The organism is Isoptericola sp. NPDC056573 (assembly GCF_042793335.1).
In the GTDB taxonomy this organism is placed as follows: Bacteria; Actinomycetota; Actinomycetes; order Actinomycetales; family Cellulomonadaceae; genus Isoptericola.
Map to the genome: position 1 here is coordinate 1 of NZ_JBHTUY010000012.1, position 115,343 is coordinate 115,343.

The window sequence follows — 115,343 nt, forward strand, 5'->3', positions numbered from 1 at the left end:
GGACCGCACGTGATGCGGTCCGCCCTCTCGTGCTACCTCGGCGAGTCCAGGGCGGCGTCGACGACGAGCGTCAGGGGCGGGCGGGGGTCGGTCGGGTCGTGGCGGGCGATCGCGTGGAGCAGCAGGCCCTCGTAGGCGCCGGAGACGGCGATCATCGCCGCGCGCGCGTCGGCGGCCCCGAGGCGGCCCACCATCCGCTCGCCCCAGTCGAGGAGCGCCTCGCGGCCGCGGTCGACGCGCCCGCGGAGGTCGGGGTCGTGGCTCGCCTCCAGGAAGAGGACGAGGCGGGCGGTCGTGGCGGCGCGGTCGGGGCCGGTCGCCTGCGCGAAGCCGGCGCACAGCATGTCGACGAAGTCGGCCGCAGACCGGGGTTCCGGCGCGGCGGACAGGCCCGCCAGGTCGCGGGCGGCGAGCTCGTCGGAGACGCCCGCCAGCAGCGCGGCGCGGGTGCGGAAGTAGTTCGACGTCGAACCGCGGGGGAGCCCGGCGCGCTCGTCGACGCGTCCGTGGGTGAGGGCGCGGAGCCCCTCGGTGCCGAGCAGGTCCACCGCCGCGTCGAGCGCGCGGCGTCGGGGCGGGATGCTGGTGGTCACCACGGCACCCTAACCCCGGTACTACAGATCTAGTGACATGGCACTATGAACGTAGTACCGTCGAGGGATGGACGAGAACGTGGTGGGCGAGGGGCGGGCCGCCTCGGCGCGGCCCGAGACGTCGGCCGAGGTGCCGATGCCCGAGCTCGCCGGCGTCACCCACCGGTGGGTCGACGTCGACGGGCTCGCGATGCACGTCGTCGAGCAGGGGACCGGGGACCCGGTGCTGCTGCTCCACGGGTTCCCGGAGCACTGGTGGGAGTGGCGCGGCGTCATCGGACCGCTCGCCCACGACCACCGGGTCGTGTGCCCCGACCTGCGCGGGTTCGGCTGGACCGACGCGCCGCCGGACGGCTACACGCGCGACCGGCTCCTGGCCGACGTCGTCGGCCTGCTCGACGCGCTCGCCGTCGACCGGACGCACATCGTCGCGCACGACTGGGGCGCGCTGGTCGGCTTCCACCTGTGCCTCGAGCGACCCGACCGCGCCGTCTCGTTGCTGAGCATGGGCGTGCCCCACCTGTGGCTGCGGTTCGACCCGCGACTGCTGCTCATGATGCGGCACACCTGGTTCCAGGTGGTCATCGCCTCGCGACTGACCGGACCGCGCGCCCTGTCGCGGGGCCGGCAGCGGCTGCCGCGCCACCTGCTCCAGGAGTACGGCAGCGACGCGCCCGTGATGACGGAGGCCGACGTCGAGGCGTACCTCGCGCCCTTGCGGCAGCCCGCGGGCGCGCGCGCCGGCTCGGCGCTCTGTCGAGACTTCGTGCGGCGCGAGCTGTGGGCGGTGCTGCGCGGCGCCTACCGCGACCAGCACCTGGCCGCGCCGACCGTGGCGCTGCTCGGCGAGAACGACATCCTCAGCGACCCCGCGCTGCTCGGCGGCTACGAGGAGCACGCCGACGACCTCACCGTCGACGTGCTCCCCGGGGTCTCGCACTTCATGGTCGACGAGCGTCCGGACCTCGTCGTCGACCGCGCGCGGGAGCTGTTCGCCCGCGCAACGTGACGGTGCTCAGGTGCTCAGACGTCGGCCGAGTGCGCGCCGGTGACGGGCGGGTCGGCCGACCACGGGAACGTGATCCACAGGTCGGTGTCCCGCCAGGAGTAGTCCGGCCGGATGATCGTGCGGGGCTTGGTGTAGAGCACCACCGACCGGGCGTCGGCGCCCTGCTTCGCGAGCATGTCCATGACGAGCGCGAGGGTGCGGCCGGAGTCGGCGACGTCGTCCACGACGAGCACCTTGGACCCGGGCAGCTCGGACGTGTCCATGAGCGGCGGGAGCACGCGCGGGTCGTCGAGGGTCTTGCCGATGTCGGTGTAGAACTCGACGTTCATCGTGCCCACGCCCTTGGTTCCCAGGGCGTACGCCATCGCGCCGCCGGGCACCAGGCCGCCGCGCGCGACGGCGATCACGACGTCGGGCAGGAAGCCGCTGTCGACGACCTGCTGGGCGAGCTCGCGGATCGCGACGGGCAGCAGGGTCCAGGTGAGGACCTCGCGCTCGGGGGCGACGTCGGCGTCGGCGGGCACGGTCGCTTCGGCGGGGGTGGGCTCTGCGCTCATGGCACCCGAGACTACGCGCGACGGCGGGCCCCCGTGACCGGGGGCCCGCCGTCGTGGTGGGGCCGACCTGCAGCCGACCTGCACGGCCGTCGTCGTGACGTGCTCGACGTCACGACGACGGCGGGAGGTCACTGCGCGTCGAGGATGTCCACGACGAAGACCAGCGGCTGGCCGGCGAGCTCGTTGTCGTCGCTCTTCTCGGCGCCGTACGCCTGGTCGGCGGGGATGACGAGCAGCACCTGGCTGCCGACGGTCTGCCCGGCGAGGCCGTCCGTCCAGCCGGCGATGACCTGCTGGAGCGAGAACGAGCTCGGGGTGCCGCGGTCCCACGACGAGTCGAACGACTCGCCGTCGAGCGTCCAGCCCGTGTACTGCGCGGTGACCGTCTGGTCCTTCTCGACCTTGGCGCCGTCGCCCTTGATCAGGGTCTGCGCGACGAGGTCCTTGGGCGCCTCGTAGCCGTCCGGGATCTCCACCGAGGGCTTGCCGGAGTCGTCCAGCGTGACCGCCGGCAGGCCCTTCTCGGGCTCGACGGCCGTGCCCTCGGCGCGCGTCGGGATCTTCGTCGCGTCCGTGATCTCGACGAGGTTGACCATGGTCGCCGTCGAGCCGTCCTGGCCCTGCACGGGGTTGGCCACGAGGAGGCGCGTCCCGACCTTCTGCCCGGTCAGCGGCTCGGTCAGCACGCCGTAGTTCGCGTCGCCGAGGATGAAGCTCTGCGGGGTCTTCTGCTCCCAGGTGGAGCCCTGGGTGGAGCCGTCGGTGCCGAGGAAGGCGACGGTGTCCATGGTGATCTTCATGCCCTCGGTGAGGTCGGCGCCGTCGCCCTCGTCGATCACGCGCGACGTGGGCACCGAGACCTCGAGCGGGGTCTTGAAGGTCACCTTCGGCTCCGCACCGGCCTTGCCCTCGACCTTCACGGTCTCGAGCGCGGCGACGTCCTCCTTCGTCGGCTCCGGAGCCTCGGTGGCCGGGGACGACGACGCGGAGGCGGACGGCGTGGCGCCGTCACCGGAGGAGTCGTCGGCGCAGGCGGTCAGGGTCAGGGCCGCGGCCAGCGCCAGCGCGGCAGCGGCGGCGGACGTGCGGAGCTTCACGGGGAGTCCTTCGGTCGGCGGGGACGAACCGGGCCACTGTAACGGCACGACCTGACCGCGCCGTCCAGGGTCCGCCGGGACCACCGCCGGGCGGACCGGCCGGCCCTCGCCGGGCGACAATGGGTGCCATGCCGTCCCGCCGACCCTCCCGCAAGCGCCCCTGGGGCGCCGAGACCCCGCCGCTCGACCTCGACCGTGCCCTCGGCGGCGTGCGGCGGGAGAGCGCGGCGGACGGCGAGTGGACGGTGCGGCGGCTGCGCGGCGGGGACAAGGCGTACCGGTGCCCCGCGTGCCGGCAGGAGATCCCGGCGGGCACCCCGCACGTCGTCGCGTGGCAGCGCGACGCGGTCGGGGGAGAGGCCGCGGGCCTCGAGGACCGCCGGCACTGGCACTCCTCCTGCTGGGAGCGGCGCGCCCGGCTGCGCTGAACGCCCCGCAGGACCGGCCTGGAACGCCCGGCCGAACTACGCTGGAGGCGATGAACGACGACGCCACCGGCCACCAGATCCGCTCCCTCACGATGCTCCCCGCCCGCCGTGAGGACGTCGAGCTGCACACCGCGGACGGGCTCACGCTCGTCGGCGAGCTCGCCCTCCCGGCCGACCGGGACCCGGTCGCGACCCTCCTCACGTTCCACCCCCTGCCCACGCACGGCGGTTACATGGACTCGCACGTGTACCGCAAGGCGGCCTGGCGGCTCCCCGCGCTCGCGGACCTCGCCGTCCTGCGCTTCAACACCCGCGGCACGTCCTCGCCGCGCGGCACGTCCGACGGCGCGTTCGACGGCGGCGAGGCGGAGCGCTACGACGTCGCCGCCGCGATCGAGCTCGCGGAGTTCCGCGAGCTGCCGCGGCCGTGGCTCGTCGGGTGGTCGTTCGGCACGGAGCTGGTGCTCAAGCACGGCACCGACCCGGCCGTCGAGGGCGCGATCCTGCTGTCGCCGCCGCTGCACCGCGCCACGGACGCCGACCTCGACCGCTGGGCCTCCTTCGGCCGCCCGCTGGTCGTGCTGGTGCCCGAGCACGACGACTACCTGCGTCCCGACGAGGCCCGCCGGCGGTTCGCGCGCGTCCCGCAGGCCGAGGTGATCGGCGTCGACGGCGCGAAGCACCTGTGGGTCGGGGAGCCGGCGGTGCGCCGGGTGCTCGACGAGATCGTCGGGCACGTGCTGCCCGGCCACGCCCCGCTGCCCACGCACTACGACGGCGAGGCGCAGCAGGCAGAGACGGTGCCGCGGTGACACGGCACACCCCCCGCAGCGGCCGGCTCGGCCCGCCGAGGTGAACCGCTGACGACATCCCTGACGACATCCCTGACGACATCCCTGACGACACTGCTGACGACGAGGAGTCGACGATGACCACCCCCTCCGCGCTCCTGGCGACCTACCCGCTCCACGACGGGGCGGGCACGCCGGTCCTGCTGCTGCACGGCTTCCCGCTGGACCACCGCATGTGGGCGGCCGCGGCGCAGGCCCTGCCCGAGGGGGTGCGCGCCCTCGGCGTGGACCTGCCCGGTCAGGGGCACTCCGACCTCGGCGGCATCCCGCCGCGGCTCGAGGACGTCGCCGACGCCGTGCACCGCACCATGCGGGAGCAGGGCGAGGGCAACGCGGTCGTGGTCGGTCTGTCGATGGGCGGCTACGTGGCGCTCGCCCTGGCGGAGCGCCATCCGGGGTTCGTCGTCGGGCTCGGGCTCGTCGACACCAAGTCGACCGCCGACCTCGACGCCGCGCGCGCCAACCGGCTGCGGATCGCGGACGCCGTCACCGCGGGGCAGACGCTCGACCCGGTGCTCAGCATGCCCGGCGCGCTGCTCGGGCCGACGAGCGTGGAGCGGCGGAGGAACCTCTTCCCGCTGCTGGAGTCATGGATCCGTGCGCAGTCGCCGTCGGGCGTCGCCTGGGCGCAGCGCGCGATGGCGGCCCGTCCGGACCGCACCGACGTGCTGCGCACGTTCGACGGCCCCGTCTCCGTGGTGGTCGGGGCGGAGGACCAGGTGACCCCGCTCGTCGAGGCCGAGCACATGGTGCACGCCGCGCGGGACGGCGCGCTCACCGTCGTCCCGGCCGCCGGTCACATGAGCGCGGTCGAGGACCCGGCGACCGTCGCCGCCGCGATCGCGCTGCTGCACCGGCGCGTGGCCGAGCGCACCAACCCGCCCCGCTGGCCCTGGCAGTACCGCCCGGCCCCGACCAGCTGACGCGCCGGGCGGACGAGACGCCGCGGGCCCGCCACCGAACGGTGGCGGGCCCGCGGCGTCGGGGCGGGGTCGCTCAGGCCTTGGACGGGGCCGGAGACTCCTCCTCGACGTCGGCCTCGGCCTCGGTCGTCGCCTCGGTCTCGGTCTTCGCGGCGGTGTCGTCGCCGTCGGCGGTGTCCTGGGGCGCCGCGTCGTCCGGCTGCGCGTCGAGGGCCTCGGCGCCCTGCTCGTCCGCCTGCTCGTCCGCCTGCTCGTCCGCCTCCGGCTCGACGTCGGCGGTCTGGTCGACCGTCTTCGCCTGCGGGGCCGGGGGTGCCGGGACGGCCTTCTGCACCAGGGCGACGGGCTGGCCCGCGCCGGCCGGGGTCTCGGACTTCTCCGTGCCGAGCAGGCCGCGGAGCTCCTCGAGGTAGGAGTTGATCGAGTCGTGCCGGCGGGTGAGGTCCTCGAGCTGGCGGGTGGCCGTGGAGCGGTGGTTCTCCGCCTCGACGCGCGCGTCGTTGACCATCTGCTCGGTGAACTCCCGCGCCTCGGCGACGATCCCGTCCGCGGTGCGGCGGGCGTCCGCGACCAGGGACTTCACGTACGCGTCGGACTCCGCGCGGACCTTCTCCGCCTGCTGCAGGGCCAGGGCGACGCGCTGCTCGGCCTCCGCCGCGTGCTCCTCGGCGGCGCGGACGAGCAGGTCCGTCTCCTGGCGTGCGGTCTCGTGCCGCGCGGCGGCCTCGTGCTCCACCTGCTCGCGGCGCTGCGCGATCTCGAGCTCGGCGTCGGCCAGCGCGGCACGGGCCTGCTCGCGCAGCTGCTCGAGCTCGGTCGTCACGGCGTCGGACGCCTCGGCGGCCTGGTGCTTGGCCTCGGCGACGATGCGGGCGGCCTCGCGGCGGGTGCGCTCCAGGAGATCGCTCGACTCGCGGTCGGCCTCCTCGCGCTGCGCCGCGGCCTCGGCGGCGGCCTGGGCCCGCTGCTGCGCGGTGTCCCGCTCGGCGGCGACCCGCAGCTCGGTGGTCTCGCGCTCCGCGGTGGAGCGCTGCACGCCGATCTCGCGCTCGAGGGTGGCGCGCCGCTCGCTCTCCTCCGCGGACAGGGTGCTGGTGATGAGGGCGGCCTCGCGCTCGGCGGATCCCACGAGCTCCTCGGCGCGGCGCTGGGCGGCGAGCAGGGTGCCCTCCGCCTCGGCGGCCGTGGTGGACCGGATCTCCTCCGCCTCGCGGCGGGCGCTGCCCAGCAGCTCGGAGGCCTCGGACTCCGCGCGGGCGCGCACCTGGCCCGCGGACAGCTTGGCGCGCGCCATGATGTCGGCAGCCTGCTGGTTCGCCTGCGTGAGGACCTCGGTGGACTGCTCCTCCGCGGACCGCAGGAGCCGCTCGACGCGCGAGCCGAGCCCGGCGTACGAGGGCTTCTCGTTCTCCCGCAGCTGGCGCTGCGCGAGCGCGAGCTCCGAGGAGATCTGCATGGCGCGCGCGTCGGTGCTCTCGACGTTCCGGCGGGCCTCCTCGAGCGCCTGCTCGAGTCGGGCGATGTGACCGTCCACCTGCGGGCGGTCGTAACCGCGCATGGTGATCGGGAAGAGCGTGCGCTCGTCGGACACGTGCAGACCTCCGTACATGGTGGGTGCCCCGGCGTCGCCAGGATAGTGGCGGGGGCAGGGCGCCGATACTCGGGACATTCTGGCCCTCGCGGGACGAGTCGGACATCCTCCCACGCCGGGTCGGTGCGGCGCCACGGCGTCGCCACGGCAGTGTTCCACGGGTCGTGACGACGCGCAGGAGCCCGGGCGCGTCGGTCGTACGCGAGTCGTGAAGGGTTGGTGAACCGCACCCTGCCAGGGCGGTCACGTGGACGGAGCCCGCCGCGCCGTCCCTATGCTGGACTGTCCACGTCGAAGGGAAAGCTCGGTGCTGCAACGCATTCTGGGCGGTGTCCTGGTCCTGGTCGGACTGGCAGCCGCCGCGCTCGGTGTCGCCTCGGCCACGGTCTGGCGCGACACCGACACGGTGGTCGCCACGGCCAAGCCGACCGGTGACGGCACGCTCGTCGTCACCGACCCCGGTGTCCTCGGGCTCGTCGGTGGCGACGTCACCGTGAGCGCGTCCGTCCCCGAGGGTCAGAAGGTCACCCTCGCCGTCGGTCGCGACGTCGACGTCAAGGGGTGGGTCGGCAACGACCCGTACTCGCGCGTGACGGGTCTGAGCGACTGGGAGAACCTCTCCGTCGCGGCGGGCGAGCCGGCCGACGCCGACGCCGAGACCAACGAGGCGCCGGAGTCCGGCCCCGACCCGGCAGGGTCGGACATGTGGGTGGCCGAGGCCACCGACGAGAACAGCGTCACGCTGCGCTGGAGCGACCGCCCCGGCAGCTGGACGCTCCTCGCCGCCGGCGTCGGCAAGGGCGCGCAGGCGCCGACCCTCGAGCTCAGCTGGCCGCGCACCGTGAGCACGCCCTACCTGTGGCCCGGCGTCGGGGTGGGCGCCGTGCTGGTGCTCGCCGGGGCCCTGCTGCTCGTGCTGGGGGGACGGCGTACCCGCGCCCGCCAGGCCGACCTCGCCGAGCAGGGCGCGGGCGACGAGACCGCCACCGACCTCCACGACGGGCCGTCGGCAGGTGGCCTCGGGGCGCCGTTCGCCCCGGTGCGCCCGTCGACCGAGTCCGCCGGCCCCTGGTCGCCGGCGACACCCGCCGGGCCGTCGGTGGACGACGTCCCGCCCGTCGAGCCCGCGCCGGACGGCGAGAGCGAGGACGACTCCCGGGAGGACGGCACCGCCCGCGACTCGGCCTCCGGCACGGCCGAGGTACCGCTCGCCGGCCGGCTCCTGCGCCGGTCGCGACGCCGCCAGCGCGAGGAGACCGCCGACGCGGCTGTCGACGCACCGGCGTCGTCGGCCGACCCGGCGCCCGAGGCGACGCCGGTCGGCGTCGACGCGGCGGCGCCCGCGCCGTTCGGCAGCCTGCCCGCCCCGGCGGTGCCGGTGCCGGCGGAGGCGTCCGTGCACGAGCCCGTGCCGGCCGAGCCGACGACCGCCACCGGCGCCCTGCGCATGACGCGGCGGGAGCTGCGTGCCCAGGAGGAGGCCCGGCGGGCCGCGGAGCAGGGCGGGATGACCCGCATGCTGCGCGCCATCACGGGCTCGATCCCCACGGTGCGCCCGGCGCAGCCCGACCAGGCGTCCGAGCAGGGCGCACCCCGACCCGACACCTCCACGCCCGCGGGGCGCGCCGCCGCCTGGCGCGCCACCTGGGGCTTCGGCGACGCCACCCGCACCGGGCAGGCCGCCGACCCGACGACCGACGACGACGGGGAGAACCGATGAACCGCCGTACCACCCGCGGCCTGGCCGTGGCGAGCGCCCTCGTCGTGTCGACGACGCTGCTCGCCGGCTGCGCCGACGAGCTGCCCCAGCCCCAGCCCGGCGAGGCCGTCGGCGGGCCCGTGCTGACCGAGGAGCAGGACACCCAGGTGTTCACCGCGGTCGCGGACACGGTCGCGAAGGCCGACAAGGCCCTCAAGGGCAAGGATCTCAAGGCGCGCGTGACCGGCCCGGCGTACGAGGTGCGCACCAGCCAGCTCGCGGTCGCGAAGAAGCGGGACAACGCGGAGTTCGTCACGGACATCCCGAGCGAGTCCCAGCAGATGATCATCCCCACCACCGAGGGGTGGCCGCGCACGAGCTTCTCCATCACGGCCAGCACCGAGGACCTCGAGACGCCGCGCCTCGTCGCGTTCGAGCAGGGGTCCGCGCGCGCCGACTACAAGATGTGGTCGTGGGTGCAGCTCATCCCGGGGCAGAGCATGCCGTACTTCGCCGACTCGGCCGTGGGCTCGGCCGCCGTCGCGGGGGACGACGACTCCCTGGCGGCGTCCCCGGTCGACGCCCTCGCGCAGTACGCGGACCTCGTCACCCTCGGGGCCAAGAAGTCGTCCTTCGCGAAGGGCTTCGAGCTGCCCGACGGCGACCTGGTCGCGGCCGTCGCGGCCGACGCGGCGGCGTGGAAGGAGGTCGACGGCTTCGAGGAGTCCGGGACCGAGTACACGCAGAAGTACAAGGCGCGCAAGGACGAGGTCCGTGCCGTCCGCACGGCCGACGGCGGGGCGCTCGTCATGGGCGTCCTCGACGGCACGACCACGGTCAAGGCCGAGGACGAGGCCAAGGTGCCCGCCCTCTCCGAGACGCAGAAGGCGCTGCTCGGCGACGCCGCGCAGACCAACGTGCTGAAGACCGAGTACACGGACATGGTCGCGCTGTACGTCCCGGCCAAGGGCTCGGACGAGAAGATCCGGCCGCTCGGGTACTCGCACGTGGCGACGGCGGCCTCGAACTGACGCTCCGCTCGTAGGATGGCGCCCATGACCAACCCCACGCCCGACCCGACCTTCAGCACGCGTGGCGCCGTCGACCTGTCGGCGCTCAACCGCCCGCAGTCGCCGCCCCCGGGGGAGCCCGGTGGGGCGCCGTCGGCGGGCGGCTACGTGCTGGACGTCACGGACGCGAACTTCCAGCAGGTGGTACAGGACTCGACCACGTACCCCGTGGTCATGCTGCTGTGGATCCCCACCGACAAGGCCAACGCCGACCTCGGCGAGCTGCTGGGCCGGCTCGCGGAGGAGTACGCCGGCAGGTTCCTGCTCGGCCGTCTCGACGCGCAGGCGTACCCCCAGGTGGCCGCGGCCTTCCAGGTGCAGGGCGTGCCGACCGTCGTCGCGGTGCTGCAGGGCCAGCCGCTCCCGCTGTTCCAGGGCGCGGCGCCCGAGGAGCAGGTGCGCGGCGTGCTGGACCAGGTGCTGGCCGCGGCCGAGCAGAACGGCGTCACGGGACGCGCCCCGGCCCAGGGCGCCGAGGGCGAGGAGCCCGCCGAGGCCGCCGACCAGGAGCCGGTCGAGGAGCCGCTGCCGCCGCTGCACCAGGAGGCGTACGACGCGATCGAGCGCGACGACCTCGACACCGCCGTCGCCGCGTACGAGAAGGCGATCAAGCAGGACCCGAAGGACGCCCTCGCGGTGGCCGGGCTCGCGCAGGTGCGCCTGCTGCAGCGCACGCGCGGCGTCGACCTCCAGACGGCCCGGACCGCGGCGGCCGACGCCCCGGCCGACCTCGACGCGCAGCTGGGCGTGGCCGACATGGACATGCTCGGCGGCAAGGTGGAGGACGCCTTCGCCCGGCTGCTCGAGCTGCTCCCCGGTGCCGACGCGGACGCCAAGGAGAAGCTGCGCGTGCGGCTGGTCGAGTACTTCGAGATCGTCGGCCCCACCGACCCCCGCGTGGTCAAGGCCCGTCAGCGCCTGGCGATCAGCCTCTACTGACGGCTCTGCCTGACCGGCGGCTCTACCGATCGGCGGGGCGCAGCACCAGCGCGCCGAGCGGCGGCACCCGCAGCGTGACGGAGTGCCGCCGCCCCTTCCACGGCACGTCCTGGGCGTGCACGCGGCCGAGGTTGCCGACGCCGGAGCCGCCGTAGACCTCGGCGTCCGTGTTGAGGACCTCGTCCCAGGCGCCGCCGTCGGGCAGTGCGAGCCGGTAGCCCTCGTGCGGGACGCCCGCGAAGTTCACGACCACGACGACGGGGGCGCCGTCGGCGGACCGGCGCACCCACGAGAGCGTGTCGTGGTCGGCGTCGTCGGCGTCGAGCCACTCGAAGCCGGCGGCGTCGAAGTCCCGCTCCCAGAGGGCGGGCGTGGCGCGGTAGACCGCGTTGAGTTCGCGCACCAGGCGCTGCACGCCGGCGTGGCCCGGGGTCTCGAGCAGCCACCAGTCGAGGCCGGAGCCCTCGTCCCACTCGGCGTCCTGCGCGAACTCCTGCCCCATGAACAGCAGCTGCTTGCCCGGGTGGGTCCACTGGTAGGCGAGGAAGGCGCGCACCCCGGCGAGCTGCTTCCACCGGTCGCCCGGCATGCGGCGCAGCAGCGAGCCCTTGCCGTGCACCACCTCGTCGTGGCTGATCGGCAGCACGTACTGCTCCGAGAACGCGTAGACCAGCGAGAACGTCAGCTCGTGGTGGTGGTAGCGCCGGTACATCGGGTCGTGCGCGACGTACCGCAGGCCGTCGTTCATCCAGCCCATGTTCCACTTCAGCCCGAAACCGAGCCCGCCCGCGTCGGTGGGCCGGGTGACGCCGGGGAAGGCCGTGGACTCCTCGGCGATCATCATGACGCCGGGGGAGCGGCGGTAGGCGGTGGCGTTGGCCTCCTGCAGGAACGCGATGGCCTCGAGGTTCTCCCGCCCGCCGCGGACGTTCGGCTCCCACTCGCCGGGCTTGCGCGAGTAGTCGAGGTAGAGCATCGACGCCACGGCGTCCACGCGCAGGCCGTCGGCGTGGAACTCCTCGAACCAGTACGTCGCGTTGGCGACGAGGAAGTTGCGCACCTCGCGGCGGCCGAAGTCGAAGACGAGCGTGCCCCAGTCGGGCTGCTCCCCGCGGCGGGGGTCCGGGTGCTCGTACAGCGGGCCGCCGTCGAACCGCGCGAGGGCGAACTCGTCGCGGGGGAAGTGGCCGGGCACCCAGTCGAGGATGACGCCGACGCCGGCCCGGTGCAGGCGGTCCACGAGGTAGCGGAAGTCGTCGGGGTGCCCGAACCGCGCCGTCGGCGCGTAGTAGCCGGTCACCTGGTAGCCCCACGACCCGCCGAAGGGGTGCTCCGCCACGGGCAGCAGCTCGACGTGGGTGAAGCCCTGCTCGACGACGTACGAGGTCAGCTCCTCCGCGAGCTCCCGGTAGCCGAGACCCGGCCGCCACGAGCCCAGGTGCACCTCGTAGACGCTCACCGGGCCGGAGTGCGGGTCGGTCGCCGCGCGGCGTGCCATCCACTCGCCGTCCGACCACTCGTACGCCGAGTCGACGACGACCGACGCCGTGGCGGGCGGCACCTGGGTGCCCTTGGCGAGCGGGTCGGCCTTGGCCCGCCACACGCGGTCGGCGCCCAGCACCTCGAACTTGTACCGGGTGCCCTCGCCCACGCCGGGCACGAACAGCTCCCAGACCCCGCTCGCGCCGAGCGAGCGCATCGGGTGCACCGTGGTCCAGCGGTTGTGGTCGCCCACCAGCCGCACGCCCCGGGCGTTCGGCGCCCAGACGGCGAACGCCGTCCCGTCGACGTCGCCCAGCGCGCTCGGGAACCGGCGGGGGTTGGCGCCGAGCGCCCGCCACAGCTCCTCGTGCCGGCCCTCGGCGATCAGGTGCAGGTCCACCTCGCCCAGCGTGGGCAGGAAGCGGTACGGGTCGTCGACGGTCTGCACGTCGTCGTCGTACCGCGTGCGGACCCGGTAGTCCGGCGCGTGGCGCCCGCCGCCGGCGTCCACGCCCGCCGGTACCACCGACTCCCACACCCCCGCGGCCACGTGCCCGGCCGGGTGCTCGCCGTCCGTGGTCACGACGGTCACCTCGTCGGCCAGCGGCCGCAGCACGCGCACGACCGCCCAGGCCCGGTCGGCCGGCGTCCCCGGGTCGTCCAGCAGGTGCGGACCGAGCACGGTGTGCGGGTCGTGCAGGGTGCCCTGCGCGAGGGCGGTCAGCACCTCGGGGTCGACGGGCGGTGGTGCGGGGGCGGCGGCGGACCCGGTCATGGCCTCACTGTTCCACGTCGGTCGGGCGACTACCGGGTGGACACGTCGCCGGCGGCCTCGACCGTGCCCCGCGGCGGCGCCGTCGACCCGCGGACCAGCAGCCGGGGGAACGGTGCGGTGCGGGTGGTCGGCACGGTGCCCTCGACGGCGTCGAGCACCGCCTCGCCGATCAGCCGTCCCATGCCGTGCACGTCGTGGTGCATCGCGGACAGCGGGGGCGAGGACAGCCGGCACAGCGCGGAGTCGTCCCACGCGACGATCGACAGGTCCTCGGGCACCCGCAGGCCCGCGGAGCGGGCGTGCTCGAGGCCGCCGATGGCCATGACGTCGTTGTCGTAGACGACGGCGGTGGGCCGGGGGTCGAGCCCGAGCAGCTCGTCGGTGGCGCGGGCGCCGGACTCCTCGGTGTACTCGCCCTCGACGACGTGCGGCACGACGCCGGCGGTGCGGCAGCGCTCCAGGAACGCGTCCGTGCGGGTGCGGGTGTGCGCGAACACCGCCGGCCCGGTCACGCGCGCGACGACGGAGTGCCCGAGGTCGGCGAGGTAGCCGACGGCGTCCCGGGCGGGGCGGGCGTTGTCGATCCACACGTGCGGCGCGTCGTCCTCGGGCCGCGGGCCGCCCGCGACGACGTAGGGCAGCCCGAGCTCGCGCAGGGTGGCGGGGCGGGGGTCGTCGGTGCGGACGTTGGTGACGACGACGGCGCCGACGGTGCCGTTGCGGGTCCAGCGGGCGTACGTGGCGAGCTCGGCGTCGAGGTCGTGGACGACGTGCAGCAGCAGGGACCGGTCGGTCGCGGTGAGCACCTCCTCGATCCCCGCCACGAGCTCCATGAAGAACGGCTCGATGGCGAGGAGCCGGGCCGGACGGGCGAGGACCAGGCCGACGACGTCGGGGGACGGGGAGGGCTGCACGGCCACACCGTACCCGGGCCCGGGCCCGACGCCACTCGTTCGGAAGGCGAACAAAGATCGGCGTCCCGCGCCGCGGATCGCGGAACGGAGCACGGGCGGCGCCGGTCCGCGTCGACACGACAGGGCCTGGGATCATGCCGATTCTCTCCGACCGGGGACTCTCTGTCGTCCCGAATTCCGGTCCACCTCTTGCGCGAACTTTGTTAAACCGGCTACAAAAGTCTCTGCCGGCTCGCAGGCTCGCCGCACCGATGGGGGTGCGGGCTCGAGGAGCGGCACGGGTGTCGCCAAGGACGGCGACCGACAGAAGGACTCCTGATGACCGACATGACACGACGCCGTGCCCGTCGCCGGGTGCTCACCGGGGTCGCCGCGGCCTCGGCAGCCCTGCTCGCGCTGACCGCCTGCTCGGGCGGCGGCTCCGGCGGGGGCGGCGCCTCGCCGTCGGGCGGGGGCACGGACGCATCGATCACCGTGTTCAACGGAGCGACCGGCACGATCAACGAGAACTGGAACCCGTTCTCGCCCACCGCCCTGCAGCCCACCCTCGGCGTGATCTACGAGCCGCTGTTCTGGTACAACCTCGCCGAGACGTCCGACCCCACGCCGCTGCTGGGCACGGAGTTCTCCTGGAACGACGACGGCACCGAGCTGACGATCACCACCCGGGAGGGCGTGAGCTGGTCCGACGGCGAGCCGTTCACCGCGAAGGACGTGGCGTTCACGTTCAACCTCATCCAGAAGACCCCGGAGCTCAACACGTCCGGCCTGTCGGCCACGGCCGAGGCGACGGACGACACCCACGTGGTGCTGACGTTCCCGGAGAAGAACTCGTTCATGCAGGAGGCGCAGGTCCTGGGCAACCAGGCGATCGTGCCCGAGCACGTGTGGTCCGGCATCGACGACCCGATCACGACGATCAACCCCGACCCCGTGGGGACGGGTGCCTACAAGCTCAAGGACTTCACCCCGCAGAGCTACGTGCTCGAGAAGAACCCGGAGTACTGGGAGGAGGGCAAGCCCTCCGTCTCGGAGGTCCGTTACATCTCGCTCGACACGGCCGACGCCGCGTCGGCGGCGCTGCTCGCGGGCGACGTCGACTGGATGAGCTCGTTCCTGCCGGGCCTCGACAAGATGCTCAAGGACAACCAGGAGATCTCGTACGTCAACACCCCGGCGCTGACGACGTCGATCTACACCTGCTCGAGCACGGACCTCGGGTGCGAGGGGCCGCAGACGGACCCGGCCGTGCGCCAGGCCATCTACTGGGCGCTCGACCGTGACCAGCTCAACCAGCTGGCCGGCGGCGGGTTCGCCGGGACGGGCTCGCCGACGCTCCTGCTGCCCGAGCGCGACGCCGACTGGATCGCCGACCCCGCCAACCTCGAGACCCCGGCGGGTGCCGACGTCGACAAGGCGAACCAGATCCTCGACGACGCGGGCTGGACCACGGGCTCCGACGGCGTGCGCACCAAGGACGGCGAGCGGCTGAGCATGACGATCCAGACCGTCACGGGCTGGTCGGACTTCATCTCCCTCAACGACACGATGAAGCAGCAGCTCGCCGCCGTGGGCATCGAGCTGGAGCCATCGCAGCTCGCGTGGAACGAGTGGAACGACAACCAGGTCAAGGGGACCTACCAGCTCTCCCTCGACTCGATCGGCCTCGGCGCGTCGGACAACCCGTACTACACGTACAACGGCAAGTACTCCTCGACGAACTCGGCGAAGGTCGGCGAGATGGCGTCGGGCGGCAACTACGCGCGCTACTCCAACGAGAAGGTCGACGCCGCGATCAGGGCCGCGTCGGAGACCTCGGACGAGGCGGAGCAGAAGGCGCAGTACGCGATCGTCCAGGACGAGATCGTCACCGACCTGCCGTACATCCCGATCTACATCAACTCCACCCTCACGGAGTTCAACAACACCCGGGTGACCGGCTGGCCGGACAACGAGAACAAGTACGCGTTCGCCGCGTCCTGGAAGGCCTGGGACAACGGCATCGTCCTCAAGACCATCCAGCCGGCCGGCTGACGTGCGGGCGCCGAGGAGGAAGACCGCGAGGTCAACGACATGACGTTCGTCGCACGCAAGCTCGGGTTCTACCTCGTCGCCCTCTGGGCGGCGCTGACCCTGAACTTCCTGATCCCACGGCTCATGCCGGGCAACCCGGTGGACCAGCTGGTGTCCAAGCTGGCCCAGAAGGGCCAGGTCACCCCGGCCACCCGGCACGCCATCGAGCTCCTCCTCGGCGCCGACACGTCGTCGCCGCTGTGGCAGCAGTACGTGGACTACCTGCGCCAGCTCGCCCAGGGCGACCTCGGCGTCTCGGTCTCGTACTTCCCGGCACCGGTGACGCAGGTGATCTCCCAGACCCTGCCCTGGACGGTGGGCCTCATCGGGCTGTCCACGATCATCTCGTTCGTGCTCGGCGTCGGGCTGGGCACGCTGGCGGGCTGGCGGCGGGGGTCGTGGCTGGACAACCTCATCCCGGTCACGACGATGTTCCAGTCGGTGCCGTACTTCTGGCTGGCCCTGGTGCTGCTGTACGTCTTCGGCTCGATGTGGCAGGTGTTCCCGCTCCACGGGGGCTACGACGTCTACACGACGTCGCCCGGCTGGAACGCGGCGTTCATCGGCTCGGTGATCTACTACGGCACCCTGCCCGCGCTGACCATCGTGCTGTCGTCGATCGGCGGCTGGATGCTCGGGATGCGCAACATGATGGTGTCGACGCTGTCCGAGGACTTCATCGTCACCGCGGAGGCCAAGGGGCTCCGGCGCGGGCGCATCATGCGGACCTACGCGGCGCGCAACGCCGTCCTGCCGTCGATCGCGGGCTTCGCGATCTCGCTCGGCTTCGTCGTCGGCGGCTCCATCGTCACCGAGGCGGTCTTCAGCTACCCGGGTGTCGGATCGGCCCTGCTCTCCGCGGTCAACAGCAGCGACTACGCCCTGATGCAGGGGATCTTCCTCGTCATCACGCTCTCCGTGCTGGGCGCCAACCTCCTGGTCGATCTCCTGTACTCGGTGATCGACCCCCGAACCCGCGCGCGCGGCTGACGCGGCCGAGACACCGCAGAGAAAGGACGGATCGATGTCGATCACCTCCTCCGAGATCGTCGACGCGGCGAGCGTCGACGCGCCCGCCGGGGCGCCGCCCCCGGGCGGCGGGCGGCGCCGGGTCCCGCTGCCGCCGCTCACCCCGAAGCTCGTCGTGGGCCTGTCGATCGTGGTGGCCTTCGTGCTCTTCGGGCTGCTGGGCCCGCTGGTCGTGCAGGACCCGTCGGCCGTGGACAGCATCGGGATGACCGCGCCGAGCGCGGACCACCTGCTCGGGACCACGCAGACGGGCCAGGACGTGCTGGCCCAGATGGCCTACGCGACCCGGGGCTCGTTGCTCATCGGGGCGATCGTCGGCGTGCTCACGCTCGTGCTGTCCGCCTTCTTCGGCGTGGTCGGCGCGTACGCGGGCGGGCTCACCGACGAGGCGTTCTCGCTGCTCTCGAACGTCATGCTCGTGATCCCGGGCCTGCCGCTGGTGATCGTCATCTCCAGCTACGTGCAGGACAAGAGCATCTTGCTGGTCGCGCTCGTGCTGGCGATCACGGGGTGGGCGGGGTCGGCGCGCGTGCTGCGCGGCTTCACCCTCAGCGTGCGGGGGCGGGACTACGTGCTCGCCGCCCGCGTGGCGGGGGAGCGGCCCTGGCGCGTGCTCGTCGTCGAGATCCTGCCGAACCTCATCCCGCTGCTGGCGTCCCAGGTGGTCATGGCCGTCATCTTCGCCATCCTGGGTGAGGCCGGCCTGTCGTTCCTCGGCCTCGGCGCCACGGGCTCGTTCACGTGGGGCACGATGCTGTACTACGCGCAGAACGGGCTGGCCCTGCGCCTCGGGGCGTGGTGGTGGTTCGTGCCGCCGGGCCTGGCGATCGCCGTCTTCGGCGCGGCGCTGTCCCTCGTCAACTACTCGATCGACGAGATCATCAACCCCAAGCTGCGCAGCCAGACCCGCGCGGAGCGCAAGGGCTGGCGACGCCGGGCCCGGACCGCGGCGGTCGCGACCGACCCGACGGAGGTGGCCGCATGAGCGCGGCGACGCAGGTCGCGGCTCCCGCGACGGGGACCGCACGCCCCCCGGTGCTCTCGATCGAGGGGCTCAGCATCACCTACCAGACGGCCACGCCGGTGCACGCCGTGCGCGACGTCAGCCTCGAGCTCGGCCGGGGCGAGGTGCTGGGCCTGGCGGGCGAGTCGGGCTGCGGCAAGTCGACCCTGGCATACGGCGTGACACGGCTCCTCAAGCCGCCGGCCGAGGTGACCGCCGGGTCGGTCGAGTTCCACTCCCGCGAGGGGTACGCGCTCGACGTCATGCGCATGGACGGCGAGGAGCTGCGGCAGTTCCGCTGGTCGAAGATCTCCATGGTCTTCCAGGGCGCGATGAACTCGCTCAACCCGGTGAAGAAGGTCCGCGACCAGCTCGACGACGTGCTCACCACCCACCGGCCCGGCATGTCGAAGGCCCAGCGGCGCACGCTGTGCGGAGAGCTGCTCGAGCGTGTGGGCGTGGAGCGCAACCGGCTCACCGCGTACCCGCACGAGCTGTCGGGCGGGATGCGGCAGCGCGTGATGATCGCGATGGCGATGGCGCTCGACCCCCAGGTGATGATCATGGACGAGCCGACGACGGCGCTCGACGTCGTCGTCCAGCGGGAGATCCTGCAGGAGATCGGGCGGCTGCGCGACGAGCTCGGCTTCGCGGTCATGTTCATCACGCACGACCTGCCGCTGCTGCTCGAGATCAGCGACCGCATCGCGGTGATGCGGGAGGGCCGGGTGGTGGAGCTCGCCGACGCGCTCACGCTCTACACCAGCCCGCAGCACGAGTACACGCGCACGCTGCTGTCGTCGTTCCCCAGCCTGACCGGGGAGCGCGGCGGGTTCGTGCGGCACGGGTCGCGGGCGGTGCCCGCCGGCACGGCCACGACCCGGCACGACGCCGAGGAGGAGAGGGCATGACCACGCTCGAGGTGCGCGACGTCACCAAGGTGTACAAGCTGCGCTCCGGCTTCCGGTCCGCCGACCTGCGGGCCGTGGACGGCGTGTCCTTCCGGCTCGACCCGGGCCGGACGACCGCGCTGGTCGGGCAGTCCGGTTCCGGCAAGTCGACGGTCGCGAAGATGCTCATGCACCTGGAGCGCCCGACGTCGGGCCAGATCCTCGTCGACGACGCCCGGGTGGGGCGGGGGCGCCGCGCCGAGGTGGCGTACCGCAGCAGGGTGCAGATGGTGTTCCAGGACCCGTTCGGCTCGCTCAACCCGTACCACTCGGTGGGGCACCACCTGGAGCGCCCGGTGCGGCTGCACCACCCGCGCCTGGGCGACACGGAGGTCCACGAGCGGGTGCTCGCGCTGCTGCGGCGCGTGCGGCTGGACCCCGCGGAGGACTACGCGCAGCGGCGGCCGCACGAGCTGTCCGGCGGCCAGCGGCAGCGCGTGGCCATCGCCCGCGCGCTCGCCCCGGAGCCGGGGATCCTCGTGGCCGACGAGCCCGTCTCGATGCTCGACGTGTCCATCCGGCTCGGCGTCCTCAACCTGCTGGCCTCGCTGCAGGAGGAGGACGACCTGGGGGTCCTGTACATCACCCACGACCTGGCGACCGCGCGGCACTTCTCCGACGAGATCCTGGTGATGCACCGGGGCGCGATCGTGGAGCGCGGACCGGCCGACGACGTCATCCTGCGCCCGCAGCACGACTACACCAAGACGCTCCGAGCGGCCTCTCCCGACCCGGAGCGGCGTCTCGCGGAGCTCGCGTGACCCCGCGCCGTGCGCGGAACGGTGCGCGGCGCCCAGGTCGTGACACCCTGAGCCGGGAGGTTGACCATGACAGAGGTGCTCGGGCCCGCGGGGCCGTCGACGGGCGTGCCGTCGAGCCGTGCGGCCGTGCTGGACGCGATCCGCGCCGCGGGGACCGTCAGCCGGGTCGAGCTCACGGCCGCCACCGGCCTCACGGGGGCCACCGTGTCCACCACGGTGCGCCGCCTCATCGAGGACGGGCTGGTGCAGGAGACGGGCCTCGCGGAGTCCACCGGCGGCAAGCGCCGGGTGCTCCTCGAGCTCGTGCCGACGAGCCGGCACGCGGTGGGGGTGCACCTGGACGGGACGGACGTCACGTACGCCCTGGTCAACCTCGACGGCGCCGTCGTCGCGCGCCTGCGTCGCACGTCGCCCGCCGGCGACCCGGAGTCCGTGGTCCACGGCATGGCCGAGACCGTCCGGGGGCTCGTCGACAGCGCCGGGGCGAGCTGGGAGAACGTGCTCGGGCTCGGCGTGGTGTCGCCGGGGCCCCTGTCGCGCGGCTCGCGCCTGGTGCTCACCGGGCCCGCGATGGGCGGCTGGGCGGACTTCCCGCTCGGGCGGCGGCTCGGCGAGGCGACCGGCCTGCCGGTCGTCGTCGACAACGACGCGACCGCCGCCGCGGTCGGCGAGCACTGGACCGGCGGGGCCGGGGGGAGCAGCGCGTTCGCCGCGCTCTACCTGGCGACGGGGATCGGTGCCGGCGCGGTGCTGGACGGTGTCCCGCTGCGGGGCGTCAGCTCCAACGCGGGAGAGGTCGGGCACGTCTGCGTCGAGGTGGACGGGCCCGAGTGCTGGTGCGGGTCGCGGGGCTGCGTGGAGGCCCTGGGCGGCCCGCGGGCCGTGGTCGCCGCCGCCGAGGCGGCCGGCTTCGACCTCGGCGGCACGGACCGGCCGGTGTCGGTCCGGTTCGCGGCCCTGGCTCGCGCGGCGCTCGCGGGCGACGCGGTCGCCGCGAACCTGCTGCACCGGTCCGCCCGGTACGTCGCCGTCGCGGCCCAGACCCTCGCCCAGGTGCTCGACGTCGACCGCCTCGTGCTCACCGGCCCCGCGATGGCGCTGGCCGGCTCGCTCTACCTGCCCGCGGTCCGCGAGCGGCTCGCCGCGTCGTCCGTCGCCCGGCACGTGCACGACGTCGAGGTGGTCATCTCCTCGGCGGCGGCCGAGGCCGCCGCGATCGGCGCGGCCGCCCTGGTGCTGCAGGGCGAGCTCGTCTCCCGCGCCGGCGGCGTCCGCATCGCCGTCGGCTGATCCCGACCCGCTCCGCCGGCGCGGCCCCGGCCCGACCCACCGGCGTCGCCCCGGCCCACCCACCGGCCTCGCCCCGGCCCATCCACCCCTTGTGACGACCGTCCCCGGAGGAACCGCATGACCCGCACCACCGCCGTCCCGCTGCACGACGGCTGGACCGTCCGCGCCGTCGCGGGCGCCGTCCCCGAGGCGCTCGCCGCCGCCCTGCACGACGAGCGCGGCGTGCCCGCGACCGTGCCCGGCACCGTGCACACCGACCTGCTGGCCGCCGGCCTGATCCCCGACCCGTACCTCGACGACCACGAGGCCCTGCTGAAGTGGGTCTCCGCGTGCGACTGGGAGTACCGCACCACGATCGCGTGGCAGCCCGACGGGCATGACCGCCAGGACCTGGTCTTCGACGGGCTGGACACGGTCGCCACGATCACGCTCAACGGCGTCGAGGTGGCGCGCACCGCCAACCAGCACCGGCGCTACCGCTGGGACGTCTCGGCGCTGCTGCGCCCGGGGGCCAACGAGCTGGCGGTGCGGTTCGCGTCGCCGGTGCGCGAGGCGGACGCCCGGAGCCTGGCCCTCGGCTACCGCCCGCAGGTCAACCACCACCCGTTCAACGCGCTGCGCAAGGCGGCCTACAACTTCGGCTGGGACTGGGGCATCGACGCCGCGACCGTCGGGATCTGGCGCCCGGCGCGGCTCGAGTCCTGGAGCGGCGCCCGGCTCGCGGAGGTCCGCCCGCTCGCGACGGCGGACGCCGCGCGCGGCGCCGGCCTGCTGGACGTGCACGTCGAGGTCGAGCGGTCTGCGCTCGAGGGGGTCGCGACCGGTCCCCTCGACGTCGCCGTCCGCGTCGCGGGGCACGGCGCGGACGTCGCCGCGACGGCGCACCTCGCGGCGGGCGAGAGCGCCGCCGTCGTGCGGCTCGAGGTGCCCGACGCGGCGCTGTGGTGGCCGCGCGGGTACGGCGACCAGCCGCTGCACGACGTCGCCACGACGCTCGCCGACGAGGACGGCGCCGTCCTCGACTCCCGCGTGGCGCGGACCGGCTTCCGGTCCGTGCGGCTGGCCGTCGAGCCGGACGAGCACGGCACGTCGTTCACGATCGTGGTCAACGACCGCCCCGTGTGGGTCAGGGGCGCCAACTGGATCCCGGACGACGAGTTCCTCCCGCGCGTCACCCGGGCGCGCTACGCCGCGCGCCTCGACCAGGCGGAGAGCGCCGGCATCAACCTGCTGCGCGTGTGGGGCGGCGGGGTCTACGAGGCCGACGACTTCTACGCCGGGTGCGACGAGCGCGGCGTGCTGGTGTGGCAGGACTTCGCGTTCGCGTGCGCCGCCTACGCGGAGGAGGAGCCCTTGCGCGCCGAGGTGGAGGCCGAGGCCCGCGACAACGTGTCCCGCCTCGCGCCGCACCCGAGCCTCGTGCTGTGGAACGGCAGCAACGAGAACGTCTGGGGCCACCGGACGTGGGGCTGGATCAAGCGCCTCGACGGCCGCACGTGGGGCCTGGACTACTACGAGAACCTGCTGCCCGCCGTCGTCGCGGAGCTGGACGGCACCCGCCCCTACACCCCGTCGAGCCCCTGGTCGGGGGACCTGCCGATCAAGCCCGACCTGTTCCCCAACGACCCGCGCCACGGCTCGATGCACTCGTGGGAGCTGTGGAACCGCGAGGACTGGCCGCACTACCGCGACGTCGTGCCCCGCTTCATGGCCGAGTTCGGCTGGCAGGGCCCGCCCACCTGGTCCACGCTCGTGCGTTCCGTCAGCGACGACCCGCTGACCCCCGAGTCGCCCGGCATGCAGGTGCACCAGAAAGCCGCGAGCGGCAACGACAAGCTCACCGACGGCCTGCTCGCCCACCTGCCACTGCCCGACGACATGGACGACTGGCACTGGGCCATGTCGTGGAACCAGGCGACCGCCGTGCAGGTCGCGGTGGAGCACCTGCGCTCGTGGAGCCCGCGCTGCATGGGGTCGGTGATGTGGCAGCTCAACGACTGCTGGCCGGTGACGTCGTGGGCGGCGGTGGACGGCGACGGGCGCCCCAAGCCGCTGCTGCACGCCCTCGCGCACGCGCACGCCGACCGGCTCGTGACGATCCAGCCGCGGTCCGCGTCCGGTGGCGAGCCCGTCGGGGACGGCACGGACGTGCTCGCCGTCGTGGTCGTCAACGACACCGACCAGGCCTGGGGCGGCGAGCTCGTCGTCCGCCGGCTCGGGTTCGACGGCACCGCGAGGGCGGAGTTGCGCGTCCCCGTCGAGGTCGGGCAGCGCGGGACGTGGACGTTCCTCCCGGACCGCGTCTCGACCCGGTTCGCCGACGCCGCCGCAGAGCTGCTCGTGGCGGACCTCGACGACGCACGCGGCCTCTGGTTCCCCGCCGAGCCGCGCGACTCCGCCCTGGCCGCACCGCGCCTGGAGACCGAGGTGCTCGTCGCCGACGACGGCCTGACCGTGCGCGTGACGGCGGAGAACCTGGTGCGGGACCTCACGCTTCTCGTCGACAAGGTCTGCCCGGACGCCCGCGTGGACGACATGCTCGTCACCCTCCTTCCGGGCGAGAGCGTCGACGTGCGCGTCACCGTGCCCGACGGCGTCCGGGTCGACCCCGACGCGCTGGTCGCGCCGCACGTGCTGCGGTCGCTCAACCAGCTCGTGGGCGCCCCGTGACGTCGGGCGGCGCGCCCCGGCACGTGCACCTGCGGGCCGGCGGCGTCAGCCTCCTGCTGCGGCTGGAGGGCGACCGCCTGCCCGTCGTCGCGCACTGGGGTGCCGACCTCGGCGACCTCGACGACGACGCCCTGGCGGCGCTGGCGCTCGCGACGGCGCCGCAGCCGTTCGGCTACCCGGTCGACGGGCCCATGCGGGTGTCCCTGCTCCCGGAGGCGTCCGCGGGGTGGCCGGGCCTGCAGGGGGTGACGGGCCACCGCGCGGGGGCGGCTCCCGCGCCGCGGTTCGTCGTGACGGGCGTCCGGAAGACGCTTCTGCCGGCGCCCTGGTCGGCCGGGGTCGTCGTCACGGCCGCGGACGACGACGCCGGCCTCGGCCTGCGGCTCGAGGTGGAGCAGGCGCGCTCGGGCCTGGTCCGGCTGCGGGCGGCCGTGACGTCGACGGCGGGCGAGCCCGGCGGCGTCACGGCTGACGACGAGCCCTACGACGTCTCCGGAGTGCTGCCGGCGCTGCCCGTGCCGGCGCGCGCGACCGAGCTGCTGGACCTCACCGGGCACCAGCTGCGCGACCGGTCGCCGCAGCGGCTGCCGTTCGTCCACGGCAGGCACGAGCGCGGCAGCCTGCGCGGGCGGCCCGGCTTCGACACCGGCTTCCTCCTGTGCGCGGGCGAGGCGGGGTTCGGTGCGCGGCACGGGGAGGTGTGGGCCGTGCACGCCGGGTGGTCGGGCAACCAGCGGATGGTCGCGGAGCGCTCGCCGCACGGCGTCGGCCTGCTCGCCGCGGGGGAGTCGCTGCTGCCCGGCGAGGTGCGGCTCGGGCCGGGGGAGGAGTACGTCTCGCCCTGGACCTACGCCGTGCACGGCGTCGGGCTCGACGGGGTGAGCGCGCGGGTGCACGACTGGCTGCGTGCGCGACCCGAGCATCCCCGGTCCCCGCGCCCCGTCGTCGTGAACACGTGGGAGGCGGTGACCTTCGACCACGACCTGGGCCGCCTCACGGCGCTCGCCGAGGCGGCCGCCGAGGTGGGCGCGGAGCGGTTCGTGCTCGACGACGGCTGGTTCGGCGCGCGGCGTGACGACGGCGCCGGCCTGGGCGACTGGGTGGTGTCGCCCGACGCCTGGCCGGACGGCCTGTGGCCGCTCGTGGACCGGGTGCGTGACCTCGGCATGGACTTCGGGCTGTGGGTGGAGCCCGAGATGGTCAACCCGGACTCGGACCTGGCGCGGGCGCACCCGGAGTGGATCCTCACGGGCGCGGGCGGGCGCTCGCTGGGGCCCGCCCGCCGCCAGCAGGTCCTGGACCTGGCGCACCCGGGCGCGTACGCCCACGTGCTCGGCCAGCTCGACGCCCTGCTCGACGAGTACCCGGTCGCGTCCCTCAAGTGGGACCACAACCGGGAGCTCGTGGGTGCCGGGCACGCGCCGTCGGGCCGGGCGGCCGCGCACGAGCAGACGCTCGCCGTCTACCGGCTCGTCGACGAGCTGCGGGCCCGGCACCCCGGGCTCGAGGTCGAGACCTGCGCCTCCGGGGGCGCGAGGATCGACCTGGGGATCCTCGGGCGCACCGACCGGGTGTGGGCGTCCGACTCCACCGACGCGCACGAGCGGCAGGAGATCCAGCGCTGGACGAACCTGCTCGTGCCGTACGAGCTGCTCGGGGCGCACGTCAGCGCGCCCGTCGCGCCGACGTCGGGACGGGCGCTCCCGCTCGACCTCCGCGCCGCGACGGCGCTGTTCGGACACCTCGGCATCGAGTGGGACCTCACGGAGGCCACGGCGGCGGAGCGCGCCAGGGTCGCGCGGTGGGTGACGTACTTCAAGGAGGTGCGAGGGCTGCTGCACGGCGGCACGGTCGTGCACGCCGACCACCCCGATCCCGCCTACCGGTTGCACGGCGTCGTGGCACCCGACGCCGGCGACGCGCTGTTCGCGTGGGTGTGCCTCGCGACGTCCGACTCCTGGCCTCCCGGCCCGGTGCCGCTCCCCGGCCTGGACCCGCGCCGGGAGTACCGCGTGCGGCTCGACGGGCCCGCGCGGACGCTCGACGGCGTCGCCGCCCGCTGGGGCGCCGCGCTGCCGTGGGCGGACGCGGGTGGCGTCATGCTGCCTGGGAACGTGCTGACCGACGTCGGCCTCGCGCTGCCCGTGCTCGACCCCGACCGCGCGCTGCTGCTGCGGGTGACGGCGACGGACCGCGTCAGCGCCGCCGGCTGAGCACCCGGTCGACGGCCGACAGCGGGATGTGCACCCAGGTGGGGCGCTGCCGGGTCTCGTAGACCACCTCGTAGAGCGCCTTGTCCAGCACGAGGGCGGCGAGGACGGCGTCGGCGGTGGGCGGGTCGAGCTCCGGCGGGCGGCGGGTGGTCAGGCCGCTCACGGCCGCAGACGTGTCCGCCGACTGGCGGTAGCGGGCGAGGAAGGCGTGCACGGCCTCCGCCTCCCACCACGGGTCGGGCGCGCCGCCGACCGCGGCGGCATAGGCGAACGAGCGGACCATGCCCGCGACGTCGCGGAGCGGGAGGTCGGGGGCGGTGCGCTCGGCGGCGGGTCGCTGCGGCTCGCCCTCGAAGTCGAGGAGCTTCCACCCGGTCTCGCCGTGCAGGGCCTGGCCGAGGTGCAGGTCGCCGTGCACGGTCTGCAGGCGCAGCCGCGGCAGGCGGGCCTGCAGGTCGTCGAGGAGCGCGTCGATCGCGGGGGCCCGGACCGCCAGGCCCGGCGCCTCGGAGACGGCGAGCGCCGCCCGGTCGCGCAGGCCCCCGACGAACGTCGCCGGGTCGAGCAGCGGACCGGGCGGCATCGCCTGGCGCAGCACCGCGTGCAGCTCCGCCACGACGCGGCCCAGGTCGGCGGCGAGGTGCGCGAACGACTCGCCGCGGCCGGCGTGCTCGCAGGCCAGCTCGAACCCGTCGCGGGCGCGCGGCACCAGCTCGCCGACCACGGCGAGGGCGGTGGTCGTGCCGGGGGCGGTGGCCACCTGGAGGGCGCCGAGGAAGCGCGGCACGCCGTCCCAGCCGGCGCGGGTCAGGGCGCGGGGCACGACGACGTCGGGGTGCGGCCCGGGGGCCACGGTGCGCAGGATCTTGAGCATCCCGCCGGTGCCGTCGGGCGAGGGCACGCCCGGCAGCACGACGCTCGTGTTCGACTGCTCGCCGGCGACCACGCGCCCGCCCGCGACGAGCGCGTCGGCCGCCACGCCGTCGCCCACGCCGGCCGCCCGCAGCAGGGCGAGCCAGCAGGCGGGGTGCGCGCCGCCGTCGTGCACGGCGACGTCGCCCGCGGCGGTGCGGACGTCGGCGACGAACCCCGGGCCGCGCGCGGCCGGGTCGGTGAGCACGAGCGGCACCTGCGCCACCACCTCGCCGCCCGGCACGCCCGGGCCGCGCAGGCGCACGAGGAGGACGACGACGTCCGCCCCGTCGGGCTCGTCGAGGCCACCCGGGGCGTCGTCGTCGAACGTCACCGCGAGCCACGGCTCGACCCGCACGCCGGCGGCGCTCGCGCCGCCCGCGGGGAACCACCGTCGGCCGGGCAGCCACGCCGCGAGGAGCTCCCCGACGCTCGGGTCGGGCACTCCCGCGGCCGGCCGCACGGCGGTCATGCCGGCTCGTCCCCGACGGTCTGCGGTGCGGGCGGGGTGAGGAGCAGCCAGTAGAAGTCGCGCGACCCCCACGTCATCGACACGGTGCCGTCCGGGCCGACGTCGGGGAAGCGGGCCCCGCCGAACAGGTCGGTGAGCGTCCAGCCGGCGCGCCCCGGCACCCGCACGAGGGACGACCGCGCCGTCGCGGACAGGTTCGCCGCCACGAGCAGCGTCTCGTCCGCCGAGGTCCGGGTGAACGCGATCACGGCGTCGTCGTCGGCCTCGAGAGGCGCGAACGCCCCGGTGCCGAACGCGGGGTGCAGCCGCCGCACCGCGAGCATGCCGTGCACCCAGTGCAGCAGCGAGGACGGCTGCGCGAGCTGCGCCTCGACGTTGACGTGCTGGTAGTGGTGCACCAGCGACTGCACGAGCGGCAGGTACAGCTTGCCCGGGTCGGCGGTGGAGAAGCCGGAGTTGCGGTCGGGCGTCCACTGCATGGGGGTGCGCACGGCGTCCCGGTCGGGCAGCCAGATGTTGTCGCCCATGCCGATCTCGTCGCCGTAGTACAGGCACGGGCTGCCCGGCAGGCTGAGCAGGAGCGCGTGCGCCAGCTCCACCTCCTTGCGCGAGTTGTCGAGCAGCGGCGCCAGGCGGCGTCGGATGCCGATGTTGGCGCGCATGCGCGGGTCCGGCGCGAACCACCCGTACATCGCCGCCCGCTCCTCGGTCGAGACCATCTCGAGGGTGAGCTCGTCGTGGTTGCGCAGGAACGTGGACCACTGCCCGCCCGGCGCGGGGATGTCCGGCGTGTCGGCGAGGATGTCGAGCAGGGGCCGCGCGCGCTGGTCCCGCATGGCGTAGTACACCCGCGGCATGACGGGGAAGTGGAAGCACATGTGGCACTCGGGCTCGTCCGCCGTGCCGAAGTAGTCCACCACGTCCTGCGGCCACTGGTTCGCCTCGGCCAGCATGATGCGGCCGGGGAACTCGTCGTCGATCATCCGGCGCACCCGGCGCAGGAACGCGTGCGTCTCCGGCAGGTTCTCGCAGTTGGTGCCCTCGGCCTCGAACAGGTACGGCACCGCGTCGAGGCGGAAGCCGTCCACCCCGACCCCCAGCCAGAACCGCGCCACGTCGAGCATCGCGTCGACCACGCGGGGGTTCTCGAAGTTGAGGTCCGGCTGGTGGTGGAAGAACCGGTGCCAGAAGTACTGCCGCCGCACCGGGTCGAACGTCCAGTTCGACGTCTCCGTGTCGACGAAGATGATGCGCGCGTCCTCGTAGCGCGTGTCGTCGTCGGACCACACGTAGAAGTCGCCGTACGGGCCCTCGGGGTCCGACCGCGACGCCTGGAACCACGGGTGCTGGTCGCTGGTGTGGTTCATCACGAGGTCCACCACCACGCGGATGCCGCGCGCGTGCGCCGCCTCGATGAGCTCCGTGAAGTCCGAGATCGTGCCGTACTGGCTCGCGATCGACGTGTAGTCGGCGACGTCGTACCCGCCGTCGCGCAGCGGCGACGGGTAGAACGGCGGGAGCCACAGGCAGTCCACGCCCAGCCACTGCAGGTAGTCGAGCCGCTCCGTGACGCCGCGCAGGTCGCCGGTCCCCGCCCCGCCCGTGTCCGAGAAGGCCCGGACGATGACCTCGTAGAACACGGCCGTGCGGTACCACTCCGGGTCCTCGGACAGGCCCGGCTTGTCCAGGGGCGGCGGCGCGGGCTGCGGCCGGGTGGGCAGCGCCTGCACCGGCACCTGGCGCGTGACCGGGCGCGGCACCTGGGGCGTCATCGGGGCCTGCTCATGTCGGCCCCGTCATGCCAGCCCGATCGTCAGGACGTGGGCCACCTGCTCGCGCGGGTCGAGGCGGACGTACGGGTGGGCGCCCCACGGGAAGGTGGCGCCGGACAGCTCGTCGTGGGCGACGAAGAACGGCTGGTCCTCGACGCCGTCCGGCCGCGTGAGCCCCAGCGCCTCCAGGTCGAGGAACAGCGTGGACTCCTGCGTCGTCCACGGGTCGAGGTTGAGCACGACCAGCACGACGTCGTCCTGCGTGGCGCCCGGTCGGCCCGCGGCGGGCAGGTGCTCGGCCCGCACGCGCCGCGAGAACGCGACGACCTGGTCGTTCGTCGTCGGGTGCACCGTGAGGTCGCGCAGCTGCCGCAGCGCCGGGTGGGCGCGCCGGACCTCGTTCAGCCGCCGCAGCAGCGTCGAGACGCCGACGACGTCGGCCTGCGACCAGTCCCGCGGCTTGAACTCGTACTTCTCGTTGTCGATCTGCTCCTCGACGCCCGGGCGGGGCACGTTCTCCACCAGCTCGTACCCGGAGTAGACGCCCCACGTGGGGCTGCCGAGCGCCGCCAGCACGGCGCGCACCGCGAAGCCGGCCACGCCCCCGTGCTGCAGGTACGGGGGCAGGATGTCGTGCGTCGTGGGCCAGAACGACGGGCGCAGCACGGAGCCCTGCGGCCCCGAGACCTCCTGGAGGTACTCCTCGACCTCCTCCTTGGTGTTGCGCCAGGTGAAGTACGTGTACGACTGGTGGAAGCCGATCCGCGCCAGGGTCTGCATCATCGCGGGCCGCGTGAACGCCTCCGACAGGAAGATCACCTCGGGGTGCGCGGCGTGCACCTGCGCGAGCAGCCACTCCCAGAAGTCCAGCGGCTTGGTGTGCGGGTTGTCGACGCGGAACGCGCTCACCCCGCGGTCGATCCACAGCAGCACGATCCGCAGGATCTCCTCCGACAGCCCCTGGGGATCGCGGTCGAAGTTCAGCGGATAGATGTCCTGGTACTTCTTCGGCGGGTTCTCGGCGTACGCGATGGTGCCGTCCGCGCGCACGGAGAACCACTCGGGGTGCTCCGTGACCCACGGGTGGTCGGGCGAGCACTGCAGCGCGAGGTCCAGCGCCACCTCCAGGCCCTCGGCGCGGGCGGCCGCCACGAAGGCCCGGAAGTCCCGCTCCGTGCCCAGGTCGGGGTGGATCGCGTCGTGCCCGCCGTCGGGGGAGCCGATCGCGTACGGGCTGCCGGGGTCGCCCGGCTGCGGGTCCAGGGTGTTGTTGCGGCCCTTGCGGAACGTCGTGCCGATCGGGTGCACGGGCGTGAGGTAGACGACGTCGAAGCCCATCTCCGCGATCGCGGGCAGCCGCTTCGCCGCCGTGGCGAACGTGCCCGACCGCCAGGTCCCGTCCTTGCGGCGCTTCGCGCCCTCCGAGCGGGGAAACATCTCGTACCAGCTCGCCGCCAGCGCCAGGGGACGGCTCACGCGCAGCGGGTACGCGGCGCTCGCGGTCACCAGGTCGCGCAGCGGCGCGCGGCGCAGGGCGTCCTTGACCGCGGCCGTCATCGCCATCGCGAGGCGGGCCTCGGGCGGGCGCGTGGCGTCGGCCAGCTCGCGGGCCGCGGCCTCCAGGACGGCGGCGTCCGCGGCGGAGCGGGTCGCCTGCAGCCCCGGCGCGACGATCCGCTCGAACAGCAGCCGCCCCTCCGCGAGCACGAGGTCGACGTCCTGACCGGCGTCGAACTTGATCACCGCGTCGTGGGACCAGGTGCCGTACGGGTCCGACCACGCCTCGACGCGGAACGACCAGTCGCCCGTGGGGTCCGACGGAGCGTCGGGCTGGAGGAACCCGCGGAACCGGTCCAGCCCGGGCGCGACGTCGGACATCGGCGCGGTGGAGTGCACCGTGCCGTCCGGCGCGAGCAGGACGGCGGTCGCCCCGACGGCGTCGTGCCCCTCCCGGAACACCGTCGCCTCGACGGGCACCACCTCGCCGACCGCCGCCTTCGCCGGCCAGCGCCCTCCCTCGACGACGGGGGAGAGCTGCAGGACGGGGATCCGTCCGATGGGCGCGTGCGGCGTGGGCTGCGGAGACGTCACGGCCTCCACGCTAGCCAGACGGTCAGCCCGGCGCGCGCCCAGGTCGCGGCGAGGGCTCGAGGTCGATGTCCCGGACCTCGATCTCGGACGCTTTACCTCGACCTGGCGACACGCAGGGCGTGCTCGACCCTCGCGACGAGGCGGCGGACGTCCCGCAGGTCGGCGAACGTGACCCGCAGGATCGTCCACCCCGCCTCGACGAGGGCGTCGTGCCGGCGCTTCTCCGCCAGGAGCACCTGCCGCGGGTCGCCCGCCCTTCCGTCGTACTTGACCGCGCCGTCGACCTCGAGCGCGACCTTGAGGTCGGGCCAGGCGAGATCGACCCAGAACGTGCCGGCCGAGGTGTCGACCGGGGTCGCGTGGACGGGACGCGGCAGCCCCGCGGCGAGCAGGTGCCAGCGGACGAGCGACTCCAGGGGCGACTCCGACGCGCCGTCCGCCGCGGCGAGCACGCGCCGCGCACGTCGTACGCCGCGCGCGCCGCGGGACCGGTCGAGCCGTCCCGTGAGCTCGTCCGGGTCGACGCCCAGCGCGAGAGCGGAGTCGGCCACGACGATGGACGACGGCTCCGCGAGCGTGCGCGCGCAGTCGACGACCGTGCGGCCCAGCGACGTCACGGGGACGCCGTCGAGGTCGCCGCGATCATGCTCGGGCACGGGGGAGACGTGGCGCCGGAGGACGTCGTCGGCCGGCCCGGGCGCGGGGCGGGTCAGCTGGGTCACGTGCACCTGGGGCCCGAGCTGCCAGGTCCAGCACCCCCACGCGACCGCGGCACTCGCATGGCTGAACCAGAACGTCGTGGTCAGACACTCGGCCACGGCCGTCATCTGGGCCAGCACCTGCGCTCGGCGGCGGACGGCGGTGGTGAACGACGGGTCGACGGACGGCAGGTAGACGCCGCGCCGGAGCCGCACCAGGTCGTCGTCCCGGGTCCGTTCCCGCAGCTCGGCCCTCCGCTCGGGGTCGTACCGCACGGCGGCCGGCAACAGGGGGCGGTCGGGGGTCGGTGCGCCTGGCCGGCGCGTCGCGATCCTGGACATGGGTCGATCGTGGGGGCCGCGGCCGCCGCGCGGGGCCGTGGGTGCAGATCTGTGGACGACGGTGCCCCGAGGTCGCGGCGAGGGCTCGAGGTCGATGTCCCGGACCTCGACCTCGAGCGCTCCGCTTCGATCTCGGCGTCAGGCGTCCGCGGCGAGTGCCCGGCCGGTGGTGCGGCCGGTGTGCAGGCAGCCGCCGAGGAAGGTGCCCTCCAGCGCGCGGTGGCCGTGCACCCCGCCGCCGCCGAACCCGGCGGCCTCGCCCACGGCCCACAGGCCGTCCAGGACGGAGCCGTCGGCGCGCAGCACCCGTCCGGACGGGTCGCACCACAGGCCGCCGAGGGTCTTGCGGGTCAGCACCGACAGCCGGACGGCGAGCAGCGGGCCGTCCTTCGGCGTCGTGAGGGGCCGGGGCCTGGCGACCCGGATCATCTTGTCGACGCGGTAGTCCCGGGCGGCGCGCGTCGCGACCACCTGCGGGTCCTTGCCGAGGCCGGACGCCACCTGCGCGTCGCGCGCGGCGACGACGGCGGCGAGCGCACCCGGGTCCACGTGTCCCTTCGAGCCGGGCGTGGCGTCCACCAGCGCGTTCATCTTCGCGGCGAGCTCGTCGGTGGTGTCGGCCCAGAGGAACTCGGGCGACTCGTTCGCGAACCGTTCCACCGGCCCGACGGCGCGCGGCAGCACCCGCTGCGCGAGGAGCTTGACGTCCTTGCCGGTGAGGTCAGGGTTCTGCTCCGAGCCCGAGAGGGCGAACTCGGACTCCATGATCGCCTTGTTGAGCACGAACCAGGAGTGGTCGTCGCCCCGGCGGGTCACGTGCTGCAGCGCACCGAGCGCGTCGAAGCCCGGGAACAGCGGGGCGGGCAGGCGGCCGCCGTCGGCGTCGAGCCACAGCGACGACGGGCCGGGCAGGATGCGGATGCCGTGGTTCGTCCAGACGGGCGAGTGGTTGGCGATGCCCTCCGGGTAGTGCCACATCCGGTCCTCGTGCACGAGCGCGGCGCCGGCGTCCGCCGCGATCCCGAGCATGAGGCCGTCGGTCGAGTCGGGGACGCCGGAGAGCATGCGCTCGGGCAGGGTGCCGGCCTCGGGGTCCCAGTGCGCACGAGCCAGGTCGTGGTTGGCGCCGATGCCGCCGGTCGCGACGACGACGGCGCCCGCGGCGATCTCCTCGATGCCCACGACGTCCCGGTTCGACGGTGTGCCCCGGCCGCCGAACGGCAGCCCGGTGAGCGGCTGGTCGGCCAGCACGTCGGCTCGGACCCCGGTCACGCGGCCGTCCGTGGTGACCAGCCCGGTGACGCGGCGGCGGAACCGCAGGTCGAGCAGGCCGGCGTCGCGGGCGGCCAGCGCGGCGGCGACAAACGGCGCGACGATGCCGGGGCCGGTGCCCCACGTGACGTGGAAGCGGGGCACGGAGTTGCCGTGCTCCACCCTCCCGTCGTCGTGCCCCACCGTGTACCCGCCGCGCTCGGCCCACTGCACGAGCGGGAACCACCGCACGCCCTTGCCGCGCAGCCAGGACCGCAGGTCGCCGGCCGCGAACTCCACGAAGCGGCGGGCCCACGCGTAGCCGTGCCGGTCGGGGCCCTCGCCGCGGTCGGCGCCGGGCGCGAACTGTGCGGAGCCGAGCCAGTCGGACCACGCCAGGTCGGCGGAGTCGTGCACGCCCATCGCGCGCTGCTCCGGGGAGCCGACGAGGAACAGCCCGCCGAACGACCACCACGCCTGGCCGCCGAACGACGCCTCCGGCTCCTGGTCGAGCAGCACCACCCGGCGGCCCGCGGCGGTCAGCTCCGTGGCCGTGACGAGTCCCGACAGGCCTCCACCGATGACGACGACGTCAGCATCCATGCGCGCAGTCTGGCAGAGGAGCGGCTCGGGGAGAACGGTCCGCGGACGGCGGCTTCACCGCCCGAGGAAGACCTGCACGCTCAGCGACTCGAGCACGGCGTCCTCGGCCTCGTCGTCGGGGGCCTCGGGACGGTCCCACGCCGAGCTCCAGACCCGCTCCCACGCCCCGCCGCCGGGCGTGGCGGGAAGGGTGACGTCGACGTCGTCGAGCCCGCCGTTGAGCACGAGCAGCACGGCCGCGTCGCCGTCGTCCGGCCCGGGCCGCAGCATCTGCACGACGCGGCGCCCCGCGACCGCCCAGGCGTCGCGGTCCATGGGAGCGCCGTCGACGGCGAACCACAGCAGGTCGGTCTCGTCCTCGCCGGGGCGGGGCGAGCCGAGGAAGAACGAGTCGGCCCGCAGCGCGGGGTGCTCGGCGCGCAGCGCCAGGAGGAAGCGCGTGGTGTCCAGGAGGTCGCGGGCGGCGTCCTCGAGGTCCCAGCCGACCCACGAGATCGGGTTGTCCTGGGCGTACGCGTTGTTGTTGCCGCGCTGGGTGCGGCCGAGCTCGTCGCCGGCGGTGAGCATGGGCGTGCCCGCGGACAGCAGCAGCGTCGCGAGCAGGTTGCGCTGCGAGCGCCGCCGCAGCGGCACGACGGCGGACCAGGGCTCGGTGCCCGTGTCGCCCGCCCCCTCCCCGTCCTCGGCGCCGGGCGCGTGCCCCTCGACGCCGTGGTTCCACGACAGGTTGTGGTCCGAGCCGTCGCGGTTCTCCTCGCCGTTGGCCTCGTTGTGCTTGTGGTCGTAGGCGACCAGGTCGGCGAGGGTGAACCCGTCGTGGGCGGTCACGTAGTTGACGGACGCCACCGGCCCGCGCACCAGCGGCGGGTCGGAGTGCCCGAACAGGTCGGCCGAGCCCGCGAGGCGGGTGGTGAGCTCGCGCAGGCCGTGCATGGGCCGGCCGTGCGAGCCCTCGCGCGCGGCATCGAGCCAGAACCCGCGCGCGGCGTCGCGGAAGCGGTCGTTCCACTCGGCCATGGGCGGCGGGAAGTTGCCGGTCTGCCAACCTCCCGGCCCGACGTCCCACGGCTCCGCGACCAGCTTGAGGTTGTTCAGCACGGGGTCGGTCTGCAGCGCCACGAGGAACGGGTGGTCGGGGGAGAAGCCGTGCTGGCCCCGGCCCAGCGTCACCGCCAGGTCGAAGCGGAACCCGTCCACGCCCACCACCTCGGCCCAGTAGCGCAGCGAGTCCAGGGCGAGCTGCACCACCCGCGGGCGGCGGAAGTCGAGCGAGTTCCCCGTGCCGGTGACGTCGGCCAGCGCGGCCGGCGACGCGCCGTCGTGCAGGTAGTAGCCCGCGTTGTCGAGGCCGCGCCAGGCCACGTGCAGCGCGTCGTCGCCGCCCTCGCAGGTGTGGTTGTAGACGACGTCGAGCAGCACCTCGATGCCCGCGTCGTGCAGCAGGTGCACCATGCCGCGGACCTCGTCGAGCACGGCCGCCGGGCCCGCCTCGCGCGCCGCGCGCGTCGCGTACGCCGCGTGCGGGGCGAAGAACCCCAGCGTCTGGTAGCCCCAGTAGTTCGTGAGGCCGCGGGCCACGAGGTGCGGCTCGCTGGCGAACGCGTGGATCGGCAGCAGCTCGAGCGTGGTGACGCCCAGGCTCGTCAGGTGCGCGATCGTCGCCGGGTGCGCGGCCCCCGCGTACGTGCCGCGCAGCTCCGGCGGCACGTCCGGGTGGGTCGCCGTGAGGCCCCTGACATGCGCCTCGTAGACGACGGTGTCCGCCCACGGCACGCGCGGGCGGCTGAGCGGCGGCGGCCCGGGGTGCGACGCCACGACGACCGAGTGCGGCACGAAGGCGAGCGAGTCGCGGTCGTCCGGGGCGCCGTACCGCTCGGCCACCCACGAGCGGCCCTCCGGGGAGTCGGGGTCGTCCGGGTCGAGCGGCGCGCTCACCGCTCCCCGCGTCTCCGGGCCGTAGGTGAGGTCGCCCGCCAGCCCCCGGGCGTACGGGTCGACGAGCAGCTTGGCCGGGTTGTGCCGGTGCCCCGCCTCCGGGTCCCACGCGCCGTGCGTCCGGAAGCCGTACCGCTGGCCGGGCCGCACGTGGGGCACGTGGGCGTGCCACACGCCGTACACCGGCCCGTCGAGCGGGATCCTCCGCTCCGCGTACCGCGCCGGGTCGTGCGCGTCGCGGTGCGGCTCGACGACGTCGATCAGGCAGAGCTCCACCGCGTCCGCGTGCGCCGCGGCGACGGCGACGTCGATCCCGCCGTCCGGTGTCGGGTGCACCCCGAGCGGGGGGACGTGGCTGCGGCGCGCCGTCGGGCGCGTCAGCGGCGTGACCTTGGGTCGCGACTCCATGGGGGACATGGTGCCCGGGGTCGCCGACAGGCGCGCGGGCGCAGGTGGGGGAGGGTGCGGATCGGGTCTCAGGGGAGGATCGAGTCGACGTAGCCGCCGTCGACGCGGACGGCGCCTCCGGTGGTGGCGGACGCGAGCGGCGAGGCGAGGTAGGCCACCAGGTTCGCGATCTCCTCGGGCTCGATGAGGCGCTGCAGCAGCGACTGCGGCCGGTACCGCACCATGAACTCGCGCTGCGCCTCGTCCCACGGCAGGTCACGGTCCACCAGCTGGTGGACGAAGTCCTCCACGCCGCCGGTGTGCGTCGGGCCGGCGATGACGGAGTTCACCGTGACGCCGGAACCGGCCGCCTCCTTGGCGAAGCCGCGCGAGACCGCGAGCAGCGCCGTCTTGGACGCGCCGTAGTGGATCATCTCCGCCGGGATGACGACGGCGGAGTCGCTCGCGATGTCGAGCACCCGGCCCCACCCGCGAGCGGTCATGCGGGGCAGGTGGTGGCGGATCAGGCGGATAGCGGCCAGCACGTTCACCTCGAAGTAGCGCCGCCACTCCGCGTCGGTGATCTCCAGCGCGGGACGGGACTCGAAGATGCCGAGGTTGTTGACCAGCACGTCCACGTCGGGCAGCGCGTCGACGGCGGCGGCGAACCCGTCGTCGGTGGCGACGTCGGCCACCACCGCCACCCCCTCGAAGCCCTCGACGTCCCGGGCAAGCTCGTCGAGCGCGCGGCCCACGGACTCCTCCGAGCGGCCGTTGATCCCGACGCGCGCCCCCGCGGACGCGAGCCCGCGCGCGATGGCGAGGCCGATGCCCTGCGTCGATCCGGTCACGAGCGCCGTCCTGCCGGCGAGGTCGATCCGCATCCCCCGACCGTAGGCCGCGTCACACCCGTCCGCCCCTGGACACAGGGTCGGACCCGGGAGGGCCGCGGGTAGGCTCGGCACCGTCGGCCGCAGCGCGTGCGGCCGCCGTCACCACCGTGAGCTGGAGGTCGCGCCCGTGCGCATCGTCGTCGCCGTGAAGTACGTGCCGGACATCAACGCGGACCGACGCTTCGTGGACTGTCGCGTGGACCGCGACCCGGGCGTCGGCACCCTCAACGAGCTGGACGAGAACGCCCTCGAGGCGGCGCTGCGGATCCTCGACGCCCTGCCCGAGGACGAGCGCGCGGCCAGCGAGGTCGTCGCCCTCACGGTCGCGCCCGCCGACGGCGACGTCGCGCTGCGCAAGTCGTTCCAGATGGGCGTGGACCGCGCGGTCCGCGTCACCGACGACGCCCTGGCCGGCTCGGACTACTTCGGCACCGCCGCGGCGCTCGCGGCCGGCGTGCGGAGGCTCGAGGCCGACGGCGCGCCCGTCGACCTCGTGATCACCGGGATGGCGGCGCTCGACGGCCTCGGCTCGGTGGTCCCGGCGCTCGTCGCGGCCGAGCTCGGCCGCCCGGCCCTCACGCTGGCGAAGAAGATCGCCGTCGCCGACGGCACGCTCACCGTCACGCGCGAGACCGACGAGGCCACCGAGACGCTCGCCGCGCCGCTGCCGGCGGTCCTGTCCGTCGCGGACACCGCGAACACGCCGCGCATGCCGAACTTCAAGCTGATCATGGCGGCGCGCACCAAGCAGATCGAGGCATGGTCGGCCGCCGACCTCGGCCTCGACCCCGCCGCCGTCGGCACGGCCGGGGCACGCACCGAGGCGGTCTCCGCCACCCCGCGCCCCGCCCGTCCCGAGGTCGAGCTGGTGGTCGACAAGGGCGAGGGCGGCACCGCGCTGGCCGAGTACCTCATCCGCAACGAGCTGGTCTGAGAGGACGCGACCGTGACGACATCGACCGAGCCCACCCGCAACCGCACCGTCCTCGTCCTGCTGGACCCGGCCACCGAGGTGCGCTCCGGCGCGCTCGAGCTGCTCACCATCGCGCGCGGCCTCGGTCGCGTCGAGGCCGTCACGCTCGAGGCGCCGACCGTCGAGGCGCTCGCCCAGCTCGGGGCGTACGGCGTCGAGACCGTGCACCAGGCCGAGGTGCCCACCGACGTGCTCGCCGCCGCCGGGGGCGACGGCGCCCGCCACCTGCCCTCCGTCGTCGCGGCGACGCTCGCCGCCGCCGTGCGGCGCACCGACGCGGACGTCGTCCTGGCGCCCGCCACGTTCGGCGCGAAGGAGGCGGCCGCGCTGGCCGCCCACGCGCTCGGCGCCGGGCTGGTCATCGACGCCGCCGCCGTGGGGGAGGACGCCGACGGCCGGATCGTGGCCGGCAAGCGGGTCTTCGCCGGTGCCTGGGACACCCGGTGCGTGGTGACCGCCGACGTCGCCGTGCTCACGGTGCGGGCCAACGCCGTCGTGCCGGAGCCGGCCGACGCGGCCGTGGCGACCGAGATCGACGCGCTGCCCGTGGCGCAGGCCGGCACGGCCGGGGTGGTCGTCACGTCCCGCGAGGTCAAGGAGCGTGCGCCCGGCCGCCCGACTCTCGAGGAGGCGGCCGTCGTCGTGGCCGGCGGCCGCGGCACCGGTGGCGACTTCGGCCCCGTCGAGGAGTTCGCCGACGCCGTCGGCGCCGCGATCGGCGCGTCGCGCGACGCCGTCTTCGAGGGCTGGTTCGACCGCTACATCGGCCAGACCGGCGTCACCATCGCCCCGCGCCTGTACGTGGGCGCGGGCATCTCCGGCGCCCCGCACCACCGCGGCGGGATGCAGGCGGCGCAGGTGATCGTGGCCGTCAACTCCGACCCGGAGGCACCGATCTTCGAGATCTGCGACTTCGCCGTCGTCGGCGACCTCGCGGACGTGCTGCCACAGGCCGCCGCCGCCCTCCGCGCCCGCCGGGACGGCTGAGGCAGCCCGCCCTCGCCCGACCCGTCGCGCCGATGGGGAGTACTGCCCATCGGTCCGGGCAGCCTCGCGCCGGTCCGAGTCGGTATGCTCCGGCGAGGAAAGCATCGTGCTGTTCCCCATCACCGCCCCCAGATGGGTCACGCCGTGCCTCCGTCCACGTCGCCAGGTGGCGCGCGGGCTGTCGCACCTGGTCAGGGGGCCGAGGGGTAAGGCATGAGCTTCGTCTCGCGCGTCCTGGAGAACCGCCGCTCCATCGCGTCCGCAGGCGTCGTCGCCCTGTTCGGCGCGGGCCTGACCGGCTTCGCGCTCTGGTACGACGGCGAGGCGACGGTGGACGTCGACCTCAACGACTCGGGCGTGTGGGTCACGCAGACGTCCACGGGCACCCTCGGCCGGTTCAACTACCAGGCCCGGGCCCTCGACGGCACGCTCCTCGCCAACTCGGTGAGCTTCGACGTCGAGCAGGACGCGCAGCACGTGCTGCTCGAGAGCTCCGTCGACTCCTCCGCGAGCCCGGTCGACCCCGCGCAGCTCGCCCTGCGGAGCACGCTCAAGCTGCCCGCCGGGTCCGAGGTCGCGACCGGCGGCAACACCGCGGCGGTGCTCGACGGGGAGACGGGGCGGGTCTGGGTCGTGCCGTTCGACGGCGCGATGGCGTTCGACGCCGAGGAGACGGAGCCTGAGCTCGAGGACGTGGGCGCGGGCGCCCAGGTCGAGGTGAGCACCGGTGGCACGGTCGTCGTCGCGGCCCCCGGCGTGGGCACCGTCTACACCGTCGAGACGGGCCCCCGGGGCACGGCGGAGTCCACCACGGAGGAGCGGCTGTCGGTCTCGAAGGACGCCGAGGTGCAGGTGACCACGGTGGGCGACGCCGCCGTCGTGCTGGACCGGTCGACGGGCAAGGTCGTGCTGCCGGGCGGTGACGCGGTGGAGATCGACGGCGGCGCGGCCGCGCAGCTGCAGCAGCCGTCGGCCGACTCCGACGTCGTCGTCCTGGCCACGTCCCGCGGCCTGGTCTCGCAGCCGCTGGACGGCAAGGCCGCCGTGAAGCGCACCGCGAACGGCACGCCCTCCCGCCCGGTCCAGCTGGGCGAGTGCGTCTACGGCGCCTGGTCCGTCTCGGGCCAGGTGGTGCGCGACTGCCCCGGCACGGACGCCGACGAGGACACCGTGCTCGAGGGCGTCGGCACCGACACCCACCTCGTCTACCGCGTGAACCGCGACGTCATCGTGCTCAACGACGTCGTCAACGGAACGCTGTGGATGGCGGCGGACGAGTTCCAGAAGGTCGACGACTGGGACCTGACCATCCCGGAGAACGACGAGGGCGAGAAGACCGAGTCCGAGGAGACGACGCCGGAGCAGGTCGACCAGTTCGTCGCCGACCGGGACAAGAAGAACCGGCCGCCGCAGGCGAAGGACGACCGCTTCGGGGTCCGCGCCGGGGGAACCACGGTGCTCAACGTGCTGGGCAACGACGTCGACCCCGACGGCGACGTGATGACGGCGTCGGTCGACGGCGAGCCCGAGGGGGACATCGCCGTGGACCGGGTGCTGGACGGCGCCGCGCTGCAGGCCGACGTGCCCGCGGACGCGAGCGGGAGCACGACGTTCACCTACCAGGTCGACGACGGCCGGGAGGGCGGCACGGACACGGCGAAGGTCACGGTCTCGGTGGTGCCGGAGTCCGAGAACGACCCGCCGACGCAGTCGGGCGAGCCGGTGCTGCGGGTCGGCCAGGGCGGCACCGCCGACATCAAGGTGCTGCCCTACTTCAAGGACCCGGACGGCGACGACCTCTTCCTGTCCCACGCGGGGACGAACGACCCGAACGACGAGGTCCGGTTCCGTCCGGACGGGACCGTCGAGTTCCGCGACGGCGGGGCGGCCACCGGCCGCAAGATCGTCGACGTCACGGTCTCCGACTCCTACGGCGAGCCGGTCGAGGGCCGGCTGCTCGTCGACGTGCTGGCCACGAACGAGCCGCCGGTCGCGGTGCAGGACCACGTCACGGTGCTCGCCGGCCAGCCGATGACGATCGAGCCGCTGGCCAACGACTCCGACCCGAACGGGGACGAGCTGCGCCTCGTGCACGTCACGGAGCAGAAGGGCCTCAAGGTCACGAACAACCTGTCCGCCGGGGTGTTCTCCGTCCAGGGGCAGGAGCCGGGCTCCTTCGACATCACCTACCAGGTGAGCGACGGCCCCAACGTGGCCCTCGGCCTGGTCCGCGTGGACGTCGTCGCGCCGCCGGAGGACGCGGCCCCGCCGGTCGTGGTCTCCGACCAGGTGCTGCTGCCGTCGGACGGCTCCGCGCTGCTCGACGTGCTGGCGAACGACACCGACCCGGCGGGCGGCGTGCTCGTCGTGCAGTCGGTCACCGTGCCGGACGACTCGCCCGTCGACGTGGCGGTGCTCAACCACGAGATCCTCAAGGTCACGGAGAAGCGCCGCCTCAGCGAGCCGGTGACCTTCGAGTACACGGTCGCGAACGGCACCGGCTCCGCCACCGGCCAGGTGCGCGTCGTGCCGATCCCCGCACCCGACCGGCTGCGTCCCCCGGAGGCCGGCGCGGACAAGGCGCTGGTGCACGCGGGCGACGTCGTGACGATCCCGGTGCTGAAGAACGACTCGCACCCCGACGGCCTCGAGATCGTCCTCAACGACGAGCTGCAGGAGGAGCCCGAGGCGGAGCTCGGCGAGGCGTTCGTCTCCGAGGACACGGTGCGCTTCCGGGCCGGCGCCGACGCGGGGACCGCCCACCTCGTCTACGAGGTGCGGGACAGCAACGGTCAGAAGGACTCCGCGCAGGTCACCATCACGATCAAGGACGACGAGGAGAACGCGGCACCCCAGGTGCCCGACACCGAGACGCGGGTGCTCAGCGGCAAGACGGTGCGCATCCCGCTCGCCCTCGACGGCACCGACCCCGACGGCGACCAGGTCACCCTCAGCGCCATCGCGGACGCGCCGAGCCAGGGCACGGCGACGATCGTCGACGGCTTCGTGGACTACACGGCGGAGCAGGGCGCGGCGGGCTTCGACTCGTTCGCCTACGAGGTGATCGACACGCGCGGCGCCGTGGGCCGCGGCGTCGTCCGGGTGGGCATCGCGGTGCCCCCGGAGACCAACCAGGCGCCGCAGGTCGTCGACGACGAGAGCACCGTGCGGCCCGGGCGCACGGTGGCCGTGCGCGCGCTGGAGAACGACAACGACCCCGACGGCGACGAGATCGGCCTGGTCAAGGACGGCTTCAGCGGCATGCCCGAGGGCGTCGAGCCCGAGGTCGTGGAGGACGAGGTCGTGCTCACGGCGCCCGACAAGGACGGGGCGTACTCCTTCTACTACACGGTCCAGGACGCGTTCAAGGCGCGCGCGACCGGCGCGATCACCGTGACCGTAGACGCCGAGGCGCCGCTGCTCCGGCCGGTCGCGCACGACGACGTCGTCACGGCCGACCAGATCCGCGACACGTCCACGGTGACCGTGGACGTGCTCGCCAACGACGTCGACCCCGACGGCGTGGCGTCCGACCTCGAGGTGTCGGTGGACCAGACGTCCGAGGGCGTCACGGTCGGCGAGGACGGCACGATCCAGGTCGCGGTGGGTGCGAGCGCGCAGGTCGTCACCTACACGGTCACCGACGTGGACGGGCTGCAGGCCAAGGCGTTCGTGCGCGTGCCGGGCGACCAGTCGCGTCCCTACCTCAAGCCGGGCTCGACCCCGCTCCAGGCCGTCAGCGGCGAGCCGCTGCCGGTCGAGCTGGGCGACCTCGTCGTGGTGCGGGAGAACCGCACCCCGCGCGTCACCGAGGAGAAGACCGTCAAGGCCACCGGCGGCGCGGCCGAGGTCCAGGACCGCGACACCATCGAGTTCACCTCCGCCGAGGACTTCGCCGGCGGCGCGTCGGTGAGCTTCGAGGTGACCGACGGCAAGGGGCCCGACGACGAGGAGGGGCTGACGGCCGTCCTCACGGTCCCGATCGACGTCGTGCCGTCCAAGAACCAGCCGCCGGAGGTGGTCGGTTCGCCGACGCTCCAGGTGGCTGCGGGCGAGGAGAACGTCGTCGACCTGTCGCGGTACGCCCAGGACCCCGACAAGGACGAGCTGACCTTCGACGTCGAGGGCGCCGAGGGCATCTCGACGTCCGTGTCGGGCGGCACCGTGACCGCGCAGGTCGAGCCGTCGGTGCCGAAGGGCACCGCCGCGGACGTCGCGTTCACCGTGTCCGACGGCAAGAACCCGCCGGTCGCCGGCACGCTGAAGGTGACCGTCGTGGGTTCCACGCGCCCGCTCGTGCAGACGACGCCGGACAAGGTGCCCGACGCCCACCAGGGGCAGCCGGTGACGGTCCCGGTGCTGGAGAACGACACCAACCCGTTCCCGGGCGAGGACCTGACCGTGGTGGGTGCCGTGGGCGAGACCGGCTCCGGCGACGTCGCGTTCGACGGCTCGCTCGTGACGATCACCCCGGACGCCGACTTCCACGGCGTGCTCACCGCGCGCTACACGGTCGAGGACGTCACGCAGGACCCGGACCGCCAGGTGGACGGCACGGTGTCCGTGACGGTGCTGGGCCGGCCGGAGCCCCCGTCGGCGCCGACGGTCGAGGAGGTGCGGTCCGGCACGGTGGTGCTGAGCTGGGAGCAGCCGAACGACAACGGCGCACCCATCACCGGCTACACGCTGCACGCCACCGACGGCAAGACCAAGGAGTGCACCACCACGACCTGCACGTTCGACGGGCTGACCAACAACGTGGAGTACACGTTCACGGTCACCGCGACGAACGACGTGGGCGAGTCCGACCCGTCGGCGGCGTCCGAGATGGCCCGCCCCGACGAGAAGCCGGACCCGCCGGCGGCCCCGACGCTGACCTTCGGCGACCAGCAGCTCACGGTCGACTGGACGAACAAGACGTACACCGACCGGTCCCCGATCGAGTGCGTCAACCTGGAGATCAGCCCCGCCCCCACGAGCGGCGCGATCCAGCAGCAGTGCGTCACGGGCGGCACGTACGTGTGGGAGGGCCTGACCAACGGCACCCCCTACACGGTGCGCCTGCAGGCCGTGAACGCCGCGCCGGACCCGTCCGACTGGGGCGACACCTCCGCGCCGGAGACCCCGGCCGGCCCGCCGGCCGCGCCCGCCGCGCCGTCGGCGACCCGGGTCGACACCGCCCTGGGCGGCCAGACCACCGTGTCGTGGCAGCAGCCCGACACCAACGGCGCCCCGATCGAGATGTACTACCTCGACGTCTACGAGGACGGGACGAAGGTCCGGACCATCGAGGCCGGCACGGCGCTCTCCCAGGCGGTGGAGGGGCTCAAGACGACCGCCTCGTACACCTTCCAGGTGCGCGCCCAGAACAAGGCGGCGATCTCCGAGGCCAGCCCCTCGTCCAACGCCGTCGTGCCCTACGGCACGCCGGGCGTGCCGGGCAACGTCTCGGCAGCGCTGGGCTCGAACACCAGCGGCCAGGCGAACGTGAGCTGGAGCGCCACGGACGCGTTCCGTGGGACCGGCGGGTACTACGTGGTGCGGGCCAGCGGGGCCGGCACGAAGAACGTCGGGGACACCACGTCGACCACCTACGGCGGCCTGTCGAACGGCACCGAGTACACGTTCCAGGTCCAGGCCTGCAACGCCTACACCTGCTCCGACTGGTCGGGGTCGTCGGGCGCGGTGACGCCCTACACGACGCCCGGTACCCCCGGCATCTCCGCCTCCAAGGTGTCCCCGACGCAGGGGCGGTTCACCGTCTCGGCGCCGAGCAACAACGGCGGTCGCGCGGTGGAGCGCATCGAGTGGCAGCGGAACTGGGGCACGGGCAGCGGGTCGTCGACGTCGTTCCCCATCACGTGGGACACCGGGTCCGCCTACTCGACCACGTACACGGTCCAGGCCCGGGCGTGCAACGCCGCGGGCTGCGGCGCGTGGGCGAGCGGGAGCCACACCACGGACGCCCCGCCGAACCCGCGTGCGGTGGTGTCGCGCGGCAGCTCGGTGAGCAACAGCGACTGCAACGACGGCACCTGCGCCAAGCTGGTGATCACCACGCACGACTTCCAGGACACGGGTAGCCAGAGCGTCGCCTGCTGGACGGACTTCGGCGGCAGCGCGCACCAGTTCTACGGGTCGTCGACCTACTCCCGGAGCATCCCGGCGAACGGCTCGCTCGAGCTGCTGTGCTTCATCGGCAGCGCCGCGCCGCAGTACGGCGGCCACAACGTATGGGTCGTCATCAACGGCAAGCACTACGAGAAGACGTGGTGGACCAAGTAGGCGCGGTGATCAGGGCCTGAACGGGCCCTGGCCCGGCGTCTGAGCCGGCGCCCCGCAGGGCGCCGGCTCAGCCCCCGGCGAAGGGCGGCAGCAGGTCGAGGCTCGCGCCGGCCGGCACGACGTCGGACGGCGCGGACCGGCGACCGTCGAGCAGCACGCTGCAGCGCTCCAGCACGGGCGCGGCCGCGGGCGTCGCGGCGGCCAGGCGGGCGACGACGTCGGCGACGGTCGCGCCCGCCGGGACGGCGAGCGTCTCCTCCGAGCGCCCGAGCGCGGCGCGCGCGGCGGCGAAGTAGCGCAGCGCCACCGTCTGCTCGAGGCCCGGCGCCGCGTCCGTCGGCCGGCCCGGCGCCGTCGTCTCCTGGGTCATGCGTGTCATCCTCCGATGGCGCTCATGGTGCGCTCGGGCTGCGTGAACCCCGAGCCGTCGAGGTCGGTGCCGGAGCCCGTGTCGCTCATGCCGTGCCCGGCCTGCTTGGCCCACATCGCGGCGCGCCACAGGTCGGCGAGCACGGCGTCGTCGGCGCCCGCGCGCAGCGGCCCGAGCAGGTCGGTCTCGGTGTGCGCGAACAGGCAATCGCGCACGCCGCCCTCCGCGGTGAGGCGGGTGCGGCGGCAGTCGTCGCAGAACGGCTCCGTCACCGACGCGATGATGCCGACGCGCCCCAGGCGCGCGCCGTCGGCGCCGCGCACGACGAACCGCTCCGCGGGGGCGCCGTCGCGCGGCTCCTCGTCGGCCTCGAGGGCGAACCGGGTGCCGAGCTGGTCGCGCACCTCGGCCGCGGTGACCATCGCCGCGCGGTCCCAGGCGTGGTCGGCGTCCAGCGGCATCTGCTCGATGAACCGCAGCTCGAAGCCGCGCTCCAGGCACCAGGCCAGCAGCTCGGCGGCGTGGTCGAGGTTGACCCCGCGCACCAGCACCGCGTTGATCTTCACGAGGTCGAACTGCTGCGCCGCGGCGTCGATCCCCGCGAGCGTGCGCTCGAGGAACGGGCGCCGGGCGAGCGTGGCGAACGTGTCCGGGTCGAGGGTGTCGAGGGAGACGTTGACGCGGTCCAGCCCGGCCTCGCGCAGCGCGGCGGCGCGGGAGTCCAGCCCGACGGCGTTGGTCGTGAGGCTCAGCTCCGGGCGCTGGGGGAGGGCGGCGCAGTCGCGCACGATCTCCACGAGGTCGCGGCGCAGCAGCGGCTCCCCGCCGGTGAACCGCACCTGCCGCACGCCCAGGTCGCGCGTCGCGATCCCGACGAGCCGCACGATCTCCTCGCGCGTCATCACCGAGTCCTTCGGCAGGGTCGGCAGGCCCTCGGCCGGCATGCAGTACGTGCAGCGCAGGTTGCAGCGGTCGGTGAGCGAGACGCGCAGGTCGGTCGCGACCCGGCCGAACGTGTCGACGAGCCCGCCGGTGGCAGGCCGGTCCGCGGGCAGCCGCACGTCGGGCACGCCCGCGCCGGGCAGGCGCGGCATCCCGAGGGAGACGGTCGTCATCCGATCAGCTCCCCGCCCCGGTCCCGGTGACGGCCTCGGCGCCGGGGCCCGGGTCCTGCCAGGACAGCGCCGACGACGTCGCGCGGTCGAGCGCGTCGGAGGACTCCCCGCGCGCGGCGGCCAGACCGGCCGCGTAGCCGACCGCGTACGCGGTGACGGGGGCGGCGGGCCGCGCTACCTGATGCGCGGCGTCCCGCGCGAGGTCGAGCACCGCGCCGACGTCCACGCTGCGCGGGGGCAGCCCGAGCTCCGCCTCGAGGGCGTCCACCCACCGGTCCAGCACGCTGGAGCCCGGTTCCGAGGCGCGGGGGGCGGCGGGGGGAGTCTGGTCGGTCATCGGGGTCCTCCCGGGCGGTCGGTCGGCGGTCGGGTCGTCGCGGGTCCCGTCCCGGCGCGGGCCGCCACGACCGTGTGGCTTCCTGTGTGGAGTCCTACCGTAAGCCGTCGCAGGTCGTCCCAGGTGTCGACGTCCGCGCTCGCGCCGACGTCGTCGGGCACCTCGACGCAGGACAGCTCCGCGACCAGGCGGCGCACCGGCACGCCGGCGAGCGCGGCGGGGTTCCCCGGCCCGGCGACGACGTCGAGGGCGCGGCGCAGCGCGTCGCGCCGGTACAGGCCGACCAACCACTGCGCGCGGCCCGCGCGGACCAGGTACGCGCCGTCGGACGTGGTGCTCCCCGGCCCCGCGACGGCGGCGCGCAGCACGGGCACCGCGTCGCCCGCCCGCGGCACGTCCACGGCGAGCACCAGCACCCACGGCGGCCCGTCGTGTCCGGGGCCCGGCGCCGCGTCCAGGGCCCGCAGCCCGGCGTCGAGCCCGGCGACGGGGCCGCCGAACGGCGGGTCCTCGCGCGCGACGAGCACCTCGCGGCCGGGCGGCAGCGCGGGGTCCGGGCCGACGACGACGGTGCGGTCGGCGTCGCGGGCCGCGGCCAGCGCGCGGTCGAGCAGCGTGGCGCCGTCGAGCACGACGGTCGGCTTGGGCACGCCGCCGAGGCGCGTGGCGCGTCCGCCGGCGAGGATCACGGCGTCGTACCGGAGGTCGTGCCGCGCGGGGGCGGCTTCGTCGGGGACCACGTCAGGTCCCGGTGCCGAACGGCAGGTCGAGCGGCAGCACGTCGAGCTCGTCGCCGGCCTCGACCTTCTCGACGTCCGGCGGGACGAGGGCGAGAGCGTCGGCACCGAGCAGGGTCGACGTCGCGTGGCCGCCCGAGCGGTGGTCGGCGCCCGGCGCCGTGGCCCGCGCGACCGCGCCCGAGGGCAGCGTCCGCACCGGCACGACGTGCGTGCGACCCGGCGGGCTCGGCCACGCCTCGGCGGCGGGGCGCCGCACCGGCCGCGCGGGCTCGCGGCCCGCGAGGACGGCGACCGCGGGACGGACGAACAGCGCGAACGACACGAACGCGCTCACCGGGTTGCCGGGCAGCGCCACCCACGGCACCCCCCGCCAGCGCGCGAGCGCCTGCGGCCGGCCGGGTCGCAGCGCCACGGCGGCGACGTCGACGTCCGTCAGCCGCGCGTCGTCGGCGTCGAGCACCGCCCGTACGACGTCCGACGCGCCCGCCGACACCCCGCCGGTCGTGACGACCAGGTCGACCGTGCCCGAGCCGCCGGGCGTGCTGCCCACGACGCCGTCGAGGGCGGCGCGCAGGGCGTCGGCGTCGTCGGGGACGGCACCGACGCGCACGACGTCGGCGCCCACGGCCCGCGCGAGCGCCGTCAGCAGCAACGAGTTGGAGTCGGGGATGCGGCCCGCGCCCGCCACGTCGCCGGCCGCGACGAGCTCGGAGCCCGTCGACAGCACCGCCACGCGCGGCCGCGGGCGCACCGGCAGGTCGGTCAGCCCGCCCGAGGCCGCGACGGCGACCAGCGCCGGGGTGACGGCGTCGCCCGCCCGGCCGAGCAGGTCGCCGGGCCGCACGTCCTCGCCCCGGTGCCGCACGTGGGCCCGGGGCTGCCGGGCGAGGGTGACCTCGCGCTCCGTCGTCGGGCCGCCCGCCACGAACCGGCCCGTCGACGTGCGCTCCACCGGCACGACGGCATCCGCCCCGCCGGGCACCGGCGCGCCGGTCATGATGCGGACCGCCCCGTGTCCCCCGAGAGCGCGCCCAGGATCGGGGGGCGAGCCGGGGCGGAGGTCGCCGACGACGGGCAGGGTCACGGGGGAGCCGTCGGCGGGCAGGTCGGACAGACGCACGGCGTAACCGTCCATGGCGGCGGCGTCGAACGGCGGCACGAGCGCGACGGAGCGGACCTCCGCGCCGAGCGAGCGACCGGGCGGCTCGACGGCGAGGTCCGCCAGCCCGACGTCCTGCACGGGCAGCGGCGCGACGCGACCCAGCACGGCGGCGACGTGCTCCGCCAGGCTCCGCGGCGTGGTGGTCATGGGGCCACGCTAGGCCGGGGACGTGTCGCCTGTGCGGCGCGGACCTCACGGCAGGTCGCGTGCCGGGGTGAGGGGGCGCGGGGCGCGGGCACCGCCGTCATCCGGCGTTCGCCCGCACGCGCTTGCGCACCGGGCCGAGCGTGAACAGCAGGGTGAGCAGCGCCGTCAGCGCGAGCAGGCCGAACCCGATGCCGTAGTCGCCCTGCGCGCCGTAGACGGCGCCCATGATGAGCGGCGGGATGAAGCCGCCCAGGCCGCCCGCGGCACCGACCACGCCGGTCACGGCGCCCACCGTCCCGGGCGGGGCCATCTTCGCGACGAGGGCGAAGGTGGCGCCCGACGACCCGCCGAGCGCCGCCGCCATCGCGAGGAACGCGACCGTCGCCACGGGGATCAGGGCGGGCTGGAAGATGATCACGGCGGCACCGACCGTCACGACCGCGTAGCACACCAGGTTCACCGCCACGCCGCCCACCTTGTCCGACAGGGTGCCGCCGAGCGGCCGGCAGACGACCGCGAGCACGACGAAGCCTGCGGTGCGGAACGACGCGTCGCTGGCGCTGAGGTCGTACGCGTTCTGCAGGAACGTCGGCAGGTACACGGAGAACGCGACGAAGCCGCCGAACCCGATCGCGTACAGCCAGGACAGCTGAAGCGTGGCGGGGATCTTCAAGGTCGCCCAGGTGCGCGCCCACATGCCGCCGCCGGTGCCCGGCGACCAGGCGGGGGAGTCCTGGAGCAGTGCCCGCGAGGCGAGGGCGAAGACCGCGAGGAACACCGACACGATGATGAACGGGGCGCCGTCGCCCCACGCGTCGCGGATCGGCACCGTGGAGAACGACGCGATGGCCGTGCCGCCCATGCCGGCGCCGAAGATGCCGATCGCGGTGCCGCGGCGGGCCGGCGGGTACCAGTTGTTGACGAACGGGACGCCGATGGCGAAGGTCGTGCCGCCCAGGCCGAGGAAGAACCCGCCGATCAGCAGCCACACCAGGCTGTTCGCGACGAACCCGATGAACAGCACGGGGATGATCGTCAGCGCGCTGCACAGCGGGAACATCACCTTGGCGCCGAACCGGTCGGTGAGCGCGCCGATCGGGATGCGGCCGAGGGACCCGACGATCACGGGGATGGCCACGAGCACGGACACCTCGAAGTCGCTGAGGTCGTACAGCTCGCCGTAGCTCTTGCCCAGCGGGCTCAGCAGCGCCCACGCCCAGAAGCAGATCGCGAACCCGATCGTCGCGAGGGTGAGCTGGGTGGCGTTGCCCTGCACGGCCGGGGCGGTCGGCGCGTCGGCCGGTCCGGGGGTGGCTGCCGAGGTCATGGTTCCTCCAGTCGTGACGGACGGACGGACGGTCGTGTCGGACGGTCGGGTCAGCGGGGCGGCGTCGTCGGGTCCCACCCGGGTCGCGGCGCCCGGGACGACACGGACGCCTCGCGGGAGCGGTAGACCACGTAGGGCCGGAACGGGTACTGCACGGGGGCGGAGAACGCGTGCACCAGCCGGGTGAAGGGCCACAGCGCGAACAGCAGCATCGCCGCGACGATGTGCACCTGGAACGCGGCGGGCACGCCCTCCATGAGCGCGGGCTGCGGCTGGAGGTACCAGAGCGACCGGAACCAGGGCGAGATCGTCTCCCGGTAGTCGTACCCGTGCCCGCCCGCGAGGATCTGCGTCTGCACGGTCGCCCAGGCCCCCGACAGCAGCGACGCGGCGAGGAACACGTACATGGTCTTGTCCATGCGCGTGGTCGCGAGGAAGACAGGGCCGGTGGAGCGGCGCCGGTAGATGAGGATGAGCAGCCCGGCCACCGCGACGACGGCGGCGAGCGACCCCATCGACGTGGCGATGAAGTGGTAGAACCCCTCGCTGACCCCGACGGCCTCCGTCCAGGTGTTCGGGATCACGAGCCCGAGGAAGTGCCCCAGCACCACGAACAGCAGCCCGAAGTGGAACAGCGGCGAGCCCCAGCGCAGCAGGCGCTTCTCGTAGAGCTCGCTGGACCGGGTGGTCCAGCCGAACTTGTCGTACCGGTACCGCCAGATCGAACCCACGACCAGGACGGCGAAGGTCACGTAGGGCAGCACGACCCAGAGGATGATCTTGTCGGCGCCCGCGTCCGTCAGGCCCATGGCAGGTCCTTCCCCTCGTCCCCGTACCCCGTGTCACCGGCGCCGCTCGCCCCGTACCCGCTCAGCCCCACCAGCTCCGCGGGCGGCCCGGCGGCCACCAGGTCGGCGACGCGCTCGGCCGTGGCGGCGTCGACGGGCGGGAGGGTGAGGCTCACGGCCTCGACCGCCGCCGTCCAGGGCGAGCGCTGCGCGGCGAGCGCCGAGCGCAGCACCTCGATGCCGTCGCGGTGGGCCGCGAGCAGCGCGCCCGCGATCCGGGCGCCGTCGGGCCCGCCGCGGGCGGACAGCTCCAGGACGGTCGGGAGGTAGTCGGGCAGCTCGTCGCCGGTGGTCTCGAACCCGGCGGCGCGGTAGGCCTCGACGAACCGCACGAGGGCGGCGCCGCGCTTCCGGGTGTCGCCCGCCGCGTAGTACGACAGGTACATGGCGCAGCGGCGCTTGAGGTCGAACGTCGCGACGTACCGGGCCTGCAGCGCGGCGACGTCGTCCGGTCCGTCGGCGTCGAGGAGCGTCGTGGCGAGCCCGGCGAGGCGGTCGCGCACCGGGGCCGGCAGGGCTGCGACGGCGTCGCGCACGGTGGGCGCGGCCGCGAGGGTCGCGTCGTCGGGGTAGGCGAGCAGCACCGACGCGGCCATGTGCGCGACGGCGCGGTCGCCGTCGGGCAGCGGCACCGGCGCGAGCGGGTCGAGCCGCTTCGCGCGCACGCCGGGGCGGGGCAGGAACGCGAGCCGGCTCACGACCGGCCCTCCTCGTCGCCGGTCCCGCCGCCGCCGCCGGGGGCGCCGTCGTCCCCGGGCGGGAACAGGCCGCTGGGCCGCCCGTTGCCGTCCCAGTTGAGCAGGTTGACGCGCCCGGGGGTGGACGGGCCGTAGGGGGAGTCCGCGGTCTGCCGGGCGGCCAGGGCGTGGAAGTTCTCCACGGCGACCGGGGTGGGCTGACCCGACGACGAGCCGAACGGGCCGGCGCCGCCCATGCCGGGGCCGCCCTCGAAGTCGAGGGAGCAGGCCATCTCCTCCAGCTCGCGCGCGACCTCGGTGTGCGCGGTGGGGATGACGTACCGCTCCTCGTACTTCGCGATGGCCAGCAGGCGGTACATCTCCTGGACCTGGTCGCCGGTCATGCCGACGGCGGCGGCGTGCTCCTCGGGGAACTCGCGCCCGAGGTTCACCTCGCGCATGCCCGACCGCATCGCGGCGAGCCGGCGCAGCACCCGCTCGACGGGCCCGGTGTCGCCGGCGGTGAACAGCCCGGCGAGGTACTCCAGCGGGATGCGCAGCTGGGAGATCGCGGCGAACAGCGTGCGCCCGTCCTCGCCGTCGTTGCCGGAGCTGGCCACCACGTCGACCACGGGGGACAGCGGCGGGATGTACCAGACCATGGGCAGCGTCCGGTACTCGGGATGCAGGGGGAGCGCGACCTCGTAGTCGGAGATGAGCTTCCAGATCGGGGAGCGCTGGGCGGCCTCGATCCAGTCGTCCGGGATGCCCTCGCGGCTGGCCGCGGCGACCACCTCGGGGTCGTGCGGGTCCAGGAACACCGACCGCTGCGCGGCCAGGAGGTCGTGCTCGTCCTCGATGGCGGCGGCCGCGCCGACCTTGTCGGCGTCGTACAGCACCAGGCCGAGGTAGCGCAGGCGTCCGACGCAGGTCTCGGAGCACACGGTGGGCAGCCCGACCTCGAGGCGCGGGTAGCACAGCGTGCACTTCTCGGCCTTGCCGGTCTTGTGGTTGAAGTAGACCTTCTTGTACGGGCAGCCGGTGACGCACATGCGCCAGCCGCGGCACTGGTCCTGGTCCACCAGGACGATGCCGTCCTCGACCCGCTTGTACATCGCGCCCGACGGGCAGGAGGCCACGCACGACGGGTTGAGGCAGTGCTCGCAGATGCGCGGCAGGTAGAACATGAACGTCTGCTCGAGCTCCTCGGCGACGTGCTCGCTCATGTGCTTGAGGATCGGGTCGTCCTGCATCGTCGCGGTGGAGCCGCCGAGGTCGTCGTCCCAGTTGGCCGACCACTGGATCGACATGTCGTCGCCGGTGAGCAGGGACTTCGGCTTGGCGACCGGCGTGTGCTCGCCCTGGGGGGCGCTCAGCAGCATGTCGTACTCGTACGTCCACGGCTCGTAGTAGTCGTGGATGGACGGGAGCTTCGGGTTGGCGAAGATCGACGCGAGCTTCTTGGCCCGCCCGCCCGCGCGGAGCTTGAGCTTGCCGCGCTTGGTGCGCACCCAGCCGCCCTGCCAGGTGTCCTGGTCCTCGTAGGTGCGGGGGTAGCCGAGGCCCGGGCGGGTCTCGACGTTGTTGAACCAGACGTACTCCGTGCCCGTGCGGTTCGTCCACGCCTGCTTGCACGTCACCGAGCAGGTGTGGCACCCGATGCACTTGTCGAGGTTCATCACCATCGACATCTGCGCCATGACCTTCACGAGTAACGCACCTCCTGGCTGCGACGCCGGATGACCGTGACCTCGTCCCGCTGGTTGCCCGTGGGGCCGAGGTAGTTGAACGCGTAGGTGAGCTGCCCGTACCCGCCCGCGAGGTGCGTGGGTTTCAGCAGGATGCGCGTCAGCGAGTTGTGGATGCCGCCGCGGCGGCCCGACGTCTCCGCGAGCGGCACGTCCACCGTGCGGTCCGTGGCGTGGTGCATGTACACCGTGCCCTCGGGCATGCGGTGCGAGACGACGGCGCGCGCGACGACGACGCCGTTGCGGTTGACCGCCTCGATCCACTCGTTGTCCGCCACGCCGATCTTCGCGGCGTCCGCCGGGCTCATCCAGATGTTCGGGCCGCCGCGCGAGAGCGACAGCATGAACAGGTTGTCCTGGTACTCCGAGTGGATGGACCACTTGGAGTGCGGCGTCAGGTAGCGCACCGCGACAGCGGCGTGCCCGGTGCCGCTGCCGTCGGGGCCGCCGTCGTCGAAGGCACCGGGCCGCGGCGAGTCGCCGAACAGGTGGTGCAGGTCCAGCGGCGGCCGGTACACGGGCAGCTGCTCGCCCAGCTCGATCATCCAGTCGTGGTCGAGGTAGAAGTGCTGGCGCCCGGTGAGCGTGTGCCAGGGCTTGAGCCGCTCCACGTTCACCGCGAACGCCGTGTACCGGCGCCCACCGTGCTCCGAGCCGGACCACTCCGGGGAGGTGATCACCGTCGTCGGCCGCGACTGCACGTCCGGGAACGTGACGCGCTTGGCCTGGTCGTCGGCGGCGAGGTCCGCCAGCCGCTGCCCGGTGCGCTTCTCCAGGTGCTCGAACCCCTGCACCGCGAGGCGGCCGTTGGTCGTGCCGGACAGGGCGAGGATCGTCTCGCACGCGTGGGTGTCGCGGTCCAGCCGGGGGCGCCCGGCCGCGGGGCCGGACGTCACCAGGCCGTTGACCTGCCCGAGCTTGCGCACCTCCTCGTCCGGCATGAACGCGACGCCCTTGGTGGCCATGCCCTTGGTGTCCGTGAGCGGCCCGAGCGCGGCCATGCGCGCCGCGAACGCCGGGTAGTCGCGCTGCACCACCTGCAGGCGCGGCATCGTCACGCCCGGCACCAGCTCGCGCTCCGCGGGTGGCGCGCCCGCGTCGGTGAGCGTGCCGTGCGGCACCGCGAGCTCGTCGGGGGAGTCGTGCAGCAGCGGCGTGGCGACCAGGTCCTCCCGCACGCCCAGGTGCTCCTCGGACAGCTGCGAGACCAGCCGCGCCAGCGTGTGGAACGTGTCGAAGTCGGTCTTCGTCTGCCACGGCGGGTTGATCGCCGGGTTGAACGAGTGCACGAACGGGTGCATGTCCGTGCTCGACAGGTCGTGCTTCTCGTACCAGGTGGCCGCGGGGAGCACGACGTCGGAGAACAGCGTCGTGCTCGTCATGCGGAAGTCCATCGTGACGAGCAGGTCGAGCTTGCCGCGCGGCGCCTCGTCGTGCCACGTCATCGACGCCGGACGGCGGCCCTCCGGCGCCTCGTCGGCCAGCACGGAGGCATCCGTGCCGAGCAGGTGCTTGAGGAAGTACTCGTTGCCCTTGCCGGAGGAGCCCAGGATGTTGGCCCGCCAGATCGTCAGCACCCGGGGGAAGTTCGCCGGGTCGTCGGGGTCCTCGCAGGCGAACCGCAGGTTCCCGGCCTTCAACTCGTCCACGACGTGCTGCTCCGGCTCCTTGCCCGCCGCGCGCGCCTCGTCCACGAGGTCCAGCGGGTTGCGGTCGAACGTCGGGTAGCTCGGCATCCAGCCGCGCTGCGCCGACTCCACCAGCGAGTCCGCCGTCGTGCGGCCTGCCAGGACCCCGGGCGCCAGCGGGGACGCGAGCGCGTCGGCCGGCATCCCGTCGTACCGCCACTGGTCCGTGGCGAGGTAGAACCAGCCCGTGCCGATCATCTGGCGCGGCGGACGCACCCAGTCCAGGCCGCCCGCGTACTGCGCCCAGCCCGTGATCGGCCGGCACTTCTCCTGGCCCACGTAGTGCGCCCAGCCGCCGCCGTTGACGCCCTGGCAGCCGGTGATCGTCGTGAGCGTGAGGAACGCGCGGTAGATCGTGTCCGAGTGGAACCAGTGGTTCGCGCCCGCGCCCATGATGATCATCGACCGGCCGCCGGAGTCCTCGGCGTTCTGCGCGAACTCCCGGCCGATCTGCGCGGCGTCCGCGGCGCGCACGCCGGTGATCTCCTCCTGCCAGGCGGGGGTGCCGGGCGCCGTCGCGTCGTCGTAGCCGGTGGGCCACTCGCCCGGCAGGTCGAGCTCGGCCCGCTCGACGCCGTACTGCGCCAGCAGCAGGTCGAAGACCGTCGTCACCAGGTGCCCGCCCACCCGCCGGGTCGGCACGCCACGCGTCAGCACGCCCTTGCCGCCCAGGTGCGCCTGCTCGGCGGCGTCCCCGGCACCGGCGTCGGCCTCGGGCACGACGTCGAACCGGGGCAGCAGCACGGCTGCCGTGCCCAGCTCGCCCGGCGCAGCCCCGGCGCCGTCGGCCACCGACAGCAGCGGGTCGACGTCGCCCAGGTCCAGGTTCCACTTCCCCTCGCCCGCCTCGCCGTACCGGTCGGCGAGCGTCCCGTTCGGCGCGACGACCGTGCCGTCGGCGTCCAGGAGCAGGGTGCGGAAGCTCGGGTTCGCCGTCGCCCGTGCGCCCGGCAGGACGGCGTCGTCCACGTCCGAGGCGGTGAGGAACTTGCCCGGCACGTACGCGCCGTCCTTCTCGTCCAGCCGCACCAGGAAGGGCGCGTCCGCGTACCTCTTGAGGTAGTCGACGAACGGCGCGGTGCGCTTCTCGACGAGGAACTCCCGCAGGATCACGTGCCCCATCGCCATCGCCAGGGCTCCGTCGGTGCCCGGCTGCGGCGCCAGCCACTGGTCGGCGAACTTCGTGTTGTCCGCGTAGTCCGGCGAGACCGACACGACCTTGGTGCCGCGGTAGCGCGCCTCGGCCATGAAGTGCGCGTCCGGGGTGCGGGTCACCGGGATGTTGGAGCCCCACATGATGAGGTACGACGAGTTCCACCAGTCCGCCGACTCGGGCACGTCCGTCTGGTCGCCGAACACCTGCGGGGAGGCGACCGGCAGGTCCGCGTACCAGTCGTAGAACGACAGCATCGTGCCGCCCAGCATCTGCACGAACCGTGCCCCGACGCCGTGCGAGACCATCGACATCGCGGGGATGGGGGAGAAGCCCGCCACCCGGTCCGGCCCGTGCGCCTTGATGGTGTGCACGTGCGCCGCCGCGACGATCTCCGCCGCCTCGTCCCACGTGGCCCGCACCAGGCCGCCCTTGCCGCGTGCGCTCTTGTACGCCCGCGCCGTCTCCGGGTCGGAGGTCAGCCGCTCCCACGCGAGCACCGGGTCGCCGCCGACCGCGGCCTTCGCCTCCCGGTACGCCCGCAGCAGGACGCCGCGCACGTACGGGTAGCGCACCCGCGTGGGCGAGTAGGTGTACCAGGAGAACGCGGCGCCGCGCGGGCAGCCCCGCGGCTCGTACTCGGGGGAGTCCGGCCCGACCGACGGGTAGTCCGTCTGCTGCGTCTCCCACGTGATGATGCCGTCCTTGACGTACACCTTCCACGAGCACGAGCCCGTGCAGTTCACGCCGTGCGTGGAGCGCACCACCTTGTCGTGCGACCACCGGTCCCGGTAGAAGACGTCACCCTCGCGGCCGCCCTTGAGGAACAGCTGGCGCAGGTCCTCGGACACGTCCCCCTTGCGCAGGTGCTTGCCGAGCCGCAGCAGGGCGTCGGCGGCCCCGGTCGGCGGCGCCGCCCCGAGGTCGGTCGTGACGGGCGGACGGGTGGTCGACATGCGCACTCCTGGGGCTGGGGAACCGTAGAGTCACTGCTTCGCATCATGGGCCCGGACCTGGGGCAGCGCATGTCGAACCCTCCTGCTCACAGGCCCGCCGGGCCGGCTGTGCGTTCGTGCTCACGCGCATTTCACGGCCCGGCGTCAGGCATCGAAACACCGTCTTCCTAGCGTCGGACCACCGGCCCGACGACGCGCCGGCGGCACCTACCCACCGCCCGCGTCGTCGGGCCCGCGCTCAGGAGGACACGCGATGGCTGCTCCGACCACGGCCGTTCCCACCACGGACGCCGCGCCCCCGGCCCCCGGCGCGCACACCCGCCCGGGCCGCTGGATCGACGACTGGCGCCCCGAGGACCCGGCGTTCTGGGCCGGCGGAGGCCGCCGCGTCGCGCGCCGCAACCTGGTGCTCTCGGTGTTCGCCGAGTTCCTCGGGTTCTGCGTGTGGGCGCTCTGGTCGATCGTCGTGCCGCAGCTGCCCGCCGCCGGGTTCACGCTCACCACCGACCAGATGTTCTGGCTTATCGCGGTGCCCTCGCTCGTGGGCGCCACGCTCCGCATCCCCTACACCCTCGCGGTGCCGGTGTTCGGCGGACGGACGTGGACGGTCGTGTCGGCGTCGCTGCTGCTGATCCCCACGACGGCGCTGGCGGTCGTCGTGCAGCGGCCGGAGACGTCGTTCGGCGTGCTGCTCGCCGTCGCGGCGCTCGCGGGCTTCGGCGGCGGCAACTTCGCGTCGTCGATGGCGAACATCTCCTTCTTCTTCCCGGAGAAGGAGAAGGGCGCGGCCCTCGGCTGGAACGCCGCGGGCGGGAACCTGGGCACCGCCGTCGTGCAGCTCGTCGTGCCGCTCGTGATCGTGACCGGCGCGGGCGTGGCGCTGGAGCGGGCGAGCCTCGTGTTCGTCCCGTTCATCGTGCTGGCGGCGTTCCTCGCCTGGCGGTTCATGGACAACCTCGCGGCGGCGAAGGCCGACCCGCGCTCGTTCGCGGTGGCCGTCCGCCAGCCGCACACGTGGGTCATCTCGTTCCTCTACATCGGCACGTTCGGGTCGTTCATCGGCTTCTCGGGTGCTTTCCCGACGCTCCTGGCGGGGCAGTTCCCGGAGGTGAGCCTGTCGCTCGCCTTCCTGGGCGCGCTCGTGGGGTCGGTGGCCCGCCCGCTGGGCGGCATCCTCGCCGACCGCGTCGGCGGCGCCGTGGTCACGGTGTGCTGCTACGCCGTGATGATCGTCGGGGCGCTCGGCGCCATCTCCGCGCTGGGGAGCCACCGGTTCGGGCTCTTCTTCGCGTCGTTCCTCGTGCTGTTCGTCGCGACCGGCGTCGGCAACGGGTCGGTGTACCGGATGATCCCGGCGGCCTTCCGGGTCGCCGGGGCGGGACGGGAGGCGTCGGCGACGGCCCGCGCGGCGGCCGGCTGCATCGGCATCGCCGGGGCCGTCGGCGCGCTCGGCGGGTTCTTCGTGCCCCGCGGGTTCGCGATGTCGACGTCGCTGACGGGCTCGCTGGTCGCCGCGCTGTGGGTGTTCGTCGGCGCGTACGCCGTGATGGCCGTCGTCACCTGGGCGGTGTACGCGCGCCGCGGCACCGCGATGCGGGCGGCGCGCGTATGACGACGGCGGGGGCCGCGGTCGCCACCCACTGCCCGTACTGCGCGCTGCAGTGCGGCATGGACCTCACGCCCGCCGGCCCCGCCGGCCCGGCGTCGGCGGGCCGGGCGGCGCTGCCCGTGTCGGTGGCGCCCCGGCAGTTCCCCACGAACGGCGGCGGGCTGTGCCAGAAGGGGTGGACCAGCGCGACCGTGCTGCGCGCGACCGACCGGCTCACGACGCCGCTCGTGCGCGGGGCGGACGGCGCGCTGGCTCCGGCGTCGTGGGACGACGCGCTCGATCGGGTGGCGGGCCGGCTCGCGAGGCTGGCCGCCGAGCACGGGCCGCAGGCCGTGGCGGTGTTCGGCGGCGGCGGGCTGACGAACGAGAAGGCGTACGCCCTCGGCAAGTTCGCCCGCACCGTGCTGCGCACGCCGTTCATCGACTACAACGGCCGGTTCTGCATGTCGTCGGCCGCCGCCGCGGGGAACCGGGCGTTCGGCCTGGACCGCGGGCTGCCGTTCCCGGTGACCGACCTGGCGGGGGCCGACGCGATCCTGCTGCTCGGCTCGAACGTGGCCGAGACGATGCCGCCGTTCGTGCAGCACCTCGTCGGCGCGCGCGCCGCGGGCGGGCTCGTCGTCGTCGACCCGCGTCGGTCGGCCACCGCCCGTCTCGCCGGTCCCGGCGAGGGGGTGCACCTGCAGCCCGTGCCGGGCACCGACCTCGTGGTGCTGCTGTCGCTGCTGCACGTGCTGGTGGCCGAGCGGCTCGTGGACCGCGCGTACGTGGAGGAGCGCACGACGGGGTTCGACGACGTCGCGCGGTCGGCCGCCGCCTGGTGGCCCGAGCGGGCGGAGACGGTGTGCGGCGTCCCCGCCGAGGAGCTGCGCCGGGTGGCGCGGCTGCTGGCCGCGGCGTCGCCGTCGCGCGGCGGGCGGGGGGCCTACGTGCTCACGGGGCGCGGCGTCGAGCAGTCGGCGCAGGGCACCGCGACCGTGGCGGCGGCGATCGACCTGGCGCTGGCCCTCGGGCTCCCCGGGCTGGTGGGGTCGGGGTACGGGTGCCTCACCGGGCAGGGCAACGGCCAGGGCGGGCGGGAGCACGGGCAGAAGTGCGACCAGCTGCCCGGCTACCGCAGGATCGACGACCCGGCCGCCCGCGCGCACGTCGCCGGGGTGTGGGGCGTGGACCCGGGGTCGCTGCCGGGGCCGGGCGTGCCCGCCGTGGAGCTGCTCACCTCGCTCGGGACGCCCGGAGGGCCGCGCGCGCTGCTGGTGCACGGCTCGAACGTCGTCGTGTCCGCGCCGAACGCCGACCGCGTGCGCGAGCGCCTCGCCGCCCTCGATCTGCTCGTGGTGTGCGACGTCGTACCGTCCGAGACCGCGCTGCTCGCCGACGTCGTCCTGCCCACCACCCAGTGGGCGGAGGAGGAGGGCACGATGACGAACCTCGAGGGCCGCGTGATCCGTCGCCGCCGCGCCACCGACGCCCCGGGCGACGCGCGCTCGGAACTGTGGATCCTCGCGGAGCTCGCGCGCCGCCTGGGCTCCGACGTCGCCTTCCCGACCGACCCCGCCGTCGTGTTCGACGAGCTGGCGCGCGCGTCGGCCGGCGGCGTCGCGGACTACTCCGGGCTCAGCCACGCCCGGCTCGACGCGCACGACGCCGCCGGCGGCCCCGGACTGTACTGGCCGTGCCCGGCTGCCACCCCCGAGCTGTCAGGACCAGCGCGGGGCATACCCGCCGCGCATCCTGACAGCTCGCGAGAGCAGCACCCCGGGACGCCGCGCGTGTTCCTCGACCGGTTCGCGACGCCGGACGGTCGCGCCCGGATGGTCGCGGTCGACCACGCCGGGCCGGCCGACGACGTGCGCCCCGACGCGCCGACGTACCTCGTCACCGGGCGCGTGCTGCAGCACTACCAGTCGGGCGCGCAGACGCACCGCGTGCCCGAGCTGGAGCGGCTGGTGCCGGACCCGTACGTCGAGCTGCACCCGCTGCTGGGGCTGCGGGTCGGGGTGCCGGACGGCGGCCGGGCGCGGCTCGTCTCGGCCCGCGGCGTCGTCGAGGCGACCGCCCGCTGGACCGACGCCGTCCGCCCGGACACCGTCTTCATGCCCTTCCACTGGAGCGGCGCGGGCAGCGTCAACCGCCTCACGACCGACGCCGTCGACCCGGTCTCCGCGATGCCGGAGTTCAAGGTCTGCGCGGTGTCGGTGACACCGGCCGTGCCCGCCCCGGGCGTGGAGGCCCAGCACGTCGAGACCGTGGAGGTCCCCGCATGAGCGATCCGCAGCAGGGCCTGCGCGTGCCGCACCGGGTGGTCGTCGTCGGCCACGGCATGGTGGGCGCGCGCCTCGCCGACGAGCTGTCCCGGCGCGACGCCGACGGCGCGCTCGACGTCACCGTGCTCGGCGCCGAGCCGTACGAGCCGTACAACCGGGTGCTGCTGTCCGACGTCGTCGCCGGGCGCACGGACGTGGCGGCGATCGGCATGCCCCTGGTCGACGACGGCCGCACCCGGGTGCTGCGCGGCACGACCGCGGTGACCGTCGACCGGGTCACCCGCGTCGTCCTGGCCGACGACGGCACCCGCCACCCCTACGACCACCTGGTCCTCGCCACCGGCGCGGCCGCGCGCCTGCCCGACGTGCCGGGGCTCGGCACGGACGCCACGGCCCTGCCCGCCGGGGTGCACGCGCTGCGCACGCTCGACGACGCCCGCGAGGTGGTCGCCGCCACCGTGAACACCCCGCGCGCGGTGGTCGTCGGCGGCGGCGTGCTGGGCGTGGAGGTGGCGCTCGGTCTGGCCGGGCGCGGGCTGCCCACGACCCTCGTGCACGGCGCCGGCGCCCCGATGGACCGGCAGCTCGACGACCAGGCGGGCGCCGTGCTGCGCGGGGGCCTGGAGGCGGCGGGCGTGGCGGTGCGCACGGGGGTGCGGCCGCAGGAGGTGCTCGTCGTCGGGGGCCGGGCGGTCGGGGTGCGGCTCGACGGCGCGACCACCGAGCCGGGGGAGACGCTCGGCGCGGGCCTGGTCGTGCTGGCGTGCGGCACCGCGCCGGAGACGGCGCTGGCGCGGCGGTCCGGGCTCGCCGTCGAGCGGGGTGTCGTCGTGGGCCCCGACCTGGCGACCGTCACCGACCCCCGGGTCTTCGCGGTCGGCGACTGCGCGCAGCCGCCGGAGGGGTCGCGCGGGCTCGTCGCGGAGGGCTGGGACCAGGCGCGGCGGCTCGCCGAGCACCTCGTGGCGCTCGCGGCACGACCGCGCCCCGCCGCGGCGGTGCCCGCCGGGCCGCGCGAGCACCTGCGCCTGCCCGGCGACGGCGCGGGGCCGTCGATGGCGGTGCGCCTCGGCACGCTGCTGTCGTCGCGGGCCCCCGGGGCGCGGGCCGGCGGCGTCGACACCCGGGGCACGGACGTCGTCAAGGTCAAGGCCGGGCCGCTCAGCGTGGTCGCGATGGGCCGCTGCGGCTCCGGGCGCGTCGCGGCCCCGGGGGAGCGGGCCGTGCGCCTCGCCGACCCCGCCGCGGGCCGCTACGTCGAGGCCGTGGTGGCGGACGGCGTCCTGGTCGGCGCGACGTGCGTGGGCGACGCCCGGGTGGCGGCCGACCTCACCGCCGCGTACACCCGCCGCACCCCCGTGCCCGCCGACCCGGCGTTCCTGCTGCTCACGCCGGTCATGCCCGCCGCCGAGCCGGCGACCAGCCCGGAGCACATGCCCGACGACGCCACCGTGTGCCGCTGCAACGGCGTCACCAAGCACGACATCGCCGCCTGCGTGGCCGACGGCGCGTCGACCCAGGACGACGTCGCGCGCGCCACCCGCGCCACCACCGGCTGCGGCAGCTGCACCGAGGCCGTGTGCGGGCTGGTGGAGTGGTTGGCCCGGGCGCGACCGGCGGGGCCGGAGACGGAGGATCAGGCGGTCGGGGAGGTCCACTCGAGCGTGTAGCGGAAGAACAGCCGGCGCCGGAACCGGGCGCCCGGCAGCACGCGGCGCGCGGTCTCGCGGACCTCGCCGTACGTCTCGCGCGCGTCGCGTACCGGCGCGGGCGGGCCGTCGTCGACAGGGGAGCGGACGTCGCGGGCCGGTCGAGCGTTCTTGACCAGCCCGACGACCGGGTTGGCGAACGACGAGACCAGGTCGACGGCCAGGTCGCGCGGCGCGCCGATCCGCGCCAGCCCGACCACCAGCAGCCGGCCGCCGGGCGCGAGCACTCCGGCGGCGTGCCGCAGCGCGGGCTCGAGGTCCATGTGGTGCAGGGAGGCGACCATGGTCACGACGTCGAACGAGCCGTCGGCGGGGACGTCCTCGAACCGCCCGTGCCGCACGCTGATGCCGGGGTCGCCCGCGAACCGGGCGCGGGTGGCCTCGACCACGGGCCCGTCCACGTCGAGGCCCACCACCGTGGCCCCCGAGGCCCGCAGGCGGCCGACGAGGGCGCCGAGGCCGCACCCGACGTCGAGCGCGCGGTGCCTCCGGCGCGGCAGCCGTCGCAGGATCCAGCCGTGGAAGTGGTCGTTGTGGTTCCACGGGTGCCGGTCGTTGACCCGGCCGAGCCATCCCCCGACGGCGCGGACCAGCGGGTTCGTCGTCGTGCGGGGGTCGCGCTGCGTCCTCGGCATCGGCGTCGGCATGGACAGCGAGGGTAGCGTCACGACCGTGTCGCACCTCGTCCTGCTGTGCGGGCCCGCCGGGGCGGGCAAGTCCACGCACGCCCGCCGCTACGCGGCCGACGGCTACGCGGTCGTGTCGGTCGACGAGATCGCGTGGGAGGCCGGGCACCCCGCCGTGCACCCGCTGCCCGAGGACGACGCCCGCCGGGTGGCGGACGCCCTGCGGTGCCGGGTCGCGACGCTCCTCGACGAGGGCCGCGACGTCGTCGTCGACTCGTCGTTCTGGTCGCGCTCCGCGCGCGACGAGTACCGGGCCCTCGGCGCGGCGCACGGCGCGAGCACGCTCGTCGTCCTCGTCGACACCCCGCGCGACGTCGCCCTCGCCCGCGTGGCCGCCCGGGCCGCCGCGCACCCGCACGACGTCGTGCTCACGCCCGAGGTCGCGGCGGCGTACCACGACGGCTTCGAGGTCCCGACGCCGGACGAGGGGCCCCTGGAGGTCGTCCCGGGGTGGTGAGCACCCGACCCTCTCGCGCGGGATGTTTCGCGCGTGAGGCAGATGTTCCCGTGAGGTAACCGTGGCCTGACGGCGGCGACACGGCGGCTCCCTACGTTCGGGTCATGAGCAGCGAGCCCCCCACCCCAGGCAGCGTCGACCGGCGGCACGTCGTCGTCGTGGGCGGCGGCATGGTCGCGCAGCGGTTCGTCGAGGCCCTCCGGGCCCGCGACGAGGCCGGCGCGTGGCGCGTGACCGTCTTCGCCGAGGAGCCGCGCAAGCCGTACGACCGCGTGGGCCTCACCCGCTACTTCGAGGTGCGCGACGCCGAGGAGCTGACGCTCGGCGACCCGGCGCTGTGGGACGACCCGCTGGTCGACCTGCACCGGGACTGCGCGGTCGCGTCGATCGACCGCGAGGCCCGCACCGTGACGGACCGCCTCGGCCGGGTGCACGCCTACGACGAGCTGGTGCTCGCCACGGGATCGAGCGCCGCGATGCCGCCCATCGACGGCAACGACCTGCCCGGCGTCTTCGTCTACCGCACCATCGACGACGTCGCCGCGCTGCGCGGCTGGGTGGAGGCGAAGCGCGAGGCGGGGCGCGTCGAGACGCGGGGCGGCGTGGTCGAGCGGCCGGTGCGCGGCGCCGTCGTCGGGGGCGGCCTGCTCGGGCTGGAGGCGGCGGGCGCGCTCAAGGCGCTCGGTGCGCAGGCCACGGTCATCCAGTTCGGCACGCACCTCATGGACGTGCAGATCGACCTCGGCGGCGGGCACGCGCTGAAGCGGCTCATCAACGACAAGGGCATCTCCGTCCGCACCGACACGGCGACGAAGGCGATCCGCCCGCACCGCCGCACCGGGCACGTGGGCCGGATGGACTTCGCGGACGGCGGGCGGCTCGACGTGGACGTCGTCGTGATGGCCACCGGGGTGCGGCCCCGCGACGAGCTCGCCCGCGCGGCCGGCCTGGAGGTCGGCGGTCGCGGCGGCGCCGTCGTCGACCTCACCTGCCGCACCGCCGACGAGCACGTCTGGGCGATCGGCGAGGTCGCGTGCATCGAGGGCCGCTGCCTCGGCCTGGTGGCGCCCGGCAACACGATGGCGGAGGTCGTGGCCGACCGGCTGCTCGGCGGCGAGGCGACGTTCCCCGGCGCGGACACTGCCACCAAGCTCAAGCTCTCGGGCGTCGACGTCGCGAGCTTCGGCGACGCGCACGGCCGCACCGAGAAGTCGGTCGAGATCGTGTGGGCCGACCCGCTGCGGGGCGTCTACAGCAAGCTGGTGATGGCCGACGACGCGCGCACCCTGCTGGGCGGCGTCTTCGTCGGCGACGCCGGTCCGTACGCCTCGCTGCGGCCGATGCTCGGCGCCGAGCTGCCGGGCGACCCGAGCGCGTTCCTGCTGCCCGAGGGTGCGGGCGGCGCGCCCACCCTCGAGCTGCCCGACGACGCGAACGTCTGCTCCTGCAACAACGTCTCGGCGGGCACGATCCGCGGCGCCGTGACGGAGCACGACTGCACCGACGTCGCGGGGGTCAAGGCGTGCACCCGCGCCGGCACCACGTGCGGCGCCTGCCTGCCGCTGGTCACCAAGCTGACGAAGACGGAGCTGGCCAAGGCCGGCGTCGAGGTGAGCAACGCGCTGTGCGAGCACTTCGAGCTCTCCCGCGCCCAGCTCTTCGACGCCGTGCGCGTGGCCGACCTGCACACGTTCAGCGAGATCATCGCCCGCTTCGGGCGGGTGCCCGACGCCCGCGGCTGCGACATCTGCAAGCCCACCGTGGCGTCCATCCTGGCCAGCCTCGGCAACGGGCACATCCTGGCGGGCGAGCAGGCGACCCTGCAGGACACCAACGACCACATGCTCGCCAACATGCAGAAGGACGGCACGTACTCGGTGGTGCCGCGCATGCCGGGCGGCGAGGTGACGCCCGAGGGGCTGATCGTCGTCGGGCAGGTCGCGAAGGACTTCGGCCTCTACACGAAGATCACCGGCGGGCAGCGGATCGACATGTTCGGCGCCCGCGTCGAGCAGCTCCCGGAGATCTGGCGGCGGCTCGTGGACGCCGGGTTCGAGTCCGGGCACGCCTACGGGAAGTCGCTGCGCACGGTGAAGTCGTGCGTCGGGTCGACCTGGTGCCGGTACGGCGTGCAGGACTCCGTGGGCATGGCCGTCGAGCTCGAGCTGCGGTACCGCGGCCTGCGCTCGCCGCACAAGCTCAAGCTCGGCGTCTCCGGCTGCGCCCGCGAGTGCGCGGAGGCGCGCGGCAAGGACGTCGGCGTGATCGCCACCGACCAGGGCTGGAACGTCTACGTGGGCGGCAACGGCGGGCAGACGCCCAGGCACGCGCAGCTCTTCGCCGAGAACCTCTCGTCGGCCGAGCTGCTGCGCACCATCGACCGCTTCCTCATGCTGTACATCCGCACCGCCGACCGGCTCCAGCGCACCGCCCCCTGGGTGGAGGAGTACGAGGGCGGCCTCGAGGCGATCCGCCAGGTCGTCGTCGAGGACTCCCTCGGCATCGGCGCGGACCTCGACGCGGCCATGGCGCAGCACGTCGAGGGGTACGAGGACGAGTGGAAGGCCGTGCTCGAGGACCCCGAGAAGCTGGCCCGGTTCGGCTCCTTCGTCAACGCCCCGACCACGCCCGACCCGACGCTCGCGTACGTGCCGGAGCGCGGGCAGAAGCGTCCGGCCACCGCGGACGAGGTCGCGTCCGGCGCTGACGGCCCTGTCGACCCCGAGCTCGTCTCCGCCCTCACCAGCCCCGTCCTCGTCGCCGGCCCCACCCTGGAGGTGCGCGCATGACCGCCCTGACCCCGAGCCCCACCGAGACGAGCACCGTCACGACCCTCGTCGACGGCCCCGGCTGGACCGCCGTCTGCCGGCTGGACGCGCTCGCCCCCGAGCGCGGCGCCGCCGCCCTGGTGACCGGCTCCGACGGCGAGGAGCTGCAGGTCGCGCTGTTCCGCCTGCTCGACGGCACGGTCTGCGCCGTGCAGCAGCTCGACCCGTACTCGGGCGCCCACGTCATGTCGCGCGGCATCGTCGGGACCCGCGGCGGCACGCCCACCGTGGCGTCGCCGGTGTACAAGCAGGTCTTCGAGCTGCACACGGGCCGCTGCCTCGACGCGGCGGGCAAGGAGCCCCGCGGCGGGCTGGCGGGGGACCTCGCGTCGTACCCGGTCGTCGTGTCCGGCGGCGTCGTGCACGTGGGAATCGGATGACGACGTCCGGCGCGGCCCCCGGCCGCGTCACCCTGGTCGGCGCCGGACCGGGCGCCGCCGACCTGCTCACCTACCGCGCGTGGCGCGCGCTGACGACGGCCGACGTCGTCGTCACGGACCGCCTGGTGCCGCGCGAGGTGCTCGACGACCTGGGCCCCGGCGTCGAGGTCGTCGATGTCGGCAAGACACCGGGCCGGCACACGCTGCCGCAGGAGGAGATCGACGCGCTGATCGTGGCGCGCGCCCTCGCCGGCCAGCGTGTGGTGCGCCTCAAGGGCGGCGACCCCTTCGTCTTCGGCCGCGGCGGGGAGGAGGTCGCGGCCTGCCGCGCCGCCGGGGTGCCGGTCGAGGTCGTGCCCGGGGTCTCGTCCGCGCTCGCCGCGCCCGCGCTGGCCGGGGTGCCGCTGACGCACCGGGGCACGACGACGGCGTTCCACGTCGTCACGGGCCACACCCGCGACGGCGGGGCGGGCGGCGACGTGCTGGACGACGTCTCCGTGGCGTGCGTGACCTCGCGGGCGGCGACGCTGGTCGTGCTCATGGGCGTGGCCGCGCTGCCGGGGATCGTCGCCCGCCTGCTGGACGCGGGCGCCGCGCCGGGAACGCCCGTCGCTATCGTGGAACGCGGTTCGCTGCCCGACCAGCGGGTCACGCGCGTCGCCCTCGACCTGGCCGCCAAGCGTGCCGAGGAGGTCGGGGTCCGCGCGCCGGCCGTGGTCGTGATCGGCGACGTGGCCCACGAGGAGCTGCTGGAGGTCGCGCGTGACGCAGGAGGAGCCGCAGGGCAGGCCGGTGGCTGACACCGCGCCGGGCCCCCGGCCGGCGCTGGGCCAGGTGATGGCGGGCTGCACGGTGCTCGTCACGGCCGACCGCCGTTCGGGCGAGCTGGCCGCCGCCCTGGAGCGCCGCGGCGCCTCCGTCCGGCACGCTCCGGCGCTGAGCATGATCCCGCACGTCGACGACGACGCCCTGATCGCCGCGACGCGCACCCTCGTCGCCGACCCGCCGGACGTCGTCGTCGCGACCACCGGCGTCGGGTTCCGCGCGTGGATCGAGGCCGCCGACGCGCACGGCCTCGCCGACGACCTGCTCGCCGTCCTGGGCAGGTCGCGAATCGTCGCCCGCGGCCCCAAGGCGCGCGGCGCGATCCAGGCCGCGGGGCTGCAGGCCGACTGGGTCGCGGAGTCGGAGACGTCGGCCGAGGTCGCCGAGGTGCTGCTCAGCGAGGGCGTGAGCGGGCTGCACGTCGCCATCCAGCACCACGGGGCGGGCGCCGACGGGCTGGACGTCGTGTTCGAGAAGGCGGGCGCGCGAGTGTCAGCGCTGGTCGTGTACCGGTGGGGGCTGCCGCCCGACCCGGCCGCCGTCGAGGCCTCCGTGCGTGCCGCCGCGGCGGGGGAGATCGACGCCGTCGCCTTCACGTCCGCGCCCGGCGCCGAGGCGTGGCTGCGCGCCGTCGAGAGCCAGGGCCTGCGCGACACGGTCGTGGCGCGCTTCGCCGACGGGTCGATGGTCGCCGCCGCGGTCGGGCCCGTCACCGCGCGCCCGCTGGAGTCGCGCGGCATCCCGACCCTGCAGCCCGAGCGCGGCCGCCTCGGCGCCCTCGTGCGGTCGATCGTCGGCCACTACGAGCACCTGGAGTCGGTGGCCCTCGCCACCGTCGCGGGCCCGCTCGTCATCCGGGCCCGCGTCGCCGTCCTGGACCAGCAGGTGCTGCCGCTGTCGCCCACCGGCGTCGAGGTGCTGCGGCTGCTCGCCTCCGCGGGCGGCGACGTCGTGGGGCGCGAGCGGGTGCTCGACGTGCTGCCCGGCAGCTCCCGCGACCCGCACGCCGTCGAGGTCGCCGTCGCCCGCCTGCGCGACGCCACCGGCCGCCGCGACCTGGTCAAGACCGTCGTCAAGCGCGGCTACCGGCTGGAGCTCGCGCACGACGACGCGGTCTGAGGGTCACGCCGGGTAGACGTCGACCTCGGCCGCCTTGACCGACAGCCACACCCGCGCGCCGGGCACGAGGGACAGCTCTGCGGCGGCCTGCGGCGTGACGTCGGCGGCGAGGTGGTCGGTGCGCACGCGCACGAGGTCGCCCCGCGGCTCCAGCGAGGTCACCGTGCCTCGGAAGGTGTTGCGCGGGGAGCCGTGCCGCTCGTCGAGGTAGACGGCGACCGCGGCGGGGCGGAAGACGGCGGTCATGGGCGCGCCGACCGCGGCGTCGGGATCGCCGTGCCCGTGCACCATCTCCCCGGCGGGCGTGCGGACGCCGTCGCCGGTCCACGTCCCGGCCAGGAGGTTGAGCCCCGCGATCTTCGCCGCGAAAGCGCTGCGCGGGCGGCTGAGCACCTGGGCGGTCGGGCCGCGCTCGACGACGCGCCCGCCCTCGACGACGGCGACCTCGTCGGCCAGCAGCAGGGCGTCGAGGACGTCGTGGGTCGTGATGATCGCGGTCTGGTCGGCGAGGAGCTGCTTGAGCGCCTGGCGCAGCGCGGGGGTGACGTCGACGTCGAGCGCGGCCATCGGCTCGTCGAGCAGCAGCAGCCGGGGCTCGGCCGCGAGCGCCCGCGCGACGGCGACGCGCTGGGCCTGCCCGCCGGACAGGGTCGACGGCGGGCGGTCGGCGAGGTGCGCGAGCCCGATCTGCTCCAGCCAGCGTCCGGCGGCGTCGTCCGCGTCCCGGCGTCGCACGCCCTGGGAGCGCGGGCCGAACGCGACGTTCTGCCGCACGGTCAGGTGCGGGAACAGCAGGGCCTCCTGCGCGAGCAGCGCGACCTGCCGGGCGTGCGGCGGCACCCAGGTGCGCGTGCGGCCGGCCTCGGCGCGCACCAGGGGGCGCCCGTCGAGCACGATCTCGCCGTCGTGCGGCCGCAGGGTCCCGGCCGCGAGGCCGAGCGCGGTGGACTTGCCCGCGCCGTTGGGACCGAGCAGCGCGAGGGTGCGGCCCTCGGGGACGTCGAGCTCGACGTGGAACCCGCGGGCCGGCAGCGTGGCGGCGAAGGTGAGCGTCACAGCGGGCTCCGGTCCCGCTGACCCTGCCTGGTGGCGGCGATGACGAGGACGGCGGCGACGACGAGCAGCAGGGAGAGGGCCACCGCGGCGTCGGGATCGGTCTCACGCTGCAGGTAGATCTCCAGCGGCAGGGTGCGCGTGACGCCCTGGAGGCTGCCGGCGAACGTGATGGTGGCGCCGAACTCCCCGAGCGCACGGGCGAACGACAGCACGGCGCCCGACAGCAGCCCGGGCCACACCAGCGGCAGCGTGACGCGGCGCAGCACCGTCGTGGGACGCGCGCCGAGCGACGCCGCGACCACCTCGTAGCGGGCGCCGGCCGTGCGCAGCGCACCCTCGAGGCTCGTGACGAGGAACGGCAGCGCGACGAACGTCTGGGCGAGCACCACCGCCGTCGTCGAGAACGCGATCTGCAGGCCGGCGACCTCGAGGGTCTCCCCGAGCAGCCCGCGGCGGCCGAACGTGTAGAGCAGCGCGATGCCGCCGACCACGGGCGGCAGCACCAGCGGCACCATCACCAGCGAGCGCAGCAGGTCGATCCCGGGGAAGCGGCACCGCGCCAGCACCAGCGCCATCGGGATCCCGAGGACCAGGCACACCACCGTGCTGGCCGCCGACGTCTGGAGGCTCAGCAGCAGCGCGGCCCGCGCCGACTCGCTGGTGATCAGCGACCAGTAGCTCGACCAGTCCACCCGCGTGGCCATCGCGACCAGCGGCAGCAGCACGAACAGCCCGCCCACCGCGGCGGGCACGAAGGCCCACCGCGGCAGGCCGACGGCCGCCTCCGGGCTGTGGCGGAGGCGGCGGTCGGTGGGGGTCGTGGTCATGCGCGTGTCACGGAGATGTCAGGGCCGCGAGGGGCGGTCAGGGTGCCGCGAAGCCGAAGCCGGACAGCGTCTGCTGCCCGTCGTCGGACAGCACGAGGTCGACGAACTCCTGCGCGAGGTCGGCGTGGTCGGTGTCGGCCACCGTCGCGATCGGGTAGGTGTTCACCGCGCTGGCGGACTCGGTGAACTCGATGCCCTCGACGTCGTCGCCCGCGGCGGCGACGTCCGTGACGTACACCAGCCCGGCGTCGGCCTCGCCCGCGGTCACCTTGCCGAGCACGTCGGTGACGCTCTGCTCCTCGCTCACCGGCGTCAGGTCGAGCCCCGCGGCGTCGGCGACCTTCGCGGAGGCGGCCCCGCACGGCACCTCCGGCGCGCAGAGCACCAGCTTCACCGCGGGGTCGGCCAGGTCGTCGAGCGTCTCGACACCGGCCGGGTTGCCCGGCGGGACGGCGATCTCCAACGTGTTGGTGGCGAAGTCCTGGGGGTCCGTGACCAGGTCGTCGGCGACCAGCTTGTCCATGTTCGCGGTGTCCGCCGAGGCGAACACGTCGGCCGGTGCGCCCTGCTGGATCTGCGCCACCAGGTCCGACGACCCGGCGAAGCTCAGCTGCACGTCCACGCCCTCGTGGGCCGCCTCGAACTGCTCGGCGAGGTCCTCGAACGAGCCCTTGAGCGACGCGGCGGCGAACACCGTGAGCGTCGTCGTGCCGGCCTCCGCGCCGTCGTCCTCCGACGCCGTCGTGCCGCAGCCCGCCAGCGCCGTCACGGCAGCGCCGATCGACAGGGCCGCCACCCCGGCGGCGATGTGCTTCCTCATGCGTCTCCTCGGTCGGGGGCCGGTCATGCCTCGGCCTCGATCACGACGGTCGTCGACTTGATGACCGCCACCGCCACGGAGCCGCGCTCCAGCCCGAGGTCGCGCACGGCCTCGCTGCTCATGAGCGACACCACGCGGAACGGGCCGCACTGCAGCTCCACCTGCGCCATCACCGTGTCCACCTGCAGGTCCGTGACGAGCCCGACGAAGCGGTTGCGCGCCGAGCTCTTCATCCCGCCCGGCAGCGCCGGGACGGTCGCGTGCTCGCGCGCGACCATCGCCACCTCGTACCCGTCGACGACCTTGCGGCCCGACGCGTCCGTCGTGGACCCGAGCAGCCCGCGATCGATCCACCGGCGCACCGTGTCGTCGCTGACACCGAGGTACACGGACGCTTCCGAAACTCGCATGTGCGGCACGATCGGAAGCATAGCCCCGCATCTGCGGGGAGTGCTGCGGGGGCGGATCTCGCCGGGGACCGCGGGCGGCGGGGGACATAGGCTGACGCCCGTGCATGACGACGTGACGCGGCGACGGTCGGTGGCCGACCACGCCGCCGCGGTGGCGGAGCTGGTCGAGCCCGCGCTGGCGGCGGCGCGTGGGCGGGCGTCCGCGCGGGTCGACATCTCGACCCTGCTGACGCAGGTCGGCGCCGGCGCCGGGCTCTCGCCCCGGGTGCTGGCGCGCGACGCGACGGCCGCCGTCGCGCTGCCCGGCTTCGACAACTCCCAGATGGACGGCTACGCGGTGCGCTCGGCGGACCTGGACGGCGCGTCCGGCCCGGTGGTCCTGCCCGTCGTCGCGCCCGTCCCCGCCGGCACGCAGCCGCCGCCGCTCGATCCGGGCACGGCGGCTCCCGTGATGACCGGGGCGCCGGTGCCCGCCGGCGCCGACGCCGTCGTCCGGATCGAGGACGCCGACCCGCCGCGCTTCCCGGACCTGGAGACCACGGCGACGGTCCGGTTCGCCGCCCCCGTCGCGCCGGGCACGTTCGTGCGCGCCGCGGGCTCCGACGTCGCGGCGGGCGACGTGCTGGTCGCTGCCGGGACGCCGCTCGGCGCACCCCAGCTCGGCGCGCTCGTCGCCGCGGGCGTCACGACCGTCGACGTCGCCGCACCGCCGCACGTGCTGCTCGTCTCCACCGGGTCGGAGCTGGCCCCCGCGGGCGCGCCGCTCGGCCCGGCGCAGGTGCACGACGCCAACGGCGCCGCGCTCACCGCCGCGCTCGGGCAGGCCGGCGCCCGCGTCACGACCCGCGTCGCGCCGGACCGGCCCGACGCGCTGCTCCGGGTGCTCGCGGACGCGCCGGGCGACGTGGCCCTCGTCGTCACGACCGGCGGTGTCTCCGCCGGGGCGTACGAGGTGGTGCGCCAGACCCTCACGGGCGCCTGGTTCGGGCACGTCGCCGTCCAGCCGGGCGGGCCGCAGGGCCTCGGCACGGTGACCCTCGGCTCCGGGCAGGACGTGCCGCTCGTCGCGTTCCCCGGCAACCCGGTCAGCGCGTACGTGTCGTTCGAGCTGTTCCTGCGCCCGGTGCTCGCCGCGGCGACGGGCGCGGCGCCCGCCCGCCGGGCCACCGGTCGCGCAGCCCTCGCCGAGCCGCTCGACTCACCCCCCGCGCTGCACCAGGTGCGGCGGGGCGAGCTCGACGCCGACGGTCGCGTGCGCATGACCGGCGGCCCCGGCTCGCACCTGCTGACCCACCTCGCCGCCGCGACGGTCCTCGTGCACGTGCCGCCCGGCGTCGCGCACCTCGACGCCGGCGACCCCGTCGACTACCAGGAGCTCCGTTGACCGATCCCTCGACCGACCCGGCCGACCCGACGCGGGGCCTGACCCACTACCGTGCCGACGGCGCGGCGCACATGGTCGACGTCTCCGCCAAGGACGTGACGAAGCGCGAGGCCACTGCGACCGGGGTGCTGCGCACGCGGGCCGACGTCGTCGCGCGGATCGCGTCGGGCGACCTGCCGAAGGGCGAGGCGATCACCACCGCCCGCATCGCGGGGATCCTGGGCGCGAAGCGCACCCCGGACCTCGTGCCGCTGTGCCACCCGCTGCCGATCTCCGGCGTGGAGATCGACGTCGTGCCCGCCTCCGACGGCTCCGGCACGGTGGCGATCACCGCGACCGTGCGCACCACCGGCCGCACCGGCGTCGAGATGGAGGCGCTCACGGCGGTCACCGTCGCCGGGCTGACGCTCTACGACATGATCAAGGCGGTCGACAAGGCGGCCGTGCTCACGGACGTGCAGGTGGTGGCCAAGTCGGGCGGCAAGTCCGGCGACTGGTCGCGCCCGGCGACGTCCTCCGAGACGCACGGGCAGGACGCATGACCGGCACGCGCGAGCACCACGAGGGGCGCGGCGGCGGGCACCCCGAGCGCCGCGTCGCCGTCGTCGTCGCCTCTGACCGGGCCGCGGCGGGGGAGTACGAGGACCGGTCGGGCCCGGCGGCCGTCGCGTGGTTCGCGGCGCGCGGCTGGTGCACGTCGCCGCCCGTCGTCGTGCCCGACGGCGATCCCGTGCGGGAGGCGCTGGCCGACCTGCTGGTCGCCGCCCCCGACGACGTGCCGCACCTGATCGTCACCAGCGGGGGCACCGGGCTCGGCCCGCGCGACCGCACCCCCGAGGCGACGCGCGCCGTGCTGGACCGCGAGGTGCCGGGGATCGCCGAGCTCGTCCGCGCGCGCTCGCTCGCGCCCACCGATCCCACGAAGCGGGCCGTCCCGGCCGCGGCCCTGTCCCGCGGCGTGGCCGGGGTGGCCGGCCGCACGCTGGTCGTCAACCTGCCCGGCTCCGTCGGCGGCGTGACCGACGGCCTCGACGCGCTCGCCGAGGTGCTCACCCACGCCGTCGACCAGCTCGCGGGCGGCGACCATCCCACGCCGGTGGGCCAGGAGCCTGACGCGCCCGCGGATGTCGCCGTGCTGCGCGCCGACGTCGTCGACGCGCCCCTGGACCCGCTGCTCGCGGAGCTGAGCGCGCTGGTGCGCGACGACGCGTGCGGCGCGGTGGCGACGTTCACCGGGTACGTCCGTGACCACGACGGCGGTCGCGGCGTCGCGCACCTGCACTACGAGGCGCACCCGGACGCCGCGACGGTGCTGCGGACGGTGGCGGAGCGCGTCGCGCACCGCACGGCCGCGGCGACGGGGGACCGCGTCCGCGTCGCCGTCGTGCACCGCACGGGCGACCTGAGGATCGGCGACGTCGCGGTGGTGGCGGCCGTGGCCGCGGGGCACCGCCAGGCGGCGTTCACCGCCGCGTCGGACCTGGTCGAGGAGCTCAAGGCCGAGGTGCCGATCTGGAAGGAGCAGGGCTTCGACGACGGCACGTCGGAGTGGGTCGCCTCGCTCGGCTGACTGGTCGCGGAGAGGCCGCGACGGCGACGAGCCAGCAGGTCACCTGCTGTTCACCTGAGGGTCGGTGTCACGACGACGTGACGCCATCGGTGCTCCCTACCGTCGGGCTCGTCACCCCCGGTCCCGTCACCGCCCTATCTCAGGAGTGCCACCGATGACGATCGCCCCCGAGTCGCGCCCGCTGCTGGAGCTCGCGGCCACGCCTCACACCCCCCACTACGCCCGCGGCAAGCGCAGCGCGGTCACGTGCCGGCTCAAGTGCGCCGACGCGTGCTCGCACCCCGCGCCCAACGAGTCCGCCAACGAGTACTTCCGCGACGTCGCGGCGCGGGCCCTGTCCCGCCGCGTCATGCTCGGCGGCCTCGCCGCCGCGGCCGCCACCGTCGTCGTCGGCGCGCAGGTCGCCGGCGCGCCAGGCGCGGGCGCCGTCACGTCTTCCGGAGCTGCCGCGGGCCGCGGCTCCGGCAAGGGCCTGGCCTTCGGCGCCATCGCGCCCCAGGACGCCGGCGTGGACGCCTTCGTCGTGCCCGAGGGGTACGAGTGGTCGCCGATCATCCGCTGGGGCGACCCGATCCTGCCCGGCGGCCGCGCGTTCGACGCGGCGAACCAGACGCCGGAGCAGCAGGCCAAGCAGTTCGGCTACAACGTCGACTACCTCGACATCCTGCCGGCCGACCCGGACGACGTCCGCCCCCGCGGCGGCAAGACGAAGCGCGGCACGCGCGGGCTGCTCGTGAGCAACCACGAGTACACCAACGCCGGGATCATGTTCGACGCGTCGTACGACGCGGCCACGCGGCGCGCGATCGAGCGCGCCGCCTGGGGGCTGTCGGTCGTCGAGGTGCGTCGCGACCGCGAGGGCTCGCCGTGGACGTACTCGCGGATCAGCCGCTACAACCGCCGCATCACGGTGGAGACCGAGTTCCGGGTGGACGGCCCGGCGGCAGGCTCCTACCTGATGAAGACGGTCGAGGACCCGAGCGGCACCCGGGTGCGCGGCACCCTCAACAACTGCGCGGGCGGCACCACGCCGTGGGGCACCGTCGTCTCCGGCGAGGAGAACTACAACGCGAACTTCCGCGTCAGCGGCAAGGACCCGCGGGACGCGCGGTACGGCCTGGCCGACAAGGCGACCAGCTACGGCTGGGAGCTCGACGACCCGCGGTTCGACGGTCGCAACCCCGGCTACGAGTACGAGAGCCACCGCTTCGGCTGGATCGTCGAGGTGGACCCGTACGAGCCCGACGAGGCGCCGGTGAAGCACACGGCGATGGGCCGCTTCAAGCACGAGGGAGCCAACGTCATCCTGTCGAAGCGCGGCCACGCCGTGGCGTACATGGGCGACGACGAGCGCTTCGACTACGTGTACAAGTTCGTGTCGAAGAACCGCTTCCGCGAGGGCAGCAGCCGCGGGGCGCGCCGGCACAACAAGACCCTGCTCTCCGAGGGCGACCTGTACGTCGCGCGGTTCCGGGGCGACTCCCCGGCGTCCGAGATCGACGGCACGGGCGCGGTCCCGTCCGACGGCGCCTTCGACGGCACGGGCGAGTGGGTGGCGCTGGTCAAGGACGGCGAGTCGCAGGTGCCGGGCATGACCACGGAGGAGGTGCTCGTCTTCACGCGGCTGGCCGCGGACGCCGTCGGCGCCACCAAGATGGACCGCCCGGAGGACGTGGAGCCCAACCCGCTCACCGGCCGCATCTACGTGGCGTGCACCAACAACACCGACCGCGGCAAGGAGGGCAAGGAGGGCGCCACCGAGCCCAACCCGCGCACCACCAACCGCGACGGCCACGTCGTGGAGATCATCGAGGACCGCGGCGACCAGACCGCCACCACGTTCACGTGGAACCTGCTGCTCGTCGCGGGCGACCCGTCCGTGAACGACTCGACGTACTTCTCCGGCTTCCCCGCCGACAAGGTGTCCCCCATCTCGTGCCCGGACAACCTCGCGTTCGACGCCGAGGGCAACCTGTGGATCTCCACCGACGGCGCGCCGTCGACGATCCAGAAGTGCGACGGGCTGTTCAAGGTCACGCTCACCGGACGCCAGCGGGGCCGCGTCGAGCAGTTCCTGTCGGTGCCGCGAGAGGCCGAGACGTGCGGGCCGGTCGTGGACTCCCGCGACGCGATGGTCTACGTCAACGTCCAGCACCCGGGCGAGAACGGCAGCACCGCCGCCCAGAACTCCTACTTCCCGGACTACCTCGCCGAGGGGGAGCGGGCTCCGGCCGGCGCGTGGCGCGGCCCGCGGCCGTCCACGATCCAGGTCTACAAGGCCGGCCGCGGCGAGCACCCGGGCAACGGCCACGGCAACGGCAACGGTCACGGGAACGGCACCGGTCACGGGAACGGCAAGGGCGACGGCTGGGACGGCCCCGGCCCGTTCCCCTGGCCCCGCCACCGCTGACCGCGAGGTAGTTCCGGTCTCGCCGAGGTAGTTCCGGTCTCGCCGAGGTAGTGGACCAGACCACTACCTCGGCGAGAGCTGGACTACCTCGCGGGTTCTCGAGCTACCTCGCGGGGGCACGGACCACCTCGGCACGTGCGGACCACCTCGTGGTGACTCGGGCCCCCTCGCGGAGCCCGGGGGAACAGTTCGTAGACTGGGGGACCGTGACCACCCCCGAGGCTCCCGCGGGCGCCTACCTCGACCACGCCGCCACGACCCCCATGTCGCGGGCGGCGCTCGAGGCGTACGTCGCGGAGGCCGGCCGGACCGGCAACGCGAGCTCGCTGCACTCCGCGGGGCGGGCGGCCCGCCGGGCCGTCGAGGAGTCGCGCGAGTCCGTCGCGGCGTCGCTGGGCGCCCGGCCCAGCGAGGTGATCTTCACCGGCGGCGGCACGGAGTCCGACAACCTCGCCATCAAGGGGATCTTCTGGGGCCGGCGCCGCACCGACGCGCGCCGCACCCGCGTGCTGGTCTCCGCCGTCGAGCACCACGCGGTGCTCGACCCGGCGTTCTGGCTCGCGGGGCACGCGGGCGCGGAGATCGTCCTGCTGCCGGTGGACGGCGACGGCCGCGTGGACCTCGCGGCCCTGCGCGCCGAGCTGACGGAGCACGGCGACGAGGTCGCGCTCGTCTCGGTGATGTGGGCCAACAACGAGGTGGGCACGCTGCAGCCGGTGCGCGACGTCGTCCGGCTCGCGCACCAGCACGGGGTGCCCGTGCACACGGACGCGGTGCAGGCCGTGGGCCAGGTCGAGGTCGACTTCGCGGCCTCCGGCGTGGACGCCATGACGGTGACCGCGCACAAGCTGGGCGGCCCGCTCGGCGTGGGCGCGCTGTTCGCCCGCCGCGACCTGCCGCTCGAGGCGGTGCTGCACGGCGGGGGCCAGGAGCGCGGGGTGCGCTCCGGCACCCTCGACGTGCCCGGGATCCGGTCGTTCGCCGTCGCGCTGGCGGAGACCGTCGCCGCGCGGCACGAGCGCGCCGCGGCCCTGAGCGCCCTGCGCGACCGGCTCGTCGCCGGCGTGCGCGCCGCGGACCCGGAGGCGGTGCTCCGCGGGCCCGACCCGGGCTCGGACGACGGCGCCGCCGCCCGGCTGCCCGGCAACGCGCACTTCACCTTCCCCGGCGCCGAGGGCGACTCGCTGTTCTACCTGCTGGACTCCGCGGGCGTGCAGGCCTCCACCGGGTCCGCCTGCCAGGCGGGCGTGCCGCAGCCGTCGCACGTGCTGCTCGCGATGGGCGTGCCGGAGCTCGACGCGCGCGGCGCCCTGCGCTTCTCGCTCGGCGCGACGTCGACCGCCGACGACGTCGAGCGCCTCGTCGCCGCGCTGCCCCAGGTGGTCCAGCGGGCGCGCGCGGCCGGGCTGGTCTCCGCGCCGGCCGGCGCGGGGGGCACGGCATGAGGGTGCTGGCCGCCATGTCGGGCGGCGTGGACTCGGCCGTCGCCGCGGCGCTCGCCGTGGAGGCGGGCCACGAGGTCGTCGGCGTGCACATGGCGCTGAGCCGCAACCGCGACCAGTTCCGCACGGGCTCGCGCGGCTGCTGCTCCATCGAGGACGCCGGCGACGCGCGCCGGGCCGCGGACGTGCTCGGCATCCCGTACTACGTGTGGGACCTGTCCGAGCGGTTCGAGGAGACGGTCGTCGCGGACTTCCTGTCGGAGTACGAGGCGGGCCGCACCCCGAACCCGTGCGTGCGCTGCAACGAGCACATCAAGTTCGAGGCCCTGCTCGACAAAGCCACGGCCCTCGGGTTCGACGCCGTCGCCACCGGCCACTACGCGCGGGTCGTGACGCACGAGGCCCCCGACGGCACGGTGACCCGCGAGCTGCACCGGTCGCCGAACGACGAGAAGGACCAGTCGTACGTGCTGGCGGTGATGGGCCCGGACCGGCTGGCGCGCGCGATGTTCCCGCTCGGCGGCTTCGCCTCCAAGGCCGAGGTGCGCGCGGAGGCCGAGCGCCGCGGCCTGTCCGTGAGCGCCAAGCCCGACTCCTACGACATCTGCTTCGTGGCCGACGGCGACACCCGCGGTTTCCTGCGCGACCGGCTCGGCTCGCGCCCGGGGCAGGTCGTGGACACCGACGGCGCCGTCGTCGGGGAGCACGACGGCGCGTACGCGTTCACGGTCGGCCAGCGCAAGGGGCTCGGACTCGGCACCCCCGCCGCCGACGGGCGCGCGCGGTACGTCGTGGACGTGCAGACGTCGACCAACACCGTCGTCGTGGGCCCGGCCGAGCTGCTGAGCGTGGACCGGGTCGCCGCCGGGAAGGCCGTCTGGCTCGCCCCGCCGCCCACCGCCTGGGTCGACGACGTCGAGGTGCAGGTCCGCGCCCACGGCGCGCCGGTCCCCGCGCGGGTGCGCACGACGACCGCCGCCGACGGCACGACCGGGATCGACGTGGAGCTGACGGGCCGCCCGCTGCGCGGGGTCGCCGCCGGGCAGTCGCTGGTCGTGTACCGCGGCACGCGCGTGCTCGGCCAGGGCACGGTCGCGCGGGCCTGGCGCGGCTGACGCGGCGCCCGGCCGGAGGGTCAGCCCCGGGCGAGCCGCTGCCGGTGCGCCTCGTACAGCACGATCGAGGCGGCGTTCGAGGCGTTGAGCGAGCTGGCCGAACCGGCCATGGGGATCGCGACGGTGACGTCGGCGGCCTCGCGCCACCCCCTCGACAGCCCGGCCGTCTCGTTGCCGACGGCGAGCAGGACGGGGCCGGTGAGGTCGACGTCGGCGGGGGCGGCGTCGCCGTCCTCGTCGGTCGCGACGACGGTCACCGGGCGCCCGGCGGCGCGGTGCGCACCCACCCAGTCCATGACCTCGCCGTGCGAGGCCGCCCGCACCACGGGCAGCGCGAACAGGGAGCCGGTCGTCGCGCGCACGGCCTTCGGGTCGTACGGGTCGGCGGCGTGGCCGGTGACGACGAGCCCGTCGGCGCCGAACGCGTCGGCGGAGCGCACCACCGCGCCGATGTTGCCCGGCTGGGTGGGCCGGTCGAAGACGACGCCCAGGAACGCCGGCCCGACCGGGACTCGCGCCAGGTCGTCGTCCGGCATCGCGACGACCGCCAGCAGCTCGCTGGCGCCCTCGTCCTTCTCGGCGAGCTCGGCGAGCAGGTCGGGAGACATCGCGATCGTCTCGGCGCCCGTCGCCTGCAGCATCTCCTGGGCCCACGACGACAGCCGGCGGTCCGTCTCGTGCAGCAGCGTGCGCACCTGCCAGCCGTGCTCGACGGCCATCGTGATCGGGCGCACGCCCTGCACCAGGAACTCCCCGGCGCGGCCCCGCTTGGTGCGGTTCGTGAGCAGCGTCTGCAGCTGCTGGAAACGGGCGTTGCGCACGGTGATCCGCATGGGCGCAGTCTCCCACGGGTAGCCGGACGGCCCGACGTGCGGCGGCTCCGGTCAGCGGCGCAGCTCGTGCTCCCACCACACCTGGTCGCGCATCACCCAGTGCTCGGCCTCGAGCCCGTCGGCGACGCGGACCAGGTGCATCTCGCGCACGGTGAAGCGCCGGTGCGACGGCGCGACGCCGAGGAAGAACCCCGAGTGCAGGGCGCTGAACGCGACGTGCAGGGCCACCAGGTCACCCTCCGTGACGGCGTGCAGCACCTCGACCCGCTGCTCGTCGAAGGCGTCGTGGAACCAGTGCATGGTCGCCACCAGCGCGTCGGGCCCGCCGGCGCAGCCCGGCAGCACGTCGTGGTTGCGGAAGCCGGGCGCGAGCTGGCGTCGCAGCACCGCCTCCGCGCCCGACGGCATCGCGTTGGCGTGCACGCGCGTCGCGACCGCCCGCGGGGTGGACAGCACGGCCCGTGACCCGCCCGCGGGTTGCGCGAGCGGTGACGCGGAGGCCCGGCCCGCGGGTGCGGCGGGCGCCTGGTCGAGGATGACGGACATCGGGACTCCTTCGTCGGACCGTTACCGTGCTCCTACCCTTCGAGAGCGGCGGTGGGCCGCTGCATGACGGGGTGGGAGAGGTGACATCGGGTGACATCGGGTGACAGCGTGGTGGACGTCGTGGACGGACGACCGGCCGGGGCGGGGGCGGACGCGTGACCGCGGTCTCCGGGCACGGACCCTGGCCCGGCGGCGTGCGCGACGAGCTCGTGGCGCAGCAGACCGTGCTCGACGACCTGGCGTCGTCGCCCACCGGGGTCGATCCTGTGCCGTTCCTCGCCCAGCTCACCGGTCGCGGGCCGGGGGCCGACGCCGTCGGTCGGACGGCGTCGCTGCTGGCGGAGATGCCGGTCGAGCTGGGCCCGCACGGCTGGAAGCTCACCGACCACCCCGGCGCCGACCTGCGCCGCGCGGAGTCCCTGCTGCGGGAGGACCTGTCCGCGCTTGCGGTCGCGGCCGTCGGCCACGACGGCCCGCTCGCCGTCGAGCTCACGGGCCCGTGGACCCTCGCCGCGCAGCTGTGGTCCGCGCGCGGCGACCGGGTGCTCGCCGACGTCGGCGCCCGCCGCGACCTGTCGCTCGGGCTGGCCGAGGCCGTGCGCCGGCACCTGGCGGAGGTGCGGGCCCAGGTCCCCGGCGCGACGCCGGTCGTGCAGCTCACCGAGCCGCTGCTGGGACAGGTGCACGCGGGCGTGCTGCCCAGCTTCTCCGGCTACTCCCGGCTCCGGGCCGTGCCCGGGCCCGACGTCGTCGAGGGGCTGCGGCCCGTCGTCGACGCCGCCCACGACGCCGGCGCCCGCGTCGTCGTGCACCTCGGCGCCACCTGGGTGGGCGTGCCGCCCGTCGCGCTCGCGGGGGCGGACGCCGTCGGGCTGGACCTCGCCGACGTCGGTGGCGCGGGGGAGTCGGCGGGCTGGAACGAGCGCGCCTGGGAGCTGCTCGCCCGCGCCACCGAGCGGGGCATGGGCCTGTGGGCCGGGCTGCCGCCCGCCACCGTCTCGCAGTGCTCCGGGCCGCAGCTCGGCGAGCTGGTCCGCCTGGTCGCCGAGCCGTGGCGCCGCATCGGGCTGCCCGCGGCCGGGCTGGCCGACGTGACGCTGCTCGCGGCGCCCCGACGGAGCCTCGCCGACGTCGACACCCATCGCGCGGAGCTGGCGAACCTCGGGCGGGTGGCGGAGGCGCTCGCGGAGCGCGCGGCGTCCTGAGCCGGCCCTGCGTGCGGGACGGATCGGGGGCGGTCGAGCGACCGATCCGCGAAGATCTCACCGAGGCGCGGCGCGTGCTCCCGGTGCACCCCGGTGACTGCGTAGGCTGAACCTCGGCGTCGGCCCGCAGGGGGCACGGTGCCCGACCCGACCCCGACCCGCGAAGGACTCCCGTGACCAGCCTCCGAGCCGTGCTGTTCGACCTCGACGGCGTGCTCACCCCGACCGCCGAGGTGCACATGCGGGCGTGGGAGCGCCTGTTCGCGCCGTGGTGCGAGGCCCGCGGCCTCGCGCCGTACACGTCCGCGGACTACTTCGCGCACATCGACGGCAAGCCGCGCTACGACGGCGTGGCGACGTTCCTCGCGTCGCGCGGCGTCGAGCTGCCGCGCGGCACCGCCGACGACGCGCCCGGGGAGGACACCGTGAGCGCCCTCGGCAACCGCAAGGACGCGATCGTCAACCGCATGTTCGACGAGGAGGGCATCGCCCCGTACCCGGGCTCGGTGCGCTTCCTCGACGCCGTGACCGCCGCGGGCGCGCAGGTCGCCGTCGTGTCCTCGTCGCGCAACACGCCCGCCGTGCTCGCCGCGGCGGGGCTGACCGAGCGGTTCGGGGTCGTCGTGGACGGCAACGTCGCCGCGCGCGAGCACCTGGCGGGCAAGCCCGCGCCCGACACGTACCTGCGGGCCGCCGAGCTGCTCGGCGTCCCGGCCGCGGAGGCGGTCGTCGTCGAGGACGCCCTGTCGGGCGTGCAGGCCGGCGCGGCCGGGCCGTTCGGCCTGGTGCTCGGCGTCGACCGCGGCGTCGGGGCCCGCGCCCTCGCCGCGCACGGCGCGGACCGCGTGGTCGCCGACCTGGGCGAGCTGGACGCCTCGATCCTGGACGCGCCCGCCGACCGGCAGGAGGGGCGGGCATGATCCGCCGCACCGCCGACGAGCAGCGGTCCGTGGACCACCTGCGTTTCCCCGCCGAGCCGTGGCGCCTCGTGGAGGCCGAGTTCTCCGCGGAGGACCTCGGTGTCACCGAGTCCCTCTTCGCGGTGGGGAACGGCTACCTCGGGATGCGCGGCAACGTCGAGGAGGGCCGCGAGTCCCACTCGCACGGCACGTTCGTCAACGGCTTCCACGAGACGTGGCCCATCCGGCACGCCGAGGAGGCGTACGGCTTCGCCAAGGTGGGCCAGACCATCGTCAACGCGCCGGACACCAAGGTGATCCGGCTGTACGTGGACGACGAGCCGCTGCTGCTGCCGGTCGCGGACCTCGTCGACTACGAGCGCGCGCTCGACATGCGCGACGGCGTGCTGCGGCGCGAGATCCTGTGGCGCACGCCGTCGGGCAAGCGGGTCAAGGTGGCCTCGCAGCGCATGGTGTCGTTCGTCGAGCGGCACCTGGGCGTCATGACGTTCGAGGTCACGCTGCTGGACGCCGACGGACCCGTGGCCATCTCGTCGCAGATCCTCAACCGGCAGGACGGCCAGGACGAGTACCACGTGCCCGCCGCGTCGCTGGGGGAGGGCTTCGACCCGCGCAAGGCGGAGGCGTTCGCCGGCCGGGTGCTGCAGCCGCAGACGCGCTGGGGCGACGACGAGCGGCTCGTGCTGTCCTACCGGTCCACGAACTCGGGCATGACGCTCGCCGTCGCGGCGGACCACCGCCTCGAGACCGTGGACGACTGGGACGTGCGCACGCAGGTGGACGACGACCTCGCGAAGCACGTGTTCCGCGTCGACGCGAAGGCGGGGCACACGATCCGCCTCACCAAGGTCGTCACGTACCACACGTCCCGCGGCGTCCCGACGCGCGAGCTCGTCGACCGGTGCCGGCGCACCCTGGACCGGGTGCGCGCCGGCGGCATCGAGGAGCAGTTCACCCACCAGCGCACCTGGCTGGACGACTTCTGGGCGCGGTCGGACGTCGAGATCTCGGGCCGCCCGGAGATCCAGCAGGCGGTGCGGTGGAACCTGTTCCAGCTCGCCCAGGCGACCGCGCGGGCCGAGGGGTCCGGCGTCCCTGCCAAGGGCCTGACCGGCAGCGGGTACTCGGGGCACTACTTCTGGGACACCGAGATCTACGTGCTCCCGTTCCTCACCTACACGAGCCCGCGGTACGCCCGCAACGCGCTGCGGTTCCGCTACCAGATGCTCGACGCCGCACGACGCCGCGCCAAGGAGCTGTCGCAGAAGGGCGCCCTGTTCCCGTGGCGCACCATCAACGGCGAGGAGGCGTCGGCGTACTACGCGGCCGGCACCGCGCAGTACCACATCGACGCGGACATCAGCTTCGCCCTGGTGCAGTACGTGCGCGCCACGGGCGACACGGACTTCCTGCGCCGCGAGGCGGTGGACGTCCTCGTCGAGACGGCGCGCATGTGGGAGGACCTCGGCTTCTGGCGCGCCAACGGCGACGACAACTTCCACATCCACGGCGTGACCGGCCCCGACGAGTACACGACCGTGGTGAACGACAACCTGTTCACCAACGTCATGGCGCGGTTCAACCTGCGTGCCGCGGCGTTCGTCGTGGAGACGATGCGCGAGGAGTTCCCGGAGGACTACGAGCGTCTCGCGGACCGCCTGTCCCTGGGCGTGCACGAGACCACCGAGTGGACCCGGGCCGCGGACCACATGTCCATCCCGTACGCGGACAGCATCGGCATCCACCCCCAGGACTCCCACTTCCTCGAGCGGGAGATCTGGGACCTGGCCGCGACGCCGGTGACCAAGCGCCCGCTGCTGCTGCACTACCACCCGCTCGTGATCTACCGGTACCAGGTGCTCAAGCAGGCGGACGTGGTGCTCGCGCTGTTCCTGCAGGGGCAGCACTTCTCGGCCGAGCAGAAGCTGGCCGACTTCGAGTACTACGACCCGCTGACCACCGGTGACTCGACGCTGTCGGGCGTGGTGCAGTCGATCGTCGCGGCCGAGGTCGGGTACCACGAGCTCGCGCTCGAGTACTTCGTGTCCTCGCTCCTCGTGGACCTGGCGAACCTGCACGACAACGCGGCCGACGGCGTGCACGTGGCGTCCGCGGGCGGCACCTGGTCGGCGCTCGCGTTCGGCTTCGGCGGCATGCGGGACCACGACGGCGTGCTGTCGTTCGACCCGCGCCTGCCGCAGGGCTGGGAGGCGCTGACGTTCCGCGTGCAGTGGCACGGGTCGCGGCTGCGCGTCACGGTGCGTCCCGACGAGCTCGAGCTCGTCGCCGAGACGGGCGACGGCGCGAAGGTCCTGGTGCGGGGCGAGCAGGTGGCGGTCACCGCCGGCGAGCCCGTCGTCGTCCCGCTCGACGGCCAGGGCCCGGTGCGGCCCGGCCGGCCCAGCCTGCGGGCGCTGTCCGGCAACCGCCGGGACGACGGCACCCTCATCACCGCGACGGTGCCGCACTCCTGACGATCGCTCGTCGAGCCTGCCGGCACCCGGTGCGGACCAGGCCCGGGGCGTGACGCTTGTCACGCCCCGGGCGCTGACGGTACATTCGTCGGCGATGCGCATCGATGCGCATCGATGACCGACGGCGCGGACGGGGGGCCCGGTGGCGAAGATGCCCACGAGCGCCGACGTCGCGCGTGAGGCCGGCGTGTCGCAGAGCACCGTCTCGTACGTCATGAGCGGCAAGCGCCCGATCTCCCCGGAGACCCGCCGGCGCGTCCAGGACGCCATCGATCGCCTGACCTACGAGCCGCACGCCGGGGCGCGCGCCCTGGCGGGGCACCGCACGAGCACCATCGCGGTCGTCGTGCCCGTCAACCCGGAAGCCGGCGCGCGGCAGCTCATGATGTTCGTCGAGGAGATCCTGCTGGCGGCACGGCGTCGCGACCATGACGTCCTCCTCGTGACCGCCGACGAGGGCCCGGCCGGGCTGCGCCGCGTCGCGGGCCGCTCGCTGTGCGACGCCCTCGTCGTCATGGAGGTCGGCACCCACGACGACCGCGTGGACGTGGCGCGGGGCCTGCCGCTGCCCGTCGTGTTCATCGGGATCCCCGACGACGCCGAGGGCCTCGACTGCCTCGACTTCGACTTCGAGGCGGCGGGCCGGCTGCTCGTGGCCGAGCTGGCCGACCTGGGGCACCGGACGGTGGACGTGCTGGGCTGGCGGCCGGACGTCGCGGCGCAGGGCATCAACTACGTGCCGCGCTTCGAGCGCGGGGCGCGCGCGACGGCCGCGGAGCGCGGCGTCGAGCTGCGCTGGCACCGGCCGACCGGCGAGGCGGACGTGCGGCGGGCGGTCGACGGCGCCCTCGCGTCCGGCGGGGTGCCCGGGCTCGTGGTCGCCAGCCCGATCCCCGAGACGCTGCGCGCGCTGGCCGACCGGGGCCGGGTGCCCGGCCGGGACGCCGACGTCGTGGGCCTCGCCATCGACAGCGAGGCCGCACCGTACGGCCTCACCGCCACGTCGCCGCAACCGCGCGACGTCTCCCGGCGCGTGATGGAGCGTGTCTTCGCCCTGCTCGACGGCGAGACGCCCCGCGGCCGCGAGCAGGAGCTCGTGCCGGCGGCGCTGGTGCGGCGCGCGTCGACGCGCACCGCACGACCGGCGGGCTAGCCCTCCCGGCACCCGTACCCGCACCACTACCCGAACCGATGACGAGGAAGGTGGAGACTCATGCATCATCGATGCGCATCGACGACGACCGGAGGGGTGCCCACCCGGGCACCGGCCTGGCCGGACCGCCCGGTCTCGCGCCGGGCCGTCACCGCCGCCGGGCTGCTGGCGCCGCTGGCCGCGCTCCTGGCCGGGTGCGGAGCCGAGGGGGCGGCGACGTCGCCGCGGACGCTGCGAGTCCTCGACACGTACACCAACGACCCCGACCGCACCGTGATCGGCGGTGCGCTCGACGCGGCGGCGTCCAAGGTCGGCGTCACGCTCGAGCGCGTCTCCGTCGCCGGCGACTCGCTGATCCAGCGGGTGCTCCAGCAGGGGTCGTCCGGGACGCTGCCGGACATCCTCATGCTCGACAACCCGGACCTGCAGCAGATCGCCGCCACCACGGCCCTGCGCCCGTTCGACGAGGTCGGCGTGCCCACCGACGGGTACACCGAGGGCGTCACCTCGGCGGGCACCTACGACGGGCGGGTCTACGGGCTCGCCCCGACGGTGAACACCATCGCGCTCTTCTACGACGTCCGTGCCCTGGACGAGGCGGGCGTCGCGCCGCCGACCACCTGGGCCGAGCTCCGCGAGGCGGCGGCCGCGCTGACCCGGGGCTCGCGCTACGGCCTCGCCTTCTGCGGCAACGCGACCTACGAGGGCACCTGGCAGTACCTGCCGTTCTTCTGGTCGAACGGCGCCGACGAGCGGCGCATCGCCACGCCGGAGGCCGCCGCCGGGCTCGACCTGCTCGCCGGGACGGTCGCCGACGGGCACGCGTCCACGTCGGTGCTGAACTGGAGCCAGGCGGACGTCAAGGACCAGTTCGTCGCCGGGCGCGCCGCCATGATGGTCAACGGGCCCTGGCAGATCCCCGAGCTGGAGGTGATCGACGGCCTCGAGTACGACGTCGTCACCCTGCCGGTGCGCGACCCGGCCAGCCAGCGTCCCGTCGCCCCGCTCGGGGGCGAGGTGTGGTGCGTGCCCGCCACCGGGGACCGCGCCAAGGAGCGGCTCGCCGGTCAGGTCCTCACGGAGTTCCTCTCGGACGAGAGCCTCGTGTCCATGGCGGCGGAGCGCTCCACCGTGCCCGGCAGGCCGGCCCTCATCGAGCCGTTCCTCGAGCGCCGTCCCGAGATGGCCGCGTTCGCGGAGCTCGTCCGTGGGGCCCGCGCCCGCACGGCCGAGCTCGGCGCCGAGTGGCCGGCGACGGCGACCGCCCTGTACACCGCCGTCCAGCTCGCGGTCTCCGGCCAGGCCTCGGCGCAGGACGCCCTCGCGGAAGCCCAGGAGTACGTATGACGACGACGACCACCCCCGCCGCCCCGCCCCGGCTCGCGCCGGCGCCCGCCTCGGGCCGGCGTCCCGGGGCCCGGCACCGCAACCGCCGCCTGGTCACGCTTCTGTTCCTCGGCCCGGCGGTGCTGTACCTGCTGCTGTTCTACGGGTACCCCGTGGTCCAGAACGTCGTGATGGGCTTCCAGCACTACACGATCTCGACCTTCTTCACGGGCGCGGCGCCCTGGGCCGGCCTCGACAACTACCGCGAGGTCGTCGGCAGCCCGCTGTTCCGCACGGCCTTGCTCAACACGGTCCTGTTCACCGTGGGGTCCATCGCCGGGCAGTTCGTGCTGGGCCTGGCGGTCGCGCTGTTCTTCCGCCGCCGGTTCCCGCTCTCCGGCTTCCTGCGGTCGCTGATCCTGCTGCCCTGGCTCATCCCGCTCATCGCCGCCAGCGCCGTGTGGAAGTGGATCCTCGACACCGAGTCCGGCGCCCTCAACCGCGTCCTCGTCGGCACCGGCCTCGTGGACACGGGCGTCCCCTGGCTGAGCAGCACCTCGCTGGCCCTGGTCACCGTCATCGTCGTCAACGTCTGGATCGGCATCCCCTTCAACGCCGTCATCCTGCACGGCGGCCTGCAGGGCATCCCCGACGAGCTCTACGAGGCGGGCGCCCTCGACGGCGCTACCCGCTGGCGCGCCTTCCGGCACATCACGTGGCCCATGCTGCGGCCGGTCGTCACCGTGGTGCTGGTGCTCGGCGTCGTCTACACGCTCAAGGTGCTCGACATCATCCTCGGGCTGACGGGCGGCGGGCCCGCGAACGCCACCCAGACGCTGGCCACGCAGTCCTACCAGCTGTCGTTCGCCACCTTCGACTTCGGTCAGGGGGCCGCGGTGAGCAACATCCTCATCGTGATCTCGCTGATCTTCGCTGCCGTCTATCTGCGCCTGAACCGGCGCGCCGTGGATGAGTGAGGCCCATGAACACCGTCCGACACCCCTGGCTCCACACCGCGGCGGGCATCCTCGTCATCGCGGTGCTGCTGTTCCCGATCTACTGGATGGTCAACGCGTCGCTGCAGCCGAACGGCGCGACCGTCGACACGGGCTGGCTGCCGCTGTCGCCCGACCTCAGCGGCTACCGCACGGCGCTCGCGGACCAGGGCGCCAACCTGGTCACGAGCCTCGTGGTCGCCGTCGGCAGCGTCGCCCTGAGCCTGCTGATCGCGGTCCCGGCGGCCTACGCGCTGGCCCAGTTCCGGCTGCGCTGGGCCGGCCTGGTCCTGTTCGGCATCCTCATCAGCCAGATGATCCCGGGCATCGTCATCGCCAACGCCCTGTACGGCGCGTACGCCGACCTCGGCCTGCTGAACTCGATCCCCGGGCTGATCCTCGCGGACTCGACGGCGGGCATCCCGTTCGCGATCCTCATCTGCCGCGCCTTCATGCAGTCGCTGCCGCCGGCCGTCGTCGAGGCCGCCCTCGTCGACGGCGCCGGGCCGGTCCGCGCGTTCGTCTCGGTCGTGCTGCCCATCAGCCGCAACGCCCTCATCACGGCGGGCCTCTTCACCTTCCTGTTCACCTGGAGCGACTTCCTGTTCGCCCTGACCCTGACCACCACCGAGGACGTCCGGCCGGTCACGCTCGGCATCTACAACTACCTCGGCGCCTACGTCAACGACTGGAGCGCGGTGATGGCGACCGCCGTCCTCGCGTCGGTCCCCGCGATCGTCCTCCTCGTCGTCGCGCAGAAGTACGTCGCCGCCGGCGCCACCGGCGGGGCCGTCAAGTGAGGCCCGGCGGCACGCCCCGGCACCTCCCCGAGAACCTGTCCGCAGAACCCTCCCCGAGAAACGGAGCACCCTCATGACCACCACCCCCGCACCGATCCGCGTCACCGTCTGGGGCGAGAACCGCCACGAGCAGCTCGAGCCGTCCGTCGCCGCCCGCTACCCCGACGGGATGCACGGCGCCGTCGCGCAGGGCATCGAGGAGCACCTCGGCGCCGGCGTGCGCGTGCGCACCGCGACGCTCGACGACCCCGAGCACGGGCTCACCGAGGAGGTGCTGCGCGACACCGACGTGCTCACCTGGTGGGGGCACGCCGCGCACGGCGAGGTCTCCGACGAGGTCGTCGAGCGGGTGCACCGCCACGTGCTCGAGGGCATGGGGCTCGTCGTCCTGCACTCCGGCCACTGGTCGAAGATCTTCATGAAGCTCATGGGCACCACCTGCACCCTGCGCTGGCGCGCCGAGCACGACCGGGAGCTGGTGTGGACGGTCGACCCGACCCACCCCATCGCTCAGGGGATCCCGCACCCGATGATCATCGAGGAGGACGAGATGTACGGGGAGTTCTTCGACGTCCCCGCCCCGGACGAGACCGTCTTCCTCAGCACCTTCTCCGGCGGCGAGGTCTTCCGCTCCGGCATCACGTACCGGCGCGGCTTCGGCAAGATCTTCTACTTCCGCCCGGGCGACCAGGAGTACCCGACGTACTTCCACGTCGGGGTCCGCAAGGTCATCTCCAACGCCGTCGAGTGGGCCGTGACCCTGCGCCCCGAGCGCACCACCCCCACCCTGCTGCGCTACGAGACCGAGGACTTCTACCGCGGCCAGGGCTACGGCGGCGCGCTGAACGACGACGCTCGTGCCGCCGCGGCGGAGGCCGGGCTGTGAGCACCCCGCTGGTCCTCGTCGGCGCCGGGGGTATGGGCCGGGCGTGGCTGTCCGCCATCCGGGCCGAGCCGGGGGCGGAGCTGGCCGGCGTCGTCGACCTCGACCTCGACGCGGCCCGCGGGGCGCTCGCTGACGCCGGGCTGGCGGACGTCCCGGTGGGGACGGACGCCGTCGCCCTCGCCCGGGAGACCGGGGCGCGCGCGGTCGTGAACGTCACCGTCCCGGCCGCGCACCACCCGGTCACCACGGCCGCGCTGTTCGCGGGGCTGCCCGTGCTCGGCGAGAAGCCGGTGGCCGAGTCGGTGCCGCGCGCGCTCTCGCTCGCCGCGGCCGCGGAGGTGACCGGGGAGCTCTTCGTGGTGAGCCAGTCGCGCCGCTACAACCGGCAGCTCTTCGCCTTCCGGGAGCAGGCGCGCACGCTGGGCGACCTGGGGGTGCTCACCACGGAGTTCTTCAAGGCGCCCCGCTTCGGCGGGTTCCGCGACGCGATGGCGCACCCGCTGCTGCTCGACATGGCGATCCACCCGTTCGACACCGCCCGGTTCCTGCTGGGCGCCGAGCCCGTCTCGGTGTACTGCGAGGAGTTCAACCCGTCGTGGAGCTGGTACGCCGGCGACGCCGCGGCGACCGCGGTCTTCGAGATGACGGGCGGCGTCCGCTACTCCTACACGGGCAGCTGGTGCAGCCCCGGCCGGGAGACGTCGTGGAACGGGGCCTGGCGCCTCTCGGGGCGGGACGGCACCGCGCTCTGGGACGGCGACCACGAGCCGGTCGTCGAGGTGCCGAGTGACAGGCCGCACGACGCGGCGCAGGGCGTGGACCCCGGCGACGGGATCGCCGGGTCGCTGGCGACCTTCCTGGCGGCGCTCGACGGCGGTCCCACGCCCATGGGCGAGGTGCACGAGAACGTGCTCAGCCTCGTCATGGTGGCCGCGGCCGTCGAGTCGGCCGCCACCGGCGCGAAGGTCCTCGTCGACGACCTGCTCGAGCGTGCCTACGCCGAGGCCCTGGCCACGGAGTCGCGGGAGGACGTGCGCGCGCAGCTCGCGTCGTGGACGTCCGTGCGCGCGGCGCTCGGGCCGGCCTGACGCCGGGTCCCGGCGGGCTCGCCCGCCGGGACCGGCCGGTCAGGCCAGGCGCTCGTGCAGGAACGTCCAGGCCAGGGCGGACATGTGCGCGGCCTGCGCGTTGTTGGCGGCGCCGCCGTGGCCGCCCTCGACGTTCTCGTAGTAGGTCACGTCCCGCCCGGCCTGCCCGCCCGCGGCCAGCATCAGCGCCGCCATCTTGCGCGCGTGGCCGGGGTGCACGCGGTCGTCCTTCGTCGACGTCGTGAACAGCACCGGCGGGTAGCTGCGGTCGCCGTCGAGCAGGTGGTACGGCGAGAAAGTGCGGACGAACTCCCAGTCCTCGGTGTCGGGGTCGCCGTACTCGGCCACCCACGACGCGCCGGCGAGCAGGTGGGAGTACCTCAACATGTCGAGCAGCGGCACCTGCACCACGACCGCGCCGAACAGGTCCGGGTACTGCGTGAGCATGTTCCCCGCCAGCAGGCCGCCGTTGGACCCGCCCTGCGCGCCGAGGTGCTCGGGCGTGGTGATGCCGCGGGCCACGAGGTCGCGCGCGACGGCGGCGAAGTCCTCGTAGGCCTTGTGCCGGCGCTCGCGCAGCGCGGCCTGGTGCCACGCGGGGCCGTACTCGCCGCCGCCGCGGATGTTCGCGACGACGTACACGCCGCCGCGGGCGAGCCACGCCCGCCCCACCGTGCCGGAGTAGCCCGGCAGCAGCGGGATCTCGAAGCCGCCGTACCCGTACAGCAGCGTGGGCGCGGTGCCTAGCCCCGTCCCCGGCGTCGTCGGGTCGGCGGGCTCGACCAGGTCCTGGCGGCCCACGACGAAGTACGGCACGCGGGTGCCGTCGTCGGAGGTGGCGAAGTGCTGCACCGCGACCATGCCGTCCGCGTCGAAGTAGGCCGGCGCGGCCTTCAGCGGCTCGGGTTCGCCCGGCTCCGCGCCGGGACCGGCGACGGTCGCCAGCGCGAGCGTGGACGGCGTGAGGTACCCGGTGGTCGTGACCCAGACGTCGTCGCCGTCCAGGGGGTCGACGGCGCGCACCCCGACGGTGAGCAGCCCGCCGCCGAGCGGGAGCTCCGAGCGGGTCCAGGGCACGCCGGCCGCCGCGTCGAGGGACGTGCCGGCGGGCGGGGTGAGCACGTGCACGGCGTTCTTCACGTCGTCGAGCACGTTGACGACCAGGTGGTGGCGCGTCCACGAGGCACCGACCAGCGACGTCGACGGCGTGGGCGCGAACAGGACCGTGAGGTCGCGCGAGCCGGCGAGGAACGCGTCCGCGGGCGCGGCCAGCAACGACCCGGCGGCGTAGGTGGTGGCCGCGGGCGTCCAGTCGTCGCGCAGCTCCACCAGCAGCCACTCGCGGTGGAAGCCGACCTCGGCGGACTCGGGCACCTCGATCCTCACCAGGCGCTGCTCGGGCGTCCCGACCGCCTCGACGAGGAACGTCTCCGACCGGTAGAAGGCGATCGAGCGGCTCACGAGGTCGCGCTCGAAGCCGGGCGTGCGCGAGCGGCGCGCGGAGATGTACATGTCGTCGTCGGCGCCCTCGTACACGAGCGGCGCGTCGTCGAGCGCCGTCCCGCGCCGCCACAGCCGCACGGTCCGCGGGTAGCCGGACGGCGTCGTCGTGCCCGGGCCGAAGTCGGTGAAGACGTACACCGTGTCCTCGTCGGCCCACGCCAGGCCGCCCTTGGCGCCGGTGCGACCGTCGTCGCGCGACGTGTCGCGCTCGAACCCGCCCTCGGCGGCGGGGACGAACCGCTTGTCGACGAGGTCGAACTCGCGCGTGACGTCCGCGTCGGAGCCGCCGGGGGAGAGGTCGACCAGCGCGCGGCGCCAGGGCTCGCCCGCCGCGAGCTGCGCGGGCGTCGGGCGCAGCAGCGACGCGCCGTGCCACACCCAGCTCTCGCCCTCCGCCGCGGCGAGGGCGTCGAGGTCGAGCACCGTCTCCCAGGCGGGGGAGTCGGTCCGGTACGAGTCGAGGGTGGTGCGGCGCCACAGCCCGCGCTCGTGCTCCGCGTCGCGCCAGAAGTTGTACAGGTGGTCGCCGATCCGGGAGACGTCGGGGATGCGCTCGTCGGAGTCGAGCACCTCGCGGACCGCCGCCTCCGTCGCGGCGAAGCCGGGGGCGCCTCCGACGGTCGCGTGCGCGTGGTCGTTGCGGCCGCGCACCCACGCCAGCGCCTCGGCGCCCTCGACCTCCTCGAGCCACGCGAACGGGTCCGGGCGGGTCGGGTCGAGCGGGGTCGGCGGTGCGGCGTCCAGGGCTGACGGTGGTGCGGGCTCGAGTCGCTCGGCGGTCATGTCCGGCACCCTAGCCGCCGGGCGCGCCGAGGGGTGGCGGTGCCTTTCACCCGGGGGGTGCCCGTGGTAGAAACTCCTGGTCAGGGCATTGATCCCGCTATGGACGATCCAAGGGTTTCGCGGAAAAAGCCGCTTTCGCGCGGCACGGTCACCGCCGACGGGACCCGACCCTTCCACCCACGGGGGTGCGGTGAGCACGACGACCTCTGCCGGCTCGCGCGCGACGGCGCGCGTCCCGGCCCAGCTCTGCGCGGCCGCGGCCGTCCTGTGCCTCGCGGCGGTGCCGGTGCTCGGCGACCGGCTCCCGCCCGAGGGGGCGGCGGCGCTGTCCGGAGCCGCCGCGCTGCTCGTCGTCGTCGCGGTGGTGGCGCTGTCCCGCGCCGTCGCGCGCGGGGACCGCGACCGCGCCGTGCTGCGGACGGAGCGTGACGCGCGCGCGGCGGAGCTCGCCGCCGCCGCCGGTGCGCTGGACGACGCGACGGCCGAGCTCGCGCGCACCCGCGAGGCCCGCGACGACCAGCGCTCCGCCGTGGAGACCGCCGTCGTCGCCCTGGGGCGCAAGGTGCAAGCGTCGGCGCACCGCATCCAGGAGGAGGCGGCGCGGATGGTGCAGCGGCACGCGGCCGACCCGGACGTCCTGCAGACCTCCATGCGGATCGACCACGCCGCCGCGCAGCACGCGCGCCAGGCGCAGAACCTCGTCGCGCTGTGCGGCCGGCGGCCCGGGCAGACGTGGGACGACCCGCTCGCCCTGCCGGACGTCGTGCGCGCGGCCGCCGGCCGGATCACGGCGTTCCAGCGCGTCGAGGTGTCCGGCGACCCGGGGCTGGCCGTGGTCGGCCGCGCGGTCGAGCCTGTCGTGCACGTCCTCGCCGAGCTGCTCGCCAACGCCACCCAGTGCTCGCCCCCCAGCACCCAGGTGCTCGTCGCGATCCGGCAGGTGCAGCGGGGCGCGGTCGTCGAGGTCGACGACTGCGGCGTCGGGATGGCCGCCCGCGAGCTGGAGCGGGTGCGCGCCGTCGCGTCCGGCGCGCGGCCCGTCGGCATCGCCGACCTCGGCGAGGTGCCGCAGACCGGCCTCGCGGTCGTGGGCTCGTACGCCCGTGCCCTCGACCTGCGCGTGGACCTCACGGAGTCCGTGTACGGCGGTCTGCGCGCCGTGGTCATGGTGCCGGCCGAGCTCGTCACCGCGGCCGCCGCGGCGCCCGACACCCTCGCCCCGAGCGTCGACGAGCCCTGGCCGCAGCAGCCAGCCCCGGAGGTGCGGCCCGGGCCGGCGGCGCCCGAGGCCCACGGCGGCGGGACGACGGGGCCGGACGGCGCCCCGACCCTGCCGCAGCGGCGCTCGCGCCGCGGCCCCGCCACGGGGACCCAGCGCGCGGTGCCCGGCGCGCCGCCGACGGCCCCGACCGCGGCGGTCCCGGCACAGACGGCGGAGGAGGCCGGCGCGTGGATCGGCGCGTTCTTCTCCGCCGACCGGGACGCCTCCGCCGGCGCACCCGACGACGCCGCCGGGACCCCGACCACCGACCATCCCAGCCAGCAGCCGTCCGCCGTGCCGGACGTGACCTCGGAGGACACATGACGACCCCGACCACCGACGCGACCCCCGCGCCCGCGCACCCGGACAGCTGGATGCTCGACCTCGTCGCGGGGGTGCGCGGCGTGCGGCACGTCGTCGTGCTCAGCTCGGACGGCCTGGTGAAGGTCCGCACGGACGTCACGCCGCCGGACACGGCCGACAAGGTCGCGGCGGCGTGCGCCGGCCTCGTGGCGCTCGGCATGAGCATGGGCCGGGAGTTCGGCGCCGGCGACGCGCTGCGGCAGGTGCTCGTCGAGTTCGACGGCGGCTTCCTCTTCGTGCGCGGCGCGGGCGACGGCTCGCGGCTGGCGGTCGTCACCGACGCGGCGGTCGACCCGGGGCTCGTGGCCCAGCAGATGCAGGCCCAGGTGCTGATGATCGGCGAGCGGACGCTCGGCACGGACGTCCTGCGCCCCGCCGCCACGCCCGCCGGCGTGCCCGCCGTTCCCGCTGCGGAGGGGACGCGATGACGGGCGGCTACCGCGACCACCCGGTGCGCTCGTACGTCCTCACGGGCGGGCGCGCGCACCCCAGCCGCAACACGCTGCGGCCCGAGACGCTGCTGTGCGCGGTGGACGACGGCCGTGAGCTGCCCGTCGGCGCGGGGCGGCACGAGCGCGCCCTGCTCGAGACGTGCCGCGGCACGCTCGCCCTGGCCGAGCTCGCCGCGTACCTGCACCTGCCCACCAGCCTGGTCGCCGTCCTCGCCTCCGACCTGCTCGACGCCGGCTACCTGGCGGTCCGGTCGTCGGCGCATCACGACCTGCCGGGCGTCGGCCTGCTGGAGGAGGTCCTCGATGGTCTCCGGCGGTTCTGAGGCACCGCCCGTCGACCCGGCCTCCCTGCACCTGGCGCCCACGGTCGAGCGGTCGGTGAAGGTGCTCGTCGTGGGCGCGTACGGCGTCGGCAAGACGACGCTCATCGGCGCGGTGAGCGAGATCCCCGTGCTGAGCACGGAGGAGACGATCACGGCGGCCAGCGTCGGCGTCGACCCGCGGCTGGGGGAGAAGAGCACGACGACGGTCGCGATGGACTTCGGGCGCGTCACGGTGGGCGGCACCACGGCCCTCTACCTGTTCGGCACGCCCGGGCAGAAGCGCTTCTGGGACCTGTGGGCGGGGCTGGCGGACGGCGCGGTCGGCGCGCTCGTGGTCGTGGACACGCGCCGCCTGGAGGAGAGCTTCGAGGTGCTGGACCAGCTCGAGGAGCACACGGCGCTGCCGGTCACGGTCGTCGTCAACGAGTTCCCGGACGCGCCGCGGCACGGCACCGACGCGGTGCGCGCCGCGCTCGACCTGCCGCCGGACACCCCCGTCGTCGCCGGCGACCTGCGCGAACGGCGGCAGGCCGTCGAGGCGCTCCAGGCCCTCGTCGCGCACGCGGTGCGCCTCGCCCGCGCGGGCGCCGCGGCATGAGCCTCACCGGCGCGGTGCGCGTGGTGCGCCTCGAGGACGTGGCCGACCGGCCGCTGCTCGCCGACCTGGTCGGCGCGCCCGACCCGGCGGCGCGGTACGAGGCGCTGCGCTCGCGCTGGGGGGCCCTCGCGCCCGTCGACCTCGAGCCGGGCGTGCCCGCGTGGCTCGCGCTCGGCCACGCGGAGGTCGCCGCCGTCCTGCGCAACGAGGCGATGTTCTCCCGCGACGCGCGACACTGGCGGTACGAGGCGGAGGGACTCGTCGGGCGGCGCTCGGCGGCCCGCGCCCTGCTCGCCTCCCGCGACGGCGCCCACGACCGCGACGGTGCGGAGCACCGGCGACTGCGCACGCCTCTGGCCGACGCGCTCGACGCCGTGGAGGACAAGCGTGTGCGGCGGACGGCGGACGTCGCCTGCACCTCGGTGCTCGATCGCCTGGCCGCCCGCGGCACGGCGGACCTGGTGGCGGAGTACGCCGTCGACGTGCCGGTGCGGGTGCTGGCCGACCTGCTCGGCATGACGCTCGCGGACGCCCGCCGGATGCACGAGCTCACCGTCGCCCAGCGCTCCGGCACCGACGACGCGTACCCGGCGTCCCTCGAGGCGGAGGACCTGCTCGCGGGCTTCGTCGCCGGGCGTCGCGCGGAGCCGAGCGACGACCTGACGTCCGCGCTGCTCGCCCACCCCGCCCACGAGAACGACCTCGAGGTGATGGCCGCCGTCGCGCTCGTGTTCGCCACGGCGCACGACGCCGAGATCGCGTGGATCGCGACCGCGGTGCAGCGGCTGCTCGCCGACCCGGGGTTCGCCGGCCGTCTGCACGGCGGCCGCCTCTCGCTCGACGACGCGCTCGACGAGGTGGCGCGGGACGCGCCCCCGCTGCCGCACCTGCGGCCGCGCTACGCCCTCGCGGACGGCGAGCTGGGCGGCCAGGCGATCGCGGCGGGCGACGCCGTCGTGCCGGCGGTGGCGGCGGCCAACGCCGACCGCACCGTCCGCGCCGCGGACCCGTGGGAGCAGGCCGACGCGCGCTTCCACCTCACGTGGGGGACCGGCGCGCACGCGTGCCCGGCGCACCGCACGGCGCCGCTGATCACCCGGACGGTCGTGGGGCACTTCCTCGCCCGGGTCGCGGACGTGGAGCTGACCGTCGCGCCGGCCGACGTCGTGCCCGTGCGCTCCGCGTGGGTGCGCTACCCGAGCGCGCTCCCCGTGCGCTTCAGGTGACCGGCCGCGTCAGCCGATCCGCTCGCGCAGCCGGCCGGGCAGGTGCCGGTACGCCTTCGGGTCCACCGGCAGCAGCCACTGGCCGGCGCGGGTGGCCGCGGGCAGCTGCAGGTCGAGGTCCGTCAGCATCTCGTCGATCTGGTGCAGCGAGAACGGGATGACGTTGGTGCCGCGGGCGTGCTTGCCCTCGGTGCGCTTCTCCATCCAGTCCACGCGGCTCGCGACGAGCTCGCGGCGCTCCTCGACCGGGGGGACGTCGACGGCGCCCGCCAGGTGGGCGGCGGTCCACAGCGCGGCGACCTCGGCCGACAGCGGGCTGAACAGCGACGAGTTGTACCCGGCGAACGTCAGGTGCGGCACGTCCTGCGGCAGCACCTGCCGGTAGAGCTGGAAGTTGCCGCGGTCGTCGAGCAGCCGCGCCTGGAGGTCGTCGTCGAGGAACGGCACGCGCTGGTGGAAGCCGGTGCCGCACACCACGAGGTCGGCGCGCACGGTGGTGCCGTCGTCGAGCACGGCGACGGGAGCGCCGTCGTCGTCCACGGCGAACCGCTCGATCTCGGACTCGCGGTGCACGTCGATCCGTCCCTCGGACACCTGCTCGAAGAAGCTGTCGGTGGCGAGCGAGACCGTCGAGCGGGCGATGTCGGCGAACTCGCCGCGCGGCACGAGCCCGAGCTCCTTCAGGCGGAACTGCTTGACCGAGACCGCGCCGACGCTGGCGAGCATCGACCTGCGGACGCCGTCGCCCGGCCCGTGCAGGAACTTCTCCACGCCCCCGGACAGCGTCTCGTAGCGGAACAGCCCCTCGCCCATGCGGGTGAGCAGGAGGTACTTGTAGTTGAGCGCGTTGCCGAGCCGCTTGGGCAGCTTCCACAGCAGGTGCCGCGCCACGACCTGGGTGCTCGCGGCGACCGGGGCGATCTCGGCGGCGACGTCGCACGCGGACTTGCCGTAGCCGACGACGACGACGTGCTTGCCGCGCGCGTCCTCGAGGGACGTGAGCTGGCTCGAGGCGACCACCTTGCCGCCGGCGCGCAGCAGCTGCGCCAGGCCCTCGAAGCGCGGGATCACCGGGTCGGAGAAGATGCCGTTCGCGACCACGACGTGGTCGAAGCGCTCCGGCTCGCCGACCGGCTCGCCCGTGCGCCGCGCGGTGACGGACCAGCCGTCCTCCGCGGGCGTGAGCTCCGCGCGCACGACCTCGGTCGACAGCCGGAGCGAGCCGCGCAGGTCGTGGAGGTCGACGTACCGCTCGAGGTACGCCTGCACCTGCTCGCCGCTGGGCCACTCGGGGTAGTCCTTCGGCATGGGCAGGTCCGAGAAGGCGTACGAGCCCTTGTTGTTCTGCGTGGTCAGGCCCGAGTAACGGCGGCTCGCGCTCCACACGCCGCCGACGTCGGGGGCCTTGTCGAGCACGGTGACGTCGTGCCCGAACTCGCGGAGCACCTTGGCGCTGGCCAGGCCGGCGAAGCCGGCGCCGACGACGGCGATCTTCATGAGCGTCCTTGCTGTCGGTCGAGAGGGGCCAAATCGCCAGAATCGTAGCGGTTCGGACAGGGATCGGGACAGGCCTTCTCGCAGGTCGGGCGGGACGGGGCGCCCGACCCGGCCGGTGTCGGCGGCGCGCGGCAAGATGGGCCCGTGACGGACACCGAGAACACCGGCCTCGACTCAGGGCCGGACACCCTGCTCGACGAAGCCGCCGCCCAGCGTCGCTGGGCCGAGCTGGTCGCCCTCGTCGAGGAGGACCAGCGCGCGTACTACGAGGACGACGCCCCCCGGGTGTCCGACGCGGAGTACGACGCACGGATGCACGAGCTGGAGGCGATCGAGGCCGCGCATCCGGCGCTCCAGACGCCCGAGTCGCCGACGCAGCGGGTGGGCGGCGCGGCCGCCGCCGGCTTCGCGACGGTCGAGCACGTCGAGCGGATGCTCAGCCTCGACAACGTGTTCTCCGTCGACGAGCTGCGGGCGTGGGACGCGCGCGTGGCCCGCGACCTGGGCGCGGAGCACGTCGGCTACCTGTCCGAGGTGAAGATCGACGGGCTCGCCATCGCCCTGCTGTACGAGAAGGGGCGGCTGGTGCGCGCGGCGACCCGCGGCGACGGCCGCACGGGCGAGGACGTCACGCAGAACGCGCTGCGGATCGCCGACATCCCGCGGCGGCTGGCGGGCGACGGACACCCCGACCTCGTCGAGGTCCGCGGCGAGGTCTTCATCCCCGTCGCCTCCTTCGAGCGGCTGAACGAGCTGCAGGGGCAGTTGCGCGAGCGCGTCGTGGCCGAGTCGCGGGCGCGGCACGAGGGCCGGGCCGCCGCCGCCCGCCCGTTCGACGAGGAGCGGGCCCGCGTCGCGGCGCTCCGCCGCTTCCCGCAGTTCGCCAACCCGCGCAACGCGGCGGCCGGCGGGCTGCGCCAGCTGCTCGACAAGAAGGAGGGCATGGAGCTCGAGGCGGGCGTCGCCCGCGTCGAGTCCCTGCGCCTGTACGTGCACGGGATCGGCGCGCTGCAGTGGACGGCGGGCGAGCACACGGAGCTGGCCCGGCAGTCGGAGGCGTACGAGCACTTCGCGCGGTGGGGGCTGCCGGTCTCCCCGCACAACCGGGTGGTCGAGGGTGTCGACGGCGTGGTCGAGATGATCGAGTGGTTCGGCGCCCACCGGCACGACATCGAGCACGAGCTGGACGGCATCGTCGTCAAGGTCGACGCCCTCGACGACCAGCGCCGGCTCGGCGCGACGAGCCGCGCCCCCCGCTGGGCGATCGCCTACAAGTACCCGCCCGAGGAGGTCACGACCCGCCTCGTGGCGATCCAGGTGGGCGTGGGGCGCACCGGCCGCGCCACCCCGTACGCGGTGATGGAGCCGGTCCTGGTCGCAGGCTCCACCGTGCGCCAGGCGACCCTGCACAACCAGGACGTGGTGAGGGCGAAGGGCGTGCGCATCGGCGACATGGTCGTGCTGCGCAAGGCGGGCGACGTCATCCCCGAGATCCTCGGCCCGGTGACGGCGCTGGCCGATGACGGCTACCCGCGCGAGGAGTTCGTCATGCCCGCCGAGTGCCCCGAGTGCGGCACCCCGCTGCGGGCGATGAAGGAGGGTGACGTCGACCTGCGCTGCCCCAACGCCGAGACGTGCCCGGCGCAGGTGCGCGGCCGGGTGGAGCACATCGGCTCGCGGGGCGGGCTGGACGTCGAGGCGCTCGGCGAGGTCACGGCGTCGGCCCTCACGCAGCCCGAGGTGCCCGAGGTGCCTCCGCTGCGCACGGAGGCGGGCCTGTTCGACCTCACGCTGGAGCAGCTGCTGCCCATCGAGGTCGTCGTGCGCGACGCCGAGACGGGGCTGCCCAGGGCGGACGACGACGGCGTCGCGCGGCGCCGCACCCCGTTCCGCAAGAAGGTCACGGTCACCAGGGCCCGCCGCGCCGAGGCCGAGGCGGCGGGCGAGGCCCTGCCCGAGTTCGAGCCCACCGCTGCGGCCACCAAGCTCCTCGAGGAGCTGGAGCTGGCCAAGACGAAGGACCTGTGGCGCATCCTCGTCAGCCTCAACATCCGCCATGTCGGGCCCGTGGCGGCCCGGGCGCTCGCGGGCTGGTTCGGCTCGCTCGACGCGATCCGGGCGGCGTCGCGCGAGGAGCTGGCCGCCGTCGAGGGCGTGGGCCCGATCATCGCCGACGCGCTGCTGGCCTGGTTCGACGTCGAGTGGCACCGCGAGATCGTCGACCGCTGGCAGGCGGCCGGGGTGCGCACGTGGATCCCCGACCACCCGGGCCCCGAGGCGATGGCGGCAGCGGCCGACAAGGGCCCGACCGGGCCGCTCGCCGGGCTCACGGTGGTGGTCACCGGCTCGCTCGAGGGCTACAGCCGCGACGGCGCCAAGGAGGCCGTCCTGGCCGCGGGCGGCAAGGCGGCCGGGTCGGTGTCGAAGAAGACGGACTACGTCGTCGTCGGCGCCAACGCCGGGTCGAAGGCCGCGAAGGCGGAGGAGCTCGGCCTGCCGATCCTCGACGAGGCGGCGTTCACGCGCCTGCTGCAGGGCGGTCCGGCCGCGCTGGGCGATGGTGCGCAGGACGGCGCAGAGGAGAGCGCGGACGCCGCCGAGGAGGTCTGACGCCCGGAGCTACGATGCGCGGGTGCCCGACACGCTCTCCTCGCCCCAGACCGCCTCGACCCTGACGCTGCGCGGCGCCCACCTGGTGGGTTCCGTGAACCTCCCCTCGGCGCGCGACACGCTGCGCACGGTCGCGACGCGGCTCGGCCCCCACGCCCGCCGCATCCCGGACGGCGAGGTGGGCGAGCGGTTCCACTGGATCCTGTTCCAGGGCGCGCGGTTCGAGGTGGTCGACGGGCTGGTGCGCGTGGGCGACGCGCCCGTCGTCGTGGCCGGTTTCGACGTGCGGCCGCACGTGCTCGACGGCTCGGTGCCGGCGGACGAGCTCCGGTTCGGGCCGCTGGGCTACGCGGAGGCCGCGCTCGCGTCGTACGCCGACTTCGCGGCCCTGCGCGCCGAGGGCGTGATCGCGCCCGGCACGCGGTTCCAGGTCTGCCTGCCGTCGCCGCTGGCCGCGGTCACGACGTTCGTCGCGCCGGCCGACCGTGCCGCGGTGCACCCGGTCTACGAGGCGGCGCTGGTGCGCGAGCTCGACGAGATCGTCGCCGCGATCCCCGCCGAGGACCTCGCGGTGCAGGTGGACCTGGCCACCGAGTTCGCGTTCGTCGAGGGCGCGAACCTCGGCGGCGGTGCCGCGCGGGCCTGGTTCGATCGCGACGCCGGCGGGGACGAGGACGTCGTGCGCGGCTGTGCCGCCCGCGCGGCGCGGTTCGCGGCGCACGTGCCCGAGGGGGTCCAGCTCGGCTTCCACCTCTGCTACGGCGACGTGGCCGAGAAGCACTTCGTCGAGCCGGCCGACACGGGACACCTCGTGGAGATGGCGAACGCCCTGGTGGCGGCCCTCCCGCGCCCGATCACGTGGGTGCACCTGCCCGTCCCGATCGACCGCGACGACGTCGCGTACGTCGCGCCGCTCGGCGACCTCGCGCTCGACCCGGCCACCGAGCTCTACCTCGGCGTCCTGCACCACGAGGACGGCGTCGAGGGGGCCGCGCGCCGGCTGGCCGCGGCCGCGCAGGTGCTGGGCGACCGGACCGTCGGCGTCGCCACGGAGTGCGGCTTCGGCCGCGGCCCGAGCGAGCGCACGGCGGCCCTGCTGGACCTGCACGTCGCGGTCCTCGACCGCACGTCCTGACGTCCGGCGGTGCGTCAGGGGCGTCGCGCGACGACGGCCTGCAGCTCGGCGTCGTCCGCGGCCGTGAGCGGCACGAGCGTGTCGCGCGGCGGCGCGGTCGGCGTACCGAGCAGGGCGGCGACGGCGTGCAGCGCGGCGACCGGGCGCCCCGTGTCCGCCACGGCCCGCGCGACGTCGAGCAGCCAGTCCCGTGCCGCGTCGGCGGCAACGGTCCCCGCGACCCGGGCCCGCCGGACGGCGACGTACTCGGCCGGCGCGAGCGCCGCGAGCCCGGTGTGCCAGGCGTCCGCGGGCTCGGCGTCGCCGATCAGCGCGGTGTCGCCGCTGAGCCCCACCGCGACCCCCGCCGTCCGCAGCGCGGCCACGCGTCCGCCCGGTCGGGACGGCTGCGACGCCGGGTCCTTCACCGCGACCACGGAGCCGTCGTCGTGCAGCGCCGCGAGCATCTCGGCAGAGACGTCGAACCCGAGCTGCACGGGCTTGTTGTAGAAGCACACCGGCGTGCCCGGCACGGCGGCCGCGACCCGTGCGTACAGGGCGCGCACCTCCGCGTCGTCGAGCGGGAGGTACGCGAACGGGGGCAGCACCAGCCCGGCGGCACCGGCCTCGCGGGCGCGGCGTGCCCGCGCGACGACCCGGTGCGCCGACTCCGCGGCGGCGCCCACGTGCAACGGCGCGCCGCCCGCGGCCGCCACGGCGATCCGGACCACGGCGTCGCGCTCGTCGTCGTCGAACGACACCCCGGAGCCGGAGGTCGCCAGCACGACGACGCCGTCCGCGCCGGCGGACACGGCCGCGCCGACGAGGGCCTCCAGGCCGTCCAGGTCCACCTCCCCGTCCTCGGCCAGCGGGGTGATCGGGTAGGCGAGGAGTCCGGTGAACGCCGAGGTCATGCCGCGCATCGTACGGACGGCGGCGTCAGGCGGTCAGCGCGTCCACGGCGTCGGGCGACAAGGCGTGGTCGGCCGCCATGGCGGCCGCTCCGAGCACGCCCGCCTGCGCGCCGGTGCGCGCGACGGCGATGCGCAGGTGCTGGGTGGCCAGCGGCAGCGACCGCCGGTAGACGACCTCGCGGATGCCGGCGAGGAGGTGCTCGCCCGCCTCGGCGAGGATGCCGCCGAGCACGATGACGGAGGGGTTGAGCAGGCTGACCGTCGCCGCGAGGACGCTGCCGATCTCGCGCCCGGCCTGGCGCACGGCACGGCCGGCGGTGACGTCGCCGCCGCGGACCAGCGCGACGACGTCCGCGGGGCCGGACACGTCCAGGCCCTCGGCGCCGAGCCGCACGGCCAGGGCCTGGGCGCTCGCGATCGCCTCGAGGCAGCCGACGTTGCCGCACCGGCACACGATGTCCTCCGCCCCGGGCACGGCGATGTGCCCGACGTCGCCGGCGGCGCCCTGGGCGCCACGCCGCAGCGCGCCGTCGGCGATGATGCCCGCGCCGATGCCGGTGGCGACCTTGACGAGGATGAGGTCGGAGACGTCGGGCCAGGCGATGCGGTGCTCGCCGAGCGCCATGATGTTCACGTCGTTGTCGACCAGCGCGGGGGCGTCGAAGTGGCCGCGGAGGATGCCGGGCACGTCGGCGTCGTCCCAGCCGGGCATGATCGGCGGGTTGTTCGGGTGCCCGGTCGCGTGCTCGACGGGGCCCGGCAGGCCGACGCCCACGCCGGCGAGGTCGCCGACGGAGCGCCCCGCGGTCTCGAGCAGCTTGCGCCCGGTGTCCGCGACCCAGCCGAGCACGGGCTCCGGTCCGTCGGCGATGGCGAGGGGCGCGTCGAGCTCGGCGAGCACGGTGGACGCGAGGTCGGTCACGGCGAGCCGGGCGTGGGTGGCACCGAGGTCGACCCCCAGCACCACCTGCGACGACGGGTTGAACGCGAAGGTGGCGGGCGGGCGCCCCCCGGTCGAGGTGGCCTCGCCGGCAGGGGCGATGAGGCCCGCCGCCATGAGCGCGTCGATCCGCCCCGCGACGGTCGACCGGGCCTGGCCGGTGAGGGTCGCGAGCTCGGCGCGGGTGCGGGCCCGGCCGTCGCGCAGGAGCTGGAACATCTCGCCGGCCCCGGGCGTGCGAGGTCCGGCCGCTGCGCCTTCCGTCATGACCGTAGTCAATCACGATCGAATAACACCCGTCTTTTGCTTGACGATCGACAGAAGTGCGTCCTAGGTTCGAGCCATGGTCGACGTGGACCGCGACGACGCGGCACCGCCGGAGGGCAGCGACGCCCCCGCCCCTCTGCTGCGCATGGAGGGCATCGTCAAGCACTTCCCGGGCGCCAAGGCGCTCGACGGGGTGGACCTCGACGTGCTGCCGGGCGAGGTGCACTGCCTGCTCGGGCAGAACGGCGCCGGGAAGTCCACGCTCATCAAGGTCCTCGCCGGGGCGCACCAGCCCACCGCGGGCCGGATCGTGCTCGACGGCGAGGAGGTCGTCGTCCCGCACCCGGTCGCGGCCCTGCAGCGCGGGGTCGCGACGATCTACCAGGAGCTCGACGTCGTCGACGGGCTCACCGTCGCGGAGAACGTGTACCTCGGGCACGAGCTCGCGCGCGGCGGCTTCACCCAGCGCCGCGAGGTCGCCACCCGCACCCGGGAGCTGCTGGCACGCCTCGGCCACCCCGAGATCTCGCCCCACCGCGAGGTCGGCCAGCTCTCCGCCGCGGGCAAGCAGGTCGTGTCCATGGCGCGGGCGCTCTCCCACGAGGCGCGCGTCATCGTCATGGACGAGCCGTCCGCCGTGCTCGACGCCGGGGAGGTGCGGAACCTGTTCCGCGTCGTCCGCGCGCTCACGGCCCAGGGCGTCGCGGTCGTGTACATCTCCCACCGCCTCGAGGAGATCCGGGAGATCGGCGACCGCATCACGGTCCTCAAGAACGGGCGCACGGTGGGCCGCAACCTCCCGGCCGCCACGACGCCCACGACCGAGCTCATCCGGCTCATGACCGGCCGCAACGTCGAGTACGCGTTCCCCGAGCGCCCCGGCGTCCCCGACGACGCGCCCGTGGTGCTCGACGTCGAGGGACTGGGCCTCGCGGGCACGTTCGAGGACGTGTCGTTCCAGGTCCGGGCCGGGGAGATCGTCGGCCTGGCCGGGCTCGTCGGCGCCGGGCGGTCGGAGATCCTCGAGACGCTCTACGGCGCGCGCCGCCGGTCGTCGGGCACCGTCATGGTCAAGGGCCGCGCCCTGCGCGCGGGCTCGGTCGACACCGCGGTCGCCGCCGGCATCGGGCTGTGCCCGGAGGAGCGCAAGAGCCAGGGCCTCGTCCTCGACGAGCCCGTCTACCGGAACGTCACCCTCTCGACGTTCGCCCGGTTCGCCCGCGGCGGCTGGCTCGACGAGCGCGCCGAGCGCACGGCGGCGCGCGAGCAGGTGGCCGCCCTCGACCTGCGGCCCACCGACGTCGACCGGGCGGCCCGCACCCTCTCCGGCGGCAACCAGCAGAAGGCCCTGCTCGGGCGATGGCTCGTGCACGGCTGCGACGTGCTGCTCCTCGACGAGCCCACCCGCGGCGTCGACGTCGGCGCGCGGTCCGAGCTGTACGCGCTCGTGCGCCGCCTCGCCGACGCCGGGACGGCGGTGGTCGTCGTCTCCAGCGAGATCCCCGAGGTCCTCGGCCTCGCCGACCACGTGCTCGTGGTCTCCGAAGGGCGCGTGGTGCACCGGGCACCCGCGCAGGACATCGACGAGCACGGCGTGCTCGACCTCGTCATGGAAGGAACCACCGCATGAGCACCCAGGTGGAGTCGCCGGCCGCCGGCACGTCGCGGCCCTCGTGGCTGTCGGGCCCGGCGGGCCGCACGATCGGGCTCGTCGTGGCCCTGGCCCTCGTCGCCGTCGTCGGCGTGATCACGGGCGGCGAGCGCTTCGCTAGCCTCGACAACGTCATGACCATCCTCCGGCTCGCGTCCGTGACCGGGGTCCTCGCCATCGGGATGACGTTCGTCATCACGGCCGGGGGGATCGACCTCTCGGTGGGCTCCCTGACGGGGCTCGCCTCGGTGTGGGCCAGCACGCTCGCCACGCAGACGATGGCCGAGGACGTGCACTGGACGGTCATGGTGCTCACGGCGCTCGTGGTCGGCACCGCGGCGGGCATCGTCAACGGCCTGATCATCGCGTACGGGAAGGTCGTGTCCTTCATCGCGACGCTGGCGATGATGATCGCCGCCCGCGGCCTCGCGGAGATGATCTCGGGCCGCCAGACGCAGGTCGTCAACGTGGACGGCTTCCTGGACTTCTTCCGCGCCGACTTCATCGGCGTGCCGGTGCTCGTGTGGATCTTCGCGGTGGTCGCCGTCGCCGGCTGGTTCCTGTTCAACCGCACCACGTTCGGCCGCCGCACGGTGGCCGTGGGCGGCAACCTCGAGGCGTCGCGGCTCGCGGGCATCAAGGTGCAGCGTCACCTGCTGTACGTCTACGCGCTGTCCGGACTGGCGGCCGGCATCGCGGGCGTGATGATGCTGGGCCGCACCACCGCGGGCACCTCCACGAACGGCCTGTACTACGAGCTCGAGGTGATCGCGGCCGTCGTCGTCGGCGGCACGCTGCTCATCGGCGGCCGCGGCACGATCGTGGGCACCGTCATCGGCGTCCTCATCTTCGCGATGCTGACCAACGTCTTCACGATCAACAACCTGTCGATCTCCGCCCAGAACGTCGCCAAGGGCGCGATCATCGTGGTCGCCGTCCTGCTCCAGCAGCGCTTCGCCCGGCGCTCCGCGTCCACCTGACGCACCGCCCTCCCGAACCTCCCCGCACCACCCCAGCACCATCCCGCACCGGGCCACCCGCCCGGGACGGCCGGACCGAATCGAGGATGATCACATGTCCGCACGCACCGCGCTGGAGCGTCCTACCCGTGGCCGTCGCGTCGTCGCGCTGGCCGCGACGGCCGCGACCGCCGTCCTGCTCGCCGCCGGCTGCACCAGCAACGAGCCGCCCGAGGACGAGGGCTCGGCCGCCCCGCAGGTCGCCGCCGAGGGCAACGACGAGCCGGGCGAGAAGGTCGTCATCGGCTTCTCCGCCCCCGCCGCCGACCACGGCTGGATGGGCGCCATCACCAAGTCGGCGGTCGACACCGCCGAGCAGTACTCCGACGTCGAGCTCCGCCAGGCCGAGGCGACGAACGACGTCAACGTGCAGATCAGCCAGATCGAGCAGTTCATCAACGACAAGGTCGACGCCATCGTGCTGCTGCCGTTCGACGGCGCCGCGCTCACCGAGGTCGCGACCAAGGCGATGGAGGCCGGCATCCCGGTCATCAACGTCGACCGCGAGTTCTCCAGCCCGTTCGCCGCGCGCGCCACGGTGCTCGGCGACAACTACGGCATGGGCGTGAGCGCCGGCACCTACATCTGCGAGCAGCTCGGCGACAACCCGGACGCGATCGTCGCCGAGATCCAGGGCATCGAGTCGCTCCCGCTCACGCAGGACCGCAGCAAGGGGTTCGAGGACGCGCTGTCCGACTGCGGGCTCGACGTCGACCGCCGGGTCGCGGCGGACTTCACGGTCCAGGGCGGGGAGACGGCGACGTCGAACCTGCTGCAGGCGGAGCCCCAGATCGACGCCATCTGGAACCACGACGACGACCAGGGCGTCGGCGTCCTCGCCGCGATCGAGAACGCCGGCCGGGACGAGTTCTTCATGGTCGGCGGAGCCGGCTCCCTCGACGTCATGGAGCACATCCAGGCGGACGACTCGGTGCTGAAGGCCACCGTCGTCTACCCGTCGACGCAGGCGGCCGACGGCATCAAGCTGGCCCGCCTGGTGGTGCACAACAAGAACATGGGAGACCTGGTCTCGGCCGGGGTCCCGCGCACCACCCAGCTGTACGCGCCGGTGGTCACGGCGGACAACGTCGACCAGTACATGTCCATCGGGTTCCGGTCCTGACGTCACGCCCGACCCGCAGAGCACGCACGGAAGCACGACAGCCGCACGAGGAAACGGAGGTCGCTCGATGAGCGAGCACGCCACGGCAGGGGGCACGCCGACGCTGGGCGTCGGGATGGTCGGATACGCGTTCATGGGGGCCGCGCACTCGCAGGCGTGGCGGACGGCGCCGCGGTTCTTCGACCTCCCGCTCGCCCCGCGGATGCGGGTCGTGGCGGGCCGCAGCGCCGCGGGGGTGCGCGCGGCGGCGGACCGGCTCGGCTGGGACGACGCCGTCACCGACTGGCGCGAGCTCGTCACCCGGGACGACGTCGACCTCGTCGACGTCTGCACGCCGGGCGACACGCACGCCGAGATCGCCGTCGCGGCGCTCGAGGCGGGCAAGCACGTGCTGTGCGAGAAGCCGCTCGCGAACTCGGTGGCCGAGGCGGAGGAGATGGTCCGCGCGGCCGACGCCGCGGCCGCGCGCGGGGTGTTCGCGGCGGTGGGGTTCACCTACCGCCGCGTCCCGGCGATCCAGCTCGCGCGACGCCTGGTCGAGCAGGGCCGGATCGGCGAGGTGCGACAGGTGCGCGCGCAGTACCTGCAGGACTGGCTGTCCGACCCGGCCACGCCACTGTCGTGGCGGCTCGACAAGGCCAAGGCCGGGTCGGGGGCGCTGGGTGACATCGGCGCGCACGTGGTCGACCTGGCCCAGTTCGTCACGGGGGAGCGGCTGGTCGGCGTGGCGGGCATGCTCGAGACGTTCGTGCGCGAGCGGCCGGTCCCGGCGTCCTTCTCCGGCCTGTCGGGGGAGGCGGGGGAGGGCACCGGCCCGGTCACCGTCGACGACGCCGCGATCTTCTTCGGCCGGCTGTCGGGCGGCGGGACGGCGACCTTCGAGGCCACGCGGTACGCGTGGGGGCGCAAGAACGCCATCCGGCTCGAGGTCAGCGGCACCCGCGGCTCGCTCGCCTTCGACTTCGAGGACATGAACCTCCTGCACTACTTCGACGCCGAGGACGACGCGGAGGTCGCGGGCTTCCGCCGCATCGTCGTCACCGAGCCGGAGCACCCGTACGGCGGGCACTGGTGGCCCGCCGGCCACGGTCTCGGCTACGAGCACGCGTTCACCCACCAGGTCGTCGACCTCGTCGAGGACCTGGCGGCGGGGAAGCAGCCGACCCCGTCGTTCGCCGACGGGCTCGCCGTGCAGCGCGTGCTCGACGCCGTCGAGCGCAGCTCGGACGCCGGCCACGCCTGGGTCGACCTGCCCGGCTGACCACGCCCCGCTCCCACGTCACCAGCTCGCCGCCACCACCCGCACCGCCGTCTCGACGAGGAGAACCGCACCATGGCACGACCGATCACCCTGTTCACGGGCCAGTGGGCCGACCTGCCCCTGGAGGAGGTGGCCCGCCTCGCCTCGGGCTGGGGCTACGACGGCCTCGAGCTCGCCTGCTGGGGCGACCACCTGGACCCGTGGCGGTGGGACGACGACGCGTACGTGCAGTCCCGTCTCGACCTGCTGGAGCGGCACGGGCTGAAGGTGTACGCCATCTCCAACCACCTCAAGGGCCAGGCCGTGTGCGACGACCCGATCGACGAGCGGCACCGCGACATCCTGCCGGACGTCGTGTGGGGCGACGGCGACCCGGAGGGCGTGCGGCAGCGCGCCGCGGAGGAGATGAAGCACACCGCCCGGCTGGCGGCGCGGCTCGGCGTCGACACCGTGGTGGGCTTCACCGGGTCGTCGATCTGGAAGTACGTGGCGATGTTCCCGCCGGCCACGGAGGCGATGGTCGAGGCGGGCTACCAGGACTTCGCCGACCGGTGGAACCCGATCCTCGACGTCTTCGACGAGGTGGGCGTGCGCTTCGCGCACGAGGTGCACCCCAGCGAGATCGCGTACGACTACTGGACCACCGTCCGCACGCTGGAGGCGATCGGGCACCGCGAGGCGTTCGGCCTCAACTGGGACCCGTCGCACATGGTGTGGCAGGACCTCGACCCGGTGAGCTTCCTGTGGGACTTCAAGGACCGGATCTACCACGTGGACTGCAAGGACACGAAGAAGCGGATGGGCAACGGCCGCAACGGGCGCCTGTCGTCCCACCTGCCGTGGGCCGACCCGCGGCGGGGGTGGGACTTCATCTCCACGGGGCACGGCGACGTGCCGTGGGAGGACGCGTTCCGGATGCTCAACACGATCGGCTACGCGGGGCCCATCTCGATCGAGTGGGAGGACGCCGGCATGGACCGCCTGGTCGGCGCGCCGGAGGCCCTGGAGCTGGTGCGCCGGCTCGCGTTCGACGCGCCCGAGGCCGCGTTCGACGCCGCGTTCTCCCAGCGCTGAGCCGCTCCTGAAGCTCGCGACAGCGTGGCGCCGGGTGGTCCGGCGTCCTGATCAAAGGGGATCAGCATGACCAGTCGTACCGAGCTCGACCGTCGGTCGTTCCTGCGCCTGGCGGGCTCCACCGTCGCGGTGGGTGCCGCGGCCGTCACGTCCGTGGGCCTGGGGGCGGCGACGGCCTCGTCGGCGCTCGCGGCCGGCGGCGGGCGCCGGCTCGTCCCGCCGGGCAAGCTGGGCATCCAGCTCTTCTCGATCCGGGACAAGGTCAACGCGCTCGGGTTCCGGGCGGTCTTCGAGCGGCTCTCCACCCTCGGGTACCGCGAGGTGGAGTTCGCCGGGTACACGCAGGGCGCGGTCGGCGCGATCACGCCGTCGGAGATCCGCACGCTCCTGGACGACAACGGCCTCGTGGCGGTCGGCGCGCACCGGGGCATCGCCGACTTCGTCCGCAACATGGAGGCCGAGCTCGACATCGCCCAGACCCTCGGGATGGCGCACGTCGGCACGGCCAACGCCCCGACCAACGACCGCACCGTCGGCGGCTACCTGGCGGCGGCGGAGCAGTTCAACGGGTTCGGCGCGGCGGCCGCGGCGCGCGGGCTGAAGTTCTACCAGCACAACCACCAGCACGAGTTCGGCTTCGCGGCCGACGACCCGGCGACGCGGCTGTACGACGTCTTCCTGGAGAACACCGACCCGGCGACGGTCTACCTGGAGATGGACGTGTTCTGGGCGTTCGTGGGCAGGCACCTCTACCCGGGGTTCGAGCCGGTGGAGTACGTCCTGGCGCACCGGAACCGCTACCCGATGTTCCACCTCAAGGACGGGCGGGTGAACCCGCAGTCGTCCAACGGCTACGACATCGTCGAGTTCGGGGTGGGCGACCTCGACTACCAGGCGTTCCTCGGCACGCTGAACGGCTCGGGGCGCCAGCACGGCATCTGGGAGCAGGACAACGCGTCGACGGTCGCCGAGCCCCCGTTCCCCGTCGACTCCTTCGGCAACGCGGAGCGCAGCGCGGACGCGATCCTCGCGCTGCGGGGCTGAGGACCTCCGAGACCCGCTGGACGACGACGGCGGGCGGGCGACACACGTCGCCCGCCCGTCGTCGTCGGCTCGCGCGGTCAGGCCGCGCGGCGGACCATCACGACGTCGTCGTGCCGCACGCCACCCACGTCGTACGTGCGCGTGCCGGCGACCACGAAGCCGTGCTTGCGGTAGAAGGCCTGTGCGCGGGTGTTCTGCGCGTTGGTGCCGAGCCACAGGGGAGCGTCCACCCCGGCGGCGGCGCCGAGCGCGCCCGCGGCCGCGGCAGCGGCCTCGAGGAGCTGAGCGGCGACGCCGCCGCCGAGCGCGTCCGGGTGCACGTAGATCTTGGACAGCTCGGAGTACGGGCCCGCACCCACGACGGCGCGCAGCACCTCTCGTTCCTCGTCACCGTCCGGCTCGCCGAACGACACGAGCGCGTAGCCCAGGGGCGTCGTCGAACCGTCGTCGGGTGCTCCGGGCCTGTCGTCGACGGCGACCAGGAGCGCGTGCCTGTCGGACGCGACCCAGGCGCGGACGGCGCCCGGGGACAGATGGGCGGCCACGTGTGCGGCCATCGTGGCCACCGGGGTCCCCGGCGGGCACGCCAGCGGGAACGTGAGTGCGGCGAGCCATGCGACGTGCGCGCTCTCGTCGGCCCGGGCGGGCCGGACGACGACGGACGCCGGGGGCTGTGGTGCGGTCTGCGGGGTGGTCACGGCACGATTCTGGACCCCGTCCCGAGCCCTCGTCGGGGCCCGGGGAGCGGTGTGCCCCGCGTCACCGCGGGCGGAGTTGGCCGGGCGCTGCGGAGCGTGTAATGTTCTACGACGTCAGCCCGACAGGGAGACGGACACCAAAGAGCATGATCCGGGAGACCGGAGCTCAGGTGGCCGCGCGGGGCTGGAACTCACATCGAGGATCAGGTCGCATTCGTGCGCCCGGAGCACCGGTGTGGGGCTTTCCGACTTGCGTCGGGCAGTTCGATCGGCTGGAAACAGGCGGTCGGAACGGCCGAGAAAGTCTGGTAAGTTTGAGGGGTTGCCCCAGCGGGGTCGGAACGGTTGGTTCTGGTTCTGCGGTGTGCGTCGGTTGTTTGAGAACTCAACAGTGTGTTTGATAGTCAATGCCAAATTTTTGAACCCTTTGTGGTTCCTTTGGATCGGACTGAGCAGTTCAGCTTGGTCTGGCCAGTATCGTTGAATGCTGCGGGCTCTTTTGGGGGTTCGTGGTGTTTCTCTTCTTTTACGGAGAGTTTGATCCTGGCTCAGGACGAACGCTGGCGGCGTGCTTAACACATGCAAGTCGAACGGTGAAGTCCCAGCTTGCTGGGATGGATCAGTGGCGAACGGGTGAGTAACACGTGAGCAACCTGCCCTCCACTTCGGGATAAGCCTTGGAAACGGGGTCTAATA

Annotated in this window: 89 protein-coding genes and 1 rRNA gene (1 of these 90 running past the window's edge); 55 read left to right on the top strand and 35 right to left on the bottom strand. The window is 74.6% G+C overall.

Annotated elements, in window-relative coordinates; all coding sequences use genetic code 11:
* Window positions 1-32: 32 nt before the first annotated feature.
* Window positions 33-593, bottom strand: coding sequence for a TetR/AcrR family transcriptional regulator (locus ACFQ8E_RS18435; RefSeq protein WP_430552022.1), 561 nt, complete (start codon window positions 591-593; stop codon window positions 33-35).
* A gap of 67 nt (window positions 594-660) precedes the next feature.
* On the opposite strand from ACFQ8E_RS18435, the gene ACFQ8E_RS18440 reads away from it, so the two are divergent.
* Window positions 661-1,602 (top strand): alpha/beta fold hydrolase, encoded by a 942-nt coding sequence (locus tag ACFQ8E_RS18440; RefSeq protein WP_430552023.1) that lies wholly within the window; start codon window positions 661-663, stop codon window positions 1,600-1,602.
* Between the two features lie 14 nt (window positions 1,603-1,616).
* Here the strand turns inward: ACFQ8E_RS18440 and ACFQ8E_RS18445 are convergent, their stop codons facing one another.
* Both ACFQ8E_RS18445 and ACFQ8E_RS18450 read right to left on the bottom strand, forming a co-directional pair.
* Window positions 1,617-2,159, bottom strand: coding sequence for a phosphoribosyltransferase (locus ACFQ8E_RS18445; RefSeq protein WP_430552024.1), 543 nt, complete (start codon window positions 2,157-2,159; stop codon window positions 1,617-1,619).
* 128 nt (window positions 2,160-2,287) lie between these two features.
* Complete coding sequence (locus tag ACFQ8E_RS18450) at window positions 2,288-3,256, bottom strand: FKBP-type peptidyl-prolyl cis-trans isomerase (protein WP_430552025.1); 969 nt, start codon at window positions 3,254-3,256, stop codon at window positions 2,288-2,290.
* A gap of 128 nt (window positions 3,257-3,384) precedes the next feature.
* On the opposite strand from ACFQ8E_RS18450, the gene ACFQ8E_RS18455 reads away from it, so the two are divergent.
* The 3 genes from ACFQ8E_RS18455 to ACFQ8E_RS18465 all read left to right on the top strand — a co-directional run bounded on the left by ACFQ8E_RS18455 (window position 3,385) and on the right by ACFQ8E_RS18465 (window position 5,458).
* Window positions 3,385-3,684: a hypothetical protein gene (locus ACFQ8E_RS18455; RefSeq protein ID WP_430552026.1), complete on the top strand. Its 300-nt coding sequence runs from the start codon at window positions 3,385-3,387 to the stop codon at window positions 3,682-3,684.
* Between the two features lie 50 nt (window positions 3,685-3,734).
* On the top strand, window positions 3,735-4,496 hold the full coding sequence (locus ACFQ8E_RS18460) for an alpha/beta hydrolase (protein WP_430552027.1): 762 nt from the start codon (window positions 3,735-3,737) through the stop codon (window positions 4,494-4,496).
* Window positions 4,497-4,612: 116 nt separating this feature from the next.
* Window positions 4,613-5,458, top strand: coding sequence for an alpha/beta fold hydrolase (locus ACFQ8E_RS18465; protein ID WP_430552028.1), 846 nt, complete (start codon window positions 4,613-4,615; stop codon window positions 5,456-5,458).
* 73 nt (window positions 5,459-5,531) lie between these two features.
* Here the strand turns inward: ACFQ8E_RS18465 and ACFQ8E_RS18470 are convergent, their stop codons facing one another.
* Entirely contained in the window at window positions 5,532-7,049 is a 1,518-nt protein-coding gene (locus ACFQ8E_RS18470) for a hypothetical protein (protein ID WP_430552029.1), read from the bottom strand.
* Between the two features lie 307 nt (window positions 7,050-7,356).
* Between ACFQ8E_RS18470 and ACFQ8E_RS18475 the strand changes: the two genes are divergently transcribed.
* The 3 genes from ACFQ8E_RS18475 to ACFQ8E_RS18485 are packed head-to-tail and all read left to right on the top strand — an operon-like array spanning window position 7,357 to window position 10,757.
* A complete protein-coding gene (locus tag ACFQ8E_RS18475; protein WP_430552030.1) occupies window positions 7,357-8,769 on the top strand; it encodes a hypothetical protein in 1,413 nt (470 codons plus the stop codon).
* Window positions 8,766-9,779, top strand: coding sequence for a hypothetical protein (locus ACFQ8E_RS18480; RefSeq protein ID WP_430552031.1), 1,014 nt, complete (start codon window positions 8,766-8,768; stop codon window positions 9,777-9,779). Before ACFQ8E_RS18475 ends, ACFQ8E_RS18480 begins: the two co-directional genes overlap by 4 nt.
* Before the next feature lie 24 nt (window positions 9,780-9,803).
* The gene (locus ACFQ8E_RS18485) at window positions 9,804-10,757 is read left to right on the top strand and encodes a co-chaperone YbbN (RefSeq protein WP_430552032.1); all 954 of its coding nucleotides are present in this window, start codon (window positions 9,804-9,806) and stop codon (window positions 10,755-10,757) included.
* Between the two features lie 22 nt (window positions 10,758-10,779).
* On the opposite strand, the gene glgB is transcribed toward ACFQ8E_RS18485, so the two are convergent.
* The gene (gene glgB / locus ACFQ8E_RS18490) at window positions 10,780-13,014 is read right to left on the bottom strand and encodes a 1,4-alpha-glucan branching protein GlgB (RefSeq protein ID WP_430552033.1); all 2,235 of its coding nucleotides are present in this window, start codon (window positions 13,012-13,014) and stop codon (window positions 10,780-10,782) included.
* Between the two features lie 29 nt (window positions 13,015-13,043).
* Window positions 13,044-13,928 carry a LacI family DNA-binding transcriptional regulator gene (locus ACFQ8E_RS18495; RefSeq protein WP_430552034.1) on the bottom strand — a complete coding sequence of 295 codons (885 nt, stop codon included), beginning with the start codon at window positions 13,926-13,928 and terminating at the stop codon, window positions 13,044-13,046.
* A 318-nt stretch (window positions 13,929-14,246) separates the two neighbouring features.
* Between ACFQ8E_RS18495 and ACFQ8E_RS18500 the strand changes: the two genes are divergently transcribed.
* The 8 genes from ACFQ8E_RS18500 (at window position 14,247) to ACFQ8E_RS18535 (ending at window position 25,917) form a co-directional block, all read left to right on the top strand.
* A complete protein-coding gene (locus tag ACFQ8E_RS18500; protein WP_430552035.1) occupies window positions 14,247-15,962 on the top strand; it encodes an ABC transporter substrate-binding protein in 1,716 nt (571 codons plus the stop codon).
* 39 nt (window positions 15,963-16,001) lie between these two features.
* On the top strand, window positions 16,002-16,991 hold the full coding sequence (locus ACFQ8E_RS18505; protein ID WP_430552036.1) for an ABC transporter permease: 990 nt from the start codon (window positions 16,002-16,004) through the stop codon (window positions 16,989-16,991).
* Window positions 16,992-17,025: 34 nt separating this feature from the next.
* On the top strand, window positions 17,026-18,015 hold the full coding sequence (locus ACFQ8E_RS18510; protein WP_430552037.1) for an ABC transporter permease: 990 nt from the start codon (window positions 17,026-17,028) through the stop codon (window positions 18,013-18,015).
* Entirely contained in the window at window positions 18,012-18,944 is a 933-nt protein-coding gene (locus tag ACFQ8E_RS18515; protein ID WP_430552038.1) for an ABC transporter ATP-binding protein, read from the top strand. Before ACFQ8E_RS18510 ends, ACFQ8E_RS18515 begins: the two co-directional genes overlap by 4 nt.
* Window positions 18,941-19,744 carry an ABC transporter ATP-binding protein gene (locus tag ACFQ8E_RS18520; protein ID WP_430552039.1) on the top strand — a complete coding sequence of 268 codons (804 nt, stop codon included), beginning with the start codon at window positions 18,941-18,943 and terminating at the stop codon, window positions 19,742-19,744. Before ACFQ8E_RS18515 ends, ACFQ8E_RS18520 begins: the two co-directional genes overlap by 4 nt.
* Window positions 19,745-19,810: 66 nt before the next feature.
* Window positions 19,811-21,034 (top strand): ROK family protein, encoded by a 1,224-nt coding sequence (locus tag ACFQ8E_RS18525; RefSeq protein ID WP_430552040.1) that lies wholly within the window; start codon window positions 19,811-19,813, stop codon window positions 21,032-21,034.
* A 117-nt stretch (window positions 21,035-21,151) separates the two neighbouring features.
* Window positions 21,152-23,704 carry a glycoside hydrolase family 2 protein gene (locus ACFQ8E_RS18530; protein ID WP_430552041.1) on the top strand — a complete coding sequence of 851 codons (2,553 nt, stop codon included), beginning with the start codon at window positions 21,152-21,154 and terminating at the stop codon, window positions 23,702-23,704.
* Window positions 23,701-25,917 carry an alpha-galactosidase gene (locus tag ACFQ8E_RS18535; RefSeq protein ID WP_430552042.1) on the top strand — a complete coding sequence of 739 codons (2,217 nt, stop codon included), beginning with the start codon at window positions 23,701-23,703 and terminating at the stop codon, window positions 25,915-25,917. The genes ACFQ8E_RS18530 and ACFQ8E_RS18535 overlap by 4 nt, the downstream gene beginning before the upstream one ends.
* On the opposite strand, the gene ACFQ8E_RS18540 is transcribed toward ACFQ8E_RS18535, so the two are convergent.
* The 7 genes from ACFQ8E_RS18540 to ACFQ8E_RS18570 form a co-directional block, all read right to left on the bottom strand.
* Window positions 25,901-27,301: an aminoglycoside phosphotransferase gene (locus ACFQ8E_RS18540; protein ID WP_430552043.1), complete on the bottom strand. Its 1,401-nt coding sequence runs from the start codon at window positions 27,299-27,301 to the stop codon at window positions 25,901-25,903. The genes ACFQ8E_RS18535 and ACFQ8E_RS18540 overlap by 17 nt on opposite strands.
* Entirely contained in the window at window positions 27,298-29,073 is a 1,776-nt protein-coding gene (gene treS, locus ACFQ8E_RS18545) for a maltose alpha-D-glucosyltransferase (RefSeq protein ID WP_430552044.1), read from the bottom strand. The genes ACFQ8E_RS18540 and treS overlap by 4 nt, the downstream gene beginning before the upstream one ends.
* A 24-nt stretch (window positions 29,074-29,097) precedes the next feature.
* On the bottom strand, window positions 29,098-31,173 hold the full coding sequence (locus tag ACFQ8E_RS18550; protein WP_430552045.1) for a maltotransferase domain-containing protein: 2,076 nt from the start codon (window positions 31,171-31,173) through the stop codon (window positions 29,098-29,100).
* Between the two features lie 83 nt (window positions 31,174-31,256).
* Window positions 31,257-32,204, bottom strand: coding sequence for a hypothetical protein (locus tag ACFQ8E_RS18555; protein WP_430552046.1), 948 nt, complete (start codon window positions 32,202-32,204; stop codon window positions 31,257-31,259).
* A gap of 138 nt (window positions 32,205-32,342) precedes the next feature.
* Window positions 32,343-34,058 carry an FAD-binding dehydrogenase gene (locus tag ACFQ8E_RS18560; protein ID WP_430552047.1) on the bottom strand — a complete coding sequence of 572 codons (1,716 nt, stop codon included), beginning with the start codon at window positions 34,056-34,058 and terminating at the stop codon, window positions 32,343-32,345.
* Window positions 34,059-34,112: 54 nt separating this feature from the next.
* Window positions 34,113-36,401, bottom strand: a complete 2,289-nt coding sequence (gene glgX, locus ACFQ8E_RS18565) for a glycogen debranching protein GlgX (RefSeq protein WP_430552048.1) — start codon at window positions 36,399-36,401, stop codon at window positions 34,113-34,115.
* Between the two features lie 68 nt (window positions 36,402-36,469).
* A complete protein-coding gene (locus ACFQ8E_RS18570; RefSeq protein WP_430552049.1) occupies window positions 36,470-37,264 on the bottom strand; it encodes an SDR family NAD(P)-dependent oxidoreductase in 795 nt (264 codons plus the stop codon).
* Between the two features lie 136 nt (window positions 37,265-37,400).
* Here ACFQ8E_RS18570 and ACFQ8E_RS18575 point away from each other — a divergent pair, with 136 nt between their 5' ends.
* The 3 genes from ACFQ8E_RS18575 to ACFQ8E_RS18585 all read left to right on the top strand — a co-directional run bounded on the left by ACFQ8E_RS18575 (window position 37,401) and on the right by ACFQ8E_RS18585 (window position 45,518).
* Window positions 37,401-38,207 carry an electron transfer flavoprotein subunit beta/FixA family protein gene (locus ACFQ8E_RS18575; protein WP_430552050.1) on the top strand — a complete coding sequence of 269 codons (807 nt, stop codon included), beginning with the start codon at window positions 37,401-37,403 and terminating at the stop codon, window positions 38,205-38,207.
* A gap of 12 nt (window positions 38,208-38,219) precedes the next feature.
* Window positions 38,220-39,233, top strand: coding sequence for an electron transfer flavoprotein subunit alpha/FixB family protein (locus ACFQ8E_RS18580; RefSeq protein WP_430552051.1), 1,014 nt, complete (start codon window positions 38,220-38,222; stop codon window positions 39,231-39,233).
* 213 nt (window positions 39,234-39,446) lie between these two features.
* Window positions 39,447-45,518 (top strand): Ig-like domain-containing protein, encoded by a 6,072-nt coding sequence (locus ACFQ8E_RS18585; protein WP_430552052.1) that lies wholly within the window; start codon window positions 39,447-39,449, stop codon window positions 45,516-45,518.
* Between the two features lie 67 nt (window positions 45,519-45,585).
* Here the strand turns inward: ACFQ8E_RS18585 and ACFQ8E_RS18590 are convergent, their stop codons facing one another.
* From ACFQ8E_RS18590 to ACFQ8E_RS18635, 10 genes are all read right to left on the bottom strand, one after another.
* On the bottom strand, window positions 45,586-45,888 hold the full coding sequence (locus ACFQ8E_RS18590) for a MoaD/ThiS family protein (RefSeq protein ID WP_430552053.1): 303 nt from the start codon (window positions 45,886-45,888) through the stop codon (window positions 45,586-45,588).
* Between the two features lie 5 nt (window positions 45,889-45,893).
* Window positions 45,894-47,003, bottom strand: a complete 1,110-nt coding sequence (gene moaA / locus ACFQ8E_RS18595; protein WP_430552054.1) for a GTP 3',8-cyclase MoaA — start codon at window positions 47,001-47,003, stop codon at window positions 45,894-45,896.
* 4 nt (window positions 47,004-47,007) lie between these two features.
* On the bottom strand, window positions 47,008-47,340 hold the full coding sequence (locus ACFQ8E_RS18600) for a DUF6457 domain-containing protein (RefSeq protein ID WP_430552055.1): 333 nt from the start codon (window positions 47,338-47,340) through the stop codon (window positions 47,008-47,010).
* Entirely contained in the window at window positions 47,337-48,080 is a 744-nt protein-coding gene (locus ACFQ8E_RS18605; protein ID WP_430552056.1) for a molybdenum cofactor guanylyltransferase, read from the bottom strand. Before ACFQ8E_RS18605 ends, ACFQ8E_RS18600 begins: the two co-directional genes overlap by 4 nt.
* A gap of 1 nt (window position 48,081) precedes the next feature.
* On the bottom strand, window positions 48,082-49,389 hold the full coding sequence (gene glp, locus ACFQ8E_RS18610; RefSeq protein ID WP_430552057.1) for a gephyrin-like molybdotransferase Glp: 1,308 nt from the start codon (window positions 49,387-49,389) through the stop codon (window positions 48,082-48,084).
* Window positions 49,390-49,486: 97 nt separating this feature from the next.
* Entirely contained in the window at window positions 49,487-50,716 is a 1,230-nt protein-coding gene (locus tag ACFQ8E_RS18615; protein WP_430552058.1) for a nitrate/nitrite transporter, read from the bottom strand.
* A 50-nt stretch (window positions 50,717-50,766) separates the two neighbouring features.
* Window positions 50,767-51,525 carry a respiratory nitrate reductase subunit gamma gene (gene narI, locus ACFQ8E_RS18620; protein WP_430552059.1) on the bottom strand — a complete coding sequence of 253 codons (759 nt, stop codon included), beginning with the start codon at window positions 51,523-51,525 and terminating at the stop codon, window positions 50,767-50,769.
* Window positions 51,516-52,262, bottom strand: a complete 747-nt coding sequence (gene narJ / locus ACFQ8E_RS18625) for a nitrate reductase molybdenum cofactor assembly chaperone (RefSeq protein WP_430552060.1) — start codon at window positions 52,260-52,262, stop codon at window positions 51,516-51,518. The genes narI and narJ overlap by 10 nt, the downstream gene beginning before the upstream one ends.
* A complete protein-coding gene (gene narH / locus ACFQ8E_RS18630; RefSeq protein ID WP_430552061.1) occupies window positions 52,259-53,950 on the bottom strand; it encodes a nitrate reductase subunit beta in 1,692 nt (563 codons plus the stop codon). Before narH ends, narJ begins: the two co-directional genes overlap by 4 nt.
* Window positions 53,947-57,786 carry a nitrate reductase subunit alpha gene (locus ACFQ8E_RS18635; protein WP_430552062.1) on the bottom strand — a complete coding sequence of 1,280 codons (3,840 nt, stop codon included), beginning with the start codon at window positions 57,784-57,786 and terminating at the stop codon, window positions 53,947-53,949. The genes narH and ACFQ8E_RS18635 overlap by 4 nt, the downstream gene beginning before the upstream one ends.
* A gap of 253 nt (window positions 57,787-58,039) precedes the next feature.
* Here ACFQ8E_RS18635 and ACFQ8E_RS18640 point away from each other — a divergent pair, with 253 nt between their 5' ends.
* From ACFQ8E_RS18640 to ACFQ8E_RS18650, 3 genes are read left to right on the top strand one after another with little or no spacing between them, the layout of a single operon-like run.
* Window positions 58,040-59,398: an MFS transporter gene (locus ACFQ8E_RS18640; protein ID WP_430552063.1), complete on the top strand. Its 1,359-nt coding sequence runs from the start codon at window positions 58,040-58,042 to the stop codon at window positions 59,396-59,398.
* On the top strand, window positions 59,395-61,662 hold the full coding sequence (locus ACFQ8E_RS18645) for a molybdopterin oxidoreductase family protein (RefSeq protein ID WP_430552064.1): 2,268 nt from the start codon (window positions 59,395-59,397) through the stop codon (window positions 61,660-61,662). The genes ACFQ8E_RS18640 and ACFQ8E_RS18645 overlap by 4 nt, the downstream gene beginning before the upstream one ends.
* The gene (locus ACFQ8E_RS18650; RefSeq protein ID WP_430552065.1) at window positions 61,659-63,332 is read left to right on the top strand and encodes an FAD-dependent oxidoreductase; all 1,674 of its coding nucleotides are present in this window, start codon (window positions 61,659-61,661) and stop codon (window positions 63,330-63,332) included. Before ACFQ8E_RS18645 ends, ACFQ8E_RS18650 begins: the two co-directional genes overlap by 4 nt.
* On the opposite strand, the gene ACFQ8E_RS18655 is transcribed toward ACFQ8E_RS18650, so the two are convergent.
* Entirely contained in the window at window positions 63,299-64,018 is a 720-nt protein-coding gene (locus tag ACFQ8E_RS18655; RefSeq protein ID WP_430552066.1) for a class I SAM-dependent methyltransferase, read from the bottom strand. The two genes, ACFQ8E_RS18650 and ACFQ8E_RS18655, sit on opposite strands and share 34 nt — an antisense overlap.
* A gap of 25 nt (window positions 64,019-64,043) precedes the next feature.
* On the opposite strand from ACFQ8E_RS18655, the gene ACFQ8E_RS18660 reads away from it, so the two are divergent.
* The 5 genes from ACFQ8E_RS18660 (at window position 64,044) to ACFQ8E_RS18680 (ending at window position 69,666) form a co-directional block, all read left to right on the top strand.
* Window positions 64,044-64,514, top strand: coding sequence for an AAA family ATPase (locus tag ACFQ8E_RS18660; RefSeq protein ID WP_430552067.1), 471 nt, complete (start codon window positions 64,044-64,046; stop codon window positions 64,512-64,514).
* A 104-nt stretch (window positions 64,515-64,618) separates the two neighbouring features.
* Window positions 64,619-67,303 carry a nitrite reductase large subunit NirB gene (gene nirB / locus ACFQ8E_RS18665; RefSeq protein WP_430552068.1) on the top strand — a complete coding sequence of 895 codons (2,685 nt, stop codon included), beginning with the start codon at window positions 64,619-64,621 and terminating at the stop codon, window positions 67,301-67,303.
* Entirely contained in the window at window positions 67,300-67,722 is a 423-nt protein-coding gene (nirD, locus tag ACFQ8E_RS18670; RefSeq protein ID WP_430552069.1) for a nitrite reductase small subunit NirD, read from the top strand. The genes nirB and nirD overlap by 4 nt, the downstream gene beginning before the upstream one ends.
* A complete protein-coding gene (gene cobA / locus ACFQ8E_RS18675) occupies window positions 67,719-68,522 on the top strand; it encodes a uroporphyrinogen-III C-methyltransferase (protein WP_430552070.1) in 804 nt (267 codons plus the stop codon). Before nirD ends, cobA begins: the two co-directional genes overlap by 4 nt.
* A gap of 37 nt (window positions 68,523-68,559) precedes the next feature.
* Window positions 68,560-69,666, top strand: coding sequence for a uroporphyrinogen-III synthase (locus ACFQ8E_RS18680; RefSeq protein ID WP_430552105.1), 1,107 nt, complete (start codon window positions 68,560-68,562; stop codon window positions 69,664-69,666).
* A gap of 3 nt (window positions 69,667-69,669) precedes the next feature.
* Here the strand turns inward: ACFQ8E_RS18680 and ACFQ8E_RS18685 are convergent, their stop codons facing one another.
* The 4 genes from ACFQ8E_RS18685 to ACFQ8E_RS18700 are packed head-to-tail and all read right to left on the bottom strand — an operon-like array spanning window position 69,670 to window position 72,788.
* Window positions 69,670-70,722 (bottom strand): sulfate/molybdate ABC transporter ATP-binding protein, encoded by a 1,053-nt coding sequence (locus ACFQ8E_RS18685; RefSeq protein ID WP_430552071.1) that lies wholly within the window; start codon window positions 70,720-70,722, stop codon window positions 69,670-69,672.
* Window positions 70,719-71,549, bottom strand: a complete 831-nt coding sequence (locus ACFQ8E_RS18690) for an ABC transporter permease (protein WP_430552072.1) — start codon at window positions 71,547-71,549, stop codon at window positions 70,719-70,721. The genes ACFQ8E_RS18685 and ACFQ8E_RS18690 overlap by 4 nt, the downstream gene beginning before the upstream one ends.
* Before the next feature lie 37 nt (window positions 71,550-71,586).
* On the bottom strand, window positions 71,587-72,369 hold the full coding sequence (modA, locus tag ACFQ8E_RS18695; RefSeq protein ID WP_430552073.1) for a molybdate ABC transporter substrate-binding protein: 783 nt from the start codon (window positions 72,367-72,369) through the stop codon (window positions 71,587-71,589).
* A 23-nt stretch (window positions 72,370-72,392) separates the two neighbouring features.
* Window positions 72,393-72,788, bottom strand: a complete 396-nt coding sequence (locus ACFQ8E_RS18700) for a TOBE domain-containing protein (RefSeq protein ID WP_380241837.1) — start codon at window positions 72,786-72,788, stop codon at window positions 72,393-72,395.
* Window positions 72,789-72,879: 91 nt separating this feature from the next.
* Here ACFQ8E_RS18700 and glp (ACFQ8E_RS18705) point away from each other — a divergent pair, with 91 nt between their 5' ends.
* The 6 genes from glp (ACFQ8E_RS18705) (at window position 72,880) to mnmA (ending at window position 80,700) form a co-directional block, all read left to right on the top strand.
* Complete coding sequence (gene glp / locus ACFQ8E_RS18705; RefSeq protein WP_430552074.1) at window positions 72,880-74,163, top strand: gephyrin-like molybdotransferase Glp; 1,284 nt, start codon at window positions 72,880-72,882, stop codon at window positions 74,161-74,163.
* 71 nt (window positions 74,164-74,234) lie between these two features.
* Window positions 74,235-74,705, top strand: coding sequence for a cyclic pyranopterin monophosphate synthase MoaC (gene moaC / locus ACFQ8E_RS18710; protein WP_430552106.1), 471 nt, complete (start codon window positions 74,235-74,237; stop codon window positions 74,703-74,705).
* Window positions 74,702-75,733, top strand: coding sequence for a molybdenum cofactor biosynthesis protein MoaE (locus tag ACFQ8E_RS18715; protein ID WP_430552075.1), 1,032 nt, complete (start codon window positions 74,702-74,704; stop codon window positions 75,731-75,733). Before moaC ends, ACFQ8E_RS18715 begins: the two co-directional genes overlap by 4 nt.
* A gap of 154 nt (window positions 75,734-75,887) precedes the next feature.
* Entirely contained in the window at window positions 75,888-78,143 is a 2,256-nt protein-coding gene (locus tag ACFQ8E_RS18720) for a PhoX family protein (protein ID WP_430552076.1), read from the top strand.
* A 206-nt stretch (window positions 78,144-78,349) separates the two neighbouring features.
* On the top strand, window positions 78,350-79,588 hold the full coding sequence (locus ACFQ8E_RS18725; protein ID WP_430552077.1) for a cysteine desulfurase family protein: 1,239 nt from the start codon (window positions 78,350-78,352) through the stop codon (window positions 79,586-79,588).
* On the top strand, window positions 79,585-80,700 hold the full coding sequence (mnmA, locus tag ACFQ8E_RS18730) for a tRNA 2-thiouridine(34) synthase MnmA (RefSeq protein WP_430552078.1): 1,116 nt from the start codon (window positions 79,585-79,587) through the stop codon (window positions 80,698-80,700). The genes ACFQ8E_RS18725 and mnmA overlap by 4 nt, the downstream gene beginning before the upstream one ends.
* Before the next feature lie 20 nt (window positions 80,701-80,720).
* Here the strand turns inward: mnmA and ACFQ8E_RS18735 are convergent, their stop codons facing one another.
* Both ACFQ8E_RS18735 and ACFQ8E_RS18740 read right to left on the bottom strand, forming a co-directional pair.
* On the bottom strand, window positions 80,721-81,533 hold the full coding sequence (locus ACFQ8E_RS18735) for a TrmH family RNA methyltransferase (RefSeq protein WP_430552079.1): 813 nt from the start codon (window positions 81,531-81,533) through the stop codon (window positions 80,721-80,723).
* A gap of 51 nt (window positions 81,534-81,584) precedes the next feature.
* Window positions 81,585-82,079 (bottom strand): ester cyclase, encoded by a 495-nt coding sequence (locus tag ACFQ8E_RS18740; RefSeq protein WP_430552080.1) that lies wholly within the window; start codon window positions 82,077-82,079, stop codon window positions 81,585-81,587.
* 155 nt (window positions 82,080-82,234) lie between these two features.
* Here ACFQ8E_RS18740 and ACFQ8E_RS18745 point away from each other — a divergent pair, with 155 nt between their 5' ends.
* The 9 genes from ACFQ8E_RS18745 (at window position 82,235) to ACFQ8E_RS18785 (ending at window position 92,926) form a co-directional block, all read left to right on the top strand.
* Window positions 82,235-83,284 carry a hypothetical protein gene (locus tag ACFQ8E_RS18745; RefSeq protein WP_430552081.1) on the top strand — a complete coding sequence of 350 codons (1,050 nt, stop codon included), beginning with the start codon at window positions 82,235-82,237 and terminating at the stop codon, window positions 83,282-83,284.
* 173 nt (window positions 83,285-83,457) lie between these two features.
* Window positions 83,458-84,204, top strand: coding sequence for an HAD family hydrolase (locus ACFQ8E_RS18750; protein WP_430552082.1), 747 nt, complete (start codon window positions 83,458-83,460; stop codon window positions 84,202-84,204).
* Entirely contained in the window at window positions 84,201-86,678 is a 2,478-nt protein-coding gene (locus ACFQ8E_RS18755) for a glycoside hydrolase family 65 protein (protein WP_430552083.1), read from the top strand. Before ACFQ8E_RS18750 ends, ACFQ8E_RS18755 begins: the two co-directional genes overlap by 4 nt.
* A 151-nt stretch (window positions 86,679-86,829) precedes the next feature.
* Window positions 86,830-87,831: a LacI family DNA-binding transcriptional regulator gene (locus ACFQ8E_RS18760; protein WP_430552107.1), complete on the top strand. Its 1,002-nt coding sequence runs from the start codon at window positions 86,830-86,832 to the stop codon at window positions 87,829-87,831.
* A gap of 96 nt (window positions 87,832-87,927) precedes the next feature.
* Window positions 87,928-89,178 carry an extracellular solute-binding protein gene (locus ACFQ8E_RS18765; RefSeq protein ID WP_430552084.1) on the top strand — a complete coding sequence of 417 codons (1,251 nt, stop codon included), beginning with the start codon at window positions 87,928-87,930 and terminating at the stop codon, window positions 89,176-89,178.
* The gene (locus ACFQ8E_RS18770) at window positions 89,175-90,134 is read left to right on the top strand and encodes a carbohydrate ABC transporter permease (protein WP_430552085.1); all 960 of its coding nucleotides are present in this window, start codon (window positions 89,175-89,177) and stop codon (window positions 90,132-90,134) included. The genes ACFQ8E_RS18765 and ACFQ8E_RS18770 overlap by 4 nt, the downstream gene beginning before the upstream one ends.
* A gap of 5 nt (window positions 90,135-90,139) precedes the next feature.
* Window positions 90,140-90,952 carry a carbohydrate ABC transporter permease gene (locus tag ACFQ8E_RS18775; RefSeq protein ID WP_430552086.1) on the top strand — a complete coding sequence of 271 codons (813 nt, stop codon included), beginning with the start codon at window positions 90,140-90,142 and terminating at the stop codon, window positions 90,950-90,952.
* Window positions 90,953-91,025: 73 nt separating this feature from the next.
* A complete protein-coding gene (locus ACFQ8E_RS18780; RefSeq protein WP_430552087.1) occupies window positions 91,026-91,838 on the top strand; it encodes a ThuA domain-containing protein in 813 nt (270 codons plus the stop codon).
* A 32-nt stretch (window positions 91,839-91,870) separates the two neighbouring features.
* Entirely contained in the window at window positions 91,871-92,926 is a 1,056-nt protein-coding gene (locus ACFQ8E_RS18785; protein WP_430552108.1) for a Gfo/Idh/MocA family protein, read from the top strand.
* A gap of 39 nt (window positions 92,927-92,965) precedes the next feature.
* On the opposite strand, the gene ACFQ8E_RS18790 is transcribed toward ACFQ8E_RS18785, so the two are convergent.
* The gene (locus ACFQ8E_RS18790) at window positions 92,966-95,212 is read right to left on the bottom strand and encodes a prolyl oligopeptidase family protein (protein WP_430552088.1); all 2,247 of its coding nucleotides are present in this window, start codon (window positions 95,210-95,212) and stop codon (window positions 92,966-92,968) included.
* 190 nt (window positions 95,213-95,402) lie between these two features.
* Here ACFQ8E_RS18790 and ACFQ8E_RS18795 point away from each other — a divergent pair, with 190 nt between their 5' ends.
* From ACFQ8E_RS18795 to ACFQ8E_RS18815, 5 genes are read left to right on the top strand one after another with little or no spacing between them, the layout of a single operon-like run.
* Window positions 95,403-96,797: an ATP-binding protein gene (locus ACFQ8E_RS18795; RefSeq protein WP_430552089.1), complete on the top strand. Its 1,395-nt coding sequence runs from the start codon at window positions 95,403-95,405 to the stop codon at window positions 96,795-96,797.
* A complete protein-coding gene (locus ACFQ8E_RS18800) occupies window positions 96,794-97,264 on the top strand; it encodes a roadblock/LC7 domain-containing protein (RefSeq protein ID WP_430552090.1) in 471 nt (156 codons plus the stop codon). Before ACFQ8E_RS18795 ends, ACFQ8E_RS18800 begins: the two co-directional genes overlap by 4 nt.
* Complete coding sequence (locus tag ACFQ8E_RS18805; protein WP_430552091.1) at window positions 97,261-97,611, top strand: DUF742 domain-containing protein; 351 nt, start codon at window positions 97,261-97,263, stop codon at window positions 97,609-97,611. The genes ACFQ8E_RS18800 and ACFQ8E_RS18805 overlap by 4 nt, the downstream gene beginning before the upstream one ends.
* Complete coding sequence (locus tag ACFQ8E_RS18810) at window positions 97,592-98,209, top strand: ATP/GTP-binding protein (protein WP_430552092.1); 618 nt, start codon at window positions 97,592-97,594, stop codon at window positions 98,207-98,209. Before ACFQ8E_RS18805 ends, ACFQ8E_RS18810 begins: the two co-directional genes overlap by 20 nt.
* Window positions 98,206-99,435 carry a hypothetical protein gene (locus ACFQ8E_RS18815; RefSeq protein WP_430552093.1) on the top strand — a complete coding sequence of 410 codons (1,230 nt, stop codon included), beginning with the start codon at window positions 98,206-98,208 and terminating at the stop codon, window positions 99,433-99,435. Before ACFQ8E_RS18810 ends, ACFQ8E_RS18815 begins: the two co-directional genes overlap by 4 nt.
* A gap of 9 nt (window positions 99,436-99,444) precedes the next feature.
* Here ACFQ8E_RS18815 and ACFQ8E_RS18820 read toward each other — a convergent pair whose 3' ends face one another.
* Window positions 99,445-100,932, bottom strand: coding sequence for a flavin-containing monooxygenase (locus tag ACFQ8E_RS18820; RefSeq protein WP_430552094.1), 1,488 nt, complete (start codon window positions 100,930-100,932; stop codon window positions 99,445-99,447).
* Between the two features lie 144 nt (window positions 100,933-101,076).
* On the opposite strand from ACFQ8E_RS18820, the gene ligA reads away from it, so the two are divergent.
* Together ligA and ACFQ8E_RS18830 are read left to right on the top strand one after the other, a co-directional pair.
* Complete coding sequence (gene ligA, locus ACFQ8E_RS18825; RefSeq protein WP_430552095.1) at window positions 101,077-103,542, top strand: NAD-dependent DNA ligase LigA; 2,466 nt, start codon at window positions 101,077-101,079, stop codon at window positions 103,540-103,542.
* 22 nt (window positions 103,543-103,564) lie between these two features.
* Entirely contained in the window at window positions 103,565-104,677 is a 1,113-nt protein-coding gene (locus ACFQ8E_RS18830; RefSeq protein ID WP_430552096.1) for a hypothetical protein, read from the top strand.
* Window positions 104,678-104,691: 14 nt separating this feature from the next.
* Here the strand turns inward: ACFQ8E_RS18830 and ACFQ8E_RS18835 are convergent, their stop codons facing one another.
* On the bottom strand, window positions 104,692-105,570 hold the full coding sequence (locus tag ACFQ8E_RS18835; protein WP_430552097.1) for a dihydrodipicolinate synthase family protein: 879 nt from the start codon (window positions 105,568-105,570) through the stop codon (window positions 104,692-104,694).
* A gap of 25 nt (window positions 105,571-105,595) precedes the next feature.
* Window positions 105,596-106,777, bottom strand: a complete 1,182-nt coding sequence (locus ACFQ8E_RS18840; protein ID WP_430552098.1) for an ROK family transcriptional regulator — start codon at window positions 106,775-106,777, stop codon at window positions 105,596-105,598.
* 76 nt (window positions 106,778-106,853) lie between these two features.
* Between ACFQ8E_RS18840 and ACFQ8E_RS18845 the strand changes: the two genes are divergently transcribed.
* The 6 genes from ACFQ8E_RS18845 to ACFQ8E_RS18870 all read left to right on the top strand — a co-directional run bounded on the left by ACFQ8E_RS18845 (window position 106,854) and on the right by ACFQ8E_RS18870 (window position 113,949).
* On the top strand, window positions 106,854-108,407 hold the full coding sequence (locus ACFQ8E_RS18845) for a sugar ABC transporter ATP-binding protein (protein WP_430552099.1): 1,554 nt from the start codon (window positions 106,854-106,856) through the stop codon (window positions 108,405-108,407).
* Window positions 108,404-109,408, top strand: coding sequence for an ABC transporter permease (locus tag ACFQ8E_RS18850; RefSeq protein WP_430552100.1), 1,005 nt, complete (start codon window positions 108,404-108,406; stop codon window positions 109,406-109,408). Before ACFQ8E_RS18845 ends, ACFQ8E_RS18850 begins: the two co-directional genes overlap by 4 nt.
* 94 nt (window positions 109,409-109,502) lie before the next feature.
* On the top strand, window positions 109,503-110,570 hold the full coding sequence (locus ACFQ8E_RS18855) for a substrate-binding domain-containing protein (RefSeq protein WP_430552101.1): 1,068 nt from the start codon (window positions 109,503-109,505) through the stop codon (window positions 110,568-110,570).
* 67 nt (window positions 110,571-110,637) lie between these two features.
* Entirely contained in the window at window positions 110,638-111,831 is a 1,194-nt protein-coding gene (locus ACFQ8E_RS18860) for a Gfo/Idh/MocA family protein (protein WP_430552102.1), read from the top strand.
* 72 nt (window positions 111,832-111,903) lie between these two features.
* On the top strand, window positions 111,904-112,905 hold the full coding sequence (locus tag ACFQ8E_RS18865; RefSeq protein WP_429766845.1) for a sugar phosphate isomerase/epimerase family protein: 1,002 nt from the start codon (window positions 111,904-111,906) through the stop codon (window positions 112,903-112,905).
* Window positions 112,906-112,971: 66 nt separating this feature from the next.
* Window positions 112,972-113,949 (top strand): sugar phosphate isomerase/epimerase family protein, encoded by a 978-nt coding sequence (locus ACFQ8E_RS18870; protein WP_430552103.1) that lies wholly within the window; start codon window positions 112,972-112,974, stop codon window positions 113,947-113,949.
* Between the two features lie 77 nt (window positions 113,950-114,026).
* Here ACFQ8E_RS18870 and ACFQ8E_RS18875 read toward each other — a convergent pair whose 3' ends face one another.
* Complete coding sequence (locus ACFQ8E_RS18875) at window positions 114,027-114,647, bottom strand: GNAT family N-acetyltransferase (RefSeq protein WP_430552104.1); 621 nt, start codon at window positions 114,645-114,647, stop codon at window positions 114,027-114,029.
* A 525-nt stretch (window positions 114,648-115,172) separates the two neighbouring features.
* On the opposite strand from ACFQ8E_RS18875, the gene ACFQ8E_RS18880 reads away from it, so the two are divergent.
* Window positions 115,173-115,343: ribosomal RNA gene (locus ACFQ8E_RS18880) — 16S ribosomal RNA — on the top strand; its annotated part runs 110 nt beyond the window's last position; the annotation flags it as partial.

What these genes read in the sequence shown, in the direction of transcription:
- ACFQ8E_RS18520 (WP_430552039.1), top strand. Translation starts at nt 18,941, where the DNA reads ATGACCACGCTCGAGGTGCGCGACGTCACCAAGGTGTACAAGCTGCGC.
- cobA (WP_430552070.1), top strand. Translation starts at nt 67,719, where the DNA reads ATGACGACGTCCGGCGCGGCCCCCGGCCGCGTCACCCTGGTCGGCGCC.
- ACFQ8E_RS18515 (WP_430552038.1), top strand. Translation starts at nt 18,012, where the DNA reads ATGAGCGCGGCGACGCAGGTCGCGGCTCCCGCGACGGGGACCGCACGC.
- treS (WP_430552044.1), bottom strand. Translation starts at nt 29,073, where the DNA reads ATGACGCCCCAGGTGCCGCGCCCGGTCACGCGCCAGGTGCCGGTGCAG.
- nirD (WP_430552069.1), top strand. Translation starts at nt 67,300, where the DNA reads ATGACCGCCCTGACCCCGAGCCCCACCGAGACGAGCACCGTCACGACC.
- ACFQ8E_RS18600 (WP_430552055.1), bottom strand. Translation starts at nt 47,340, where the DNA reads ATGACCGACCAGACTCCCCCCGCCGCCCCCCGCGCCTCGGAACCGGGC.
- narI (WP_430552059.1), bottom strand. Translation starts at nt 51,525, where the DNA reads ATGGGCCTGACGGACGCGGGCGCCGACAAGATCATCCTCTGGGTCGTG.
- ACFQ8E_RS18785 (WP_430552108.1), top strand. Translation starts at nt 91,871, where the DNA reads ATGGGCCGGGCGTGGCTGTCCGCCATCCGGGCCGAGCCGGGGGCGGAG.
- ACFQ8E_RS18870 (WP_430552103.1), top strand. Translation starts at nt 112,972, where the DNA reads ATGACCAGTCGTACCGAGCTCGACCGTCGGTCGTTCCTGCGCCTGGCG.
- ACFQ8E_RS18755 (WP_430552083.1), top strand. Translation starts at nt 84,201, where the DNA reads ATGATCCGCCGCACCGCCGACGAGCAGCGGTCCGTGGACCACCTGCGT.
- ACFQ8E_RS18850 (WP_430552100.1), top strand. Translation starts at nt 108,404, where the DNA reads ATGAGCACCCAGGTGGAGTCGCCGGCCGCCGGCACGTCGCGGCCCTCG.
- ACFQ8E_RS18585 (WP_430552052.1), top strand. Translation starts at nt 39,447, where the DNA reads ATGAGCTTCGTCTCGCGCGTCCTGGAGAACCGCCGCTCCATCGCGTCC.
- ACFQ8E_RS18775 (WP_430552086.1), top strand. Translation starts at nt 90,140, where the DNA reads ATGAACACCGTCCGACACCCCTGGCTCCACACCGCGGCGGGCATCCTC.
- ACFQ8E_RS18845 (WP_430552099.1), top strand. Translation starts at nt 106,854, where the DNA reads ATGGTCGACGTGGACCGCGACGACGCGGCACCGCCGGAGGGCAGCGAC.
- ACFQ8E_RS18485 (WP_430552032.1), top strand. Translation starts at nt 9,804, where the DNA reads ATGACCAACCCCACGCCCGACCCGACCTTCAGCACGCGTGGCGCCGTC.
- ACFQ8E_RS18555 (WP_430552046.1), bottom strand. Translation starts at nt 32,204, where the DNA reads ATGTCCAGGATCGCGACGCGCCGGCCAGGCGCACCGACCCCCGACCGC.
- ACFQ8E_RS18720 (WP_430552076.1), top strand. Translation starts at nt 75,888, where the DNA reads ATGACGATCGCCCCCGAGTCGCGCCCGCTGCTGGAGCTCGCGGCCACG.
- glgB (WP_430552033.1), bottom strand. Translation starts at nt 13,014, where the DNA reads ATGACCGGGTCCGCCGCCGCCCCCGCACCACCGCCCGTCGACCCCGAG.
- ACFQ8E_RS18645 (WP_430552064.1), top strand. Translation starts at nt 59,395, where the DNA reads ATGACGACGGCGGGGGCCGCGGTCGCCACCCACTGCCCGTACTGCGCG.
- ACFQ8E_RS18800 (WP_430552090.1), top strand. Translation starts at nt 96,794, where the DNA reads ATGACGACCCCGACCACCGACGCGACCCCCGCGCCCGCGCACCCGGAC.
- ACFQ8E_RS18860 (WP_430552102.1), top strand. Translation starts at nt 110,638, where the DNA reads ATGAGCGAGCACGCCACGGCAGGGGGCACGCCGACGCTGGGCGTCGGG.
- ACFQ8E_RS18510 (WP_430552037.1), top strand. Translation starts at nt 17,026, where the DNA reads ATGTCGATCACCTCCTCCGAGATCGTCGACGCGGCGAGCGTCGACGCG.
- ACFQ8E_RS18640 (WP_430552063.1), top strand. Translation starts at nt 58,040, where the DNA reads ATGGCTGCTCCGACCACGGCCGTTCCCACCACGGACGCCGCGCCCCCG.
- ACFQ8E_RS18530 (WP_430552041.1), top strand. Translation starts at nt 21,152, where the DNA reads ATGACCCGCACCACCGCCGTCCCGCTGCACGACGGCTGGACCGTCCGC.
- ACFQ8E_RS18805 (WP_430552091.1), top strand. Translation starts at nt 97,261, where the DNA reads ATGACGGGCGGCTACCGCGACCACCCGGTGCGCTCGTACGTCCTCACG.
- ACFQ8E_RS18820 (WP_430552094.1), bottom strand. Translation starts at nt 100,932, where the DNA reads ATGAAGATCGCCGTCGTCGGCGCCGGCTTCGCCGGCCTGGCCAGCGCC.
- ACFQ8E_RS18465 (WP_430552028.1), top strand. Translation starts at nt 4,613, where the DNA reads ATGACCACCCCCTCCGCGCTCCTGGCGACCTACCCGCTCCACGACGGG.
- ACFQ8E_RS18810 (WP_430552092.1), top strand. Translation starts at nt 97,592, where the DNA reads ATGGTCTCCGGCGGTTCTGAGGCACCGCCCGTCGACCCGGCCTCCCTG.
- moaA (WP_430552054.1), bottom strand. Translation starts at nt 47,003, where the DNA reads ATGACGACCGTCTCCCTCGGGATGCCGCGCCTGCCCGGCGCGGGCGTG.
- modA (WP_430552073.1), bottom strand. Translation starts at nt 72,369, where the DNA reads ATGAGGAAGCACATCGCCGCCGGGGTGGCGGCCCTGTCGATCGGCGCT.
- ACFQ8E_RS18790 (WP_430552088.1), bottom strand. Translation starts at nt 95,212, where the DNA reads ATGACCGCCGAGCGACTCGAGCCCGCACCACCGTCAGCCCTGGACGCC.
- ACFQ8E_RS18560 (WP_430552047.1), bottom strand. Translation starts at nt 34,058, where the DNA reads ATGGATGCTGACGTCGTCGTCATCGGTGGAGGCCTGTCGGGACTCGTC.
- moaC (WP_430552106.1), top strand. Translation starts at nt 74,235, where the DNA reads ATGGTCGACGTCTCCGCCAAGGACGTGACGAAGCGCGAGGCCACTGCG.
- ACFQ8E_RS18865 (WP_429766845.1), top strand. Translation starts at nt 111,904, where the DNA reads ATGGCACGACCGATCACCCTGTTCACGGGCCAGTGGGCCGACCTGCCC.
- ACFQ8E_RS18570 (WP_430552049.1), bottom strand. Translation starts at nt 37,264, where the DNA reads ATGCGGATCGACCTCGCCGGCAGGACGGCGCTCGTGACCGGATCGACG.
- ACFQ8E_RS18680 (WP_430552105.1), top strand. Translation starts at nt 68,560, where the DNA reads ATGGCGGGCTGCACGGTGCTCGTCACGGCCGACCGCCGTTCGGGCGAG.
- ACFQ8E_RS18855 (WP_430552101.1), top strand. Translation starts at nt 109,503, where the DNA reads ATGTCCGCACGCACCGCGCTGGAGCGTCCTACCCGTGGCCGTCGCGTC.
- ACFQ8E_RS18500 (WP_430552035.1), top strand. Translation starts at nt 14,247, where the DNA reads ATGACCGACATGACACGACGCCGTGCCCGTCGCCGGGTGCTCACCGGG.
- ACFQ8E_RS18735 (WP_430552079.1), bottom strand. Translation starts at nt 81,533, where the DNA reads ATGCGGATCACCGTGCGCAACGCCCGTTTCCAGCAGCTGCAGACGCTG.
- ACFQ8E_RS18840 (WP_430552098.1), bottom strand. Translation starts at nt 106,777, where the DNA reads ATGACGGAAGGCGCAGCGGCCGGACCTCGCACGCCCGGGGCCGGCGAG.
- ACFQ8E_RS18480 (WP_430552031.1), top strand. Translation starts at nt 8,766, where the DNA reads ATGAACCGCCGTACCACCCGCGGCCTGGCCGTGGCGAGCGCCCTCGTC.
- ACFQ8E_RS18770 (WP_430552085.1), top strand. Translation starts at nt 89,175, where the DNA reads ATGACGACGACGACCACCCCCGCCGCCCCGCCCCGGCTCGCGCCGGCG.
- ACFQ8E_RS18715 (WP_430552075.1), top strand. Translation starts at nt 74,702, where the DNA reads ATGACCGGCACGCGCGAGCACCACGAGGGGCGCGGCGGCGGGCACCCC.
- ACFQ8E_RS18815 (WP_430552093.1), top strand. Translation starts at nt 98,206, where the DNA reads ATGAGCCTCACCGGCGCGGTGCGCGTGGTGCGCCTCGAGGACGTGGCC.
- ACFQ8E_RS18460 (WP_430552027.1), top strand. Translation starts at nt 3,735, where the DNA reads ATGAACGACGACGCCACCGGCCACCAGATCCGCTCCCTCACGATGCTC.
- ACFQ8E_RS18780 (WP_430552087.1), top strand. Translation starts at nt 91,026, where the DNA reads ATGACCACCACCCCCGCACCGATCCGCGTCACCGTCTGGGGCGAGAAC.
- ACFQ8E_RS18650 (WP_430552065.1), top strand. Translation starts at nt 61,659, where the DNA reads ATGAGCGATCCGCAGCAGGGCCTGCGCGTGCCGCACCGGGTGGTCGTC.
- ACFQ8E_RS18590 (WP_430552053.1), bottom strand. Translation starts at nt 45,888, where the DNA reads ATGACCCAGGAGACGACGGCGCCGGGCCGGCCGACGGACGCGGCGCCG.
- ACFQ8E_RS18740 (WP_430552080.1), bottom strand. Translation starts at nt 82,079, where the DNA reads ATGTCCGTCATCCTCGACCAGGCGCCCGCCGCACCCGCGGGCCGGGCC.
- ACFQ8E_RS18760 (WP_430552107.1), top strand. Translation starts at nt 86,830, where the DNA reads ATGCCCACGAGCGCCGACGTCGCGCGTGAGGCCGGCGTGTCGCAGAGC.
- mnmA (WP_430552078.1), top strand. Translation starts at nt 79,585, where the DNA reads ATGAGGGTGCTGGCCGCCATGTCGGGCGGCGTGGACTCGGCCGTCGCC.
- ACFQ8E_RS18525 (WP_430552040.1), top strand. Translation starts at nt 19,811, where the DNA reads ATGACAGAGGTGCTCGGGCCCGCGGGGCCGTCGACGGGCGTGCCGTCG.
- ACFQ8E_RS18455 (WP_430552026.1), top strand. Translation starts at nt 3,385, where the DNA reads ATGCCGTCCCGCCGACCCTCCCGCAAGCGCCCCTGGGGCGCCGAGACC.
- nirB (WP_430552068.1), top strand. Translation starts at nt 64,619, where the DNA reads ATGAGCAGCGAGCCCCCCACCCCAGGCAGCGTCGACCGGCGGCACGTC.
- ACFQ8E_RS18445 (WP_430552024.1), bottom strand. Translation starts at nt 2,159, where the DNA reads ATGAGCGCAGAGCCCACCCCCGCCGAAGCGACCGTGCCCGCCGACGCC.
- glgX (WP_430552048.1), bottom strand. Translation starts at nt 36,401, where the DNA reads ATGGAGTCGCGACCCAAGGTCACGCCGCTGACGCGCCCGACGGCGCGC.
- ACFQ8E_RS18655 (WP_430552066.1), bottom strand. Translation starts at nt 64,018, where the DNA reads ATGCCGACGCCGATGCCGAGGACGCAGCGCGACCCCCGCACGACGACG.
- ACFQ8E_RS18505 (WP_430552036.1), top strand. Translation starts at nt 16,002, where the DNA reads ATGACGTTCGTCGCACGCAAGCTCGGGTTCTACCTCGTCGCCCTCTGG.
- ACFQ8E_RS18615 (WP_430552058.1), bottom strand. Translation starts at nt 50,716, where the DNA reads ATGACCTCGGCAGCCACCCCCGGACCGGCCGACGCGCCGACCGCCCCG.
- ACFQ8E_RS18835 (WP_430552097.1), bottom strand. Translation starts at nt 105,570, where the DNA reads ATGACCTCGGCGTTCACCGGACTCCTCGCCTACCCGATCACCCCGCTG.
- ACFQ8E_RS18540 (WP_430552043.1), bottom strand. Translation starts at nt 27,301, where the DNA reads ATGACCGCCGTGCGGCCGGCCGCGGGAGTGCCCGACCCGAGCGTCGGG.
- ACFQ8E_RS18440 (WP_430552023.1), top strand. Translation starts at nt 661, where the DNA reads ATGGACGAGAACGTGGTGGGCGAGGGGCGGGCCGCCTCGGCGCGGCCC.
- ACFQ8E_RS18690 (WP_430552072.1), bottom strand. Translation starts at nt 71,549, where the DNA reads ATGACCACGACCCCCACCGACCGCCGCCTCCGCCACAGCCCGGAGGCG.
- glp (WP_430552057.1), bottom strand. Translation starts at nt 49,389, where the DNA reads ATGACCACCACGCCGCGGAGCCTGGCGGAGCACGTCGCCGCCGTGCTG.
- ACFQ8E_RS18635 (WP_430552062.1), bottom strand. Translation starts at nt 57,786, where the DNA reads ATGTCGACCACCCGTCCGCCCGTCACGACCGACCTCGGGGCGGCGCCG.